The sequence below is a fragment of the Paenibacillus sp. LBL genome, from assembly GCF_029893715.1.
Taxonomy (GTDB): domain Bacteria; phylum Bacillota; class Bacilli; order Paenibacillales; family Paenibacillaceae; genus Paenibacillus_AQ; species Paenibacillus_AQ glucanolyticus.
The window spans coordinates 1-115,343 of record NZ_JARXYU010000006.1; the positions used below are offsets into that span (position 1 = coordinate 1).

Annotated in this window: 104 protein-coding genes, 1 pseudogene and 1 riboswitch (1 of these 106 running past the window's edge); of the genes and pseudogenes, 31 read left to right on the top strand and 74 right to left on the bottom strand. The window is 49.9% G+C overall.

Features of this window, described 5'->3' with window-relative positions; all coding sequences use genetic code 11:
• Positions 1-59: 59 nt before the first annotated feature.
• The 5 genes from M2277_RS14950 to M2277_RS14970 all read right to left on the bottom strand — a co-directional run bounded on the left by M2277_RS14950 (position 60) and on the right by M2277_RS14970 (position 6,132).
• Positions 60-2,045: a DUF5704 domain-containing protein gene (locus M2277_RS14950; protein WP_280755064.1), complete on the bottom strand. Its 1,986-nt coding sequence runs from the start codon at positions 2,043-2,045 to the stop codon at positions 60-62.
• Positions 2,046-2,988: 943 nt separating this feature from the next.
• Positions 2,989-4,191: an S-layer homology domain-containing protein gene (locus M2277_RS14955; protein ID WP_280755065.1), complete on the bottom strand. Its 1,203-nt coding sequence runs from the start codon at positions 4,189-4,191 to the stop codon at positions 2,989-2,991.
• Positions 4,192-4,533: 342 nt separating this feature from the next.
• Positions 4,534-4,932: a helix-turn-helix transcriptional regulator gene (locus M2277_RS14960; RefSeq protein WP_006208704.1), complete on the bottom strand. Its 399-nt coding sequence runs from the start codon at positions 4,930-4,932 to the stop codon at positions 4,534-4,536.
• 159 nt (positions 4,933-5,091) lie between these two features.
• Positions 5,092-5,778, bottom strand: a complete 687-nt coding sequence (locus tag M2277_RS14965) for a hypothetical protein (RefSeq protein WP_280755066.1) — start codon at positions 5,776-5,778, stop codon at positions 5,092-5,094.
• Positions 5,779-5,964: 186 nt separating this feature from the next.
• On the bottom strand, positions 5,965-6,132 hold the full coding sequence (locus tag M2277_RS14970; protein ID WP_006208702.1) for a hypothetical protein: 168 nt from the start codon (positions 6,130-6,132) through the stop codon (positions 5,965-5,967).
• 221 nt (positions 6,133-6,353) lie between these two features.
• On the opposite strand from M2277_RS14970, the gene M2277_RS14975 reads away from it, so the two are divergent.
• The 6 genes from M2277_RS14975 (at position 6,354) to queF (ending at position 10,361) form a co-directional block, all read left to right on the top strand.
• The gene (locus M2277_RS14975) at positions 6,354-6,806 is read left to right on the top strand and encodes a hypothetical protein (protein WP_280755067.1); all 453 of its coding nucleotides are present in this window, start codon (positions 6,354-6,356) and stop codon (positions 6,804-6,806) included.
• Between the two features lie 66 nt (positions 6,807-6,872).
• Complete coding sequence (locus tag M2277_RS14980) at positions 6,873-7,577, top strand: AIM24 family protein (protein ID WP_280755068.1); 705 nt, start codon at positions 6,873-6,875, stop codon at positions 7,575-7,577.
• Positions 7,578-7,679: 102 nt separating this feature from the next.
• Positions 7,680-7,717, top strand: a riboswitch (PreQ1 riboswitch).
• Positions 7,718-7,847: 130 nt separating this feature from the next.
• Positions 7,848-8,525 (top strand): 7-cyano-7-deazaguanine synthase QueC, encoded by a 678-nt coding sequence (gene queC, locus M2277_RS14985; RefSeq protein WP_280755069.1) that lies wholly within the window; start codon positions 7,848-7,850, stop codon positions 8,523-8,525.
• Positions 8,522-9,013, top strand: a complete 492-nt coding sequence (gene queD / locus M2277_RS14990; RefSeq protein ID WP_280755070.1) for a 6-carboxytetrahydropterin synthase QueD — start codon at positions 8,522-8,524, stop codon at positions 9,011-9,013. Before queC ends, queD begins: the two co-directional genes overlap by 4 nt.
• Entirely contained in the window at positions 9,006-9,800 is a 795-nt protein-coding gene (gene queE, locus M2277_RS14995) for a 7-carboxy-7-deazaguanine synthase QueE (RefSeq protein WP_036641317.1), read from the top strand. Before queD ends, queE begins: the two co-directional genes overlap by 8 nt.
• 63 nt (positions 9,801-9,863) lie before the next feature.
• Entirely contained in the window at positions 9,864-10,361 is a 498-nt protein-coding gene (queF, locus tag M2277_RS15000) for a preQ(1) synthase (RefSeq protein WP_006208696.1), read from the top strand.
• A gap of 99 nt (positions 10,362-10,460) precedes the next feature.
• Here queF and M2277_RS15005 read toward each other — a convergent pair whose 3' ends face one another.
• The 3 genes from M2277_RS15005 to M2277_RS15015 all read right to left on the bottom strand — a co-directional run bounded on the left by M2277_RS15005 (position 10,461) and on the right by M2277_RS15015 (position 13,692).
• Positions 10,461-11,372, bottom strand: coding sequence for an EcsC family protein (locus tag M2277_RS15005; protein ID WP_006208695.1), 912 nt, complete (start codon positions 11,370-11,372; stop codon positions 10,461-10,463).
• A gap of 194 nt (positions 11,373-11,566) precedes the next feature.
• Positions 11,567-12,040, bottom strand: coding sequence for a Dps family protein (locus M2277_RS15010; RefSeq protein ID WP_280755071.1), 474 nt, complete (start codon positions 12,038-12,040; stop codon positions 11,567-11,569).
• A 203-nt stretch (positions 12,041-12,243) separates the two neighbouring features.
• Positions 12,244-13,692 (bottom strand): potassium/proton antiporter, encoded by a 1,449-nt coding sequence (locus M2277_RS15015; protein ID WP_280755072.1) that lies wholly within the window; start codon positions 13,690-13,692, stop codon positions 12,244-12,246.
• Positions 13,693-13,875: 183 nt separating this feature from the next.
• Between M2277_RS15015 and M2277_RS15020 the strand changes: the two genes are divergently transcribed.
• Complete coding sequence (locus tag M2277_RS15020; protein ID WP_280755073.1) at positions 13,876-14,985, top strand: GNAT family N-acetyltransferase; 1,110 nt, start codon at positions 13,876-13,878, stop codon at positions 14,983-14,985.
• Between the two features lie 219 nt (positions 14,986-15,204).
• Here the strand turns inward: M2277_RS15020 and M2277_RS15025 are convergent, their stop codons facing one another.
• Entirely contained in the window at positions 15,205-15,684 is a 480-nt protein-coding gene (locus M2277_RS15025; protein WP_280755074.1) for a hypothetical protein, read from the bottom strand.
• 66 nt (positions 15,685-15,750) lie between these two features.
• The gene (locus M2277_RS15030) at positions 15,751-16,428 is read right to left on the bottom strand and encodes a general stress protein (protein ID WP_006208690.1); all 678 of its coding nucleotides are present in this window, start codon (positions 16,426-16,428) and stop codon (positions 15,751-15,753) included.
• 236 nt (positions 16,429-16,664) lie between these two features.
• On the opposite strand from M2277_RS15030, the gene M2277_RS15035 reads away from it, so the two are divergent.
• Entirely contained in the window at positions 16,665-17,618 is a 954-nt protein-coding gene (locus M2277_RS15035; RefSeq protein ID WP_036641303.1) for a class 1 isoprenoid biosynthesis enzyme, read from the top strand.
• Between the two features lie 72 nt (positions 17,619-17,690).
• On the top strand, positions 17,691-17,930 hold the full coding sequence (locus M2277_RS15040; RefSeq protein WP_006208688.1) for an NHLP leader peptide family RiPP precursor: 240 nt from the start codon (positions 17,691-17,693) through the stop codon (positions 17,928-17,930).
• A gap of 165 nt (positions 17,931-18,095) precedes the next feature.
• Here M2277_RS15040 and M2277_RS15045 read toward each other — a convergent pair whose 3' ends face one another.
• The 3 genes from M2277_RS15045 to M2277_RS15055 form a co-directional block, all read right to left on the bottom strand.
• Positions 18,096-19,985, bottom strand: coding sequence for a sensor histidine kinase (locus M2277_RS15045; RefSeq protein ID WP_280755075.1), 1,890 nt, complete (start codon positions 19,983-19,985; stop codon positions 18,096-18,098).
• A gap of 267 nt (positions 19,986-20,252) precedes the next feature.
• Positions 20,253-22,160 (bottom strand): ATP-binding protein, encoded by a 1,908-nt coding sequence (locus tag M2277_RS15050; protein ID WP_006208686.1) that lies wholly within the window; start codon positions 22,158-22,160, stop codon positions 20,253-20,255.
• A 200-nt stretch (positions 22,161-22,360) separates the two neighbouring features.
• Positions 22,361-23,818 carry a SulP family inorganic anion transporter gene (locus tag M2277_RS15055; RefSeq protein WP_006208685.1) on the bottom strand — a complete coding sequence of 486 codons (1,458 nt, stop codon included), beginning with the start codon at positions 23,816-23,818 and terminating at the stop codon, positions 22,361-22,363.
• A gap of 333 nt (positions 23,819-24,151) precedes the next feature.
• On the opposite strand from M2277_RS15055, the gene M2277_RS15060 reads away from it, so the two are divergent.
• The 4 genes from M2277_RS15060 to M2277_RS15075 all read left to right on the top strand — a co-directional run bounded on the left by M2277_RS15060 (position 24,152) and on the right by M2277_RS15075 (position 26,756).
• On the top strand, positions 24,152-24,850 hold the full coding sequence (locus M2277_RS15060; RefSeq protein ID WP_280755076.1) for a hypothetical protein: 699 nt from the start codon (positions 24,152-24,154) through the stop codon (positions 24,848-24,850).
• A gap of 277 nt (positions 24,851-25,127) precedes the next feature.
• Entirely contained in the window at positions 25,128-25,304 is a 177-nt protein-coding gene (locus M2277_RS15065) for a hypothetical protein (RefSeq protein WP_006208682.1), read from the top strand.
• Positions 25,305-25,407: 103 nt separating this feature from the next.
• Positions 25,408-25,800, top strand: coding sequence for a hypothetical protein (locus M2277_RS15070; RefSeq protein WP_063478824.1), 393 nt, complete (start codon positions 25,408-25,410; stop codon positions 25,798-25,800).
• A 236-nt stretch (positions 25,801-26,036) separates the two neighbouring features.
• A complete protein-coding gene (locus tag M2277_RS15075; RefSeq protein WP_280755077.1) occupies positions 26,037-26,756 on the top strand; it encodes a peptidylprolyl isomerase in 720 nt (239 codons plus the stop codon).
• Positions 26,757-26,858: 102 nt separating this feature from the next.
• On the opposite strand, the gene M2277_RS15080 is transcribed toward M2277_RS15075, so the two are convergent.
• Positions 26,859-28,976 (bottom strand): class I SAM-dependent methyltransferase, encoded by a 2,118-nt coding sequence (locus M2277_RS15080; protein WP_280755078.1) that lies wholly within the window; start codon positions 28,974-28,976, stop codon positions 26,859-26,861.
• Between the two features lie 175 nt (positions 28,977-29,151).
• On the opposite strand from M2277_RS15080, the gene M2277_RS15085 reads away from it, so the two are divergent.
• The 3 genes from M2277_RS15085 to M2277_RS15095 all read left to right on the top strand — a co-directional run bounded on the left by M2277_RS15085 (position 29,152) and on the right by M2277_RS15095 (position 32,263).
• Positions 29,152-29,871 carry a 3-ketoacyl-ACP reductase gene (locus tag M2277_RS15085; protein WP_006208678.1) on the top strand — a complete coding sequence of 240 codons (720 nt, stop codon included), beginning with the start codon at positions 29,152-29,154 and terminating at the stop codon, positions 29,869-29,871.
• Positions 29,872-30,122: 251 nt separating this feature from the next.
• Complete coding sequence (locus M2277_RS15090; protein ID WP_036641293.1) at positions 30,123-31,046, top strand: AEC family transporter; 924 nt, start codon at positions 30,123-30,125, stop codon at positions 31,044-31,046.
• Positions 31,047-31,081: 35 nt separating this feature from the next.
• Positions 31,082-32,263, top strand: coding sequence for a MalY/PatB family protein (locus M2277_RS15095; protein ID WP_036641291.1), 1,182 nt, complete (start codon positions 31,082-31,084; stop codon positions 32,261-32,263).
• A 265-nt stretch (positions 32,264-32,528) separates the two neighbouring features.
• Here the strand turns inward: M2277_RS15095 and M2277_RS15100 are convergent, their stop codons facing one another.
• The 8 genes from M2277_RS15100 to M2277_RS15135 form a co-directional block, all read right to left on the bottom strand.
• Positions 32,529-34,448 (bottom strand): DUF4855 domain-containing protein, encoded by a 1,920-nt coding sequence (locus tag M2277_RS15100; protein ID WP_280755079.1) that lies wholly within the window; start codon positions 34,446-34,448, stop codon positions 32,529-32,531.
• A gap of 178 nt (positions 34,449-34,626) precedes the next feature.
• Positions 34,627-35,313 (bottom strand): N-acetylmannosamine-6-phosphate 2-epimerase, encoded by a 687-nt coding sequence (locus M2277_RS15105; protein WP_280755080.1) that lies wholly within the window; start codon positions 35,311-35,313, stop codon positions 34,627-34,629.
• Positions 35,314-35,359: 46 nt separating this feature from the next.
• The gene (locus M2277_RS15110) at positions 35,360-36,193 is read right to left on the bottom strand and encodes a carbohydrate ABC transporter permease (RefSeq protein WP_152827554.1); all 834 of its coding nucleotides are present in this window, start codon (positions 36,191-36,193) and stop codon (positions 35,360-35,362) included.
• Positions 36,193-37,122, bottom strand: a complete 930-nt coding sequence (locus M2277_RS15115) for a carbohydrate ABC transporter permease (protein WP_148248007.1) — start codon at positions 37,120-37,122, stop codon at positions 36,193-36,195. Before M2277_RS15115 ends, M2277_RS15110 begins: the two co-directional genes overlap by 1 nt.
• A 94-nt stretch (positions 37,123-37,216) precedes the next feature.
• A complete protein-coding gene (locus M2277_RS15120) occupies positions 37,217-38,533 on the bottom strand; it encodes an ABC transporter substrate-binding protein (RefSeq protein WP_280755081.1) in 1,317 nt (438 codons plus the stop codon).
• Positions 38,534-38,785: 252 nt separating this feature from the next.
• Positions 38,786-39,748 (bottom strand): ROK family protein, encoded by a 963-nt coding sequence (locus M2277_RS15125; protein WP_280755082.1) that lies wholly within the window; start codon positions 39,746-39,748, stop codon positions 38,786-38,788.
• A 106-nt stretch (positions 39,749-39,854) separates the two neighbouring features.
• Entirely contained in the window at positions 39,855-40,724 is an 870-nt protein-coding gene (locus M2277_RS15130) for a MurR/RpiR family transcriptional regulator (RefSeq protein WP_006208669.1), read from the bottom strand.
• A 281-nt stretch (positions 40,725-41,005) separates the two neighbouring features.
• Complete coding sequence (locus tag M2277_RS15135; protein ID WP_148248009.1) at positions 41,006-41,533, bottom strand: hypothetical protein; 528 nt, start codon at positions 41,531-41,533, stop codon at positions 41,006-41,008.
• Between the two features lie 195 nt (positions 41,534-41,728).
• On the opposite strand from M2277_RS15135, the gene M2277_RS15140 reads away from it, so the two are divergent.
• From M2277_RS15140 to M2277_RS15155, 4 genes are all read left to right on the top strand, one after another.
• The gene (locus M2277_RS15140) at positions 41,729-42,325 is read left to right on the top strand and encodes a M15 family metallopeptidase (protein ID WP_280755083.1); all 597 of its coding nucleotides are present in this window, start codon (positions 41,729-41,731) and stop codon (positions 42,323-42,325) included.
• Positions 42,326-42,502: 177 nt separating this feature from the next.
• Positions 42,503-42,889: a GntR family transcriptional regulator gene (locus M2277_RS15145; protein WP_036641280.1), complete on the top strand. Its 387-nt coding sequence runs from the start codon at positions 42,503-42,505 to the stop codon at positions 42,887-42,889.
• Entirely contained in the window at positions 42,879-43,757 is an 879-nt protein-coding gene (locus M2277_RS15150; RefSeq protein ID WP_063478816.1) for an ATP-binding cassette domain-containing protein, read from the top strand. The genes M2277_RS15145 and M2277_RS15150 overlap by 11 nt, the downstream gene beginning before the upstream one ends.
• Positions 43,754-44,482 carry a Tat pathway signal protein gene (locus M2277_RS15155; RefSeq protein ID WP_148248011.1) on the top strand — a complete coding sequence of 243 codons (729 nt, stop codon included), beginning with the start codon at positions 43,754-43,756 and terminating at the stop codon, positions 44,480-44,482. The genes M2277_RS15150 and M2277_RS15155 overlap by 4 nt, the downstream gene beginning before the upstream one ends.
• Before the next feature lie 88 nt (positions 44,483-44,570).
• Here the strand turns inward: M2277_RS15155 and mmsB are convergent, their stop codons facing one another.
• The 7 genes from mmsB to M2277_RS15190 form a co-directional block, all read right to left on the bottom strand.
• On the bottom strand, positions 44,571-45,737 hold the full coding sequence (gene mmsB, locus M2277_RS15160; protein WP_280755084.1) for a multiple monosaccharide ABC transporter permease: 1,167 nt from the start codon (positions 45,735-45,737) through the stop codon (positions 44,571-44,573).
• A 2-nt stretch (positions 45,738-45,739) separates the two neighbouring features.
• Positions 45,740-47,272 carry a multiple monosaccharide ABC transporter ATP-binding protein gene (mmsA, locus tag M2277_RS15165; protein ID WP_148248013.1) on the bottom strand — a complete coding sequence of 511 codons (1,533 nt, stop codon included), beginning with the start codon at positions 47,270-47,272 and terminating at the stop codon, positions 45,740-45,742.
• A gap of 47 nt (positions 47,273-47,319) precedes the next feature.
• On the bottom strand, positions 47,320-48,405 hold the full coding sequence (gene chvE / locus M2277_RS15170) for a multiple monosaccharide ABC transporter substrate-binding protein (RefSeq protein WP_006208662.1): 1,086 nt from the start codon (positions 48,403-48,405) through the stop codon (positions 47,320-47,322).
• Positions 48,406-48,748: 343 nt separating this feature from the next.
• Positions 48,749-49,963, bottom strand: coding sequence for a response regulator transcription factor (locus M2277_RS15175; protein ID WP_280755085.1), 1,215 nt, complete (start codon positions 49,961-49,963; stop codon positions 48,749-48,751).
• On the bottom strand, positions 49,960-51,903 hold the full coding sequence (locus M2277_RS15180; RefSeq protein WP_197477100.1) for a histidine kinase: 1,944 nt from the start codon (positions 51,901-51,903) through the stop codon (positions 49,960-49,962). The genes M2277_RS15175 and M2277_RS15180 overlap by 4 nt, the downstream gene beginning before the upstream one ends.
• On the bottom strand, positions 51,884-52,891 hold the full coding sequence (locus M2277_RS15185; RefSeq protein WP_006208659.1) for a substrate-binding domain-containing protein: 1,008 nt from the start codon (positions 52,889-52,891) through the stop codon (positions 51,884-51,886). Before M2277_RS15185 ends, M2277_RS15180 begins: the two co-directional genes overlap by 20 nt.
• A 226-nt stretch (positions 52,892-53,117) precedes the next feature.
• Positions 53,118-53,717: a TetR/AcrR family transcriptional regulator gene (locus M2277_RS15190; RefSeq protein ID WP_280755086.1), complete on the bottom strand. Its 600-nt coding sequence runs from the start codon at positions 53,715-53,717 to the stop codon at positions 53,118-53,120.
• 187 nt (positions 53,718-53,904) lie between these two features.
• On the opposite strand from M2277_RS15190, the gene M2277_RS15195 reads away from it, so the two are divergent.
• Positions 53,905-54,621, top strand: a complete 717-nt coding sequence (locus M2277_RS15195) for a futalosine hydrolase (protein WP_280755087.1) — start codon at positions 53,905-53,907, stop codon at positions 54,619-54,621.
• Positions 54,618-55,472 (top strand): 1,4-dihydroxy-6-naphtoate synthase, encoded by an 855-nt coding sequence (locus M2277_RS15200; RefSeq protein ID WP_063478812.1) that lies wholly within the window; start codon positions 54,618-54,620, stop codon positions 55,470-55,472. Before M2277_RS15195 ends, M2277_RS15200 begins: the two co-directional genes overlap by 4 nt.
• A gap of 100 nt (positions 55,473-55,572) precedes the next feature.
• Here M2277_RS15200 and M2277_RS15205 read toward each other — a convergent pair whose 3' ends face one another.
• Both M2277_RS15205 and M2277_RS15210 read right to left on the bottom strand, forming a co-directional pair.
• On the bottom strand, positions 55,573-56,088 hold the full coding sequence (locus M2277_RS15205) for a mismatch-specific DNA-glycosylase (RefSeq protein WP_006208654.1): 516 nt from the start codon (positions 56,086-56,088) through the stop codon (positions 55,573-55,575).
• Positions 56,089-56,142: 54 nt separating this feature from the next.
• Positions 56,143-56,643 (bottom strand): hypothetical protein, encoded by a 501-nt coding sequence (locus M2277_RS15210; RefSeq protein WP_148248018.1) that lies wholly within the window; start codon positions 56,641-56,643, stop codon positions 56,143-56,145.
• Between the two features lie 163 nt (positions 56,644-56,806).
• Between M2277_RS15210 and M2277_RS15215 the strand changes: the two genes are divergently transcribed.
• Together M2277_RS15215 and M2277_RS15220 are read left to right on the top strand one after the other, a co-directional pair.
• On the top strand, positions 56,807-57,325 hold the full coding sequence (locus M2277_RS15215) for an RNA polymerase sigma factor (protein WP_280755193.1): 519 nt from the start codon (positions 56,807-56,809) through the stop codon (positions 57,323-57,325).
• Positions 57,322-58,296 (top strand): DUF4871 domain-containing protein, encoded by a 975-nt coding sequence (locus M2277_RS15220; protein WP_148248019.1) that lies wholly within the window; start codon positions 57,322-57,324, stop codon positions 58,294-58,296. Before M2277_RS15215 ends, M2277_RS15220 begins: the two co-directional genes overlap by 4 nt.
• 144 nt (positions 58,297-58,440) lie before the next feature.
• Here the strand turns inward: M2277_RS15220 and M2277_RS15225 are convergent, their stop codons facing one another.
• Positions 58,441-59,319 (bottom strand): DUF6612 family protein, encoded by an 879-nt coding sequence (locus M2277_RS15225; RefSeq protein WP_063478809.1) that lies wholly within the window; start codon positions 59,317-59,319, stop codon positions 58,441-58,443.
• 124 nt (positions 59,320-59,443) lie between these two features.
• Between M2277_RS15225 and M2277_RS15230 the strand changes: the two genes are divergently transcribed.
• Together M2277_RS15230 and M2277_RS15235 are read left to right on the top strand one after the other, a co-directional pair.
• A complete protein-coding gene (locus M2277_RS15230; protein ID WP_036641224.1) occupies positions 59,444-60,004 on the top strand; it encodes an SLOG family protein in 561 nt (186 codons plus the stop codon).
• Between the two features lie 147 nt (positions 60,005-60,151).
• Entirely contained in the window at positions 60,152-60,844 is a 693-nt protein-coding gene (locus M2277_RS15235; protein ID WP_063478808.1) for a pseudouridine synthase, read from the top strand.
• Positions 60,845-61,011: 167 nt separating this feature from the next.
• Here the strand turns inward: M2277_RS15235 and ald are convergent, their stop codons facing one another.
• The 12 genes from ald to M2277_RS15295 form a co-directional block, all read right to left on the bottom strand.
• A complete protein-coding gene (gene ald, locus M2277_RS15240; protein WP_006208647.1) occupies positions 61,012-62,130 on the bottom strand; it encodes an alanine dehydrogenase in 1,119 nt (372 codons plus the stop codon).
• 366 nt (positions 62,131-62,496) lie between these two features.
• Positions 62,497-63,996: an alpha-glucosidase/alpha-galactosidase gene (gene melA, locus M2277_RS15245; RefSeq protein WP_152827531.1), complete on the bottom strand. Its 1,500-nt coding sequence runs from the start codon at positions 63,994-63,996 to the stop codon at positions 62,497-62,499.
• A gap of 125 nt (positions 63,997-64,121) precedes the next feature.
• The gene (locus M2277_RS15250; protein ID WP_280755088.1) at positions 64,122-65,024 is read right to left on the bottom strand and encodes a helix-turn-helix transcriptional regulator; all 903 of its coding nucleotides are present in this window, start codon (positions 65,022-65,024) and stop codon (positions 64,122-64,124) included.
• Positions 65,025-65,179: 155 nt separating this feature from the next.
• Positions 65,180-67,177, bottom strand: a complete 1,998-nt coding sequence (locus M2277_RS15255; RefSeq protein ID WP_280755089.1) for a methyl-accepting chemotaxis protein — start codon at positions 67,175-67,177, stop codon at positions 65,180-65,182.
• A gap of 6 nt (positions 67,178-67,183) precedes the next feature.
• Entirely contained in the window at positions 67,184-67,306 is a 123-nt protein-coding gene (locus M2277_RS15260; protein WP_255308658.1) for a hypothetical protein, read from the bottom strand.
• 207 nt (positions 67,307-67,513) lie between these two features.
• Complete coding sequence (locus tag M2277_RS15265; protein WP_006208643.1) at positions 67,514-68,179, bottom strand: response regulator; 666 nt, start codon at positions 68,177-68,179, stop codon at positions 67,514-67,516.
• 126 nt (positions 68,180-68,305) lie between these two features.
• Positions 68,306-70,738 (bottom strand): sensor histidine kinase, encoded by a 2,433-nt coding sequence (locus M2277_RS15270; protein WP_280755090.1) that lies wholly within the window; start codon positions 70,736-70,738, stop codon positions 68,306-68,308.
• Positions 70,739-71,031: 293 nt separating this feature from the next.
• On the bottom strand, positions 71,032-71,832 hold the full coding sequence (locus tag M2277_RS15275) for an ABC transporter ATP-binding protein (RefSeq protein ID WP_036641213.1): 801 nt from the start codon (positions 71,830-71,832) through the stop codon (positions 71,032-71,034).
• On the bottom strand, positions 71,819-72,829 hold the full coding sequence (locus M2277_RS15280) for an ABC transporter ATP-binding protein (RefSeq protein ID WP_036641261.1): 1,011 nt from the start codon (positions 72,827-72,829) through the stop codon (positions 71,819-71,821). Before M2277_RS15280 ends, M2277_RS15275 begins: the two co-directional genes overlap by 14 nt.
• 8 nt (positions 72,830-72,837) lie before the next feature.
• Positions 72,838-73,674 (bottom strand): ABC transporter permease, encoded by an 837-nt coding sequence (locus M2277_RS15285; protein WP_280755091.1) that lies wholly within the window; start codon positions 73,672-73,674, stop codon positions 72,838-72,840.
• A gap of 1 nt (position 73,675) precedes the next feature.
• On the bottom strand, positions 73,676-74,686 hold the full coding sequence (locus M2277_RS15290; protein WP_006208637.1) for an ABC transporter permease: 1,011 nt from the start codon (positions 74,684-74,686) through the stop codon (positions 73,676-73,678).
• Between the two features lie 101 nt (positions 74,687-74,787).
• Positions 74,788-76,605 carry an ABC transporter substrate-binding protein gene (locus M2277_RS15295; protein WP_148248026.1) on the bottom strand — a complete coding sequence of 606 codons (1,818 nt, stop codon included), beginning with the start codon at positions 76,603-76,605 and terminating at the stop codon, positions 74,788-74,790.
• 190 nt (positions 76,606-76,795) lie between these two features.
• Between M2277_RS15295 and M2277_RS15300 the strand changes: the two genes are divergently transcribed.
• Complete coding sequence (locus M2277_RS15300) at positions 76,796-78,103, top strand: ATP-binding protein (RefSeq protein ID WP_280755092.1); 1,308 nt, start codon at positions 76,796-76,798, stop codon at positions 78,101-78,103.
• A gap of 62 nt (positions 78,104-78,165) precedes the next feature.
• Here the strand turns inward: M2277_RS15300 and M2277_RS15305 are convergent, their stop codons facing one another.
• The 3 genes from M2277_RS15305 to melA (M2277_RS15315) form a co-directional block, all read right to left on the bottom strand.
• On the bottom strand, positions 78,166-78,510 hold the full coding sequence (locus tag M2277_RS15305) for a hypothetical protein (RefSeq protein ID WP_006208635.1): 345 nt from the start codon (positions 78,508-78,510) through the stop codon (positions 78,166-78,168).
• Positions 78,511-78,604: 94 nt separating this feature from the next.
• Positions 78,605-79,414, bottom strand: a complete 810-nt coding sequence (locus M2277_RS15310) for a class I SAM-dependent methyltransferase (protein WP_280755093.1) — start codon at positions 79,412-79,414, stop codon at positions 78,605-78,607.
• A 289-nt stretch (positions 79,415-79,703) separates the two neighbouring features.
• Positions 79,704-81,002: an alpha-glucosidase/alpha-galactosidase gene (gene melA, locus M2277_RS15315; RefSeq protein WP_006208633.1), complete on the bottom strand. Its 1,299-nt coding sequence runs from the start codon at positions 81,000-81,002 to the stop codon at positions 79,704-79,706.
• Between the two features lie 197 nt (positions 81,003-81,199).
• Between melA (M2277_RS15315) and M2277_RS15320 the strand changes: the two genes are divergently transcribed.
• Positions 81,200-82,099 (top strand): helix-turn-helix transcriptional regulator, encoded by a 900-nt coding sequence (locus M2277_RS15320; protein ID WP_006208632.1) that lies wholly within the window; start codon positions 81,200-81,202, stop codon positions 82,097-82,099.
• A gap of 34 nt (positions 82,100-82,133) precedes the next feature.
• On the opposite strand, the gene thiO is transcribed toward M2277_RS15320, so the two are convergent.
• The 21 genes and pseudogenes from thiO to M2277_RS15425 all read right to left on the bottom strand — a co-directional run bounded on the left by thiO (position 82,134) and on the right by M2277_RS15425 (position 103,896).
• Positions 82,134-83,261: a glycine oxidase ThiO gene (gene thiO, locus M2277_RS15325; protein ID WP_280755094.1), complete on the bottom strand. Its 1,128-nt coding sequence runs from the start codon at positions 83,259-83,261 to the stop codon at positions 82,134-82,136.
• A gap of 29 nt (positions 83,262-83,290) precedes the next feature.
• Positions 83,291-84,070 (bottom strand): thiazole synthase, encoded by a 780-nt coding sequence (locus M2277_RS15330; protein WP_036641258.1) that lies wholly within the window; start codon positions 84,068-84,070, stop codon positions 83,291-83,293.
• Positions 84,071-84,076: 6 nt separating this feature from the next.
• On the bottom strand, positions 84,077-84,277 hold the full coding sequence (gene thiS / locus M2277_RS15335; RefSeq protein ID WP_006208629.1) for a sulfur carrier protein ThiS: 201 nt from the start codon (positions 84,275-84,277) through the stop codon (positions 84,077-84,079).
• 4 nt (positions 84,278-84,281) lie between these two features.
• Positions 84,282-84,920 carry a thiamine phosphate synthase gene (gene thiE, locus M2277_RS15340; protein WP_280755095.1) on the bottom strand — a complete coding sequence of 213 codons (639 nt, stop codon included), beginning with the start codon at positions 84,918-84,920 and terminating at the stop codon, positions 84,282-84,284.
• Between the two features lie 79 nt (positions 84,921-84,999).
• On the bottom strand, positions 85,000-86,010 hold the full coding sequence (locus M2277_RS15345) for a ThiF family adenylyltransferase (protein WP_280755096.1): 1,011 nt from the start codon (positions 86,008-86,010) through the stop codon (positions 85,000-85,002).
• 178 nt (positions 86,011-86,188) lie between these two features.
• Entirely contained in the window at positions 86,189-87,421 is a 1,233-nt protein-coding gene (gene pepT, locus M2277_RS15350; RefSeq protein WP_280755194.1) for a peptidase T, read from the bottom strand.
• A 439-nt stretch (positions 87,422-87,860) separates the two neighbouring features.
• Entirely contained in the window at positions 87,861-88,697 is an 837-nt protein-coding gene (locus M2277_RS15355; protein ID WP_006208625.1) for a MetQ/NlpA family ABC transporter substrate-binding protein, read from the bottom strand.
• 71 nt (positions 88,698-88,768) lie between these two features.
• A complete protein-coding gene (locus M2277_RS15360) occupies positions 88,769-89,476 on the bottom strand; it encodes a methionine ABC transporter permease (protein WP_051449237.1) in 708 nt (235 codons plus the stop codon).
• Positions 89,476-90,231, bottom strand: a complete 756-nt coding sequence (locus M2277_RS15365) for a methionine ABC transporter ATP-binding protein (RefSeq protein ID WP_280755097.1) — start codon at positions 90,229-90,231, stop codon at positions 89,476-89,478. Before M2277_RS15365 ends, M2277_RS15360 begins: the two co-directional genes overlap by 1 nt.
• Before the next feature lie 152 nt (positions 90,232-90,383).
• Positions 90,384-92,354, bottom strand: a complete 1,971-nt coding sequence (locus M2277_RS15370) for a tetratricopeptide repeat protein (RefSeq protein WP_280755098.1) — start codon at positions 92,352-92,354, stop codon at positions 90,384-90,386.
• Between the two features lie 202 nt (positions 92,355-92,556).
• Entirely contained in the window at positions 92,557-93,549 is a 993-nt protein-coding gene (locus M2277_RS15375; RefSeq protein WP_280755099.1) for an ABC transporter ATP-binding protein, read from the bottom strand.
• A gap of 16 nt (positions 93,550-93,565) precedes the next feature.
• Positions 93,566-94,366, bottom strand: coding sequence for an ABC transporter permease (locus tag M2277_RS15380; RefSeq protein WP_006208621.1), 801 nt, complete (start codon positions 94,364-94,366; stop codon positions 93,566-93,568).
• On the bottom strand, positions 94,363-95,139 hold the full coding sequence (locus M2277_RS15385) for an ABC transporter permease (RefSeq protein WP_280755100.1): 777 nt from the start codon (positions 95,137-95,139) through the stop codon (positions 94,363-94,365). The genes M2277_RS15380 and M2277_RS15385 overlap by 4 nt, the downstream gene beginning before the upstream one ends.
• A gap of 288 nt (positions 95,140-95,427) precedes the next feature.
• Positions 95,428-96,363, bottom strand: a complete 936-nt coding sequence (locus M2277_RS31650) for a cupin domain-containing protein (RefSeq protein WP_348537779.1) — start codon at positions 96,361-96,363, stop codon at positions 95,428-95,430.
• 575 nt (positions 96,364-96,938) lie between these two features.
• A complete protein-coding gene (locus M2277_RS15395; protein ID WP_280755101.1) occupies positions 96,939-98,798 on the bottom strand; it encodes an ABC transporter ATP-binding protein in 1,860 nt (619 codons plus the stop codon).
• Positions 98,791-100,524: an ABC transporter ATP-binding protein gene (locus tag M2277_RS15400; RefSeq protein WP_280755102.1), complete on the bottom strand. Its 1,734-nt coding sequence runs from the start codon at positions 100,522-100,524 to the stop codon at positions 98,791-98,793. The genes M2277_RS15395 and M2277_RS15400 overlap by 8 nt, the downstream gene beginning before the upstream one ends.
• 266 nt (positions 100,525-100,790) lie before the next feature.
• Positions 100,791-101,002, bottom strand: a pseudogene (locus M2277_RS15405) (hypothetical protein); the annotation flags it as partial.
• A 155-nt stretch (positions 101,003-101,157) separates the two neighbouring features.
• Positions 101,158-101,748, bottom strand: a complete 591-nt coding sequence (locus tag M2277_RS15410; protein WP_280755103.1) for a hypothetical protein — start codon at positions 101,746-101,748, stop codon at positions 101,158-101,160.
• A gap of 19 nt (positions 101,749-101,767) precedes the next feature.
• Positions 101,768-102,772, bottom strand: coding sequence for a C45 family autoproteolytic acyltransferase/hydrolase (locus M2277_RS15415; protein WP_152827581.1), 1,005 nt, complete (start codon positions 102,770-102,772; stop codon positions 101,768-101,770).
• Between the two features lie 253 nt (positions 102,773-103,025).
• Positions 103,026-103,508, bottom strand: coding sequence for an SRPBCC family protein (locus M2277_RS15420; protein ID WP_006208613.1), 483 nt, complete (start codon positions 103,506-103,508; stop codon positions 103,026-103,028).
• Between the two features lie 70 nt (positions 103,509-103,578).
• Positions 103,579-103,896: an ArsR/SmtB family transcription factor gene (locus M2277_RS15425; RefSeq protein ID WP_348537780.1), complete on the bottom strand. Its 318-nt coding sequence runs from the start codon at positions 103,894-103,896 to the stop codon at positions 103,579-103,581.
• A gap of 391 nt (positions 103,897-104,287) precedes the next feature.
• Here M2277_RS15425 and M2277_RS15430 point away from each other — a divergent pair, with 391 nt between their 5' ends.
• From M2277_RS15430 to M2277_RS15440, 3 genes are all read left to right on the top strand, one after another.
• Positions 104,288-107,773: a stalk domain-containing protein gene (locus M2277_RS15430; protein WP_280755104.1), complete on the top strand. Its 3,486-nt coding sequence runs from the start codon at positions 104,288-104,290 to the stop codon at positions 107,771-107,773.
• A gap of 425 nt (positions 107,774-108,198) precedes the next feature.
• Entirely contained in the window at positions 108,199-109,911 is a 1,713-nt protein-coding gene (locus M2277_RS15435; protein WP_280755105.1) for a cellulase family glycosylhydrolase, read from the top strand.
• A gap of 152 nt (positions 109,912-110,063) precedes the next feature.
• Positions 110,064-110,492: a ferritin-like domain-containing protein gene (locus M2277_RS15440; RefSeq protein ID WP_280755106.1), complete on the top strand. Its 429-nt coding sequence runs from the start codon at positions 110,064-110,066 to the stop codon at positions 110,490-110,492.
• Positions 110,493-110,546: 54 nt separating this feature from the next.
• On the opposite strand, the gene M2277_RS15445 is transcribed toward M2277_RS15440, so the two are convergent.
• The 6 genes from M2277_RS15445 to erm all read right to left on the bottom strand — a co-directional run.
• Positions 110,547-112,466, bottom strand: coding sequence for a PAS domain S-box protein (locus M2277_RS15445; RefSeq protein ID WP_148248041.1), 1,920 nt, complete (start codon positions 112,464-112,466; stop codon positions 110,547-110,549).
• A gap of 93 nt (positions 112,467-112,559) precedes the next feature.
• Positions 112,560-113,462: a hypothetical protein gene (locus M2277_RS15450; protein WP_280755107.1), complete on the bottom strand. Its 903-nt coding sequence runs from the start codon at positions 113,460-113,462 to the stop codon at positions 112,560-112,562.
• A gap of 131 nt (positions 113,463-113,593) precedes the next feature.
• Entirely contained in the window at positions 113,594-114,271 is a 678-nt protein-coding gene (locus tag M2277_RS15455; RefSeq protein WP_063478783.1) for a CPBP family intramembrane glutamic endopeptidase, read from the bottom strand.
• 126 nt (positions 114,272-114,397) lie between these two features.
• Positions 114,398-114,718: a thioredoxin family protein gene (locus M2277_RS15460; RefSeq protein WP_006208604.1), complete on the bottom strand. Its 321-nt coding sequence runs from the start codon at positions 114,716-114,718 to the stop codon at positions 114,398-114,400.
• The gene (locus M2277_RS15465) at positions 114,715-115,092 is read right to left on the bottom strand and encodes a MerR family DNA-binding transcriptional regulator (RefSeq protein WP_006208603.1); all 378 of its coding nucleotides are present in this window, start codon (positions 115,090-115,092) and stop codon (positions 114,715-114,717) included. Before M2277_RS15465 ends, M2277_RS15460 begins: the two co-directional genes overlap by 4 nt.
• Before the next feature lie 126 nt (positions 115,093-115,218).
• Positions 115,219-115,343 carry the end of a 23S ribosomal RNA methyltransferase Erm gene (gene erm, locus M2277_RS15470; RefSeq protein WP_006208602.1) on the bottom strand. Its footprint extends 739 nt past the window's final position, so only the last 125 of its 864 coding nucleotides appear in the window; the start codon falls outside the window, past its right edge; its stop codon occupies positions 115,219-115,221.

Sequence of the window (115,343 nt, forward strand, 5' to 3'; positions counted from 1 at the left end):
CCTTCGAATAATCAGTTGTTATTCTTTTTATTTGATAAGAACCCACTCTTTTCATACCATTAGGCACTTATAGAGTAACGTGTCGCACTGAAATGGTAGCCTGTCTTCACTGCTGCATTCTTATATCCCTGCACTGGATGCTTACCCGGTGCGATGGGAAGTGTGTAGGGCATCACATTCCCGCGTACTCCGCCGTCAATGTCGCGCAGTCCTGTCCAGTAGGATACGCCGCTTGGTGCGGCATTCCCCTTTTGCTTGCGGAAGACAGTCTCCCAGTTATAGTCGGCAACATCTGTGATGTGAAAATCATATACACGCCCGATCACATCAACCGGCTCCATATCGTTAGCCACATGGTGGGCCAGATCAAGGTTTGCACCGGGCTGTGTCGTAAAATCGGTCGGGGCGTTCTCCGCAATCGTACGGAAGTATACCTCATAATTCCCTTCATCCACCCAGACCGGCAGGAAAAATTCCGTATCCAACTGCGGTGTCGGGATTGTGATCCAGGTGCCCTTTGGATAAAAGATGCTCTTGTCACTGCTGTAAACATCGAACGGAAAATATACCTGCTTCGATCTTACATACTTGGCATAGTCACGGTCTCCGTATCCGTGAATGTTCCGGTGCTGGCCCGAAGTCGGGATGCGGACCGTAAACGGTCGATCCAGAATGAAGGCCGAGCGGTTCGGATTCGGCGTTGTCTTCTGGTTATGCGCCTGATCATCCGTCACGGAGGCGTAGTTGACGACAGGGGTATGCACGGTGACCGTATTGATGGCGTTGACAGGATATGTTTTATTGGAGCCGCCATTGATATTTCCAGGTATGAGTTCATAATCAATCGTACCTGTACTCGTGGTATTTGCCTTGTTCAACAGCGTACTGCTGATGAGATAATTTTTGCCGTACAGGACATCCCTTTGGATCGTTGTTGCCGGAGGTATTATTCCTGGTGTCGGTGCGGTTCCCTGAGCCCAGCTGTCACTCATGACAGTAGACCCGTTAAACAGGACACGGTCGTTCTTGACCTGATTTTGGCCTACTGCCGATTCGGCTGCCGAAGTAAAATCCGGGGTTGGTACAGAAGGTCTGCTCGAGCCGCCGGAAACGGTCTCCGTACCCAAGTCAACTTCTTCACAGGAAGCAGGCTCCACATGATCGTCCACACTCGCGTTGTGTTCAGATGTAAGAACAGGGGGTGTGTAGCCGGCAGGAGTCAGATTAACCGTACCGCCAGGTAAGGCGTAATTGCTGACGGATGATCTGGCTAGCCTGTAGACTTCCAGATTATCGATTTGCCAATATGAATACGGCCGGGTTATCGTGACTTGTTCTTCTACCGGGACTTCTTCTTCCATCGGTTCGTCCGGCGTACCGGGGTCATTCGGTCCTGTGCTGGGCGTTCCCGGTATGGTCCAGGTTAGAATATAGGTCTTCTTCACGGGAACCGTATAGGTGATTTCCCCGGTCATGTTGGCCCATTGATTCTGGTATAAATAATTGAGTCCAAATACGTTCACGTACAAGGATTCAGAAGTAGGTATCCCGTCCAGCACATCAAACTTCTCGGAGTCCCGATCGTCAGCTTTCACTACCCCGGTTGCCACAGGGTCCATAACCGTATGTGATGATACGGTCCCTTTACTCGCCGTACCAATTTGAATCCCGCAAGTATTAGGTGGACCACCTGGATCTACCCCTCCGTTATTCCCGCAAGAGGAGCCTGTCCCAACCTGGATTGTGGCATCGTCCGATTCATCCAAAGCCTGAGCCGCATCCTTAAAGTGAGCTGTAATCGTAGCTTGTCCTGTTGCCGCCACGGCTGTAACTGCACCTGAAGCGCTGACGGACATGACGCTGCTATCCGAACTTCGCCATGTCAGCTTGTCGTGCCTTTGCAGATTGTATGTACTACCATCTATCTTCGTTAATTTCGCGGTAAGCTGGATCGTACCGGCTGGTGCTACACATGTCGGTCCAGTGATCTCTAAGCTTGATGTTCCATCAGCGAAGGTAGCTCGAAGGAGTTTGTCTTTGTACATATAAGTGTAGGAATCAAAGTCTACGAAAAATTTCGAGAAATACCAAACTTGTTTGGCTCCAGGATTAGCCCAATATCGATTATAGGTGTCGTTGTTGAAAGTCTGAGAAAAGTGAATAACTATCACATCTAGATCGCTATTATTATTTTCTACCTTTGCGACTTCTCCCCCGACAGTACTCGGGTCTGTTCTGCCAGCTGTTCCATGAACATCTGGAATTAATGTTCTAAAATCTATTTCTATATTAGATGCTCTTAATTGATCGGATATCGCACTACCACGAATCCATGTACCGCTTAAAGGGTTACCTGGTTCGAGTATTAAAAAGGCTTCCGTACGATTGATTTTTGCCTCTAGTTTGGGATCTGTGCACCCTGGGTATTTAGGCAGTTGACGTCCTTGAATAGTTTCTTTCTCCACACTAACGTTACATCTCGGATCACTGTTGTCCATAATCAATCCTGTGGTACTAGAAGCCTTCCAAAGCTGTCCGTAGCCATTTCCAGCATCGCTCACAGACCATCTATCCCAATAATATACTCCTCCATAATTGGTATTCCCTTGAGACCTCACGTTCAATTTTGTTCCGCTCAAGGTATCCTTCCCAGCCCAAGTCGTTGAACCTGGAGTAAAACCGTTAATTGATCTAATTGGTGTATTGGTTGCTTTATTGACCCATTCAAGTTTTTTAATTACCTTTCCTGCAGGCGCATTTACAGTAATTCTTTGCGTTTCTAATTCATTTTTTGCTGAAAACTTATAACCGCTATAATCATAATCTTTAGAATCTACTATAAATTCATAGCTAACGTCCTGAGTAACATCATTGGCTGCAAATACTGTTTGTACAATAGGTATATAGCAAGATAGCAAGAATATCAAACAGAGATTAATTAGTATAATATAATACTTCGGGTTCTTCTTTATCATGATTCTAATCTCCTTATCTGATTAGAATCGATCTAGAAAGAGTACTTTGGTAAACCCGTGCTCCAGCCGCTATAGTCTCCACTATAACATTCAAATTACCCCTTGTACTAAACCCTGTTTTTGGAATAACTAGACCATTCACCTGTCTTTTGGGATCTTTTGATTCAATCGGATAAGGTATATTCAAATTAGAACCATTGGGCTTACCGTTATATCCCAAAATATTTAAACTCAATCGATCAATTGGATATGACTTAGGTTTTTTATTTACTAAATAGTGAGATTTTAAAATAATAACGTAAGCCTGCAAGTCATCTGTAAATACATTAGACTTCGCTCCAAAAACCCAAACCAACTTATCTCTACTTGGTAACAGTTTGCGGTTCGGATCTTTAGGATCATTCCAGTCAATTGCAATAAGCTCATCTACTTGAGCAACAACGGAACCATCCGTTGCACCGAACTGCAACTTAGACATCTTCCATGAATCAATACCAACATTTTTATTGTTATTATCCGGCCCATTAAAAATCTCCGGTGCCACCGAGAAAATATTTGTCTTATGCCAATAAACTTCTGCTGCGGCTACGGCATATTTATCAACGGGAAGTTCCTTGCCGTTCTTGACTTGAAGCAATCTCTCAATGACCGCAATGGCCTGAGCTCTTGTTGTTGTCCCCTGTGGCGAGATTACCCCTGGAGCAGTGCCCGATATGATGCCATCTTTGGATGCAAGGTACATCCACTGCTTGTCTTCCACATCCTTGTATCCCAAAGCCTTTACCGCAAGCTTGGACATCTCTTCGCGCGTCATGCGCTGCGTGAGCTGATTGTTGGCAAAATCCCCAGCCTTATATATACCTGCCGACTCGGCCGCTTTAACATACGGAGTATACCAAGAGCCTGAACTTGAGGAACCCAGCTCGATGTCCATGGCTGACACAGCCATTTTTATAAATTCTGCTCTGGAGACCTGATGATTCGGCAGAAACCTTCCGTCCGGATAACCATCAACATAACCGCGTTGGATCGCATCATTAATCGCAGCTTGAGCCCAGTGTCCTTGAATATCCCTGAAATTTTTATTAACAGTCTCTCGGGATTCCGCTTTCTCTTCAACACTGGCATCTGCTTGCGCAGCCTCCACCGGGTTCAAGGCCAAACTTGCTAGTAAGACAGAAATTGCCGTTAATACACTAATCGAGATTTTCTTCATAACGATCCTCCTAAATACAAGTAGTAGAATAAAACCTATGAAATTGCTTCATATCTCCTTCCTACGCCCTTGCTTAGGGACATCAGCCGTCATCTCTCACAATTACACAATAATTACATTTTTGTATTGAGAAGAGAAATTGTAGTTAGTTTATCATAAATTATGATGTATTGGTATAATATTCCTATCCTGATTCTGTTCTACTAGATACATTCGCATCTTCGCACGTGACGGCTGATTCGTGTCTCTGGTCATGCCTAGATATGATAAAACCTCGAACGACAGCCACATAAAAAATATGTGCTCTCGATCGAGGTTTAATGGTTACACCTAGCGGTGTCGTTACAGATTCGGGGAGGACTCATCCCGGTCCCCTGCCTGAAATTCGGCTTTTTCTGCAGTTTGCTTATATACAGCCGCCAACACTTTCTCATAAGCGCTTTCAAATTCCTCAGGCAGCATTGGCTTGATATCCTCCAATACGGACAGCAGTTTAAATAATGCTTGCACCTCGTCTTCCGTCAATCCAAGCGGGTACATGGCAAAGTGTCCAATAAATGTGTAGCCGCGTCCTCGGCCTTGATGAGTAATGGGAATATGCATGGCACTGAGGGCATCCATATCCCGATAAATGGTTCTCTCACTCGTTCCACAACGTTCGGCAAGCTCTCTAGCCAGGATCCCAGGTCTTGCTTGTACAAGGGTAATGATTCTCATTAGTCGGATCAGTCGGTCTGTCATATGGCATTCTCCCTATCTTTCTAGTAAATTAGACACATATTTCTTGACTGCTAAGTAGTACATTCGACCCTGAAATCATTTTTCCTTTTTTATATAAAGATTCTCAATTACCGGTTAATTTTTAAGTCTAAAGTCCCTTTTGCTGTTCGCATTTCTAGACTAGGATTGCCGATATGTATCCATATACAAACTACTTAGTTTATAAAGGGCCTCTGCCTCCTTCAAATAATCCGCATCCCGAAATCGGGTTGCATATACAAGCATCTCATCTGCCTGTCTACGAATCAGATCTTCCCCTTCAGCCAAATTGCCCTGTTCCAGCTCGCCTCTTGCTTGCTCCAGTATCGATGCATTCTGGTATAACTTCAGGACCTTCTCAACACGATAATCTGGATTTCGATATTTCAATGCCGTATGATTGCTGAATTGAAGCGGGATCGTGCGGGAAGGCTGCAATACGACCTTCTGCTTTGGAACATCTACATAAGTCCATAAAGCGGTAATAATGGGATACACACCGGATGACCGGGAGCCCACGCTTAGTTCTAGAAGCAATTGTTTAGATTTTCCTTCGAATAAAGAGCCTAAAGACAACGAAATATTACGATCATTTAATACCTCACCTTGACACCCATACATATGTACCAATTGGACGCGCTCACCCAACTGAAGATGCAGCTGGACTTCTTCAGCAATATGCTGATTAAAGCCTTTGGACTGCGTTTTTGGCCTTAGGACACCAGCCCTCCACTCGATCAGCAGAAAGACTTGACTAGTGCCGCCAGCTGATACATGGCTGTGGCTCCATGTAAAATCCGAATACAAGCCTGACTGCAACACATCCACCTCTTTCCTCTTCTTCTAATAATGTACCAATACAGATGGACATCTTACTGTCACGGAACATATGTTCTGATTGTGTTTACGACAAAAAAAGACCACAGCCCTATTCGCTGCGGTCTTTTGGATATTTTTTTATTTGTCACTTTTTTGACAAGGAAATCTTTTACTCTTCGTGAAATGGAGGTTCTATCACCCTATTGCTGCTGCTCTGGAGAGGGAAACCGACTTGATGTCCCCCATATCGCCTCCCGCACGTTGAATCGGGGCATAGGTTACTTTATCGATTAACAAACCGTTGCCTACCGGCTTTCCGTTCACTGTAATCATAATTTTTTTCACGTTATTGTCATTCATCATGATCGTCTTCTCCTTTTTATCTGTTCATTCATTTATGAAAAATCTCGTATGGGATCACTTCATTGCGCTTGCCTGAATTCATTACCCTCCATAAGAACAAGTTAAACAGCTCAGCCGTCGGATAGATTCACATCTGCCACGAAAGTGGGTAATATATTAATAGAAACCTGTCGGAATCTGATTCGTATTTACTATAATTAATCGAATGGTGGTGATCCCTCATGCGCAAGCCGACAAAATCCAAGCTGATCCGACTTTCACTCATGCTGCTGGTGGCAGGGATCGCGTTGCCAGCCGGAGGCAAAACGGTCAGCGCCAATTATTTCAACAATCTGTATGATAATATCCAGCAATTCTCCGGACTGCCTGAAGAAATCAATCAGCTCAAGAACAACTATAACCAGGCTTTACAAGAACTTGATAAAGCAAGAATCGCGTCCGAACAGCTGCAGCAGCAAAATGTAAATCTGGCAGAACAGAACTCCAATCTTGCGGAGCAGAATCAGCAATTGACCCAAATGGTAGGTCAGCTGCAAGAGGCGGAAGCCGCGCGCAAAAGGGGATCCGAACGCTTGAAGACGGTAGCGATAACCGCCGTGGCCTTAGCTGCCGGATACTTTGTTATCATACGTGTCCTTCGATTCGGTATGCGCCGGACAAACCGCTTGAAATAGGACAAGCTCCAGATCTCTTACACCATCCATATCCTATAGACCATACAGAACAAAGGAGGCGCGGCCTTGATTATCCGAATGGAAGATGCAGCGGGCAGCGGAGCCGGACAAGCGGTGACCTTCTCCCTGACTAACGGAGACACAGTCCATGTTCTGCATCCTGAGCAGATCGTTGCCTATCGTGGTCCCTCCTCCGGGCGCAGCGATCGTCTGATGAATGTGAAGGGTATCTATCGCAAGAAAAAATGGATTCGTGCCGACATTGCCGGTCCAAGCCAATTCACGGCAGCACTTCCCCCTGGCTTTAACATGCATGAGGTTCAGCTGGAAGGTGAACAGGACATGCTTTATGATTTTCGGCATGTTTTCTTTTATACCAAACAAGTTACGATGCAGACACGGATACTAAAGATCAAGAACATGCTGGTAACGCGGGATGCCATTAAGATGAAGTTTTCCGGAAATGGCAGCATCGGCATCTTGACCCAGGGTCCTGTCTGCAAAGTCAAGCTGCATCCCACCGAGCCGTTGTACGTAGACGCCGGGAGCATCATCGCATATCCCGAAGCAGCTAAGCTGGACCTGACCGTTTACGGCAATCATCTGGCAAGCCAGCATATGAACTACCATTGGAAGCTGACCGGTGACGGGTATGTCTTGTTTCAGGCGGGACGCCAGAATCAGCGGCTCGTTAACGAACTTAACGACGAAGGAGTAATTAAGCGGTTTTTACGGGAAGCAATTCCCTTCGGCGGAGTGTTTATCAAATAATCAGGCCGTGCTATAATGGAAGGCGTAGTTAGAGCCGCAGAATATTCAACCTGAAGCGGTCGCAAGGACAACAGAAGACAATCCATGCCCCGTTAACGGTGTATGGGAGAGGTTCGTGAACTCCCTCTATAAAAAACTATCGTGTCTTATTCGGTGTAAACCCTAAGAATAAGGCTTGTTTTTTTACGGATTCAGTTCAATGAACTTCTCTTTCTTCTACGGGATCAGCCTTCGGCTGCTCTTAATTTATGAAGGATGAGAGGTTTTTTTATGCTTAAAAATGAAAAAGCGGTTGTTGTTTTCAGCGGTGGCCAAGACAGCACCACCTGCCTGTTCTGGGCGAAGGAACGCTTTGCCGAAGTCGAGACTGTAACCTTTGATTATGGCCAACGCCATAAACTCGAAATAGAATGTGCTGCACAGATTGCCAAGGAGCAAGGCGTGAAGCAGACGGTGCTCGATATGAGCCTGCTTAATCAGCTGGCACCCAACGCGCTGACACGGAGCGATATTGAAATCGCAGAAGGTGACGGCTTGCCGACCACTTTTGTGGATGGACGGAACCTGTTGTTCCTCAGTTTTGCCGCTGTGCTTGCCAAGGGCGCCGGAGCCAAACATCTGATCACAGGCGTGTGTGAGACGGATTTCAGCGGTTATCCCGATTGCCGGGACAGCTTTATTAAATCACTCAACGTTACACTGAACTTAGCCATGGACTACCCGTTTGTCATTCATACGCCACTGATGTGGCTCGACAAATCGGAAACCTGGGAGCTTGCCGACCAGATGAACGCACTGGAATACGTTCGTAACCACACGTTAACCTGCTACAACGGCATCAAGGGAGACGGCTGCGGGGAATGCCCTGCATGCAAATTAAGAAAAGCCGGTCTCGACAACTATATGTTGCGCCGTAACCGTGTATCTGAAGGGGGGCGCCTGGTATGAGCCGCGAGCCCGGGACTTTCCGCATTGTAGAGCAGCTGCAGAAGCTTGGAGAAGACATCGATGCCGGAAGCCTGCGTTACCACCGGAAGCGGGTGCTTGTCTCGAAAGAGTTTACCTTTGATGCTGCCCATCATCTGCATTGTTATGAAGGAAAGTGCAAGAACCTGCACGGCCACACGTACAAAGTGGTCTTTGGTATCAGCGGTATTCCGAATGAAGTCGGCATTACCGTGGACTTTGGCGACATTAAAGATTGCTGGAAAACGGATATCGAACCTTATCTGGATCACCGTTACTTAAACGAGACCCTACCGCCAATGAACACAACAGCGGAAAACATGGTGGTCTGGCTGTTTGAAAAAATGGAGCACGCCCTCCGCAGCAAAGAGTCGCACGAGCAACAAGGCACACGAACCGAATTCGTTCGCCTGTTCGAGACGCCGACCAGCTACGCCGAGGTCAGACGGGAGTGGATGATCCATGAATGATCAGCATGTTACAACCGCGAACGATCCGGGCCGCGGCTCCTCCGCCGCCGCAACGGTGGACCGGCCGATTCCCGTCATGGAAATCTTCGGTCCCACCGTTCAAGGTGAAGGCATGGTCGTAGGCCGCAAGACGATGTTCGTACGTACGGCAGGCTGCGACTATCGCTGCTCCTGGTGCGATTCCGCCTTTACGTGGGACGGGTCCGCCAAGGATTCCATTTCGCACATGAGTGCGGACGACATCTGGCAGGAGCTCTACCGCTTGGGCGGAGAACGCTTTGATCACGTCACGCTCTCCGGCGGGAATCCCGCTCTTCTCTCCCAGCTTGGCTCCCTTGTGAATGAATTGCATCGGCACGGAATTACCGTTGCCGTGGAGACACAGGGTTCACGATGGCAGGATTGGCTGAACGAGGTTGACGAAGTCACCATTTCGCCGAAGCCGCCAAGCTCCGGAATGGCTACGGACTGGGGCAAGCTGGATGATATCATCTCCCGCTTGTCCGGACGTCCGCCCGGCAGATCCTTCAGCCTGAAGGTTGTGGTGTTTGACGATCACGATCTGGCTTATGCGGAGACGGTGCACGAACGTTATCCGAATGTGCCATTCTACCTGCAGACCGGCAACCCCGATGTAGGCACTGGCGATACAACCACGCTTGTCTCGCATCTGCTGGATCGGTATGAGCAGCTTGTTGAGGCTGTCATGTTATCCGACCGCTTGAACGATGTGCGTGTATTGCCGCAATTGCACACGCTCGTATGGGGGAATAAGCGCGGAGTATAACCGTCTGTAAGTATCCGCTTGATTAAGATGAAGAATACAAATAGTGATAAGGAGTTTTCGTTCATGGCTGGAAGACAAAAAGAAGAGATGCAAGACGTTACCCTGCTCGGCAACCAAGGCACTAAATATACATTTGAATATGATCCCAGCATTCTGGAGAGCTTTGACAACAAACATGCCTACCGGGATTACTTCGTCAAATTCAACTGCCCCGAATTTACCAGCCTGTGCCCGATTACAGGCCAGCCGGACTTTGCGACCATCTACATCAGCTATATTCCGGATATCAAAATGGTCGAGAGCAAGTCTCTGAAGCTGTATCTGTTCAGCTTCCGCAACCATGGCGATTTCCATGAGGACTGCATGAACATCATCATGAATGACCTCATCAAACTGATGGATCCGCGATACATCGAAGTGTGGGGCAAATTTACCCCGCGCGGCGGCATTTCCATCGATCCGTATTGCAATTACGGTCGTCCGGGAACCAAATACGAAGACATCGCTGCAAACCGCCTGATGAACCACGACTTATATCCGGAGACAGTGGATAACCGTTAGAATGCTGCTTGTGAAAATTCAATATGTACCAAAAAAAAGGGTTGCCCAAGCACGATAAGCGGGCAACCCTTTTTGTCACAAGAATAATCGAATATATACCTACAAGGAAGATTCCATATTCCGCAGGCGGCAGCTAAGACGGCGCTTCTTGTAGAGCATTTTTCCGGCTTCGGCCACATCGCTGATGGTCCCCTTATTGCTGATCGATCCAAATACGATCCCGGCAATCGGAATCAGCTGAAACAGCTTTTTCATTCCGAAGTTGTCGGTATAGGACAGGACCACTTCACGCCAGCCCTGCAGTTGGGAGAATACCTGCTCCGTCGCCTGCTCCTCATCAAAACGGGCAAGCTCTTCAAGCACGGCCTTCTTCCCCACGATGTCTGCGGATGAGAATTGCAAGCATTTTACGATGAACACCCGCTCCCGCGGATCGTTCGGATCATAACCGTAGCAGAGTGCCATCTCCTGCAGCACCTTGAGCGACTGACCCAGCACCATCGGCAGATCTGCAGCGATCGTAAACACGCCGCCGATTCCCGTTGCTGCCCCTTGCGCTGCGGCGAATTTGACACGCTTGACTGTTAGCGTATCCGCAGCGGTATCCATCACGTGGAGTGGCAATGCTGCGGCAGATGCCAGAGTCAGCTCCTCTGTCCCCGTCCTTTTCTCATCCCCGTCCTCAAACTCGCTAGCCGATTTCCTGTGATCGGATTTCACGGATGAGCTGGAAGCTGCCTCCGAAACGTCCAATCCCGCGGTTTGAGCCAGTACGTTCAACACCGTCTTCTCGCGAACAAGATGCTTTCCACCGTTCTGAATAAATCCGCCAACCTCATTCAGGGCACTGCCGATTTTCTCTTGAACTGCCTTGGGGGTGAGGCGATCCAACAGCATAAAGGGAATTCTTCCGAGCTTCTCCCAGAACATGACATCCTTCTGCTCTTTCTCCCATTTCAATATCTCTTGAAGCTGCGACTCCAGCTGTTGCCGTGATTCCATCTCCGTCATTCTCACTATCTCCTCTACCCACTATTAAAAATAACTATAGGGTGTATACGCAGCAAAACGCCAAAAAGACGCAACAAATTGAAAATTCTCTTATCAGTCTTTTCCTCCATTCGCAAAAAAAGAGGCCAACCCCTTATTCAGGTTAACCTCTCTCCTCTATTCTTCAGTCTATGCCTTGTTACACCTGGATCATTTTATTTCCCTAAGTATGCGTTCAGCATCCAGGTATGCTTCTGAACATCGCTTACCATACCAGTCAACAGATCAGCAGTAGCATCGTCACCCTCTTGATTGGCTGCTTCGATTCCGGCTTTCAGTTCCACGGCAAGCTGCTCGAAATCTGCAACCAGTTGACCCACCATCTGCTCGGCACTCTTCTCATTCGAAGCTTCCTGAAGCGTGGCGAGTTTCAAGTACTGTGACATCGTTGCTGCCGGTTTGGCGCCAATGGCCAGCATCCGTTCTGCCAGCTCATCTACATAACCTGCCGCTGCGTTGTACAACTCCTCAAACTTCTCATGCAGCACATAGAATTGGGGGCCTTTGACAAACCAGTGATGATGGTGCAGCTTAACGCCAAGCAGGCTCCAGTTGGCTACCTGTATATTCAAAATCTGCTGAAGTTCATCCGTTGTAGTTCCTTGCGCATTATGGGTTAAGTTACTCATCTATATCGTCTCCTTTTATTGTATTTAGACTTAATCTAAATCCTTGTATTAATCATACCAGATTACTCTCTCATTTGCAAAGGATATCGAAACTTATCAGATGAAGATAGGATGAAGAAATCCCCAGCTATTTATACTCTATCCTAATTTATTTTTCCATCCGCCTGCAGTGACAGGCATCATATGGCCTAACCTCACAACGCTTACGATAATCCCAGTATGGCCTTCATTTCCTTTCGCTTTTGTTTTGAATTCATCACATATAAAGTGTCCCCGGCCTCAATTACAGTATTGCCTTTGGGCGTAATAATACGCTTCTGCCGAATAATGGCCGTAAACAGGATGTCATCCGGCAGACCCAGCTCCTGAATCTCCTTACCGATAATGGGCATCTCCCCGTCCACAACGATGTGGTTAATCTCGGAATCTGCTTTGCCCAGCGCCATTAACTCCAATAAAGACGGAGCTTTGGCCTTGTCTTTCTCCACCAATGAAAGCTTCTGGGTTAGAGGGGAAATTGTCGTGCCCTGAATTACCGCGGAGGTCAGCACAACAAAGAAAACCACATTAAAAAACAGCTCCCCCTGCTGGACTCCCGCCAGAACAGGATATGTAGCCAGCACGATCGGCACAGCTCCGCGGAGTCCGGCCCATGATATCAACATCTTCTCACGCACGGCAAACTTGGTGAACAGCAAGCTGGCGAACACGCCAATCGGCCGGGCAATGAATATTAGAATCAGAGACAACAGCAGCCCTTCCCATACAATCCCCGACAGCTCATTCGGGAACACAAGAAGTCCCAGCAGCACAAACATCACGATCTGCATCATCCAGGCAAATCCCTGATTAAATGCTTGAATCGTCTTGCGATAAGTCAACTCGGCATTGCCAAGCAGCAGCGCCATGACGTATACAGCCAGCAATCCGCTGGCTCCGAGCCAGGCGGCGGATGCATAAGTCATCACGGCAAACCCCAATGCCGTAACGGGGTACAAGCCGGAGGAATCAAAATTGATGCGGTTAATTACATATACAGCCAGCATTCCCAAGAGCACACCCACGACCAAACCGAGCCCCATCTCCATGACAAAAGAAAAAATCAGACCGAGCAAATTCATCTCCGGACGTTCTATCCATTCGATTAACGACACGGTTAAAAAAACCGCCATCGGATCATTGCTTCCGGATTCCGCTTCCAGTGTCATCCGAATCCGCCTCTTCAGATTCGTTCCGCCTAGAACCGAGAATACGGCAGCAGCATCCGTCGAGCCTACAATCGCTCCGATTAATAGTCCCTCTTTTAAGGAAATATCCAGAATAAAGGCTGCGCATACTCCAATAACAACGGTGGTCAGTAAAACCCCAATCGTTGCAAGGGAAACAGCGGGTCCAAGCACCGGTTTGATCTCTTTGAAATCGGTCTGCATCCCTCCTTGAAACAAAATAACGATCAGAGCAAATATTCCGACCAGCTGCGTAAGCTCCGCATTATCGTAATAGATGAATCGGCTGAGAATCATGCCAATTGCGATAAACAGCACCAGAGCAGGCATACCGAAACGGGAAGAGAACTTTGTGGTCAGGACGCTGGTCAGAAGCAAAGCGCCGCATAGCAGAATCATGGAATCAACAAAACTTGGCAAGCTCATCCCTCCGGTGTCAGCAGATCAAGTTAAACTATATTACCCTAATAACATGTTCTTTCCGCATCAAGGCAGTTGGAATGTGCCTTGGAAACCCAATTCTGACGGGAAGCAAACGTTTACTGGAAATTTCGCACCCAATGACTTTATACTGGTAATTAGCGACATGCATAGGGAGGTCTCAATCGAGTGAACATTTCTATTATGAAAGGCGATCAGTTACATCATGCAGTTGAACTGTCCGACCGTATTTTTCTTAAGCAGCCCGAACAGCCTTCTATGGGAGTATCTTTCCCTCCGATATTCTCGCCGGGCATCAGCCATTCTTACGGAGCCTGGGATCAAGACAAACTGGTTTCCTTTATGGGATTTGTACCTTTTTCCATACAAATTCGTGGTGCGAAGCTAAACATTTATTCCATCGGCTCCGTTTGTACAGATCCCGACTATCGGGGTCAGCGACTTGCCGGCACACTTCTGGAACAATGCATCCACCATGCCGAAGCTTCAGCAGCATCCTTAATTCTGATCTCTGGCGGCCGATCCCTATATACCCGGGCAGGCAGCCGTTTGTTCGGCCGGGCATACCGGTTCCGTCTATCCCCGGCCGTCATAGAGCCATTACGCACGGCAACCGGTAAACAGGTGAACATCCGGGCTATGCAGCCACAGGATCTGTTCGATGTGCACCGACTAATGGAGCAGCGAGATGCTGGATATGTTACCACTGCCTCAGAGCTTAACAAACTGCTTGATGCAAGTGCATACTCCAACGTGATCCGCCTGGAACAGCAGGTGCTTGTGGCTGAAGAAGACGGCGTATTGACTGCATTTGCGATTATTGCCGTACCAGGAACCGTCATGACTCCTTCCAGAGAATCCACCCTTGTGGAATGGGGCGGAAGCCCTGAAGCAGCTGCACTGTTGATAGCAGGCGCTATCCAGTCCTTCAATCTCACAGAGCTGACCGTTCCTCTGCCATGGCAGGATAACGAGCTCGCTGCACTCATCCAATCTGCTGGTGTCACACCTGAAAATATACGAAATGACGGAACCGTGTATCTGGTCAGCGGCCCCCGATTGCTTCGCCAATTTGCGCCTCTGCTGCCCGATGGTTTAATTCAAGCAGAGGGCGAACATGGTCCGTACCGCCTGACGCTGAACAATGAAGCATTGGTGCTCGATGATGAGGGACTGCTCTCGCTCTTGTTTGATCCGGAGTCATCATATCGGACGAACGGCAGCGTAACCTTTGACCCTATACCTCTTCCGTATACAGCAGGTCTTCAATATATTTAGCGTTTTATATGAAGGTGCACATGTTCCTTCCTCTTATGGGGGAAGAGCATATGTGCCTTTTTTTTCAATTAAGAGTCTTAGGTGCGCTACACACCTGTTATTAACAGGCCTCCACGTATAATGATTCACATGTGTACACCCCACCTGACGAATGGCCGTCCGCCTATTTTTGACTAGATAAGTGCCCTTCTTCTCCGCTTCTACATAGGATGAGGTAACCTACCTGATAGAAAGAGGTGCATGGCTTGAGTCACCATCATAAAAGAGGACTTCAAACCCAAACAAGCCTTGGTATCCCGGGTCTGATCCCCGGATATCCGTACTATCCTTATCCATACTATCCACCGTATTATCCAATCTATCCTTATCCACCATTCCCTCCAGGTTATCCGGGCGGCGGACCTGGATATCCTGGGCCGGGGCCGTGGCATCCGGGCGGACCTGGGCATGGACCTGGGCCGGGGCCTTGGCATCCGGGCGGACCTGGACATGGACCCGGACCCGGCCCGTGGCATCCGGGCGGACCTGGACATGGACCTGGTCCCGGTGGACCCGGACATGGACCTGGTCCCGGTGGACCCGGACATGGACCTGGTCCCGGCGGACCGGGACATGGGCCGAGGGAAACGCGAGCACAACGCAGCAAGCGATAATCAATAACACGGAAGAAATATTACAAGAATGCAGATTATCGCGCACAAGCAAACCGCCCGGGGAACCGGGCGGTTTTTGTTATCCTGTATCACATATACATAGAGATAGTACTTATCGTCTCTTTCTTGTTTCTTCCCGATCCGGACTTACAATATCAGGACTCACCGCACCGCCGTTGCCATCACCATAGCCTTGATACAGGTTAGGATCCGGAACGGCATCCTCGGTAGCAGCCGCTGCTTCGGAACGGGAATCCACCGGAGCGCCTGTTCCGCTGTATGTGCCTTCTTCACGGTAATGATGCTCATTCAGCGCGCTGTGACTCCGAAATATATCATATACCCGGCCGCCATTGGATTCATCCGCATCCACCATCACCAGAATATGGCCTTCGTTCACGTATCCTCCATACTCCTCTGCTTGCTCTTCCGGAATACCCAGACCAATCAAACCGCCAACCAATCCACCCGCGCCGGCTCCTACGGCAGCTCCTGTAAGGGTTGCTGCGATAGGACCCGCGGCGATAATTGGCCCAATGCCCGGAATGGCCAATGCACCTAATCCAGCAAGCAATCCGGTTACACCGCCCAGCACACCACCCGTTGCTGCTCCGGAAGCCAGCCCTTCAGGTGCCTTGGTGCCTGTCTCCTCCTGAATATGGGAAGATTCACCTCGATCTTTAGCAATGACAGAGATTTCATCGGCTCCGAATCCTTGCCGCTTTAGCTCCTCAATAGCCCGGGTTGCTTCTTGTTCCGTCCTAAAGGCTCCAACAATTTTCTGAGTCATATGAATTACCTCCTGGTTTGTCATTTTCGGTTATCGCTGTACATTCCTAACTTAAACGCCAGCCGCCATAATCAAACATTGAAACCAAAATACATATTTGACCAAAACCCTATACTGGCGGGAAAGTTCCACATTTGTCCAAATTCCAGACTGGTAATATTTAACTAATGTTTCATTCATGCTAATATAGCAAGTAAGCACTTTGTACTTTAAAAATTGAATAGGTTGGTGATCCCATGAATTGGTTCAAACCATTCGAGGACGATCTTGCTGCAGCATTCTCAGCGTGCGAAGCAAGGCTAGGGGAGTTACCTGCTCCCCTGAACGAGATCGGACTATCGTATTTGAAGAAATTTGACGTATTCGAGCAGGATAGTTCCAAAAATTACATTTGTTATCTTCTTCCCTTCTGGATGAAAGAACTGACCGCACTCCCCGGCGATGTATATCGTCGACTCTCAACCGCTAACATCATCGGCATGTTATACTACTTCATTCAAGATGACATAATGGACTCACCCCATGACAGTCAGTCTCCGATAGATCCAAAACACCATCTCGCCCTTGCCAACCTGTTGTATTATGAATTTCTAACATCCTATCAGCCATACTTCCCAGCTGAATCCAGCTTTTGGTCTTATCTCAAAACATACACGCGAGAATGGTCGGAAGGTGTCATGCATGAGACTGGAGATGATTACTTTAAGGACAATCCGATCCTGGTTGCCAAAAAAGCGGCACCGGTCAAACTCGGCAGTACCGCCGCATTGCTGCTCTCTGATCAGGCCGATCTGATCCCCCGTACAAATGACGCCATGAATCATGTCTTGCTGACCTTGCAGATGATGGACGACTGGACCGATTGGAAGCAGGATCTTGCCGATGGCAGCTACAATTGCCTGTTGTCGCTCATTAAATCTGAACAAGGGATGCCAAGTGATGCGCCTCTGACGCTATCGGAAGTACAAGAAGCACTCTATATCCACAATATACTGAAGCCCTATGCAGAGATTGCTGCAGCAACTCACGCTCATCTCTTAACGATAGAGATCGACGCCCCTCATCTCATGTCGTTCCACCAAACGATTGTAGATGAACTTCATGTCGAGGCGGAAAATATCGAAAACAGTAAAAAAACACTTTCGTTTGGCGGGTTAAACTATTATTTGTCTATACTGAACAAAAAATAATAGATTTTATATTTATTCCATGGTATTCTTTAAGAGTAAAAAATAACCAATTTATTTGAAAGGGTGATTCTAATGACGACAGAAGCCATCTTTCAAACACAATTGATTCAAAAAGCTTGGGAGGATCCTAGCTTTAAGGCAAAATTGCTCAGCGATCCTAAATCCGCCATCAAGGAAGTCCTTGGCGTACGGATTCCAGACCACATCGAGATTCGAACTCTTGAAGAAAATCCCGGCGAGCTGTATCTGGTCATTCCTCCGAATCCAACGGGCGTGATCAAATCTGAAGCCAAAGAAAGAGCCATCTGGTAAAGACTACATAACAGCAGGGGAATTTCATAAATAGATTCACAAGAAAAACATCAATCAACGTGCTTCCTTAGAAGGACAAACCACGTTGAGAAGATGTTTTTCTTGCGATTATCGGTAAAAAGAGTGGGAACGACAGCCGTCCATCGCTACCGCAGCTCTGGCGAATCATTCGCAAGCTGCGGGAAGCGTAATGATGGCATCCGTCCCCACTCCTTTTCTGCTTGTAAAAAAGATATCTCCGTCCATCGCCTCGATAATTCGGAAGGTTACCATCAAACCAAGACCGGTTCCTTTGGTTTTGTTGGAGAAATAAGGTTCTCCAAGCCGAGCTATTACATCCGCCCCCATCCCCTCTCCATTATCAACAACATGGATAAACACTTGATTCTGCTGCTGGTAACAACGGATATGAACCACCCCTTCTTCTCCCAGTGCCTCAATGCTGTTCTTGATAATATTAATGAAAGCCTGCTTGAATTTGGAGGAGTTTCCCCGAATGGTAATATCCTCTGGAATATCCACAGTGATCCTGCCTCCCTGCAGATGGGCGAGAGGGGCAAGTATGCCTTCGATATGCTTGAATTCTTCGGAAATCTGAAGCAACGTGTCTTTGCCGAATTCCGGTTTGGCAAAGGTTAAGAAATCCGTAATAATACCGGAAGCACGGTCCAGCTCCACCAGAGCCAAATCCAAATATTCGCGTTCGGCAGCCTCCGCCTTTCCAGTAAGCAGCTGCAGGAACCCCCGCGTAACCTGAAGCGGATTGCGAACCTCGTGTGCGACCGATGCTGCCAACTCACTGATGATCTCCATCTTCTCCGAACGCTGCAGCTCATTGTTGAACATCTCAAGCTCTTTGGAGTATTGAAGAATCTGCTCATGATTTTTGGCAAAATGTCGCCCAAGGATAACAATCAATGCAATAATGAAGCTGACAATCCCCCACTTCCAGAGGAACAGATTGTAGCTGCCCCGGGTCATGAAAAATTGCAGCAGCTCTCCCAAACCTATAACGGCAAACACGGCAAAACCTGCATTGAAAATGACGGCATCCCTATTGCCCCTGAAGGCATAAAACATCGAGCTTCCAATCAGCAATATGAACTGAATGATCATCACAAACCCCATGACTTGCACGGAAAAGAAATAATACAAATCAAACCATTGATTGGAAGCCAATTGATTGACTACCAGAAACAGCCCGCAAAACAGCGAATAAACCACCTGAAATTTACGGAGTTTATGCAGCATATTTTTCCAACCGAGCCCGAATATTTTTTCAAAAAAGAGACTGAACGAAGGGAGTAGAATAAACAAAGAAATGTCGTATAAGTGAGTGTAGATATGTCCATATTCATCAAAAATCGTATAAAGAAACGGGGAGTATGTAAAAACAAGTATGCCTACAGATAAAACAATAAAGGACAGCGATAATACGGCAATCAAATATTTTCTGTTAAGGAAAATAGCGCAGATCAGCATAACAAAAGCAATAAAAACAAAGGCGCTTCCTAGAATGATATCCACCAAATTCGACTTAACAAACTGATTTAGCAGATCATGATATTCGCCGACAAGGATCTTGCCTTCAATCGTCACATGATCCCTCGCGGTTTCCAGCCAAATGTGAAGGTCCTTGCCAAGCAGCTCCTTATCCAAAGGAAGCAGGATGTGGTTCAACTCATAATTGTACGCTCTTGTAGATTCGTAAACCTTCACATGATCGGCATAAACTGCAACCTGCTGTCCATGCAGCTTTTCGATCAAAATCCCCGGAGACGCAGCTGTAATTTCAGGAATTTTCATATGAATCCATGCGGATGTCTTGGCATGCGGCTTCGATGGCTCTGAAGCACCAGCTGAAGTCTCCGTCCACTCTTCCCTATGTGCGGGTACACTCTCCGGTATTCCTCCGGACTCGGACCAGAGGATTCTCCACTCTTTAATCGCTGCCCGTGCTGCCGTTTCTTCGGTGGCAAAGACAAGCCTGGGGTAGCCCTGGCTTAAAGCAATAACGATGATCAGGAACACAGCGATTCTCCATCCAGACCTCATTGACGCACCTCAAACATTATAATGAGTGAATACCTTTACTGAGTTATTCGATGCAGCAAAACCTTCCACCTTCTAAATTTCGGAAAAATGATAAAATTTCCTATTCATTATGTAAAAAAGCGGAAACAAACCGTAAAATAAGAATGGCGGTGCCAGGATATTATCCCTTTAGCACCGCCATGTCTCTGTACTTCAATTTAGATGGGTGAGGTAAGGCTTTTCGTCCAGTGAGCAAATCTGCTTTTGGGACATCTCCTCATGGTGCAGCTACTCTGGTTGCGATACATTCGCAGCCGGAAACCGGATAACAGCCTCGGTTCCACTCCCCTTTTCGCTCATAAAATGGATGGTCCCACGCATCGCTTCAATAATCCGGAAGGTAACCATCAATCCAAGCCCCGTCCCTTTGGACTTATTCGAGAAATAAGCCTCACCGAGTCTTTCCAGATCACGGGCGTCCATGCCAATGCCATTATCCTTAATGTGTATCACGACTTCTTCCGACTCGGCATACGCCCAGATGCGAATAATCCCCTCTTCATCCAATGCCTCTATGCTGTTCTTGACGATGTTAATCATCGCCTGCTTCAATTTGGAAGAGTTGCCGTTAATATATAAATCCTTGGTATCATCAAGCTTGATTGTCCCCCCGCTAAGATTCGCAAGCGGAAGCAGGATCCCTTTCACGTGCTTAAGCTCCTCATACACATTCAGCTTGACCTCATGCTCCAATTCAGGCTTGGCAAAGGTGAGGAAATCCGTGATGATGGCGGACGCCCGGTCCAGCTCCTTCAGCGCCAAGCCAAAGTACTCCTTCTCGGTCTCCTTGGAGTTTTGTGACAAAAGCTGCATGAAGCCGCGCGTCACTTGCAGCGGATTGCGAACCTCGTGTGCAACCGAGGCGGCCAGCTCACTGATGATCTCCATTTTCTCCGAACGCTGGAGCTCGTTATTAAACATCTCGAGCTTCCGGGAATATTGGACCACTTGCTCATGACTGCGGACAAATTTGCGGCCAAGCATAACGATCAGGGAAACAATCAGCGCGATAACGCCCCATTTCCATAGAAAAAAATCATATTTCTGGTCTTTATAATAGAAGGCCAGCAAATCTCCCAGCGTTGTTAACGCCATGATACCAAAGCCAAATGAAAAGATATAAGCATCCTTATTCCGCTTGGAAGCATAGAGAATCGTGGTTCCAACCAGCAGCAGGAGCTGCAGAATAATCAGGACGCCGAGAATTTGCACCGAGACGAGATAATAAATGTCATAGAACTGATTGCCGCTAAGCAAGTTCACGACAAGGAATATAACACAAGCCAGGGAATAGATCATCTGGAACCTTCGGCAATATCGAATCAGACGATAAGGACCGGAACCATATATTTTTTCGAAATAATAATACATCGCCGGCAGCACCGTTAAAAGCGCAACATCAAATGCCGTAACCCACACATTTCCGAGATCACCGTAGAAGGTATACAAGAAAGGGGAGTACGTAATAAGCAGGGCCCCGCTTGCCAGTATCACCACACTAAGTGCAAGCCAGCTGGATACCGTATGCTTCGGAAGAAACAGGCAGCAGCAGAACATCACCACGGCAATAAACAGAAATGAGCTCCCCAATATGAAATCTTCCAGGTCGTTCTTGATGAACGCTCCCCGCAGTTGGTCATATTCGCCAAGTCTGACGTTGCTGTCAATGCCCAGCGTTATATCACTGACGCCGCTCATCCATAGGTAAATGGTCTTTCCGGCGTCCTCCGGATGAATGGGGAGAAGCAGCGAATGGTTTGTATACATATAGTCTCGCTTGGCTTCGTATAACAGTTCATTCTCCAGAAAAACCATAACATTCTGTCCCTTAATGCGATCAATCATGATAGCGGACTGGCTCCACGGAAACTTGGGCAAGGTAAAACGATTCCATGCCGAATATACCCCATCTGACTTTGGGGGCCCCGTTTCATCTGGTCTTCCCTCTACCCATCTCCCTGGATCCTGGATATTGGCTGGCGAAACGACGTCCTGTGGTTCCAGATCCCGCATATACTGCCAGTCGGGGATCAAGATTTGAGCATCGTATGCGTCCGCTTGTTCCGGTGACATCATGGATATAAACAGCAGCAGCGGCAGCACCAGCAGGAATATGTATTTGGGCATATCCTTCATCTAGTCAGCACCTCTAACCGTTATCATAGTCAATAAAAATGCGTTGCCTTCCTCGCTATGTCTAATTCGACAAACTTCGTGTCCATTTACAATCAATATAACATGAAACGGGTGTTGCGTTCGTAAAATTTTATTACCATATGGCAAAATAAAAAGGGACTGCCCGTAACCTAAAGGTTTAAGAGCAGTCCCTTGCATCATTAGTGCGCAGAGCTCGAGGCAAGACCAACTTTATCAACCATCCGCTGGCTTTCCTCATTAAGACCAACCAGGGTGGTTTCTTTTCCAGCTTCCTTGTATTTGTTCACTACCTTGGAAATGGCGTTCGTGGCTGACTGATCCCAGACATGGGACTTGGAGAAATCAATCACAACACATTCCGGATCCTCATTCACATCAAACAGGTCTACGAAATACATCATCGTTCCAAAAAATAGCTGCCCCCGGATCTCATATACCTTCGTTCCATTCGGCTGTGTGTGCGGAACCGCATGAATACGGGCCATCTTCCAGCCGAAATTCAGTGCGCTTAAAATAATGCCAATCATGACCCCGATTGCCAGGTTATGTGTTGCAACGACAATGATCACTGTTGCCAGCATGACAATGGCATCCCCTAAGGGCACCCGATGAAGCGTGCGGAGAGATCCCCATTCAAACGTACCGATCGAAACCATGAACATCACGCCCACAAGAGCGGCCATAGGAATCTGCTTCACAACATCCCCCAGTACAATGATGAGGAATAGCAGGAACACACCGGATACCAAAGTAGATAATCGGGTGCGCCCTCCCGATTTTACATTAATGACGGTCTGCCCAATCATGGCGCATCCTGCCATACCGCCGAAAAATCCAGTAATCACATTAGAGAGACCTTGACCACGAATTTCACGATTCTTATCACTGCCCGTCTCCGTCATCTCATCCACGAGTGAAGCCGTCAGAAGCGATTCCGTTATCCCGACTACCGCAAGTGCAAGAGAGATAGGCAGTATCGTCAGGATCATATCCAAACTGATGCTTACATTCGGTAAATGAAAGAACGGAAGGGTCTGCGTAATGTTGCCCATGTCTCCCACCGTTTGGACAGGCGCTCCGGACCAAACGGCGATGATCGTCATCACGATAATGGCAACAAGTGCGGATGGAACGGCTTTGGTCACCAGCGGCAGCAGATAAATAATGAGCAGCGTTCCGACCACCATCAAGTACATGGGCCACGATTCCCCTTTGAAATTCGGAAGCTGGGCCAGAAAAATAATGATTGCCAGCGAGTTCACAAATCCGGTAATGACCGGCTGGGGAACAAATGTGATAAAACGTCCGAATTTGAGCGCTCCCATCACCATCTGCAAGAGCCCAGTGAGAATGGTTGCAGCGTATAAATACTCAATCCCGTGTTGAACCACAAGCGGTCCCATCAACGATGCCATGGCCCCTGTCGCCGCAGAAATCATGCCTGGACGCCCGCCAAAAAACGAAATGCTGACAGCAATCACGAAGGAGGCATAGAGCCCCACCATAGGATCCACGCCCGCCATGATCGAGAACGCAATCGCTTCGGGTATGAGCGCAAATGCTACCGTCAATCCGGATAAAATATCTTTGCGCGAGTTGCCAAAGAAGCCTTGTTTAATCCATTGAAACAAAGTCATAATCACTTCCATTCTATTGTAATGGTTGACAATCCACTCTCAGAATTGTCGGGGCCGTTAATCACTTTTTTGATTATAGCGGGATCATTTATAAAATTCATTATGCAATTAAGCGCATATACCCCATAAAATCCTTTATTTCCTCCTGCTTAGCTACTCTTTCGTCCATTTTCCTATTCTGAAGATTTTCATAATACGCGGAGTGACAGGGCATGCTAACACTTACTTGGTTCACCATAACCTGGACGTTTCGGGATTCATTCTTGTTTCAGCGGGTAAAGTCGAAGTATAGAAAAATTATTTCATATGGATTGAAGGAAGGAGCTGTGCAACATGCGAGATGAAAACAATCGTAATACGCTAGCGGATTTGACATATTTGGAATTTGAGGCCAGTCGAAGAGTAGAGGATGCGGACATGATTCCGAAGGATGATCTGAGGGATGTGAACACCTACACGGAGCAAAGTCTTAGCAGTGAGCATGCGGATCATATCGCATACGATCTGAATGAAGCAGCTCCTGCGGACGCGAAACCCGAGGAACGTTTGAATCCCGATCGCAGCGCCATCGATGCGTGGGAGGCTACCGGTGCTGAGCCCGATCAGCGGACGATTGCCGGCGAGAGGATCTCTTCGTCTGCGGGAATCGAAGAAACGGACCGACTGCAGGCGGATCGATCAGTCCACGAAACCGTCAACCGGGATGTCGCGGATGATGTGGCTGATCGGGAATGGCGGGCCATTGAGGCAGAGCCCCCTACTCGTCCCGGTGATGAAGTCATCGCGGAGTACGCTGGGGACAGGGAGCAGCGGGTTGCGGCCGACGCTGCATTAACCGGCAGCGGGACTGCATTTCTTAATCAGGACATATTTAAGGATTACCCCTCTGAAACGGATCAATATATGCCGCTCGAAGATATACCGGATGCGGACGCCGTCTCGGCCAATAGCCCGGTGGACCCTGCAGCACCGCCAGATGAAGGCATGCACGGAATTGATCTTCTGAACGGCAGTCATGGCGAGGAGGATTAAGTAATAGCAGAAGACCCGCCTCTCCCATATGAGAAGGCGGGTCTTCTGCTATCCATCTATTTTCCGAATATGATATCCAGCCAGCCGAGAAAGGACATCCACAGCAAAATGCCGATCAGCGTGCCCCATATGAGTGCTGTTAATATATTTCCCTTTCTTTCCATGCCTATGCCTCCCATACATCCATCTTTATAGTAAACCAGTATGGGTCGAACTATCAGTTCTTATACCAGCCGCTACCTTTTTCAAAGACTTGATTTAATAGGAGGAACAGCCGATGAAGAAGCAACCTGACGAGAACAAACGTTTAGTGACCGAACGCGACATTGATGAGGAATTTGGTCTGTTTAAGGAAGATTCATACCCGGACAGCATTCCCATTCCTGACAGCATCAAACACGAGAAACCCGATGGCAGTGAAACCAGTAACCGCGGAAACGACTCCTCATCCTAAAACTTTATGATCAACATGATGGAAACGTGAATCTCTTCTTTCACCCCTGCCATACCTTCCAACATACACTACACCATACGACCCTGGAAGGATGATGATTAAGATGAAAGGATTGCCGATCCATCATGGAGGACATAAAATCACGCTGCAGCAGCGACTGGCTTCCTTAACCGGACATCTGGTAGAGATCAACGCTCCCCATACCGGGTTAGAGCCCGGGCGATTGCAGCGGGTATTCCCGAAAAATTTTGTTAAGGTACAAGGTGAGCTCTTCGTGCCCTCCAGTCTCAATTCGATCCGGGTATTTGACGTCAAACCGCCAATGAGAACGGTACTTGTGGGGGTACGGACCACCTTCCCTACCCGCGGCGCCTTTAATCGGATCCGGCTTGTCAGAATCGGAGCCGATTTTATTGAGCTGCTCGCCAAGGACAAAAACCGTTCGCGAATTCTGCTTCCCTTAAACAAAGTGGAGGGCATATTCCCGGCAAAATAAGCGCTTATCCCTTCCAGCTTCTCTTGCGAGAGCCTCCGGACTGATGCCAAGTCCCGAGGCTCTTATTTTAAGTTGCAGAAAACAAAGGGTCTGTGTTCCGTGAAGATTTGCCGATATATGCTTCTCTAATGTATACTCTATGTTTTCGATTTTCAGTACTTGTCCAACCTGTGTTAAGATATGATTCAGATGAAATATTTAAGGCTTGATTAGGAATAGCACAGGAGGAGTCAAAGATGTTGAAACGTAGAACACGCTGGATGCCCGCTCTATTTGTAGTACTTGCATTACTGCTCGTAATGACGGCATGCGGCCAGAATGACAAGAGTACCGAAGGTGGCGCTGCGGGCGGCACCGGCACCTCGAACGGGGCAGCTCCCGAAACGGAGCCGCCGAAGGAGACGGAAGTTAAGCAGAACGTTCCTGACCCGAACGCCAGCCATCCCATCGTCACAATTGAGATGGAGAACGGCAAAACGATAAAGCTGGAGCTTTATCCTGAAGTTGCACCGAATACGGTAAACAATTTCATCTCGCTGGTGGAACAAGGCTTCTATGACGGGACAGGCTTCCACCGCGTCATCCCCGGCTTTATGATTCAGGGGGGCGACCCGGATGGAAATGGAACAGGCGGACCCGATTACGAGATTGCAGGAGAATTCACATCCAACGGATTTCAGAATGACCTGAAGCATACAACAGGCGTCCTGTCCATGGCACGAGCACAGAATCCCAACTCCGCCGGCTCGCAATTCTTCATCATGGTGGCGGATGCGCCATCCCTGGATGCGGAGTACGCTTCCTTCGGAAAGGTTATTGAAGGAATGGAGGTTGCAGAGGAAATCGTGGGCTTGGAGCGGGATCAGATGGACAAACCGCTGGAGGTTCCCGTCATGAAAAAAGTGACGGTAGATACACTCGGCAAGGACTATCCGGAACCTAAGAAGCAGGAATAGAGATCTCCCTGCCAGCCCCTGCCATAAACAAACGGAATAGGACCCGACGCATTCATTATGCGTACGGGTCCTGTTTTTTAGGTCGCCACCCGTAATCAGCTGTTACGTATGGGCTGGTTTCTCTATGACATACAGGCAGGTGCTGTCGGGCAGCTTCACCGGCTGACCTTCCTCGTCCATGAACACAATACGATCGGCCAATGCTTCCGCATACCCTTCCTGCAGGTAATGCTGCTGGACCCGGATAATCGCTTCTTCTCCTAATGTCGTACGTATACATTCTTCGTACTGTGAAGGCGTGAAATAACCAAACTGCTCCTGCACCTCATGAACATAAGCTTCGGCTCCCCAAGTATAGGTGTACAAAAATTCCATAGCATCGTTCACAGGCAGACGCACTTCATCCTGAGCCAGCTGCTCGTAAACAATCGCTCGTCCCTTGAAGTCGGACGCATACCGAAGCAGCCATTCCAGACCATCCGCTTCCCGGAAACGGATCCTTCTCATGGTATCCACCGGCTCGGTCATAATCCCGTCCCGGATAATGATGCGGCCGCCAGGCCTAAGCACCTCGTAGGCACTGGATAATGCCGCCTCTACCGTAGCCCTATTGAAACGGAAGCCGTCCATCTCAATGTAGGAGTACAGCTCATGGATGATCGAGGAGAAGATTACAGTGTCGACACTGCCCGGCTCCACATATTCCCTAAGACGAAGCGCATCTCCCTTCAGTACCTCCCATGCCTTATGCTCCAGGCGTTTGCGTTTCTCCAAAGTTTCAATCACATTCGAGGATATGTCGATCCCGACCGGACGCACATGCGGCAGCTGTTCCTCCATCAGATCAAGCAGCACGCCGCCGCCAGGACCAATATCAAGCACAACCTCTCCCGTGATATAATCCAGAATCACTTTCTTGTAATCGCCTGTACTGTTCATATCGTTCAAGTAACTCTCTTCATTATGAAACCGGTCATACGCATCCCGGCGCAGCCCGAACAGGTCGAACAGCAGCAGCACCGCCTTCTCATAGAGTGGAGACTTCTCCGCTTCGATGCAGAACTCGATTAATTTCTCGGCAGCTCGAGAGAATTCAAAGGTAAAGAATACCGTGTCCGGCAGCTCCGGCTTCCGTTCAATCCGGTGGCTCAGATGAGGATTGACGGTAGCTGGCCCATGAAGGCAAGTATTCCAATCCATTTGGCGCAAATATTGCTCAATCATTCTTTTCTTGTATACGTTCAGCTTCTTAACGCCTTGATAATCGTAATACATATCGTTCATCAACGGTTCGAAGCTTAAGTGGCTCACAGAACCCGGATTCACCTCCTCCTGCTGCCTCTCCCTGTACAACTTCTTCGGGTGAAGGGCAAGCAGAAGAACCTTCATAAACTCTTCCAGTGAGTAATCCTGCAATGCGGCTTCGACATACCAGAGCGTCATATTCTGAAATCCGTGAAGCGCTTGCGTCAAATCCGTCTGCTGACGGATCTGACTCAGCTGCCGGTCGAAGTCCTCGCCCCGGGCAATGGAGGCGGTTCGAAGACGGCGCAGACGGTCCTCATACGTCCACATATTCGGCTGCGTCCCAGTTGCGAGACGGCGAATGAGCGCCGTGACTTCTTCCTGAACGGAATGCCAAAGCTCTTCCGATACGGCACCGACGATGCAGTGGTTTAGAGGGATCAGCAGCCGGATCAGCTCATCTGCTGTCAGTTGTCCCTGTTCCACCAACTGAAGCAGGGGCAGGTTTTCCTCAAAAGGCACCTCTCCCCGAATGTGTTGACCCACCAGTCCGTGGGTAAGAATGAGTGTGTGGACCATCTCTTCATGCGGGGTCATGACGCCTCCGGTATCCCGGATATGTCTCTCATACAGCTGGGCAGACCCGATATTATGCAGGAACAAATTGACCCCTGACTGCTGCCAGCGAAGGCGATCCCGCATGGTTCCGCCCTTGGCGGTTTCAGCCCACATCAGCACTTCCTCCAGCAGTTCCTTGATCCAATAGGACACAGGCAGTGAATCCAGTATCTTTAACGTGCGTTCTACGTAATCCAGCACAGGGTTTGCCGCTGCCAATTGTCCGATGGATGTAATTCGTTCCAGGTTCACGATTCTTTCTTCAGCCGATACCAGCTTCATCAGCCACGAATGAGGCTTTGCAGCCGTCTCATCCCCCTGACGAATAGCGGTAATGGCATCCAGTGCGTGCAGCATAGTTGATCCTCCACTTCCTGTATTCCTGTAATCAAATGAACGGTTATGTATTTCATGCTGCTACGATTATAACAAATTCCCAGTCGATGGATCGCCACATTTGGTAGTTGGTATAGGATCAGGGTATACTGGTCAACGAAACCATATTTTTTATTTATGTGAAGGAGTGAAGGTCATGAGCCTAAAAAATAAAACAGCCCTGATAACGGGTGCAGGTAAAGGGATCGGACGCGCCCTAGCCATCGCTCTTGCCAAGGAAGGCGTGCATGTTGGGCTCGTTGCCCGCACTGCCTCGGACCTGGAGCCGCTTAGCGCCCTGATTGTAGAACAATATGGCGTCAGAGCGGTAGCTGCTGTTGCCGATGTTTCTGTGCAAAGTGAGGCAGAGGCAGCTTTTGCCGCGGTGAACATGGAGCTGGGCTCGGTGGACATTCTGATTAACAATGCGGGGATTGCCCAGTTTGGGAATCTGCTGGATATGGAGCCGGAAGCATGGAAACGCATCGTTGATGTCAATCTGATGGGCACTTATTATATGCTGCGCGCAGCGCTGCCTGGCATGATTGAGCATAACAAGGGAGATATCGTCAACATCTCCTCCACGGCCGGAGAGCGTGGTTTTGCCACGGGGTCTGCTTACAACGCTTCTAAATTTGCCGTTATGGGACTGACTGAAGCCGTACTGCAGGAGGTACGCAAACATAACATCCGTGTAACCGCCCTGACCCCAAGCACTGTCAACACGGATCTTGCCGTTAACGCCGGTCTTAAGATTGGGGACGAGGACCGGATGATGCAGCCGGAAGATGTGGCCGAGCTTGTGCTGGCGGCACTCAAGCTGCCGCAGCGGGTATTTGTCAAATCCGCCGGGATTTGGACAACAAACCCGCAATAAAGACGCGCTGAGGCTGGCGTTATATTGCTATATTGATTCAAGGGTGTTTCCTGGCCACTGGCCACGGGAGCACCCTTTTTGCGTAATGCGAACATAACTAGCGGTGATCATAGGTTGGTGGAATCCCGATTCTGTTTTCCATACGGAATCAAGTGTCAACACTGCAAGGTCATGATATAATGACATGGTCTAACACGAACAGCCGGATATTCACCTTAAGGTAACACTCATGGAAAGAAGATGACTACAGCATGATCGCCGACATTTTACTCGAAGTGGTTCTCCCCATCTTTGTCCTGATAGGCTTTGGCATCATTATGCAATATGCCTTTAAGCTCGATTTGTACACACTCGCGAAGATCAACTTTTATTACATTACGCCTGCAGCCGTATTTATGAGTATGTATGAATCCAAGATGTCGCCGCAGCTGCTGGGCATGGTGGCCTTGTTCTATGCGCTCTATATCGGTGTCCTCTACCTGATCAGCACGCTGGTTGCCAAACAGCGCAGGTTCAATCGGGGTATGAAAGCTGCGTTTACCAATAGCCTGCTGCTGGACAACTCGGGCAATTACGGCCTTCCGATCAATGATCTGGCCTTCAAGGGCGATCCGATGGCCGGCTCGGTTCAAGCGCTCATCATGTCCTTTCAGAGCCTCCTTACGTTCACGTACGGAGTTATTTCCATTCAAGGCGCCAAGACGGAAGGGTTATACAAACAAGCCATTATCGGCTTCTTGAAAATGCCCGTCCCCTATGCCCTTGTCATCGGAATTCTGCTGCATGCCCTGGCTCTGCCGCTCCCGGTCTTTATATCACAGCCGCTTACGTATGCGGACCAATCCATGGTGGCAATCGCTCTGCTGACGCTGGGCGCACAGATTATCAAATATCCGCTTCGCCTGCGCCGCCTTGATGTGTATCTGAGCGTTCTGCTGCGTCTTCTGGTTGCGCCTGCGATCGGCATTCTGATTGTACTGCTCCTTGGGCTCAAAGGCATCCCGGCTCAAGCGCTCATTATCGCCTCCGGCATGCCGGTCGGGGTAAATTCATCCATTCTGGCGGAAGAATATCAAAATGAACCTGATTTTGCTGCACAAACCGTCCTGATATCGACCATACTAAACGTAATTACGATTACCGGCTTAATCACATTAGCCAAATTTATAGCTTAACCGCTAACTCAGCTCTGACTAGGAGGAAATTACATATGAACTTTGATCTTGCTATTGACCGTAACCGAACCGCCTGTGAGAAATGGGATAACGTTCCCACCGTCTTCGGCGCGCCCGATGTGCTCCCGATGTGGGTGGCGGACATGGATTTTTCAGCACCGCCGGCTGTCATTGAGGCACTCCATAAACGGGTGGAACACGGTGTGTTCGGATACACCTTCCCGACCGAGTCGTACCGGGGGGCCATTGCTGATTGGATGAAGAACCGCCACAGCTGGACGATCCAGCAGGAATGGATTCAATTCTGTCCGGGTGTGGTTCCGGCACTCAGCCTCATCGTGGATGCATTCACCGAGCCAGGTGACCAAGTCGTCATCCAGACACCGGTTTATCCGCCGTTCTACCGCGTCGTACAGGAGCATGGGCGTGAGCTTATACATAATCCGCTTCGCCTGAGCGAAGATGGGGATTACTCGATGGATTTTGAGGATCTGGAGAACAGCTTCTCTACCGGCAATGTCAAAATGATCATTCTGTGCAGTCCGCACAACCCGGTGGGCCGGGTGTGGAGCAAAGAGGAATTGGAGCGTCTGGCCTCCCTGTGCCAGCAATATGATGTACTCGTTGTATCCGATGAGATCCATGCGGACCTTGTATTCGAGCAAGGCGGCCATACACCATTCGCAGCTCTATCGGAGGATGCCGAGGGGCGTTCCATCATCTGCACCGCACCGAGCAAGACGTTTAATATCGCTGGCCTGAATACGGCGAACATGATCATTCCGAATGCACAGCTGCGCAGCAAGTTCCGTAAAATACTGAATCGATACTCCATCGGCTCTATCACACCAATGGGTGCTGCTGCCACCGAGGCCGCTTATCGTGAGGGCGAGCCATGGCTGGATGAGCTCCTGGTATACATTCGCGGGAACATGGAGCTTGTTCGGAATTACGCACAAGAGCACCTGCCTGAGCTGAAGGTATTTATGCCGGAAGCTACTTACCTGCTATGGATCGATTTCCGGCAGATGGGCTTGTCCCACGAAGAGCTGACCCGCTTCCTGGTTCATGAGGCCAAGCTTGGATTAAACAGCGGCGCTTCCTTCGGCAAGGATGGCGAGGGCTTTATGCGCATGAACTTGGCTTGTACGCGCGCCACCGTTCAAGAGGCGCTGTCTCGCCTGCATCAAGCCATCGAGGCATGGCGGAAAGCGTAAAATCAATTAGCGATCTAACGATAAACAGGGGCCGTCCCAGTCACTTGACCTGAGGCGACCCCTTTGTCTGTTATAAGGACGCTGCGAGACGAAGATTCTTCCGATCGCTGTTGACCCCGAATATCCTGATTTATCTTAAAGGAGCCCACGGCCATTAACCCTGAATACCTTGGGCTCCCTTCACATTATTCCCGGCTAAAAGCGGAAATTTCTGCCGCTTCCCCATGCATGCTCGCTTGGCAGCAAACATATTTTCCGTCAAAGGCTACTGCAAATGCTTTGCCAAATACTCGCCATTTGCCTTTAGCAAGGGATAGGCTCTGGCCGATACCGCCCCACTCTGCTTATGGCTATCCAGCAATTTCATAAAGCCCTCCAAATGGTGGGCTGCCTGCTTCTTGTTCCCTTTCTCTTCGAAGCGGATGACCGAATCCAACTTTGCAACCAGCGAACGGGCAGCCCCTTGGTTCGCAAATTCACCTGCCTGCTCCAGCTGATCCACCAGCCCTTTCAGGTGCAGAGAACCGGTATTTTCCAGCTGGTACGTCCCTTTAACAAACTGATACAGCCAGTCATACATCATTCGGATATCCGGATCCTGGCTTGTCGCCGCATCTCTCAACACCGGACCGGAGCCCATGTAATACGCTTTGAACGCATCCTTCATATACCCGTACTTTACGCCTCCGTCCAGATATTCCTTAAACCGGTTACGGAATACTTGATCGCCCAACATCCGTCCGTCAAATTCGATCTCAACGCCCATTCCGAACCGTTTGGCTGTGTAGGCCGCATCGTCCAGACGCTCATTACCCATGTCTTCGAAGAAATAGTTCGGCTGGAATGCCACCGCATCAAATCCGACCTCATCCCACATATAACTCTTATAAGCCAAGAAATGAGGGATCCAGAAAGACTTCAGTCCTTCGTCATGAATTTGGCCATTCACATATTTCAGCATATCCGGTCCGGAAGCGCTTGTGCTTACCTGTTCGGACAACCAGTATAAACCGACCAGCTCCAGGTTCGAGTATTGGTTAGTGTCCCAACGCTGCAGCACTTCGTCCATCCACCAGCGGATCGCCTTTTGCCTGTTCGCCATGGCCGACTCCTCGCCAATAGCCCCACCATTAAAGTTTTCGGAGATTCCATCTCCGTCCACGTCACCAAAGTCGGTTTGATACTCACCTGTATCCGGGATCATTACAACGACTTTGGTTTTGTGGTCAGGCTGTCCCAGCTTGACTCCTACCTCCTTGGTGGCTTCATTGAGCTGGTACATCTCACCATCCGCGTCAAACGTTTTGTCAAGGTACCAATTCCAGTCCTTCAGGTTCGCGCCGCCGCCATAGTCACGCCCATCCGGCGATATCAATCCGAGCGTAAGAACCCCGTCAAAGAGCCAATCCACCGGTTCTCCATCCTGGTTCACGTAACTGATCTGGGAAATGATCTCCTCCTTGCTCCAGTCACCTTCCCCATTCGCATACTGTCCATTGTACAAGAGGGACAGATTATGAATGCCCGCAGTTGCCTCTCCCGGCTGCAAATAGTTGAAGTCTTGCGCCGGAAGCTGGACCGCGCCGGAAGCTTTGCCATCCGTACCGGTGATCTCGATTTCATCGATGAAGGTCCAGGCTCTTGTATGCATAGAGAAGGTCACCTTCACATAACGCGCATAAGCGAACTCCGCCTCATCAAAACCGGGTACACCATCTGCTTGACTATCCCAAGCGTAAGTTTCATCTACAGGCGGACCATCCACCCATAATGTCTGTGTTGCTTTATTCGTCAAGTTCGCCCAGTGAACATTATCGTCCGAGACGTACATCGATACCGTTAAGGGAAACAGAATCGCTGAACCCGGCCAATCCTGCAAAAAACGCGCGTTAATGCCCGAGATGGATTTGGGTTCGCCCAGATCAAACACGACCTCCCGCGTTTTTTTGCGAAGATACCCGACCCATGCAGGATCAAGCACGTTGCGAGTTCCGTGTATTCCGTCATTCAGCTTGTTTCCCGGATCGGGATAAGCACTTTCGGGAGCTTCCGACCAAGTGTAGGTTGCATCTCTTGCCAGATTTCGAACTCCCGATTGAGCCTCGTCTGCATACGTTAAGGGAACAATCGAGAACATCATGACCAACATCATGGCTAAGGATATCCGCTGTTTTATAGAACGCATATTGAATTACCCTCCTCATATCAATCTTCCTGATCGCTCACCGCTCTTCATCGTGCCGGACTATCCATTCTCCCTATATCCTTGCCGGCACAGCAGGCTCACTCCGTTACGTCATCTCACCTCCTTACATGCCTTCAAGTATCTTTATCTTTGCTGTGTTACTCCCCCTGCGCTTTCCCTAGTACAAATCCACTGCCGCTTCAATCGACTTCCGATAACGCTCGGTAATGTCCTGGGGGCGTGTAATCGCACTGCCGACCACAACAAACCTGGCACCGGCATTGAGAGCCTGAATCATCTCATCTGCGCTGGTAAACCTGCCCTCCGCTATAACGGGGAGCCGCGTTTCCTGCACCAGCCGGGCAACCAATCCGATATCCGGTTTATGGGTGTCGAGACTGTACGAGGTGTACCCCGACAACGTCGTGGAAATATAGTGAACGCCTAAATCGGCAGCATATAACCCCTCTTCCAAAGTGGATACATCTGCCATCACATGGATCCCCTGACCCATCAGTTCCTCCACAACCTCTTTCAGTGTTCTTCCATCCGGTCTCGGCCTCCGCGTCCCGTCCATGGCCACGATATCGGCGCCTGCCTCATGGACAGCAAGGGCATCCTCCAGAGTCGGCGTGATGTAAACAGGATAATCTTCGATCTGCCGTTTCAGCAGGCCGATAACCGGAACGTTAACAGCCGCTTTAATCGCGGAAATATCGGCCGTCCCATTGGCCCGAATGCCAATTGCGCCGCCGAGCACGGCTGCTTTCGCCATTTCGGCCATATGCAGAGGCCCAAACAGCGGCTCACCCTCATATGCCTGACAAGACACCACTAATCCTCTATCTGTAATCATTCGCCTCATAATTAGCTCCTACATCTGTTTTAGAATGAAATGTGTGATCGATCGCTTACTTCAGCCCCGTAATGGTAATACCTTCGATAAACTTCTTCTGAACGAAGAAATACAGGATGATGATCGGAATCGTAAACAGCGTAGCGGCTGCCATTAATGGCCCCCATGCCACCCCATTCTCCCGAATAAACTGCTTAAGCCCGATAGACAGTGTCCATGTCTCCTGGTCGTTAAGATAGATCAACGCTCCCTGGAAATCGCCCCATGCGGCCAGAAACGTAAACAGTCCGATTGTCAGAAGGGCCGGCTTGGCAAGCGGCAGCACAATTTGGGCATAGATGCGAAACTCCGACGCACCGTCGATTTTGGCAGATTCGGTAAGCTCCATCGGAATGCCGTTAAAAAACTGCCGGATCAAAAACACATTGTATGCCATTCCCGTACCGAACCACGCGGACAGCACCAGGGGCCAGTTGGAATTCAGCAGATTCACTTTGTTGAATACAACATACAGCGGTATCATGGTTACCTGCATGGGAAGCATCAGCGTGCTGAGCATCAGGATAAACAGCAGGTTTCGGCCTTTAAATTGGATTCGCGAAAAGCCGTACGCCACCAGCGGTGACAACAGGACCACGCCGGCAACACTCATCAAGGCAATCACGACGGTGTTCCAGGTGTATTTAATGAACGGGATCATGCTGACCGCATTCACGTAGTTATCCCATATCCATTCCTTGGGGATCCATTGTATCGGAATAACAAAGATTTCATCCTCCGTCTTGAAGGTCGTCAGCAGCAGCCACGCAAAGGGTGCCAGAAACAGCAGACCAACGATGATCAATAGCAGATGCGGGAGGATCTTTCTGCCGATGGATGCCGTGTTCATTATTTTTCACCTCCATAGAAAACCCACCTGCTGGATGTCTTGAAGATTAACAGGGTCAGGAGCAGGACAATCACAAACAATATCCATGCCATGGCTGAAGCGTACCCCATCTTCAGGAACATGAAGGCATTTTGGAACAAATAAATTGCATAGAACAAAATCGAGTTCCCCGGTCCGCCAATGGCCTGGTTGCTTGATTCCGCAAACACATAGCCTTGGGAGAAATATTGGAAGGAGCCGATGAGCCCCATAATGAGCTGAAAGAAGGTCATGGGCGAGATGGCGGGCAATGTGATATGCCAGAACTTGTGCCATTTGTTCGCTCCATCAATGGAAGCGGCCTCATAATACATCCTGGGCACTTCCTGCAGTGCCGCCAAATACATGATCGTAATGGTTCCGGTCCCCCAAAAACCCATCAAAATCAGCGAAGGCTTGGTCCAGTTCTCGTCCATCAGCCAGTTCGGCTCCGGCAGGCCGATCGCACCCAGCATCTGATTGACCAGACCGTACTGCGCGTTCAGCAGCCAAATCCACAGCAATGACCCCGCTACAGCCGGGACAAGTGTGGGCAGGAAATAAATCGTCCGATACAGGGACAGTCCTTTTACGCTTTGATTCAACAGCAGAGCAATGCCCAGTGCGTACGCAAGCTGCGGAAAGAATCCGAACAAAGCCATGAATGCGGTATTGTACAGAGAGGAGAGCATCTTGCCGTCTTGGGCCATCTCCGCATAATTATCCAGTCCGACCCACTGAGGCGAGGTAAACAGGTTATACTCCGTGAAGCTGTAATACAATGACGTGATGATCGGATAGAGCTGGAAGACCAGGAAGCCGAATATCCAAGGACTTAAAAATAAAAGTCCGATGAACAGCCGTTTCCTTTCCCTGCTTCTCATACCGCTCCGGGGTTCCAAACGTTCCATGTGACATTCACCTCCAAGTGAAAAAACAACAGCATGCAAAAGGAGCGGCTTGCTTGCTAAACCATCGTGCTCACCGCTCCTTGCATCATCAGGATTATTTCTTGTCTGCGATCGGCTGCATTTTGTTCACGACATTATCCATTGCTTCCTGGGCCGTTATCTGCCCTTTGAGTGCCTTCTCCGTCTCTTCGTTCAAGGTCTGCAAGTATTCGTTAATGTAGATGCTGTTCGGGAAGCCCTTCAAATTCGGGTTTTTAGCGCTTTCATAATAATCCCACAGTTCCTTCACCTCTTGATTCTCCGTAAGCTTCGGATTATCGAGTGCTTTCGTTAGAACCGGGATGGAACCGAACTCAATGCTGTATTCAATCTGAACGTCCTCACCGAGCAGGTACTGCATCACCTTCCATGCCTCATCCTGATGCTTCGCCTTGGACGGAATGAACATGGCAATCGGACTGACCATGCCGGAGCCTTTGAGCTCAGGGTTCGCCGCCGGATACGGGAATGGTGCTACTCCCACTTCCTTATCCTCGCCGCGATGCTCCACATACCAGTTCTCCCAGCCGATAATCATGGACAGCTTGCCGGTCAGGATCGGATCCTGCGGAGTCTCGAGGCCGCCCATGCCCGATTTGAATTTATCGATGCTCTCCTGCCCGAATTCCCGATAATAATTCATTTGATAAACGATGGCCTTCACATTCGCTTCCTGGTTCGCCGTCAGCTTCCCGCTGCCGTCATCCCATGAACCGTTGAAGATGATCGGCCAGAAGACATTATCGATCCAAGGGTAATCCGGTATAAAGCCCATTTGCGTGATGTTTCCTTTAGCATCCTTCTTGGTCAGTTTCTTCGCATATGCGAACAGCTCTTCAAGCGTCTCCGGCGGAGCTGTCAGCCCTGCTTCCTCAAACGCTTGTTTGTTGTAGAACAATTTGTTGGCCATGCTCATAGAGATCGGTAGACCGAATATCTCATGATTGACCTTCATGCGATCCAGCGCCGCAGGAACGATCTGACTGGTGTCATAACCGTCGCGCTTGATGAATTCTTCTAGGGACTGTACCGCACCGGCAGCGGACCACGGCCCGATATTATTCCACTGCGTTACGATGATATCCGGAGCACTGCCCCCTGAAATCGCGGTTAATTGTTTCTGATGATCCTGGTTGCTGAGTGTCTTGACTACGATGTCGTCCTGGCTTTCATTGAATTTCGCTATAGCATTCTCAATCGGCTTCGCGTTTTCTGCTGTAGCAGAGCTCCATAATTGAATTTCCACCTTACCGCCCTCGCCGGGTTTTCCGGCAGTGCCGCCAGTTCCGGAACATGCACTCAATACGGTCGTGAAAGCTAACAATAACAGGAGCATAACGTGAAACGTCTTCTTTCTATAGTGCCTCTTCAAATGACTCACCCTCCAACATGTCATGGATTTTACAATTCATTTTGAAGAAAAAATCCTTCTAAACAAAAATTAATGGATATTTTCTCTTTAGTCAATCCTTAATTTTCTAATTTTTATTTTAATAAAAACGCAAAAAGAGCAAGGATTATCAAAATAATCCTTGCCCCGCATATGATTTCACGTTTCAATGGCATACCCGTAATCAAAAAATAAATATTTATTTAATAATAAAATTATGGAGTAATAATTCTTTTATATCATATACTGCGAACAAGATGACTCTCCGTAATGCCATACTTGAGCGGCTGCTCCGATCACACCTGCGTCACTTCCAAAGTTAGCCGGAATCAGACGACAGCACCCCCTCATATATGAAGAAGTTCTTGCGTTGACTTCCTGATCGAGTGCCTGCAAGAAACGGGGACCGGACTGCGCCACGCCACCGCCGACAACAACAGCCTCCGGATTAAATGTATGTATATACCCTGCAATAGCGGAACCGAGTGCCCGAATGACGATTCTCATCACTTGCGTTGCAGACGGATCATGCTGATGCCAAGCCTGAATAATGTCCCGGGCATTAGGCCTCCACGCATATGAAGCGCTTCCATTACGCTGCATCTCAAGACCCAGTCTGGCAATCCCGCTGCCTGATGCATACAACTCAACGCATCCATTGTTCCCGCAGCTGCAGCGGGGACCATTAATATCAATACTGACATGACCCAGCTCGGCCGCTCCACCAAAGACACCTCGAATAAGACGGCCCGCTTCCATGACTGCACCGCCAATTCCCGTGCCCAGCGCAAGACATACAAAATGGTCGCAATCCTTGCCAACACCGTACATCTTCTCGGCAATCGCAATGACATTAACATCATTGTCAACATAAACCGAAGTGTTGTAGCGACGGGCGATCATTTCTTTAATGGCTGTCCCCGTCCAGTCCGGCAGCGTATCTCCCGCATATCGAACGGTCCCTTCCCGGTAATCGATTTGACCGGCGCTGCCGATGCCGATGCCCTGGATCTCTTCTTCTTGATCAATGGATTCCATCATCATGTCGATGCCAAGCAGCACTTTGTTCATAAGCTGCTCCGGTCCTTTATTCGCCTCGGTTGGCACCCGATGTCGGTTCGTTATATTCCCTTCTCTATCGATGACGGCAAACTGGACCTTCGTCCCCCCAATATCAACGCCGATCGCGTAAATCATCGCCAGGAAACACTCCCTTCACTCCCTTTATGATCAAAAAATCCAATAGCTCCTTCTGTCCGGCACCCCTAAGCGCGTATGTGAATCGATTCCGGGGATCGATTCACTAGTACAGCTTATCTACAACCGACCTCGCGGTTTTCTCCAGCGACTCTGAGGCATCCACCTTTTTCATCGTTAAGAGCGTGGTCAGAATGTTCAGCATATACGTCTGCATGAATTTTGTTGCCAGCGCCCCGCCCTCCGTCGGCATTTCGCGTGAAGATACCAGAAGAACCGTGTCGGCGTAAGTGGCAATCGGAGAACGGAGATGACCGGTCAAGCAGATGACATCCGCGCCATTCTTCTTCGCTTCCTTCACTGGATCGACCAGATCGCGCGTACTGCCTGAAGTCGAAATCGCAAAAACCAGATCCCCTTTCTTCAGCAAAGAAGCCGACATCGCAATAATGTGCGAGTCCCGGTGCGCTTCCACATTCAGCCCCAGCCTCATCAGCTGATAGTGCAAATCCAGGGCCGTTATACCGGATGAACCCACGCCATAGACATACACTTTGTTTGCGGCTAACAGCTTATCCACCGCCATTTTCAGATTATCCGTATTGACCAGATCCAGCGTGTTCTTCAGCAGAATCTCATGCTGCAACGTCAGCTTGCGGGCAACGGTCATCATGTCATCCTGCTCATCGATGGAGGTATCGATCACAGACGGAGGGCGATCCACCAGATCCTGCGCCACCGAGAGCTTAAACTCATGAAAGCCCCTGAATCCTAATTTGCGGCAAAATCGGATGACGGAGGTCTCGCCAACTCCCGCTTTCTCGGACAAATCCGTTACAGTTGCCAGTACCGTTTCTTCCGGATAAGCTTTTACATAATCAGCTACTTTCTTCTCCGTCTTGGTCAGAGAAGAATAGATGCTGGATATCATCAGCAGTGTATTGGATTGATTCAGTCTCGGGCCTACTCTTGCCATTCCACGTCCCTCATTTCTCTCTAAACTAACACAAAAAGAATATTTTCTCCTTAATTATATATTAAAAAAGAGTTTTCTTTCAATCCTAAAAAAAAGAAGCTGCCAGTATCCTGTGGCAGGATCTGCAGCTTTACTGGAGAACACTTTTTCCAGAACGCAGCGTTTAACGCACTCGCTCTTATGGCAATTCGGGTCCTAAACTCTCCGCAGGACATGACATGCGGATACCTTCCAAATCTGCAGCACGGGGACACACTCTTTCGCGTGCAGTCCGCTCTCTCTTACATCATGGTTCCACCCTCGTCTGTACCAAGGGTCAAATCCTCACTCTGGACGGCTCCGTTCAGAGTGTCACCAGCCATCGCTCCCCGCTCGAGCTGATATCCCGTATCCAACATCGATCCATCCAGCTGATGGAGATGCTGGCTGACTTCATCCATCTGCTTAAACGCCAGACGATATTGATAGGCTTGCGAATATTCGCTTTGTTGAGCGGCCTCATCCAGCTGCTCAAACACCGTTTTGTTCTCGCCCAGCACCTGCCGATACTGCTCCGCCGTAGCAGTTCGGATATCCTGCACAGCATCCATCATGCCGTGCAGCACGATACGACAATTCACCAGCTCCTGCCGGGCGGAGGAAGAGGTTTCAGATGTAACCGCAGCCTGCAAGTTCTGAAGCTCGGTGTAGAGCTGGCTGAGCTCGCTGACAATCAACCCAACTTCATCCAAACGGCCGTTCTGCCCTGCAGCGGTCAATTGACTGGATAGCTGGTTAAGTCTCATGGACATGTTTTGAATATGACTCATCACGATTCCCCTTTTTTCGGATAGCGTCCGTTTTACGAATAGAATGTGTTCAACCATGAATTTCTATTCATGTTGATATATGGTCATCAGGCAGCTCTGCTGGATCACAGGGCGGGATGCCGATATAATAGGGGATGACTGAAGTTACGAGTGACCTTACGCCAAGCACGAAAGTAGGTAGATTAAAGAATCCGCATGATTAAACGCAAAAAAACGACACTATTCCTTATTGTTGCCCTATTACTTGCCATATTTTATATGCAGCTGCAAACCTCGATACCGGGAATTTTCAACGATCTCGATTTTGATTTTAATCATAAAGAAACCCCTAAAGTTACCCAGCTCCACCCCTACGTGTTACAGCAAAAGAACGAACTCGTCCGTCTCACCAAGGAAAAAGGAATTACGATCGTCATTACCGATGGGTACCGAAGCCATGAGGAACAGACCCGAATTTACAATCAGGGCCGCAGTACAGCGGGCAATATTGTGACCAACGCCAAGGCAGGCGAATCACTGCATAATTATGGCTTAGCCATTGATTTTGCGCTGAAGCAAAAGGACGGCAGCGTCATCTGGGACATGGAATATGACGGGAACGGAAACGGCAAGGCTGACTGGATGGAGGTTGTGGAGATTGCAAAAAATTTAGGCTTCCAGTGGGGCGGCGATTGGGCCAACTTTCCCGATTATCCGCATCTGCAAATCGATTTCGGACTGACGATACGAGATTTGAAACGGGGCAAGCTCCCTCCTATGGAATCCCATGAATATTTGGAAGCAATAAAATGAGAAATACAAAAATAAGAGGGTATCGATAGAAGGCTCATGTATTGAACATGGGTCTTCTTTTTTTTGTTCAACGATATTTCGCAGGCGTGCTTGACATCCCATTCACATTCTGGTTATATAGTCATATATATAAGCATATAACCTTAACAGGCCATGAAAGCAAGGCGGTGATTCTTATTGAGCGGTACCGTACATCCGGATAACAAGCCCCTGTTCATCCAAATCAAGGAGAAGATCGAGGACCAGATCGTAAACGATCAATTGCTTGAAGGTGAGCAGGTTCCTTCCACAACGCAGCTGTCCCAATTTTACAAAATCAATCACATCACAGTGCTGAAAGGGATCAACCTCCTCGTTGATTCCGGACTTATTTACAAAAAGCGAGGTGTCGGCATGTTTGTTGCAGAAGGAGCAAAGGAGAAGCTGCTCCAAACGAGGAAAAGCGCATTTGCAGATGATTTTGTATTGCCCATGGTGCAGGAAGCAGACAAACTCGGTTTGTCCACGGATGAGCTTTTTCAAATCATAACCCAGTTAAAAGGAAGTGACCCCCATGAATCTTGATGTACAGTTTGACCGCGTATCGGTGGCATACGGAGGCGTCGAAGCCGTCCGGGATGTTTCCTTCTCTCTCCCGGCAGGCAAAATTTACGGTCTCCTCGGGCGCAATGGCGCAGGTAAAACCTCGCTTCTGTCCGTCCTGGCTTCCTATCGCACGCCCTCCTCGGGATCGGTTACAATTGGCGGCGAGGTGCCCTTCGAAAATGCAAACATGATGAAGGAAATCTCCTTCATCTACGATGTTGACTATAAAGACGAGTCGGACAAAATAAAATCAACATTTGAATCGATAGCCAGATACCGGCCTCACTTTGATATCGATTATGGCCTTGAGCTTGCCCGTAAATTCAATTTGCCCCTGAATAAACAGCTGAAGCAGCTCTCCAAAGGGATGCAATCCGCCTTTAACGTATGCATCGGTCTCGCCAGCCGATCGCCCGTTACCATTCTGGACGAAGTTTATCTCGGAATGGATGCGCCGACTCGTGAAATTTTCTACCGGGAGCTGTTGGAGGATCAAGCGCGTCACCCTCGGACGTTCATCCTCTCCACCCACCTGGTCTCTGAAATGGACTATTTGTTTGAAGAAGTCATTATCATTCATAAAGGCCGATTGGTGCTGCATGAGGACTACGAAAGCCTCACATCCAGGGGCGTATCCATTACAGGTATGGCGGCAAAAGTGGATGAATTCATCCGGGGCATGAACGTGCTCAACGTACAGCAGCTCGGCTCTACGAAATCCGTCATGATCTACGGGGAGTTAAGCGAGGAATCTCTAATCGCCGCACGCCGTGCTGGACTTGAGCTCGGTCCGATCTCGCTCCAGGACTTGTTTATCCATCTTACGGGGGAGGAATACACCGCATGAATAAGACGTCTTCGGCCGTAACCAAAGTAGCGAGAGATATGTTTGTGCAGCAAGGCAGCTGGGCGTTGGGATTTCTATCTATTGTGCTGCTAATCTATTTTGGAGTCGGCATCGGCTCCAGCATCGGTGTCAATGTTCGCGAAGGATTCGCGGAGGAGGACTTCTTCTCCATCGCTTACCGCTCAACCAAAGGATTTATGCTCGTTATCGGCATTATTTCGGCCTACAGCTTTCTTAGCTATTACGTAAGACACGGGATTACGCGCAAGGAATTCTTTAATGGAGCTGCCTTGGCGGCCGTCTATCTATCCCTGGCATTTCCGGTTGTCACAGCTCTGATTCAGCAGATTGCCTTGATGTTTGCATCGCAAGATGCGGGAAGTACTTCGCTGCTGCAGGCGTTTGATAACAGCTGGCTGCTGACACTTGTCTCCTTCGGCGTGCAAATCTTGATCTATTATCTGATGGGATGGATGATCGGATCCGGATTTTACCGGTTTGGCTGGATTCGCGGCTTGGGGATGATCGCCGTAGCCCTCGTGTTGATCAGCTTCATGGATGCATTGTGGCAATTCGAGCTCTCTTCCATATGGGAACAGTGGCTGCCGGTCACAACAGACCTTTCCGTCACGCTGCCAGTTTCTCTTATTGGCTCCCTCGTTGTCATTCTGATAACGCTTATTCTGATCCGACTGATAACCCGAAGAGTGACAATTAAGATGTAACCTGTACGCAAAAAAATGGCTGATCCATGGGCAGCGACACTCGTCTGCCCAAGATCAGCCATTTTACGATCTGATGCCATCATTTAAATTAAGCGGCACTGCTCTTCTTTTTGTTATAGATATCGAAGGCTACTGCCGCGAGGAGAACCAAACCCTTGATGCCTTGCTGCCAGTCGATACCGAGGCCTACGAGCGACATCCCGTTATTAAGTACGCCCATAACGAGTCCTCCGATGATCGCGCCGAAGACCGTCCCGATCCCGCCGGTAGCGGAGGCTCCGCCGATGAAACTCGCTGCGATAGCATCCAGCTCAAAGTTCGTGCCCGCTCTCGGTGTCGCAGCATTCAAGCGAGCAGCAAAAATCAAACCGGAGATCGCTGCCATCACGCCCATGTTGACGAATACCCAGAACGTGACCTTCTTAGTCTTCACCCCGGACAGGGCCGCTGCCTTCTCATTGCCACCAAGCGCATAAATGTGACGGCCCATCACGGTTTTGTTCATCACGAAGGAATAGATGATAATGAGCACCAGCAGCAGAATCAGAATATTGGGCAAACCGGCGTAACTTGCCAGCATATACGTAAAGGCATTAATTACCGCTGCGATGAGCACCAGCTTCAGGAGGAACAAGCCGCTTGGCAGTACCTCGAAGTTGTATTTTTTATGCGATTTTCGCTCCCGCAGCTCATTAATCAGGAAAATAACCGTAAAGATGATGCCCGCCAGAATTGCGACTAGATTGGTACCTGTGTTGCTGAAATCCAGAATAAAGCCGGAGCTCAGCTTCTGGAAGCCTCCCGGAAACGGCGCAATGGATTGGCCCTCCAGTACAATCATCGTCAGTCCGCGGAACAAAAGCATGCCCGCCAGGGTTACGATAAACGCCGGTATCCTCACATAAGCCACCCAGAATCCCTGCCAAGCCCCGATTAGGCCGCCGACAATCAAGGATACGAGCACGGCAATGACCGGATGCAGCTGCATATCGACCATCATGATCGCTGCAACAGCTCCGACGAAGGCGGCTACCGAACCGACCGACAAATCAATATGACCCGTAATGATGACAAGCACCATACCTATGGCCAGTACGAGGATGTAGCTGTTCTGGAGAATCAGATTCGTGATGTTAATCGGCTCCAGCAGTAGCCCTCCCGTTATAATCTGAAAAAATATCATAATGACAACAAGGGCGATGATCATCCCGTATTGACGGATGTTGTTTTTAAACATTTTCTTGAGTGTCTCCATGCTTATGCCCCTCCATTCTTGGTCATGTATCTCATCAAGGTTTCCTGTGAAGCCTGCTCTCTGCTGACTTCTCCGGTGATCCGTCCCGCGCTCATGACATAGATCCGGTCGCAGATCCCCAAAATTTCGGGCAGCTCCGAGGAAATGACAAGCACGCCCTTGCCTTCATTCGCAAGCTGGTGGATGATTGCATAAATCTCGTATTTCGCCCCGACGTCAATCCCGCGGGTCGGCTCATCCAGAATCAGAATATCCGGCTCGGAATAGATCCATTTGCTCAAGACCACCTTCTGCTGGTTACCCCCGCTGAGGTTCCCCGTCTTCTGCAGAATGTTCGGCGTTTTAATCTTGAGTTTCTTCCGCATGTCCTCCGCCACAAGTATTTCTTCCCGATCATCTATGACCATGTTCCTAGCCAGCTTGGACAATCCGGTAAGCGAGATGTTGCGCTTGATATCGTCCATCAGGATCAGGCCGTATTCTTTACGGTCCTCCGTCACGTAAGCAAAGCCGTTCTCTATCGCCTCGGTAATGGAGTGATTTCGGATATCCTTGCCGTCTTTCTGAAGTGTCCCGGTAATATTCCTGCCGTAAGCTCTGCCGAAAATACTCATCGCAAGCTCGGTCCGGCCGGAGCCCATCAGCCCGGCAATGCCCACGACTTCCCCCCGGCGGATATTCAAACTTACGTTGTCAATTACTTTTCGGCCTGGTTGCAGCTCGTGATACACCGTCCAGTCCTTAATCTCCAGGATAACTTCCCCGATCTTCGGAGTCCGCTCCGGATAACGGTTCGTCAAATCCCGGCCGACCATCCCGCGGATAATCCGGTCCTCGTCCACCTCGCCACCCTTCATATTCAGCGTTTCGATGGTTTGACCATCACGCAGAATGGTGACAGAGTCCGAGACCTTCGATACTTCGTTCAATTTATGGGAGATGAGGATGCAGGAAATCCCCTGCCTCTTGAACTCCAGCATCAGCTCCAGCAGATTCTCGCTATCGTCCTCATTGAGCGCCGCTGTCGGCTCGTCAAGAATAAGCAGCTTCACCTTCTTGGATAAGGCCTTTGCAATTTCGACCAGCTGCTGCTTGCCAACGCCGATGCTGCCAACCTGCGTATTCGGATTCTCACTGAGCCCCACCATATCCAGCAGTTCCCTTGCTCCCGTCATGGTCTCGTTCCAGTTCATGATCCCCTTCTCGGCCCGTTCGTTGCCCAGATATATATTCTCGGCAATCGACAAATAAGGAATCAATGCAAGCTCCTGATGGATGATGACAATGCCCAGTTCCTCGCTTTGCTTGATGTCCTTGAATTCACACACCGTGCCTTGGAACAGAATGTCGCCCTCATACGTGCCGTGCGGGTATACGCCGCTCAGCACCTTCATCAGGGTCGATTTGCCTGCTCCATTCTCCCCGCACAAGGAGTGGATCTCGCCCTCGCGCACCTTCAAGTTCACATTGTCCAGCGCCTTCACACCGGGAAACGCTTTCGTAATGTTTCGCATTTCAAGAATGTACTCTGACATAAGGCTTCACCTTCCCATCGTTTTGTTTCTTCATAGCGACCCCGATACTATTTCAATCCGATTTCTTCCTTCGAGTAATATCCCGTCTCCACAACCTCTTTCTCCACGTTGGAAGCATCCACGGATACAGGCGGCAGGAGATAAGCCGGAACAACCTTAATACCGTTGTCGTACGATTCGGTATCGTTGACCTCAGCCTCTTGTCCCTTCAGCACACTCTCCGCCATCTTGACCGCCTGCTCAGCAAGCTGCCGGGTATCCTTAAACACGGTCTGCGTCTGTTCACCGGCTACAATCGACTTGATGGAGGCCAGCTCCGCATCCTGGCCCGTAATGACCGGCAGCGGCTTGCCCGTTGTTCCATAACCTACGCCTTTGAGTGAAGAGATAATACCGATGCTGATCCCGTCATAGGGTGACAGCACCGCATCCAGATTTTCGCTGGAATAGTTGGCACTGATCAGGTTATCCATCCGCGATTGGGCCAGCGCACCGTCCCAGCGCAGCGTAGCAATCTGGGCCATCGTTGTCTGTTTGCTCCGCACCACAAGCTTACCTGAGTCCATGTAGGGCTTCAGGACGGACATCGCCCCGTCATAGAAAAAGTAAGCATTGTTATCGTCCGGCGATCCGCCGAACAGCTCGATATTGAACGGCCCCTTCCCTTCCTTCAAGCCAAGCTTTTTCTCAATGTAGGAAGCTTGCTGAACCCCGACCTGAAAATTGTCAAAGGTGGCATAATAACTCAAATGCTCGGTGTTGCGGATCAGCCGGTCATATGCAATGACCTTGATTCCCTGATCATGGGCCTTCTTAATGACGTCGGTCAGCGTATTGCCATCAATGGAAGCAATCACAATAACGTCGACCCCTTTAGTAATCATGTTCTCGATTTGCGAAATCTGATTTTCAATGACGTCTTCGGCAAATTGAAGATCGGTTTTATATCCTTTTTCCTGAAAAATCCGCTCCATATTCTTCCCGTCAGCCACCCAGCGCTCGGAGGATTTGGTTGGCATGGCAAGACCGACATATCCCTTCTGAGCGTCCCCGGTTTGACTTTCGGCGAGGTTGCAGGCCGTCAGGGCCAGCAGCAGCGCCACGATAAGCCCCCCTAACATTCCTCTCTTCATCGGTGTGTTCCCCTTTCCGAAAAGTTGAATCGAGAGCGCTTACAAATCCGACTTTCCAAAGCCTCTCTGTACTAAAAAGGATACACTTCCTCAATGAAGCGGTCTTTCCACGAAAACAACCTTTTTTATAAATTTCATACTTTTGTTGCTGATAACATGAATTCGTCCCGGCCGCTTGTCTGTGAAGCTGTGCAAATCCACCCTGCCTACGTTGTCAGACGATAAGACGGATCTTGGGCCAGGCAAACAAAAAAAAAGACGACCCTGATTGGTCGTCCTTCGTGAACCATGATCCTGCCGGAGTCGGCCTCTACACATACTGCTTCAGGACTGCAGCGTCAGCTCACTGCTCCTGAAAAGCCGCTCCCTTGCGGTAGCCGTTAGGCGAAACGCCCATCACCTTCTTAAATGCCGTACTGAAATAGTGCTGGCTGTCATACCCGACCTGCTCGGCAATGTCGTGAATGCTCAGATCGGTGGAATTCAGCAGCTGGATGGCTTTTCGAATGCGTGTCTGGGTAATAAAAGCCACAAACGACGTTCCCAGCTCTTTTTTTAGAGTACGGCTTAAATAAACCGGGGAAACCTGCAGAGTATGGGCAAAAGACTCCAGGGTCAGCTCCCGCACGGCGTATTGTTCCTGGATCAGCTGCCTTGCTCGCCGCACCAGCGGAGAGAGCTGAGCCTCCCGGAATACCCCTTCCCGGCACGCCTCATAGGCAGCCGCAATCGATTCAGCTCCTTCCTGCACGGGTTCCATGTGAACATTTACCGTCAGCTTCAAGTACTTCTGAATCGTTTGCTCTGCATCGGCAGCCAGTTCAAGCGCGGGTTCTCCCCATATACAGATTCCGATCCATCCGGCATGATCGCGGAACAGAATGTGAGGGGCAGGGTGAAGCAGCTCGGATATAATATTCTCCATCGCAAACAAGTAGAGCTGCCAGTCGCTTTCCTTCATCAAGGGCTGCGGCGTATTCAGCTCCGGCCATCGTGCGATGCCGACCTGGGAGGGGCGGCAGGGCGGCAAACCGAGAAAATCAAGCTGCCCCGGCGCCTCCTCCTCATCCAGCAGGCCGTGAATCCACTCGAGGAGAAAACGCTCCCGTAGCAGCGGTATGTTCTTCTCGATCTGCTCGGATGCCTTCTTCAGATAATCCTCCTGAATCTGCCGATCGTCCAGCTCGTCCCGCACGCTTCCCAGCACCTGGACCAGATGCTGTGCATTCACGGGCTTCAATATGTAGTCCTTCACCCCGAGCCGGATCGCTTCCTGTGCATACGCGAATTCATCATGACCGGTAATAATGACGAACCGGCATTCGGGACGCTCCTCCTTCATTCGCCTCATGAGGGCAATGCCGTCCATAAACGGCATATTCATGTCAACCAGCATGATATCAATAGGCCGGCCAAGCGCCAGCTCCAGCGCTTCCTCGCCGTCCTCCGCCTCGGCTGCCACCTCCATGCCCAGTGACGCCCAATCCACGGCATCCCGGATTCCCTCTCGGATAATCGGTTCATCGTCAGCAATCAATACCTGGTATGCCTTATTCATAAACTGTCGCTCCCATCATGCCCAGATGAAGAGGGGAGGGTATGCAGCAGCGGATGCGCAATGATCACCCTCGTCCCCTTGCCTTCTGTGCTCTCCAATGTGATTCCATACTTGTGGCCAAACGTCAGCCTGAGGCGAGCCTGAACATTCAGCATGCCGTAACTGCGACTTCGGCCAGTCCCTTGCTCTGAATGTCCCTCCATGGCCGCTACGGGATCAGCAAGCTGTTTGCGGAGCTCCGCAAGCCGCTCCGGCGCCATGCCTGCCCCGTCATCCTGAATGGATAGGAATAGAACATCTTCGCTCACCTCCGCTTTGATGCCGATGCGTCCCGGTCCTCGGCGGGCTTTTATCCCGTGGTATATCGCATTTTCCACCATCGGCTGCAGCAGCAGCTTCAGGACGTACAGCTTCTCGGCCTCAGGAGACACATACATCTCCACCTGCAGCCTGTCCCGGTAACGCGTTTTCTGGATTTGCAGGTAACTGCTGATATGCATCCATTCGTCGGGCATGGGAATGATGTCATCCCCTTTGCTGAGACCGATCCGAAACAGCCTTGACAAGGATTCCACCAGATCGGATACATCGTCCGCCCCTTTCTTGCGGGCCATCCAATGAATGGTATCCAGCGTGTTGTACAGAAAATGCGGCCTAATGTGGGCCTGAAGGCTGCGAAGCTCAGCTTCCCGCTTCTGCTGTTCGCGCAGCTCGCTCAGCTTCATCAGTTTGCGGATTTGCTGCAGCATCCGATTAAAACTTCGCCCCAGCATACCTACCTCATCCTGTCGATTTCCCCAGTAACGGATCGTCAGGTCCCCGGATTCCGCTTTTTGCATGAACGACATCAGCTGCCAGATCGGTCTTGATATCGACTGGGAGAGTGTATAGGATGCGGCGACGCCAAAGAGACACACCACAAACAAGAAACAAATCATGTAAAATCGGATCTCCCGGACCTCATACACCGATTCGCTGGTCGGAAATACGCCGATTGTCCGCCAACCGGTAAAAGAAGACGTGCCGTAAATCAATTGCAGCCGTTCTCCATTTACCTCACGTATCACCGCGCCGCCTTCCTTATCCGGGAGCCATGAAGGCGGAATGGCCGGAATTAATGAATCCTCCGGTGTGTAGATGCTTGAGCCGCCCGCTTCCGTGACCATCAAATATCCGCTTTTGCCAAGCGTGACATCCCGCACCGCTCTCGCCACGGCCCGCAGCTTCAAGTCGATCAATACCGCTCCGGTCACTTCCCTTGTGTCCGGGTCCACAAACGAACGCACAACCGACACCAGCTCTTCGTCGCCATAATGAACATGGGTGGTCACCTTGCGGTCGACCGGATGTCCGAGCACCGTAAAAATCCCCTCGTTCAAAACGGCCTCCCGATACCAGGCTTCCCCGGTTAAACTCCCCGGGCTGCGGGCGTACATCTCGTTGCTGATATACTCTCCTTCGCGATTAACCAGAAGGATGGACGCGATTTCCGGATACAGCGTTGTGTAGCCTTGGAGATAGCGCTTGATTTCGTAGTTCTCCTCGTTGTCCTGCTTCACCTGAGAGGGCTGAGAAAGGGCTCTGCTTCCGCCTCCGGCTTCAGCTGCCGGTCGGTCCCCTTGAATATCACCATTCAGGAACCGCTCGATCCGCTGGTCAAACCCGATCAAATAAGTGATATTCTGAAGATTTTCCATATCATTGTCCAGAGTTTGATTGACTTTCCCGATCAATTGAATGGTATTGGAGGTGACTTGTTGGTCCACGATACGGTTGACTGTCCAATTGACCAGCACGCCCAGTGCAATCGATGGCAGAATACCAATCATGAGAAACAGGATGACCAGCTTGTATCTCAGCGGCAGGTCTCCAAATCGCAGCCAGCGCAGCAAGCCTTCTCGCCAGGACTCCATTTCATTTCTATTTCGCATAATAATCATTCACATTCTCTCGGGTCACAATCGAAATCCCGGTATCCACCCGGGTGGGAAGCGGAGAGACATCATTGCCGAGGGTCGGAGCCGGCACGGTTAGTCCGTGGTGCAGATGAAACAAATACTGCAGGGACCAATACCCCATATTCCACGTTCCCTGTGCAATCGTTGCCGCAATGGTACCATCGGAGATCCGGTCGAGTGTCCCTTTATTTGTATCGAATCCGATGATGGCGACCTCTCCGGTTTTATCCGCGCCAATCACGGCATCCGCTACCCCCATCCCGCCGCTGGCCTCCGTCACGAAGATGCCCTTGAGATTAGGGTGCTTGTCCAGCATGTCGGCGGCGGCTCCTTTGGCTACGAGCGTATCGCCCTTCCCTTCCTTGACCTCCGCTACCGTCATGGCCGGATATCTCTGGGTCAAAGTTTCCCGGAAACCCTCCGAGCGGTCATCATGATTCTGCTGTCCGGGCTGAGTGATGATCCCGACCTCTCCTTCACGGCCTAACAACTGAGCCATTTTATCCGCAGCTGCAACACCAGCCTCGTAATTGTTAGTCGCCAAAAAAGAATATGCGTTGCTGTCAGGCGCGTCCGCGTCAAACAGCACGACCGGAATACCGGCATCCACTGCCTTATTGATTGTAGACGTAAGCGCCTTGGAATCAATGGCTGACAAGGCAATGCCGGCAGGCCGCTTGGCGATGACCTGTTCCAGTACAGTGATCTGCTCCTCCACGTCATATTGCGTAGAGCCGCGGTAATCCACGGACACGCCGAGAGCGTCCCCTCCGTCCTCGAAGCCCTTCAGAATGTTTTTCCAATACTCCATGCCCGATTGAAAGGTCACCATGACATAATTCTCGCCTATGCTGCCGTGCAGCCCTCCCTCCTCCCATGCCGAAGTGCGCCGATCCTCCAATCGGTACATAAACACGTATGTCAGAAAAGCCAAAATAAGAGCAGCGTACACCAGCATCATTTTCTTCATAAAAAACGCCCCCGATTCCCCATCCCAGGTAATGTCAATTCCAACTGCAATCGGTTACATAATGTATTAAGAATATACTGCAATTGTTTGAACAAGATCAAACCCCCCATCAGAAAAACAAGTAGCAGCCACAAAAAAACAGACTGTCCACAGGTATCCCTACCTTTGACAGCCTATTTTTTATCATTGCAAGCATCTCTTATCAGCCTGGAATGCTTCAATATCCTTATGAAAACCCCTTAACCGGATCCTCTCGAATTCCGTGCATGAATAGATTCACCACGTGACACGCAAGATCCTCTGAAGTCCGTTTCTCTGTCAGAAGCTGCTGAGCGGTTAGCCTCTCGATGACACCCACCAAGCTTTCCGCGACGATGCGCATATCGCATTCACGGTCCAAGAGACCATCCCGCTGCTCATCCTTCAGATATTGCTCCAGCATCGCTGCCATCTCAGCTTTGACGATAGCAGAGTCATCCCCGATAAAAAAACCGATCTGCGTCAGATCCGGGTCTTTGGCAAGAAACGCAAATAACTCCCTTAGCACGCCCAGCAGACGGCTGGACACGTCATCCTCATCAATCCCACCTTCCACTCTGCTGCCCTCGATCAGCGTCTTAAGATTCGTTCGAAATTTCTCAACCAGCTCCTTAAAAATGGCCTCTTTGCTCTCAAAATACAAATAGAATGACGGCTGCGTCAATCCTGCCCGGGAAACGATGCTGCTAATTTTCGTCTGATGGTATCCTGACCTCGCAAATTCACTGGCAGCAACAATCAATAGTCTTGCCCGGCTTTCTTGTCCATTCGCACCCTTCTTCCGCAAAGCTATCCAACCTCCGAATTTAGTCATGATGTATGTAAGTTAACGCTGATTACACTTCATATTGTAAAAGCTGTCCTTGCATAAAGTCCAGACTCAACCTGGACGGAAGACTTTACACAGCCGCAAGAACGTTATAACGTAAGGGATAAGAAGTTTAGCGTTACTGCCAAGAAGGAGATTATAAACCATGCAGGATCATTCCCACTCAAACTCGGCGGCTCTTAGGACAGCCGAAACGTATAACTCGCCACATTCGCCTGCGCAGCGTGTCTTGATTGTCACGGCGGTGGATGCCGAGAAAGATGCCGTGCTGCGCGGTCTGGGCCATGCAAGCGGATTTGATGTTATTGCAGGAGGAGTCGGTCCCGCTGCCACTGCTGCGGCGACTGCCCGCCAGCTCATACAGGTCTCTTATGATGTTGTCATCAGTGCAGGTATTGCCGGCGGATTTGCCGGCCAGGCTGAAGTCAGCTCCATTGTCATTGCGGATGCCATCATTGCAGCAGATCTCGGATCCGAAACCGAGGACGGCTTCAGCAGTGTCCAGGAGCTCGGCTTCGGTACGGACCGCATTCAAGTGGATACAGCGTCCGCCCGCAAGCTTGCGGGTGCCCTGAATCGGGCCGGTGCCGCCGTAACCCTCGGTCCTGTGCTCACGGTTTCCACGACCACAGGAACAGCGGCTTCGGCCGAACGACTGGTCAACCGGGTGCCAAACGCCGCCGCTGAGGCTATGGAAGGATTCGGCGTCGCCACGGCCGCCTCTGCCGCCGGCGTCCCCGTGCTCGAAATCCGTTCCATCTCCAACATGGTCGGTCCGCGGGACCGCAGCGCATGGAAGATCAAAGAAGCGCTGCAGGCGCTTGAAACCGCAAGCTCATTACTACCGGAGGTGTTACGATGAAAATCGCCTTTTCCCCATGTCCCAACGACACATTTGTATTCCACGCCCTGGCACACGGCTTGATCCCCGGTGCGCCCGAGCTTGACATATCCTATGCGGATATCGATATGACCAACCACTGGGCTGCTGAAGATCGAGAGCAAGATATTCTGAAAATATCCTATGCCGCGCTGCCCTGGGTGTTGGACGAGTATGCCCTGCTGCCGTGCGGCGGAGCACTCGGGCGCGGCTGCGGCCCGCTCGTTCTGACTGCGGACAAGCTGTCAGATGGAGGAACCCCCGCCAGTCCTGCTGCGCTCTCGGGCCGCCGGGTAGCCGTTCCAAGCGAACGCTCCACAGCGTATCTGTTGTTCCGTCTGTGGGCGGCACAGCAAATTCCGGGTGGCCTCGGCGAAATCGTGGTCATGCCGTTTGATCAGATTATGCCTGCCGTGCGGGATGGGGCTGTCGATGCCGGGCTTGTTATCCACGAGGCACGCTTTACCTATCCATCTTACGGATTGAAGCTGATGACGGATCTGGGCAGCTGGTGGGAGTCCGATACGAATCTGCCGATTCCGCTGGGAGCCATTGTAGCGCGCAGATCCCTGGACCTGGCAAGGATCTCGAACTGGATTCGCTCCTCGGTGGAATACGCCTGGGAACATCCTGAGGAATCCAGAGCCTATGTCCTTCAGCATGCACAGGAAATGGACCCCGACGTAGCCGATGCCCACATTGATCTGTACGTAAATCCATTTACGGCAGAGCTTGGCGAAGACGGTTATGCAGCGATTTCGGCCCTGTTGAATCGCGCGGCGGATGAAGGGCTTGTACCGCGAATCGATCCAGCCCTGCTGAAGCGTCCATAACAACAAACATTAGGAAAGAGGAAGGCCAAGGCCCGGTTCCACCGGAGCTTCCAGGCCTTCCTCTTTTTTTCCCAATACATGACCTCACGGACAAATTGTGCTAGAACTCCTCCTTGGATATGTAATCATTCAATTGCCGGTAAATCCCGATAATCTCATCCATGGGCATTCTCACAAGTCCGCTGGAGGAAGGGGCTACGAACTCATGAATGCCGTCGACAACCGAGTTTGGCTGGAGTCCCCAATCCACCCGTGAGCTGCCGCTGAATTCAGTATATACCCCTTTGCCGACAAAGCAGGCCACCTCCGGTCTGTATTCCGCCAGCTTCTCCCGCAGCGTCTCTCTTCCGAGCCTGTACTCGTCTCGGGTAATATCCTCAGCGCCTCGTGTGGGTCTGGCCACAATATTCGTAAACCCGTATCCTAATTTCAGCAGTTCCCCATCCTCTGACGCTTCATATAAACGCGGAGTCAAGCCGGACTTATGCAGAATCCTCCAAAAATTGTTGCGCGGGTTTGCATAGTGATGCCCAACTTCACCTGATCGCAGGCTGGGGTTAAAACCGATAAACACCAAGGTTAATCCATAGTCCAGATGGTCGCTGACTTCGTTCATTATGACTCCTCCTATCGTTACCTCTAGCCGATACGCTGCGGACGATGACGACCTTTAATGGGAGCTTGAGGCGGCATGGTTGTTGCGCTTGCGTATTTGGTGAATGCCCATGACCAGGGCAGCAAGTTCCCAGTCCCCCAGAGTATCGCTGTCATTCTGCAGCTCGAACGCACCAGGCTGAAGCCATCCGCTAATACGGGAAAACCGGGCTATTCCTCTCCCAGCGGTATCCGCAATTTCATATTCGTTCGAGTAGGCCGGTGACGTGATCTCATAGACACCGCGCGGTCCCGCGTCATATTCAAATTTCTTCGTAAAAAAACTCATCCGCATACGCAGCATGCCCAGCTCTTCCCCGTGCCCGTCAGCAATGTTCCATTTGTTAGAGAAGAAACGAAATGACCCGCTGCATACATGATCTCCTGAAGCATTATACACATCCAGGGAGGAGCCGAAAGCACTCTTCAAATCCAGACTCCCGATGATGCTGCCGTCCCTGTCCATCATATCTGTTCTACCTGCGTTAAAAAAGTTATCCTTAAAATATATACTCATACGCCTGTCTCCTTCCTTAATTCCTGCACGCCATGCACATCTGTTACCCGTTTAAACGATTCATCTGTTAAATTGTTTCAATTTCCCCAATGAAATTCGGGAACCGAGAGGTTTTTCCATTGTCTAATAAAATGAGGTGATGCTATTGGAGTACCTGAAACAAATGGTAGCCGTGAACGATCCGGGCTCTGTGCTAAACGGCTTGATGGAATCCTTCGGCCAGGACGTGTGGAACTATGCATTCTTCCTGACGAAACAGAGAGAAGCGGCAGATGATATCAGTCAGGACGTGTTCCTGAAGGCCTTTCAGCATTGGAATGATTTTCAGGGCAGAAGCTCTGTGAAGACCTGGCTCCTGACCATCACCCGCAACCTATCCTTGAATTATCTCAAGTCTTCTTATATGACCAGGGTGTCCTTAACCGGCTGGATAACCTCCAAGCAAACCGGACCTTCCGCGGAAAAAGAATTCATGGACGCTGCCGCAGTCTCGCAGATATGGAAATTCGTCTTGGAGCTGCCTCCGAAATACCGGGAGGTGCTCATTCTCGAATCCCACTACCGGCTGCCGCGAAAAGAGATGGCCGAACTGCTCGGAATTTCCGAAGGCACGATCAAATCCAGACTACACCGGGCTCGCATCCGAATGGAAAAGATGTTGAAAGGGGAGGATGTCCAATGAAAACTGAACAAGAACAGCAGCCGGACTGGATGCAGGAACTCGGTTCCTCTCCCTTTAACGAGCCGATGTTCACCAGCAGCATGAAATCCCGTGTGTTAAACAGCGCTGGCAGCAGCTCATTAATGAAAGACCGAACCATGCGGAGGTCCCCTGCCCGTTCGCGTTTCATGGCAGCAAGTATTCTTACCCTGCTTCTGATCGCTGCGGTTTGGGGGTGGCGCGAATCTCCTGCCCTTCAACAGCTTGTCCCGATCAAAGGTTTAGGGGGTTCGGCTGAATGGACTCCACACAACGTATATGCCGAGAACGGGGTAGATAAACTTCAGGCGATTCCGGGCGGAGATTTTGCCGCAGGCGCTCCAGCCGGTGCCTGGTGGAATTTGTTCACCCCGATACAAGAGCTGGAGGGTAAACATATCCGCATATCGGCCGTTCACCGGGATACAGGAACAACGCTCGAAGAGCTTGCCGAAACGGAGATTACTTCCGATATGGCTTACAATGACTTTACCCGGGTGTCTTCCCGCTTTGGCATGCCGCTCTCCGGTTTATGGAAATTCAATGTAATGGTGGATGATGAACCATACGGCGATATCGTGATTCATGTGCCTGACAGCAGCTGGGAACCAAGTCCAAGCTTCAAATCCGGCGTGTACGACATGACCGGCGTGGAAGGGCGCCTGGGCTTTATCAATCCGGGGTTTATCGCAGGTCAGCCGAATAAATACATGTGGCACTTCTGGGGACGCAGCGAAGAATTGACAGGGGACCTGTTCATTACGGCAGTAAAAAGAAATACAAGCAAGATCATCGATGTTTTTGAGACGACCTTGAGACCCGGAAAACATAATGGTGCCGATGCTGCCATACCCACCACCATGTCGCTGCCTTCGGCAGGGCAGTGGAGAATTATGGCCTCCATTAACGGTCAATTGTTCGGCAGTGTCATCGTTGAGGTCGATTCGCCATAACCCCCTCCATCCATTCATACGTGGGGCTCCTCATGAAAAAAGGCTGCCACGGTTCTGCAGAACATCTGCAATACCGGAGCAGCTTTTTTCATGAAGAAGAAATGATCATCTCATATTCCGCTTGTTCAATAGCCGTTAGCGACATTATGTGGCGTTCAAGGCTTCCTTGGGAACCTCGATTTTGCTGATCTCATCATGCTTGGAGTATGCGCTCTTCATTTTCATGTCAAGCGTTACCTTATCACCCTCTGCTGCCATCTCCATGACCATGTCCATATCGGTCGTCGCCGGCAGATACGTCTCCTTCTGTACGCCATATACAATGCTGATGCTCTTGATATCCATCTGATCCATCATCGCTTCCATCTGCGGATCGTTGCCTGCTTGATTCATCATCGTCTTGGCAAGTTCCTTCAGGTTATCCCCGGATACATCAGCCGTCAGGACATATACGTCCCCTTCTTCCGTCACTGTAAAATCCTTGGCTATCGCCTTAAACTGCTCCAACTGCTGCTCCGGACTTGCATTCGCCATGTCCAGGCTGTCCCGGATTTCCTTCTCGGACTCCGCCGGAACCTGCATCCATTGTCCGTCCATATGCATGTATATGCCGTCTTCCGTAATATACTGCTTCATCTCGACCTTGCCATCCGGGGAATCCATCGCGATGTTCTGCATCATCTCCATCGGCTCCAGCGTAATTTCCGAATCGAGTGACATATCGACATTCTGCTCCTGCTTCTCGGCACCCTCAATAACAATGTGCTGTTTTATATCGGCCTTCATGGCAAAACTCTTCAAGTTCTGAGAAGCTTCCGCTGATTTCTGAAGAAGCTCTTCTGCCGTCGGGGCGGCTTCCTCCTGCGGTTCTTCTGCAACCGGCGGCGTTTCGGCCGGGGTCGTAGTCTCTTGTCCGGTAGTTGGCGGTGCTGCGGCATCATCCCCGGCTTTGCTGTCATTGCCGCATGCGGCAATGCTCATCATCAAAATTGCTCCAAGTAATACGGCTGTCCATTTTTTCAATCGATTATCCTCCTAAAATATGTATTCCCGTGTACTTACCCAAATTTATACAATATGTAACATGTGTTGATCAAAATATTCGAAAAAGTTACACTAAACCTATTCTCATCAAGGAGCGTGCTCGATGGAAAACATTTTGGTTACCGGCTATCGGGCTCATGAGCTCGGTATTTACAATAACAAACACCAGGGCATCCCCTATATCCGCAAAGCGATTGCCAGCCGCTTGATTCCACTGCTCGAGGAGGGATTACAGTGGGTCATCACCCCTGGTCAATATGGCGTAGACCTGTGGGCCATTGAGGCTGCCATTGAACTAAAAGCCGAATATCCTCAGCTTAGATGCTCCATTCTGACGGCCTATCAGAATCCCGAGGAGCAGTGGAACGACGACAAGAAGGCCTACTTCCAGGAAGTGATGAAGGGGGTGGACTTCTATGCGCCTGTCAGCAAGAACAGCTATCAGGGACCTTGGCAATTTACGGCCAGAGACGATCTCCTCCTCCGTAAAACCGATGGCATTCTGCTCGTGTACGACGAAGATAACGGCGAAGCCAGCCCCAAGTTCATTAAAGAGCGCGCATTAAAGAAACAGGCCGCAGACGGCTACCGCTTCATCAGCATCGGGTCAGAGGAAATACAGGCCGTTGCCGACGAAGAGAATTCGTCGCAGGATTATTACTAAATGTCGTCAGCCCGATGACACAACCACTGCATGCCTCGAACGGCTTCCTCATTTTATTTCAATCTACGCCAAGCTCCTTACCAGCCAGCCATGGCTAACTTTCAGCATATCGGAGCGGCACTAAATACATATGAGAAGTGGTGGAGCATGAGGATTAACAAATATATCAGTCAAACGGGATTTTGCTCGCGCAGGGAGACCAACCGCTTGATTGCAGCCGGGCGCATTACGATCAACGGCAAGGTATGCGAAAAAGGGGCGGAGGTTGAGCCCGAGGATATCGTGCTCATCGATGGGCAGGAAATTCCTCATAACGATAGCGAGCCTGTGTACCTGGCCCTGAATAAACCGATGGGCATCGTCTGCACGGCAGCGGAAGAGGTGGAAGGAAACATCATTCGCTATGTGAATTACCCGTCGCGTATATTTGCCATCGGCAGGCTGGATAAAGCATCTGAAGGCTTGATTCTGCTCACGAACGATGGAGACATCGTGAACAAAATGATGCGCTCGGAGCATGATCATGAGAAAGAATATGTGGTAACCGTCGACAGACCCGTTACGGATGAATTTATGCGGAGGATGTCTCAAGGCGTTGAAATCCTGGACGTAGTAACCAAGCCATGCGAGGTTTTCAGGCAAAGCGAAGCGGTATTCCGCATTATTTTGACCCAGGGCCTTAATCTGCAAATCCGCAGAATGTGTAAGGCCCTGGGGTATAGAGTGCTGAAGCTGGAGCGCATCCGAATTATGAATATTACGCTGGATCAATTGGAACGGGGGAAGTGGCGGCATTTGGAGGAAAGGGAGCTCCATAAACTGCTGTTCATGCTGAACTAGAATGTTATACTGGCTGATTTCTTGGTGCTTCTGAACGTCAAACCAAAAAGCCATCTTTCAAAGAGGCTCACGCCGGAAGCTGATTCCGTCACCAGGTTGACGCCGTAAACCTGGTCTCGTGTCCGATTGAAAGATGGCTCTTTTCTATTTAAGCTCAGATGCTGCCTCTACGCCAGCAAATAATCATCAATGCTTGTATATGCGTATCCATGCGCTGCCGCAACCGCCTCATACGTCACTTTGCCGCCGATGGCATTAATGCCCTTCGCCAGTGCTTTATCATACCGGGCTGCGGAGCGGAGTCCTTTGCTAGCTATTCTCAAACCATAAGGTGCCGTTACATTAGTCAATGCCATGGTGGAGGTTCTGGCTACTGCGCCCGGCATGTTGGCTACGGCATAGTGAATGACGCCATGTTTCTCATAGGTAGGGTTGTCATGGGTTGTAATCCGGTCGATCGTCTCGATCGAGCCCCCTTGATCGATCGCCACATCCACGATGACCGATCCCGGGCTCATCTCCTTCACCATTTCTTCCGTTACGAGGCGCGGAGCCCGAGCACCGGGGATCAACACCGCTCCCACAACAAGATCCGCCGCCTTCACCGTCTCCGCAATGTGATACGGATCAGACATGATCGTTTTGACCCGCCCCTGGAACAGATCATCCAGCTGACGCAGCCGCCCCGGATTAATATCGAGAATGCTGACGTCCGCGCCGAGACCCAGAGCAATTCTTGCCGCATTGGTGCCAACGATTCCACCGCCAATCACCGCAACTTTGCCCGGCGCTACACCAGGAACGCCGCTTAGAAGAACGCCCTTGCCGCCATGCGCCTTCTCCAGGAAATGAGCACCGATTTGAATGGACATTCTTCCCGCCACTTCGCTCATCGGTGTAAGCAATGGCAGGCTGCCATCCGTCAGCTGTATCGTTTCGTAAGCAACAGCACTCACCTTCCGGTCAACCAGCGCTTTGGTCAGCTCGGGCTCGGGAGCCAGGTGCAGATAGGTGTACAGGATCATTTCCTCCTGAAAATAATCATACTCCTCCTGCAGGGGTTCCTTTACCTTCACAACCATTTCGGCTTTCCACGCATCTGCAGCCGTTGCAACCACCTTGGCACCAGCCGCTCTATAATCTTCATCTGTAAAGCCAATGCCAAGACCAGCCCCAGATTGTACAAGCACTTCGTGCCCCGCATTTTTAAAACTGATGACGGTACCCGGCGTCATGCCGACACGGCTTTCGTTATTTTTGATTTCTTTGGGAACCCCAATGATCATCCCCATGGCCTCCTTAGTGGTCAACTTTGCCTATCTAATTGCATTGTACCTATTTTTGCCCAAACTGTGTACCTGTCTAAGGTCAGGGATTGTCCATCCGATTTCATAACTATGTATCTACAGTATATGCAAATCCATAACTGGCTGCATACAAAAGATCACCTCTCTTTATGCGACTGAAGCGAATGTGCGTTATCCTTCTTGGCTTCAGCCCTTATGAGAGGTGATCATTCAGCTTGACTTCACGTCGATTTCAAGATGCTCACATACTACATGCATTCATTTCATGGCTTTCGTTAAAGTAACATGTTCACCGATGCGGTCTGCTGTTCATTTACCACATTAAGCTGGATGCGGCAGTTGCGGTCACACTTTCTCCCGATCCTTCCCTTTATCGGATTCGCCTGCATTTTTGTTGGCCGTATCCCGGTCGAGCTGCATCTCCTCCACGGTCTTGACCTTAAGTCTGGCGGCACCTTCATACTGAAGAGTCGGAATCAGGTTCCCGGCTGCAAGTCGCTTCTTCGCTGCGGCAATCGAATCCGCATACTGTGGAAGCCACGTTTCACCAGCAACCAGCATTTCATCAACCAGCTGCCAAATTTCCTTCGGATTGTTTACCGCTCCAATCAACGGATCCATCATAAACGCCTGACGAAGCAGCAGGTCGTCACCGTGAACCGCGGCTTCAACCGCCAATCGCTGAACCGATATACTCACGCTGCACACAGCCGCCGGTCCAAGCGGCAGCTCGCCTACCAGCGGCATGGAAACTCCGTTGCGGTCTACGTAACCCGGCGCTTCGATAATCGCATCATCCGGCAGATTGGAGATAATGCCTTCGTTCACGACATTAAAGTGTCCACGGTATACCCGGCCCGTTTCCAAGCCTTCAATGATGTAAGAGCCATGCTCCTCTCCCCGATGTTCGGGCCTAAATACCATGGCCGGATCCTTCATCCAGTTCGGAAAATCGGTCTCGAACCAGCTGCGACCCTCGGTGCAAACGCGTAAATATCCACCCGTCTCTCCATTAATCCAGCTGCCAAGATCAATCCACTCCGTAATTTCCTCCGGCCGCTTTCGGTACCATGGGACATATTCGCTGAGATGGCCATTGGATTCCGTACTGTAGTAGCCGAAGCGCCGCAGCATATCGATGCGTACCTTCTCTGTTTGGCTGTACTCCGGATGCCGTTCGAACGCCTCCAGCAGCCCGCTCGTCAAATCCTTGCCTTGATGAGAGGCTTGGATATACCAGGTTTGATGATTAATACCCGCGCAGACAATATCAACGTCTTGTTTCTTCAAGCCATACACCTCTGCGATTTGGTGGTGCCCATGCTGAACACCGTGACATAAACCAATCGTCCGCACACCGCCATACTGATGGCAGGCCCACGTCAGCATCGCCATCGGATTCGAATAATTCAGCAGCAGCGCATCGGGTGCACACATCTCCCGAATATCCTTGCATATGCTCAGCATCTCGGGAATTCCCCGCTGCCCGTACATAATGCCGCCTGCACACAGCGTGTCACCTACACACTGATCGATGCCATATTTCAGTGGAATCTCGATGTCCGTACGGAATGCTTCCAAGCCGCCAACGCGAATCGTACAAATGACATATTTGGCATCCTGCAGGGCTTGTCTTCGATCTGTGGAGGACTGAATCCTGATGGACAACCCGTTCTCGTCTATGTCTCTCTGGCACAATTCAGTAACCATATCGAGATTATGCCGACTGATGTCGGTGAAAGCCACTTCGATATTCCGAAATTCCGGCACAGTCAGCAGGTCACGCAGAATTCCCCGCGTAAAGCCGATGCTCCCTGCTCCGATAAATGCAACCTTAAATGACATTGTATCCTCTCCCAGCTACAAATGAGTTTGTAATCATTGTAGCAACCGATCAAAGGAAAGCGTTATCAATATCATGACCTCTTGAGCTAAACACCGTCAACAATCCTCACTTCTTCATAATCCCCTCACTTCGGTTCGCCGTATTTCCATGCATTCCGGTCTTGCTGGAGACGATATTCCACCGGCGTACTGCCTGTAAACTTCTTGAATAACAGATGGAAATACTGCCTGCTGCCAACACCCACATATTCCGATATTTCATGGATGGGGATATCGGTCCGCTCCAGCAGCATCTTGGCCTTCTCCATTCGAATTCTTGTCAAATACTCGGTAATTGTCCTGCCTGTCCCTCTGCGGAATACCCGATGCAAATACCCCGGATGCAAATTCACTTCCGCTGCTACGTCCTTCACCTGAATCGGCCGATCATAATTCTGATGTAAAAAATCGACACATCGTTTGATGTACAGTTCGCTCTGCTGCACATCGCTGCGCTCCCTTTCTTCATACAGGCGAGCGATGCATACGAGCAGCTGGATGAACAGCGCATGCGTCATCGTTCTACCATCTGTTCCTCTCCGATCGAGCTCAAGCACCAGACTTCTCAGAACCGGGTACACCTCCTCCTGATCGACTAGCACCAGGGAAGTGAACGGCCGGTTCAAGAGAAACATCACCTCTTCCTCCTCGCGCATAATCTGTCTTAAGGAAGGCGCTTTGCCAGCGCTCTCCATAAACCCGAATTCCACGTTCAGCATACGGCAGGAGGTCGTCTTCTCGACGATTAACCGGTGCGGAACCTCAGCATCCAGTAGGATAAACTCCCCTTTTTTCAGCGTGACACTCTTTTCCATATGGTTAGCCTTGACATCAATTCGGCATTCCCCTGAGATCATGTACATAATCTCGGTTGAATCATGCTGATGATACGGCATTTGATAGTCCTTCCACTGCTTATAATAATAGGCGTAGAATCGCGGGACGTAATCGCCCTTCTCAAGCATCTGCTGAAACAGGCTTCCATTCACGATTGACCTTCCTCCCCTCACACTGTGTAAGGATATATTCAAGAGCACCGGCCCACGGAATGGGATGGCTCCTCTTCTGCACTATAATGGATTCGATTTATATATAAAAAAAGCCTGGCCCTTGGGCCAAGCTTATCATCATTATGCTATCCGTGCTACGAGATTTTGAAGGCCGATACCGTATGATTCAGCTCTTCCGCGAGCTCGGCAAGCGACTGCGCGGTTGCAGCCGATTCCTCACTCGTAGCCGCCGTTTCCTCTGTGGACGAGGATATCGTTTCGATGGCAGTTGCCACTTCGGCGGCCTGTGCGGCCTGCTCTTCGCTGGCAGCTGCAATGTCCATCACTTTGCCGGCCGACTCATTCACCATACTTGTAATGTGGGCAAAGGCCTTCCCGGCTTTTTCCGTGTAGACGACGCCATGCTGAACCGCCTCCACGCTATCGGCCGTATTCTTCTGCATGCCCTTGATAATGTCGGCGATCTGCTTCGTGGCTCCTCCGCTTCGTTCCGCTAATTTGCGTACTTCATCCGCCACCACAGCGAAACCTCTCCCTTGATCCCCGGCACGTGCAGCCTCAATCGTGGCGTTAAGGGCCAGCAGGTTGGTCTGCTTGGCTATATCGTCGATCACTTCGATAATCTCGCCAATGCGCTGGGAGTCTGCTTCAAGCCTGGTGACATGCTCCCGCACCCGATTCATGCCTTCAACGGATTGCTGAACGATCCCGCTGCCTTCCGACGCAATTCCGGAAGTCTGGTTGACAAGCTCTGATGCAGCCGAAGCATCGCTTGCAACCGAGTTGATTGCATTCGACCATTCCTGGAACAATTCGCTGACCGTTTGCACGGATTCCGCCTGATTGCTGCTCCCGACCGCCAGCTCCTCCGCTCCGGCAGACAGCTGCTGGGAAGCAGCAGCTACGGACGCCGCATTCATATTCACTTTGCCGATCATTTCCTTCATACTCTCCAGCAGCTGGGCGAACACTCGGGACAATGTACCAATCTCATCCGATCTGCGAAGATACGCTGCAGGAACCTTCTGCGTAAAATCTCCCTTGGACATGAACTCGCCAATCGCAACGGATGCACCTAAAGGCTTCACGATGGAACTCGTTAACAGAATCACTACAGCCCCCATAGCCAACAAAGTGACCACGCCTGCCACTATAACAGACCGGGTCATGGCCTCTGAGTTCGCCGTAATCTCCTTCATCGGAATAATAATGGCGGCTGACCATGGCGTTTCTGTCAATCCGGTCTTAATTGGCGTGTACAACTTGTACAGATCAGGATCCTCCTCCACGTATACCTTGCCTTCCCGGATCGCATCCAGTATGAGCGGCACCGTCTCGCCAGGATAGGCTTTCCCCATCGTTTGTCCCATCAGACCGTCTTCAGGTGACGTCACGATAACGCCGGTGTTTGAATAAATATGTGCATACCCCGTATCAAACAGTTTGAACTGCTCCATAACACTCTGCAGATGTGCCAAGGAGATATCGACTCCGACCACACCAACCGTCTTTCCGTTATCGATAATGGGAACAACAAGCGATGTCATCATGACGTCTTCGTTGCCTACCTTAAAGACATACGGATCCATGATGATTTCTTTTCCGCTATTTTTGGCAAGAAGATAGAAGTCCCCCTCCCCTTCCTGCTCGTAATCTTCGATAGGTGTGTGCTCGAGCCCCGAATCCGTTCTTGCCCAGTATGACATCAACCGTCCGGAGTAATCACTGCCGAGCTTGTTTATATAATCAGCGTCCTGTCCATCAAAGGCATCCGGCTCCCATAAAGTCCAGAGCCCTTTCCAGGATGGATTGGCTTCCAGGTTTCTTCTTAATATTTCGTTAACGGCTGCCCGATTCGTGATATCCGTCTCTTTCATGCCAACTAAGCTTACGGCCAAGGTACGTGCCGAATTCATAACGTCATCCAGTTCCGCTTGAACGAGGGTGCCGATCTTCTCACTTGTTGTCATTGCCAGCGTCCTCGCTGAATCCAGAGCCTCTTCCTTCGTTGTGATACTGATGTAGGTCATCATGCTTGCCAAAAAAATGGTGATTGACCCCAAAATAACAACTAACATGCGAGTCCGGAGTTTCATCGCAAACAGAGATTTAAGAAATTTCCATGATTTCATGTTGAGTCACCCTCGCTTCTTCCTGCTGTTAAATTCATTCCACTCTTCTTCAAGCTGCACTAGAATCTCCTCAATCTCTTCCGGTGACAAGAGGTCGTCAACATCATAATCAAATAGGTCCTTTGTCATGCCGCAAGCTTTCACCTCTCCTACTTATAGACTACGTTCATCCAGTACAATAAGCATATACACTTGCATACCGTTCGTAACCGAAATTCTATTGCGTGATCGCGCAAGAATTTTGCGGGCCAACTTGCGGTTCTTGTCGAAAAACAAAGAATTGACGTCTCTTCATTCGGAGGACGCTTGCGAAATATGGCTTGCCTAAGAAAATCTCTATCCCATTTGGACAAAATCGGAATCTGACAGAATTCCCATTTGCTTGGCCTTGAGAGCAGCCTCAATGCGCGACTTCACATTCAACTTCTGAAACAGATTGGTTAAACAATACTCCAGCGAGCGCTGGCTCATGATCACCGTTCCCGCAATCTCTTTGTTGCTCTTCCCCCTGGCAATCTCCTTCAGAATGCTATATTCTTTATCCGTTATAGACTGAGCTTCTGTCCCCCCCGATGTCCGTTCAGAACCATTGGCAGTAACCCGCCGAAGCTGCTTCACGAGTGTCAGCGGCAGCACCACCTCTCCACGCAGTGCACACCGAACGGCCGTGACCAGCTGCTCTTTCCCCGAAGTCTTCGAGACGAAACCAGCCATACCGGCCTCCATGATCAAGTTATAATGATTGCTGACTTCAAAGCCTGTATAGATCAGCATCACCGCATCCGGAACGATCTGGAGAATCTGCTTGGCTAGATCGATTCCGTTCATGCCCGGCATATGCATATCAATCAGCATCACATCAAAATGAACCATTCTCACCAGCTCCAGCGCCCGCTCCGGCGTATTAGCCAGCTTCACAAACATATCCTTCTCCTGCTCAAGCAGCACCTTGGTCCCCTCCATCACCGAGGGATGGTCATCCACTAATAAAATTTCAATCATCGTTTTCCATGACTCCTTCAATCTGGTATTCTTGCTTAACATGGATGAACCGCCGGGATGTTTAACCGCTATGCTTCGGTTTCTCGCCGTTTGCTGCGGTCTCTTGCGATTTCATTTGGCGGACCCTCATTTTGCCGTTATCTGGATGTAAACAGCCAACCCCCCGCTGTCCGACGATTCGAATTGGATTTTACCGTTCATGCTCCTCACCCGTTCCTTCATGCCGCCGATCCCCATATTGTTGAATTGATTGGGCTTCTGGGTCCGGTCGATTCCAATTCCGTTATCTTCATAACTAAGGCTGACTTCATCCGACTGGGTGGACAAAGTGAGTTTCACCTCGGTTGCATTGGAATGCTTGGTGGCATTCGCAAGCAGCTCCTGTACGATTCTGTACAGTCCGATTAAATGGTCATCGCTAATATCATCATCGAAGTTCGAACAGTCGAACTGTATGGAATAATTCGTACGAAGCTGCGTGAACTCAAATAAAGCTTCCAAGGAGCGCTCAAGTCCCTCTTCCTTAAGCAGCGGAGGGCGAAGCTCATTGCACGTGATTCGAATCTGATAAATCACGTCCAGAAGTCCCTCCTCGATCTCCTCCAGCTGCCGCCGCAGCCCTTCCGGCAGTTCATGATCCGATACAATCTGATTTAATTTCCTGTACCATATAATCTGCTCCTGGAGCGCCGCATCATGAAGATCCTGGGACAGTCGCTTGCGCTCATTCTCGGACAAATGCAGCATGAGCCTCAGCAGCCAAAGGGGCATAATCTGCTGCGAGGAACCCAGCTTGTCCAGCTCCCTTGTCAAATCCTCGATGACGCGGAAGTTATCATAAAGGACGCTGGCATACCGGGAAATGGTCTCCAGCCATATTTTCTTGGCCTGAATCATTAACAGCGGGACTTCTCCCCCGATGCAGACCATGCTGGTATCTCCGTTCATTTCACCAATCTTGACAAAATATCCGTCACACATCTCAAACAGTTTGCAGAGAGGAATATGCTCAGGACCACAATTATGGATTGCTGTAAGAACCCCTGGAGGCAGCACTTTACAGCCGCCTTGTATCTTGATGTGCAGGCTGTGGTGATTGATCTGAATGAGGCTCACCCGATCAGTCTCCAGCACTTCCTGGATTTCCTGTACGATACGGGCATTCAATTCGCTGATTTTAACCATGCCGAAGAGGTCGGAGGAGAATCGGTCCAGGCTCATCTGCAGCCGGAAATACCGGTCCTCGCTCTCTCGGACAAGCCGCTCTGCCGCGATCCGCTCCCGCTCGGCCTTCTTCTTTTCTGTAATATCCCGAATAATGGTGAGTGCTGTATTATGGCCTATATAAGGAATTCGAGTTGTGACTGCCTCAATATCAATAATCGTCCCATCCAGCCGGACCAGCTTATTCTCAGTGAGCTGTGAGGTCATCCCGCTTTCGTACACATGTTCAACCTCGGAAATAACGAACTCAATCTGGTCAGTAGGAATAACATCCAGAAAAGAGGTCCCATCCAATTGCGCGACATCAGTTATCCCTAATAAGTCGAAGCCTGCAGGATTCGCATAAATATAAGCAAAATCCGAGTGCAGGAACATCGCAACCGGTGCAATATCCAGGATATGGCGGTTGATACGATCACTCTCCATCAAGGCTCGCTCCGCTGACTTGCGGGCCGTAATATCCTCGAAGAAAATCTCGATCGTGGTCGATTCCGCATCATACAGTGCCGTTGTCACCACATCGACCCTTGCCCCGTCAACCCGTCTTAAAGACAATTCCTCCGGGAAAACATGGCCTTTGCGGATCAGCTCCGCATGCCGTTTACGTGCCCATTCCTCATAAGAATTCAGCACCCAGTCCCAGGGATCGGTACCCAGGATATCCTCAGGACCTGCCGCCCCCAGGATTCGGAGTCCCGCCGGATTTACGTACATGAGCTTGCGTTCCTTGCACACCGCGATGGCTATAGGCGACATCTCCACGAGCCTGCGATACCGATTCATGCTTTCTTTGAGTGCTATCTCCATCTTCTTGCATTCGGTAATATCATACAGCGCCTCTTCCATGCGAAAGCGTGAAGTAATATCAATCGCAATGCCATCGACCCGTGCTGTCTGCCTGCTTTCGTTCATCGTTGGAATCATTTTCACCTGGACCCAGCGAATATCCCCTTCCGCGTGAATAATCCGGTATTCCGTATGAACAGCCTCGCCATGCCGAAGCTTGTGTACTAAAGATTGAAACAGCGGCATATCCTCCGGATGGATCATCGTTTCCCAGGTTAGCCCATCCGAGAAATCACTCCGTGAATAGCCTGTGATCTTTTGAAAGGCCAATGAAGTATTCATGATACTCCTTGTGCCGATATCGTATGACCAAATACCTACATCCAGCGTAAGCAGCATTTCGTCAAGCATATGAAATCTGCCTTCGGCAAGGTCCAATGACTGACGGCTTAACCTGCGCGGATAACGGTATCTATATAAGAACATCGTGAAGGTGGTCGTTAAGATGACCAGGATTAGCGTTGCAGTTCCAAGGAAGTAGTTACACATGCTGCTCTATTGTCCCCTTATGAAGTAAACTCACCGGTCGTTAGACGAGCGGTGCACCCCGAGTTGCCGCTGCCGCTGAACCCAAGGTTCAATTGCAGCCTTATCCTTTATCGGCAAATCCTTTGCGAAACCAAAGATCCAGCAGACAGAAATTAAATATAAAAAAACCCGGTGTCGCATTCGCGAAAATAAGCGAAGCGCCCAGGCTGTCAAGGGGCATCCTGGGCACAAATAAATGCCCCAAGCGGCTATCCGCTCAGGGCATTTCAGCAGGATATCCATCCTGTTGCTCCTTATGCCAGATCCCACTCGGAATGGATCTTGGGCACATCAGAAATAAGCTGCTGGGTATAAGGATGCTGCGGATTTAAGATGACCTCTTCCGCCGGTCCCCGCTCCACCACTTTCCCCTGTTCCATGATGTACAGCGTATCGCTCACATAATAAGCCAGCCCTACGTCATGGGTAATGAAAATAATCGTCATATTGTTCTCATCCCGCAGTTTCAGGAGCATATCGAGAATCGTGGAGCGCGAGCATGCATCCACCATGGAGGTCGGCTCATCCGCAATCAGCAGCTTCGGATGAAGCATGAAGATGCGGGCGATCATCAGACGCTGCATCTGTCCGCCGGACAATTCGAACGGATACTTGTTATGCAGTTCCTCGAACTTCAGATTCACGAAGGAGCAGGCTTCCTTCATCTTGCGAAGCTGCTCCTCTTTTGTCAGATTGACACCCTGCAGCTTGATGCAATCGAGCAGCAGCTTTTCAACTTTGTAGAACAGATTAAACGAGGAGAACGGATCCTGAAAAATCGCCTGGATATTTTTCCAATATCGCTTGCGGTCTCCATGCCGCTTCAACTGCCTCGGCTTGCCCATATACTCAATTGAGCCGCTGCTCTCCTTCAGCAAGCCCATGATCATTTTGGCCAGTGTCGTTTTGCCGCTTCCGCTCTCGCCGACAATGGATATGATTTCACCTTCGTGAAAGGCAAAGCTGACATCCTCCACGGCGGTTGTCTTCTGTTTCCCATAACCGAACACCTTCGTCAGATGCTCTCCCCGAATCAGTACATCATTCTGCTTCATTTGCATACCACTCCTTAAGCACTTCAGGCTCCACGATGCATCGATAGATGCGATCCCCCGCGGTTTGGCTCTCGATTTTCCCTTTCCGGCACGTTTCCTGGACATAGGAACAGCGGTCTGCAAACCGGCAGCCTTCCGGCACGTTCTTCAGATTGGGCGGCGTTCCCGGGATCGCGGCAAGCTTATGGCCCTTCATGCCTTCCTCCGGCACGATGATGGAGCCCATCAGCTTCTTAGTATAGGGATGGATCGGATCGAAGATCATCTGCTCTGCGGTTCCGCGCTCCACAATCTCCCCTGCGTACATAACAATGATGTCATCCGTGACATGATAGAGCAGCGGCAGCTCGTGTGTAATAAAGACAAGCGACTGAATAAAGCCTCGGTCCAGCAGGCTTTTCAGCAGCTTGATGACCGCTTTCTGCGAGGTTACATCCAGAGCCGAGGTCGGCTCATCCGCAATCAGCACTTTCGGATTCAGAATGGTGGAGATAGCAATGACCGTCCGCTGTTTCATACCGCCTGACAGTTCGTTCGGGTAGGAGTGGAGCACCTTGGGGGACAAGTTCAAGGTTTCAAACCGTTCTGCCGCCATGTCCCACACTTGTTTCTTGTTCAGCTCGGGTCGGTGCTCCTTCATAATATCCTCGATAAAATGTATGATTTTGAGTGTAGGATTCAAGGCATTCATAGCTGCCTGCGGAATGTACGATATCTCTCTTCCCGATACCTGGGCACGAAGCTGCTCTTTGCCAAGCTTCATGATATCCGTGCCGTTAATAACGATCGAGCCGCTGCCGAAATGCAGTGGTGGAAAATAAAATCCCATCAGGCTAAGCGCAAGCGTCGATTTGCCGCAGCCGGATTCCCCGGCGATGCCGAGCGTTTTCCCCTTCTCAAGCGAAAAACTCACGCCGTCTACAGCATATACATGTTCCTTCAGCCGGGTTCGGTAATATGTCTTCAGTCCATGAACTTCCAGTATATTTGTGCTCAAAACACCCATCAGCTCCTAATCTTCGGATTGAAAATTTCATCCATGCCGGTGTTCATCATGTACAAGGAGAAGGTAATGATTGCAATGGAGATCGCTGCCGGGATGAATGCCCACCAAGCGCCGGCAACCGGTGCTTCAAACACGAGCGCCCAGTTCATGATGATGCCGAGGGAGATCGTGTTGTACGGCCCCAGCCCGAGCATCGAGATGGAGGCTTCGGAGAGAATGCCCGATGCCGTCTGCAGCACGAAGGCCATAACCACATAGGAAGCGATGTACGGCAAAATTTCCGAGAAAATAATTCGCGGCGTGCTGTATCCGGAGATTTTGGCAATATTGACATGATCCCGGTTTCGCAATGAGGAGGTTTGTGCCCGCACGGCTCTGGCCGTCCATGGCCAGCTGGTAATCCCAATGATGACCGCCGTGACAAACGAGCTGCGCGAATCGATGCTGACCGAAATCAGAATCAGAATGACAAAGGAAGGAATGACGATAAAGATGTTTGTGATCGCAGTTAGCAGGTTGTCAATCATCCCCCCGATATAACCTGAAGCAAGACCGATGACAAGTCCGATCACGGTAGCGAATACACCGGCAATCAGTCCAACCTGCAAGGAGGTTCGGATGCCATAGATCAGTTCGAGAAATAAATCCCTGCCGAAATTATCCGAGCCCAGCAGCAGCTTTGAATCCGGAGGCTGATAGGCAAGCGCGATCATCTCCAGCGGGTCATTGCGGTTAAACAGCGGGTAGATCAGAACCAGACCGATCATGGCCAGCAGCATGCAGGCTCCGAACATAAACTTTGGCGATTTGATCAATATGCGAAATGAACTGTTCATATTATTGATCCTCCATCTGAGCGGCCTTAATTCTTGGATCAATCCAGCCGTAGATTAAGTCAATCGTAAAGTTAGCGAGCAGCACTGCCAGGGCAATCAGTAAGGTGCAGCCCGAGATTAACGGATAATCCAGCTGCCGGATCGCGGTGAACATCCAGGTTCCGATTCCCGGATAACTGAATACGATCTCGCAGATCAGCGAGCCGCCAACCATCGTACCGATGGATAATGCCAATCCCGTAATTTGGGGCAGCATGGCATTCCGGAATACATACTTTGCAATCTTGGAATCCCGGATGCCAAGCAGCTTGCTGTACAGCACATAATCGGAATTCAGCTCATAGATGGACATTTCCCGCATGCCGATGGCTTGACCGCCAATGGTAACCAGCACAATCGACAGGAACGGCAGGGTATGATGCCTCAGCACCGAAGCAAAGAACTCAAAGCTGAGTGTTGGCACCATCTGATAATCATAGCCCCCGTGAAGAGGAAACCAGTTCAAGGACAAAGCAAACACATACAGCATAATGATTGCCAGCGTAAAGAACGGAATGGAATTCACAAACAAGGCAACCGGAAATATGACTTTATCGAATACCCCTTTGCGGTATGCCGCCACGGCACCCAGCACGTTGCCGATCAGCCAGCCGACCAGGATCGCCGGAAGCTGGAGTCCGATCGTCCATGGAACCGCCGAGGCCAGAATTTCCGTTACCGGCTTCGGATAAAGTCCGAATGAAGTGCCGAGGTTACCCGTCACCAGGTTCTTCAAATAGATCAGGAACTGCTCGCCAAGAGGCTTGTCGATTCCGAACTCGACGAGAAACGTCTCGTACACCCGTTTGATGGTATCGCTGTCGGTCATACCCTGCGTCATCTCGGAGACAATCATGCTGACCGGGTTGCCCTCAATCATCCGGGGCAGCAGAAAATTCAAAGTGACCGCGATCACCAGCGTTAGAAAATACCAGAAAAACTTCTTGACGATATATTTTCCGTAAACACTCAAGCAGCTCACCCCCAGGAATCACACACCTGAATTTGGAAAAGAGACCTATATCAGGGGTCGTAAATCCGCTAATATAGGTCTTTGATCATTAATTTATACAATCAATTATGGATTTGGTACAGTGACCTGATGCCGGCTCCATCCATTGAGATTTGAGGCGGGATGTTGCTGCCGTCCCCTTCGGTAGGGAAGCCCTTCCAGACCGACTCGTTGACCGTATCAAACACCCACGGACGATACATGAGGGGGATTGAAGGAATATCCTTCAGCCAGATTTGAGTCAGCTCGGTGTAGAGCGCTTTCAATTCAGTTTCGTCGGAAATCGTTGGAATCTTCTCAATGATGGCATCTGCTTGATCGTTCTTATAGCGGCCCCAGTTGTAGAACGCCATCTCGCCCATAGGGGCAACGCCCTTGGAATACATGATGGTCATGGCACGGTTCCATGGCTGGCTCGGGCTGACTCCGCCGGCAGGCGTGTTCATGATAATATCGAATTTGCCTGTCTGTAAATCATTGGTCCACACCGGTGCCTCTGGGAATTTGGTTCGAATTTCGATGCCGATGGCCTTGGCGTTCTGTGCAACGATCTCAAGCGACGCATTCCAATCGGACCAGCCGTACGGGCATTCGATTTCATAAGGACCCAGACGCGTTCCGTTCAGCACGCGGATACCGTCCTTGCCCTTCGCAGCGCCGATGGAATCGAGCAGTGCATTAGCTGCATCCACATCCGTTGTCCACTGCAGCGGTTTAATGGCTGCTTGATCCACGTACTTCGCTTCCGCATCGGTATTGAGTGTCAATGAAGGTTCCATCGGTGCCGAGTAGCCGCTGATAGCAAGCTCCGAGATTTTACTGTAATCAATCGCCATCGCAATGGCTCTTCTGACATCCGCATTGTTGAGTCCTTCCTTCGACATGTTGAAGAAAATGGACGGCATGGAGCCGGGCACGTAATACGGAGCGTCCTTGATATAGGTTTTAACAGGGGCTCCGCCTTCCCACATTTTCCATACCTGCGGAATGAACTGCTGTGATACATCGACCTGACCGCTCTTGAACGCCAGATCGCCCGCTGCATTATCTTTATAAATGACATGTGAGATATATTTGGGGGCCGGCAGCTTGCCAAAAAGCGCTTGACCCCAGTAGTTATCGTCCCGTACTATCGTGATCTTCTGATCGTTGTAAAAGTACATTTTATAAGGTCCTGTTCCGACCGGGTCCTCATTTACTTCCTTGCGGATAGCAGCCAGATCATTATTGGCTTTCTTCTCAATCTCTTCCCAGATGTGTTTAGGCAGCATGGGCATAACCTCAATACTGTCGAGTACCGTCAGTTTGTTCGGATTGTCTTTATTCAGCTTGATGTTGACCGTTTGAGGTCCGTCCGCTGTTACGTCCTCAATGTAGGACCAGAAGCTGCTCCAGTTGATGTCGTACTTTTTGCCAAGCTGGTAGGTGTAGACGACATCATCTGAACTGAAGGGTTTGCCGTCGCTCCATTTGGCATCCTTATTCAGATCGATCTTCAGCGTCAGGTCGTCGGTCCATTCGTACTTGGTGCCAAGCAGCGGCTCCAGCTCGCCTGTCAGCTGATTGACCATGAACAATGTCTCATAGATTAATTCCCTGGAATTCCCATAGTTGATTGGAAATGCCGGGTTTCCGCTGAGCAGGTTGAAATTCGTTGGCGCCCCCCATTGCAAACCGTTCACGTACAGCGTTTCGTTTCTTGGCGTTGCTTTTGCATCACCCTGCGGTGCTGGCTCTTCACTGCCTCCGGGGGCCTTTACTTCTTCCTTAGGCGGCGGATCTGATGCTGTCGGTGGCGTTACGCTCTGGCATCCGGCAGCAAAAAAAGACGCGACCAGCAAAAGAATGAACATGGGTCTCAAAACTGTTTTCAGCTTCACTTGTGAACCCTCCATTCATGAAAATGTGTTCGTCTCTTTAATGCTGAGTGTGTCGATTAAGGCATGGTTGTATGCAAGCGCTTTCTTGATGGATTTATATGTTCCTCATTTCAATCTGAGTACTATTAAATTTGTTGTTTTCGTTTCAATCCTCAAGGATTTTTCCAATTTGCGTCGAACATGAATGGAAATGGATAATCTAGCGGACGATTCGATTTCCAACAAAGGGGTGGGCCTGCTGCCTGTGATTAAAGACGTTTTATTGCAGCTATTGTTTGCGTTGATGCCTTTTGTCGCGTACAACATCTATTACAGAAAACTGACAGTCAACTATTCCCGCAATTTCATCCTCCTCATCTGTTCGTTGTGCATGCTGCTGTCGATGACCTTTGCTTCGTCTGTTCAAAGCGGGCTGATCTTTGACGTCCGATATGTCATTATGTTCTTTGGCATATTATTCGGAGGTTTCATGACCGGGGCTATCCTGCTAATCGAATTTCTGATCTATCGGCTGCATATTGGCGGTTCCGGCATGATCGACGCCATCATTATATTGATCATTACCTTCCCGCTATCCGTTCTGCTGGCCACCCTCTACCATAAAAGCAAACATAAGTTTTGGATTGTTTTTATTGCCGGCATCAGCTTTTCACTCATCCCGCTCCTGGTGCTCTATATAACAAAACCTGATTATATCCTGAGTCATTTTATATTTAACGTCCTGGTTATGCCTGTCCATAATTCTCTGGGCATATGGCTGCTCGTTACCCTGTTTAACAAATCGGTATCCGACAAGGAACTATACCTGCAATATATCCAGAATGAGAAAGCCGAGGCCGTGAACCATGTGGCCGCATCCCTTGCCCATGAGGTTCGCAATCCGCTGACTACCGTGCTCGGGTTCCTGCAATTAATCAAGAGTGGTACGTTTCCTCAGGAAAAAACGGACCGCTTTCTCGAGATCAGCATGGAAGAAATAAGGCGCACCGAGCAAATCCTGTCTGAATATCTGTCGATCAGCAAACCTCTCGTTCCATTTCAGCAAAAACTTGAGCTCACCGCTCAGATCAGATCCGTTGTCGAACTGATGACCTCGTATGCCAATATGAGTAATATCACACTCAGCGCCGACTACCCTGAGCTCCCCGTCTACATTTCAGGCAGTCCCGCCGAGCTCAAGCAGCTGTTGGTCAACTTTATCAAGAATGCAATTGAGGCCAGCAGAGATGTCGATAAAGGCTGCGTCAACATCCGAATCTATGAAGAAGCAGAGCAGGTCGCCATCGAAATTCAGGACAACGGGATCGGCATGAATCCTGAGCAATTGAGCCGTCTCGGTTCTATTTATTATTCCACCAAAATGAGCGGCACCGGCCTTGGGCTCACCTTCTCATACCAGGCCATCCGCGCTATGGATGGCAGTGTTTCAGTACGAAGCTCGCCAAGATCCGGAACCGTGTTCCTCATCACCCTCCCGCTTGCTGCCACAGATCCATGAGCTCGCGAAGCCGCTATAAGGGCAAAGAGAGAGGCTCCTGAACCGGAGCCTCTCTCTTTTTGCTACTCTAGCAAGCGAATTTCTTTTGCCTCAAAACTTCTATTGTTTTTGCTAATATTCAACGGCTTTTTTAGTGTAATCCGAATAAGGTCGTTCGTCTTTAGACTATCCAGCTGGATGGTCTCTCCCTGGCTGTCCTTCAATGAAGTATCTTCTGTGACACGGACTTCGCAGGGATAACCCTCATCCGTGTGATTCTTCCTGTTTCGGTTTACTTCGTCAGAGCAGTCAACGGTAATCTTGTCGTCTCCCACTGAATAAATCGCAGACTCAAAAACCGATACATCCCGGGCACATCCAACAGAAAGGAGCAGCACGATCAGAGTGAATAATAGCCTCAGCTTCACGTTCCAACCTCCCTTATAATGAACCTTTATTAGAGGAAGCCTAGGAAGCACTGCACTCGATTTCCGCTAGATTATGCAAGAAGGTAACCGCAGCTTATTCTGCGGAGAGGGCATACGTGGACAGCGGCTTAATGCCATGTGTCTGCTTCGCTTCCTGGAGCAGATAGATTTCGGATTGAATCAGGGTAACCAGCTTGGACGGAGCCTTCTCTATGTCGCTCAGTTCGGACTGGTAGGATTGCAGGGTCATATCCACTTCCCAGAGCCCATCCTGGAGCTGAGGTGAATAGAAGGTTTTCTCCCGGCGCACGCTCCAGCCGGACTGCTCGGCAATCCCCTTTATCTGCCCTGGCGTAAACAGTGTTCGAACATTGGAGCTGCTGTTCTTCTTAAACACTTCATATTGGGCTTGGACCAGAACCGCCAGCAAATGCGGATATTGCTCTGGATGCGTGATTCTGGGATCCCATTCCGCAAAGCAGAGCCTGCGTCCCCACGCTCTGGCTTTTTGCAATACGGCCTCCAACTGCTCTGCCGATTCGAAATACCATGAACAATGAGACAGCACAACGATATCGAAGGAATTCTCTTCGTAGTCAAGAAGCGGCGACAGTATGTCCGTTTCCAAATCAATCTGTATCCGTGAGCCCAGCGGCGATTGCGTTAACCGTTCGGAGGCGGCGCCCAGCGTCACCGGGGCTCCATAATGGGGAGGTGCTGTGTCCACACCATGCACAAAACCGGATTCGCCCGCAAAATAAGCAAGCACCGCGGTTGTATCCCCTTGCCCGCATCCAATCTCCAGAATGCGGTCTCCTTCCCGGATTCCCCAAAACTCGGCAAGCTTCAGACGATGCTCTGTTTGGATCCGCTGGATTTCGACTCTGGCCTGATCCACAGCCATGCATTCAATAATATAATCGATTGGGTTATGAATTATAGCTCCCCCCTTGAAGATTGATCTTAGATCTCATGTAAATGTCGATAAAGCTCGGGGTATCGACTCTTCAAATTTATTATATCACCGCCTTAACGCACATTGCCCAAAATTACTAAACCTTTTTATATCTGCATTGCTTGCACACAACACCCTCCTACTCCTGCTTGCTCCTCTAGCTCACCTATGGTGTCAAAAAAACCCAAGCAGCGGGAAACCCTCCCCGCTGCTTGAGTTACGATTGCTGCATCTCATGTTATTGGAATTTCGGGAGCCAGTCTCCGTGTGCTTCAATGAGATCGTCGCACAGGCTCTTGATGTCATCAATGGACAACTCGGCAGCCGTATGCGGATCCAGCATCGCTGCATGGTAAATGTGCTCCTTCTTGCCTGTTGCCGCCGCTTCCAATGTCAGCAGTTGGGTATTGATATTCGTCCGGTTCAGTGCCGCACACTGCGGAGGCAGATCTCCCACGTAGGTTGGTGTTACACCGCTGGCATCGACCAGACAAGGAACCTCTACGCAAGCTTCCTTCGGAAGATTCGTGATCAGTCCCGTGTTCATCACGTTACCTCCGATTTTGAACGGAACATTCGTCTCAATGGCTTCGAGAATATAGGATGCATATTCATGGGAACGGTGATGCGTTAGGTCCTGGTTGCTTACCAGATCCTCGCGCATCGCCTTCCAGCCCTCAATCTGATTCACGCAGCGCCGCGGATATTCATCCAGCGGAATGTTGAATCGCTCGATCAGCTCCGGATAATTGCGCTTGATGAAGTAAGGATGGTACTCCGCGTTATGCTCAGAGGATTCCGTAATGTAATAACCGAAGTTCAGCATCATTTCCAGACGAACCATATCATGATGTTTCTCTTTCTGCTTCTCGGCTGCGCGTCTTTTAATTTCAGGATACAGGTCCACGCCATCCTTCGTTACCTCAAGCAGCCATGCCATATGGTTGATACCGGCGATTTTGGCCTGTACACCTTCCGTTTCCATGCCCAGATTTCTGAACAGGTCCGGAATGCAGGCCTGCACGCTGTGGCATAGACCTACCGTTTGCACGCCGCCCAGCGTATTCATCGCATTGGTCAGCACCGCCATCGGATTCGTGTAGTTCAGGAAGAGCGCGTCCGGACAGACCTCCCGGATATCGGCTGCAAAATCCAGCATCACCGGAATGGTACGAAGATTGCGGAATATTCCGCCAATACCCACCGTATCCGCGATGGTTTGTCTCAGACCGTACTTTTTCGGAATCTCGAAATCCGTAATCGTACAGGGATCGTAGCCTCCAACCTGGATCGCGTTTACCACATATTTAGCCCCGCGCAGAGCTTCCTTGCGGTCACTGTATGATTTGACGACACAGGTGCTGCCGCTGGTTTTCTTTATGTTGTTGAGCATGTTCTCAGAGTCTTTCAAACGGACCGGATCAATGTCAAACAAAGCGAGTTCGAATCCCTGCAATGCCGGTGTTTGCATACAATCACCCAGGACGTTCTTGGCAAACACCGTACTACCTGCTCCGATAAATGTAATCTTAGACATAAATAAATGCCCTCCTTAAACTCCATAAATAGATACGCTTTCACAAGACTAACTATAAGATAATCAGTCTTTTTTGAATATGGAGCAAAACAAGGGCGATATGGACATTTGTTGTTTCATTATGTAAGCTAGCCCTAACAGATTATCCTGCTTCAACAAATTGACTATGGTGCACGTTATAAGGAGGCGACAGCTGTATGTCCATTCTGCCAGACCATACGCTCTACACGATAGGCATGAATCCTTCACCGGGCGGCCACGATCTCAACCTCCTGTTCAGCGGTGAAGGAACGCCCGTTCCACGTCATAAAATCGGTCCCATCATTCATGATTACTGCCTCATTCATACGGTCTTAACCGGAGAAGGCGTGTTTGAATGCGCCGGGACGGTTCATCACTGCACAGCAGGCGATACCTTCGTGATCCTCCCAGGCGTTCTCTTCAGCTATGAAGCCCATGAGCGGAATCCGTGGCACTACAACTGGGTCGCTTTGCAGGAAAAAGGAACCCACATGCTGCTGGCCGACATGGGTATCACCCCGGCTAAACCGATCATCCCTTGCACGGACGAGGCCGAACTGGACGCTCTGGCATCCATGTACCGCCATATCCGTCTGGGCTTTAACCAATCAGACCAGCCCTGGCTTGAAGATCTCCAGGCATCTGGTTGGCTCAGACTGCTGCTCCATAAGCTGGCGATGTTAAATCGCGAGCACCTTCCTTCGAACTCCCGTGACGTGCCTGATATTGAACGGGGTGTAAGGCAGACCGAGCGATGGATTTCAACCCAATATCACCAGCAGCTATCCATTGATCAGATGGCCAAGACGCTTGGGTACCATCGGGCTCATCTCTCCAAAATATTTAAGCAGCAGACCGGCCTATCCCCCATGCAATACCTCATGAAGGTACGCATGGAGAAAGCCAAATCCCTGATGAAATCCTCCTTCTCCATTCACGAGATTGCCTCTTCTGTCGGTTTCAATGATGCGCTCTATTTCTCAAAGCAGTTCCGCAGATGGACAGGCATGACCCCGAGCGAGTATAAATTCAGTCTGGAAAAGGGGGAGCGAACGAGTCAACATCAGAATCCGTAAACATCCGATGTAATCCCTGGTGATTGAACATCATCTAAATCCATGCATTTGCGAATCGGGATGGGGAAAACATCTCGCGCACCTCGGACGGCACGCAACGATTCTCGATGAAATCCGCAATAAGCTTGGCCGTCACCGGACTAAGCAGAATTCCGTTGCGGTAATGCCCCGCGGCCATTAATACCCGCTCTGCACCTTCCACGGGGCCTATGAGCGGATAACCATCCTGGGTGGCAGGCCGAAGCCCCGCCCAGCTGTGAAACGGGAGTTGGCCTTCCAGAAACGGAAGCACCTTGTTGTTCCAGTTTCGGAGTCGTTCGATTCCCCTTTCCGTGACCGATGTATCGTATCCGGCAACATCTTCGGAGGCACCACACACCATCGTGCCATTCGCCTTGGCAACCAAATAACCTTGGTTAAAAAAGACCATATGCTTTACAGGCGGCTGCGTTTCCGTTCTGTAGGCGCAAATCTGCCCCCGAATGGGATAAACCGGAATCGGGAGGCCCAACTGCTCCGACAGCTCCTGCGCCCAGGCACCCGTGCTTGCGACCAGCCGATCTCCGTAAAAGACAGTGCCGTCCGCCGCCGACACGGCGATATGGCGGTCCCACTCCACAAGTCGTATGCTTCCGAGTTCTTCCTTAATGAGCACTCCCGATATCCGGCAGGCCTGCTCCAATGCTCTGATGAAATCGGGAGCGTATATGTGGCTTTCCTCCGGCGTATATAATGCGGCAAGCACGTCACGCGACAATGCCGGCTCCATCCGGAACAGCTCGGCTCCGCTTACGATCTCGCCGGATGATCCATATTGGCGCTGCCATAACCGGCGCCCTTCAAGAGACAGCAGGTCTGCGGCATGATAGGCAATGTGCAAGCTGCCCGTATTCGCATATTCGAAATGCACGCCGGATATGGATCTGATCTGCTCTTGCCACTCCGGATATAACAGCAAACTAAACTGACATAATCTAAAAAATGCGTCGGGGCCTTCTGTATTTTCCGAGAAGGGGGCAAGCATGCCTGCCGCCGCTCCCGAGGCTTGTCCGCCGCAGCGCCTCGCCTCCAAAACGGTAACATTAAAGCCCCTCATTCGAAGCTCGTATGCGCAGGATAAACCAATGATTCCGCCGCCTATAATGATAATGTTCTGACTCATCTCTACCTCAGTTCTGTTTGAATCAACCTTTACTTTAATATGAATTCGTCAAAGCCGCTGCTCGCTGAAGCATACTGCTTCCTGGCGATTCTGCCAGCCAGGTAAGATTGTCTACCCGCTTGAATAGCCAGCTTCATTGCTGTTGCCATCATGACGGGATCCCTCGCTTTTGCCACAGGTGTATTCATTAACACGCCGCTGACACCCAGTTCCATCGCTTGGGCCACATCACTTGCTGAACCGAGGCCGGCATCAACGATGATCGGCACATGGGCCTCTTCAACGATAAGCCCCAGGTTATAGGCATTCAGGATGCCAAGACCGGTACCGATCGGAGCAGCGCCGGGCATGACCGCAGCCGCTCCTGCTTCCTCAAGCCGCTTGCATATCACCGGGTCATCCGAAGTGTAGGGAAGGACGGTGAAACCTTCTTTGACCAAAATTTCCGTTGCTTTGAGCGTTTCGATCGGGTCCGGCATGAGTGTACGTTCATTGGCGCTGATTTCTACCTTGATCCAGTCGCTCAGACCGGATGCGCGTGCCAAACGCGCAATTCGAACGGCTTCGTCGGCCGTGCTTGCCCCGGAGGTATTAGGCAAAAATATATGTTTGCCCTCTTCTACATGCTGCAGAATGGAATCGTCCGCCGAAGACTCCAGATTGATTCGCCGAATCGCAAACGTCAGCACTTCGGCTTCCGAAGCCTTGATAGCCTCCATCTGCACATAAGGATTCGGAAACAGACCCGTGCCAATCAAGAATCGAGATCGCAGCTCATAATCGCCAATACGCAGTAAATCCGGCTTCATCATGCCTCAACCTCCTCCAACGAAATGAACAAGCTCAATTGACATATTCGCGGTTACCGGGGTATCCGGCCACTGCTCGGCCGTCAGCACCTTACCATCAGCTTCGGCAACAACCGGTTTGCCCAATAAACCAAAAAACTCAATAACGTCCAGAATGGTTCTTACATCGCGAAGCTCATGCTCCACGCCATTGATCCTAAGCAGCATCGCCTTACTCCCCCCTCTTCGCGCTATTTGCCTCCAGCTTGGAAATGAACGCCTCGCAGGTACCCTTTACGTTGCTGCTGCCCACAATTTCACTCACCGCGCAAATGCGCGTCGCGCCTGCCATCAGTACTTGATCCACATTGTGCAGCTTAATGCCCCCAATCGCCACAAAAGGAATTTGGATCGCATGCGCCACTTCTCTCACATACGCTTCCGTAACCGGATCCACCACATCCTCCTTGGTGGCCGTGCGGTACACCGGACCGACCCCAATGTAATCTGCGCCCTGCGACTCTGCCAGCAGCGCTTCCTCTATCGCGTGTGTGGAAATCCCGATGATTTTGGAACCGACTAGTCTTCGAGCTTCCGTGAGCGGCATATCTCCCTGCCCCAGATGAATTCCATCGGCATCCGCTTCCAGTGCAATATCCACGTAATCATTGACGATAAAGGTGACACCATACCGAGAAGTCAGCTTGCGAAGCGCTTTGGCTTTGGCAAGCACTTCCGCTTTCGGGCTTTTTTTGTCGCGAAGCTGAATGATATCCACACCGCCGAGAATGGCTTGCTCCATCACGTCCAGCATATCCCGGCCGGGATGAAACTGTTCTCCGGTAATGGCATACAGTCGAAAATCTTTCAAAGCTTCCCCTCCTTCCTATACAATATCAACTTGGACGAAAAATGTCGGATCCTTTATTGATTCAGGATACTCATTCATTTCATGCTCCAACATACCGGTCATAGAGCGTTCTGGCCCTGGCGAAATCATCCAAGCCCTGCACCAACACACGTCCGTCAGCGAATAAGACAAGCCGTTCCCCGCCGGGCAGCACCGTACGCAGTAAATATGGATTAGCCTTCACTTCCAGTGAAGCTCCCTCCAGTCTGCCCTGCCATACATCCAGATCAAGCGGGCCGCTCCCGGCAAATTGCACGGAATCTCTTCCGCACATCGTGAGCATATCTTCCTCATGCCCTTGAAGCGCCGGATATACCTTAAGCTGGCAGCAGGGGCAATTTCGATCAGGCTCGCCGAACTTCATCTCATAGTAGCGGTTCTGCCACAAATCGAACGTCACCAGACCGTTTCTCCGGCTCGTGCCGTCATCCGCTAACAGCTTGAGGGCCTCAACCGCCTCATAGGAAGCCGCCATATCGACAACCGGTGCGATAACGCCGATCATATCACAGGTCTCTCCGGCCGTATCTGCAGACTGGATAAAACAGCGAAGGCAGGGGGTGACGCCTGGCACAAACACCGCGCTCATCCCCCGAGAGCCCACCGCGCCTCCATATATGAAGGGAATTCCGCTACGGAAACAGGCGTCATTCAGCAAATAACGGGTCCGAAAATTGTCCGTACCATCCAGTACAAGATCCATCCCATCGATCAGTTCCTCGATATTGGCCCCCGTAACGTCGGACACAACCGCCTCGATCACAATGGAGGAGTTGACTTTGCGCAGCTTTTTCTCGGCTGCCACCACTTTGGGATAGGCGTTGCTTGCATCCTCCTCGTCATACAGCAGCTGCCGCTGCAAATTGCTCATTTCCACAAAATCACGGTCAACGATTCTGACCCGCCCAACACCAGCGCGCACCATATGATTGGCAAGCACCGTGCCCAATGCCCCCATCCCGACAATTAGTACGGAGCTGTTCATGATTTTCCGCTGCCCGATTTCTCCTATCGGCTGAAACAGCATTTGCCTGGAGTAACGTTCCTGCATCGTGCCTCACCTCCTCTATGGCCCTGCTCAATTGCATTGCTCATGTTTGAGTTTTGTTTGATGCTTGTTATCCGCAGTATATGGTGAGAGATTGAGAATCCAATCTCTCGCCATATACCAAGTCGCTAAACCTAAACAAATCTAGTAATCAAAGAGGGTAAACTCCCCCGGTTTCACCTTAAGCCTGAGCCTCGTACAGCTGCACAATCTCAATAATCGTCTGGACCGCCAATACCATATTGTCGGCCGATACATATTCATAGCGGCCGTGGTAGTTCTCCCCGCCAGTGAAAATATTCGGTGTAGGCAGGCCCATGTAAGACAATTGTGATCCGTCGGTACCACCGCGCACAGGCTCGATGATCGGCTTGATCCCAAGCTTCTCCATCGCTGTCTGAGCGATATCCACCACCTCTTTGACCGGCTCGATTTTCTCTCGCATATTGTAATACTGGTCTTTCATCTGCAGTACGATCCGTTCAGCACCATATTTGTGCTGAAGCTCTTCCACGACAGAGGCGAGTTTGGCCTTTCTTCCTTCAAAAAGCTCCCGGTCATGATCACGGATAATATAACGAAGCTCGGTCAGCTCCACGTCGCCTTCTATGGAAGAGAGATGGTAGAAGCCTTCATAACCTTCGGTATGTTCAGGCGCTTCTTCGACAGGCAGCATGCGGTTCAGCTCCATGGCGATTTTCGCGGCGTTGACCATTTTCCCTTTGGCTGTACCGGGATGTACGTTCTTGCCTTTGCAAGTAACAAGCGCTGCTGCTGCGTTAAAGCTTTCATATTGAAGCTCCCCTAGCGGTCCGCCATCCATGGTGTAAGCGTATTTTGCACCGAACGCCTCCACGTCGAACTTATGAGGTCCTCTGCCGATCTCTTCATCCGGCGTGAAGGCAACCCGGATTGTTCCATGCTTAAGCTTAGGGTGTTGAATGAGGTACGCCATGGCTGTCATAATCTCTGCAATGCCCGCTTTATCGTCAGCCCCCAGCAAGGTCGTGCCATCCGTTGTTACGAGTGTGTGGCCTTTGTATCCGCTCAACTCCGGAAAATCCCGCGGGGAAAGGACTATATTCTGTGCTCTATTCAGAATGATGTCATGTCCATCATATTGTTCTATAATCTGCGGCTTGACACCGGTACCCGTAAAATCAGTCGCCGTATCGATATGTGCCAAAAAGCCAATGGTCGGGATCGCTTTATCCGAGTTAGCCGGAAGCGTGGCCATGACATAGCCGTTCTCATCCATGGTGACTTCCTGCATGCCAATCTCTTTCAGTTCGTCCACGAGCAAGCCGGCAAGCGTTAGCTGTCCGGGTGTCGAAGGACAAGTATTGCTGTTCTCGTCTGATTGCGTATCCACTTGTGCATAGGTAATGAGTCTGTCGATAACTTCCTTCTTCATCATTCTCAGCTCCAATACGAGTTATTGATCACCAACACATGCTGCGATATGTAATGCCTAGCCTTGAAGTACCTTCCCAGCTTGAATACAGACTATCTAAAGGTCGAAAATTACCTCTTCAATTATATCCAGTTGTCATGTTCTGGGTCAATTCATGACAAAGATCGCAGCAGAAAGAATCATAGCGCCCTGCGATGCCCTTGTTTCTCTTGAGAGACGATTCGAGTCCGGAATCGTTTCGTCCTCTTCCGCAGGATCCAAACACAAAGAAACGGCGGTGCACGGATAAGCATCCTGAGCACCGCCATTTCTTAAAGCTAACAAGCCTATTGATTAGGTGACATCTGTCAATTGAGCAACCCTCATGATGAAAATGACCCATTCCATGTGATGAGGCCGTTAACTGTTCGAAGGCCCAATATGAAGCGTAAGCCCATCATTATTCAAATGCAGGCAGTGCAATCTCGGAATAGTTGTCCTCGAAGAACTTCTTCACTTCCGGACTGGTCATGGCTTCAGCCAGCTTCTGGATCGGCTCGGAGTCTACATTATCCTTGCGAGCTACCAGTGTAATGGTGAACTCGGAGTCATTGCCTTCTGTGACCAGGGCATCTTTCTTCGGCGTGAGTCCCAGCGGTTTGGCATATGCCGGTGTCATCGCCACCATATCGACATCGTCCAGGGTACGGGCCAGCATGAGCAGGTCGACCTCGGTAAATTTGTAGTTGTGCGGGTTCTCCACAATATCCCCTTGCGTGGCCTGGATCCCGACGCCTTCCTTCAGCTTGATCAGACCATTCTTCTCAAACATGACCAGGGAACGGCCGATGTTGGAAGGATCGTTCGGGATCGCAATCGTTGCACCGTCCGGAAGCTCCTCAATGGTCTTATACTTCTTGGAATACGCCCCAAAAACGGCATTATAGATCGGTGTAACCGGTACAAGCTCCGAGCCGTTGTTTGCATTGTATTCTTCCATGTACGGCACATGCTGGAAGAAGTTCGCATCCACCTCGTTATTCGCCAATGCATTGTTAGGCTGGACATTATCAGACAGAATCAGAACTTCAAGATGAATGCCCTCTTCCTTCAACATAGGCTTGACGAGATCAAGCACCTCAGTCATCGGCGGGATGAGCGCAGCCACTTTTAATGTAACTTCTTCTTTGGTCTCAGGCGTTGCATTTTCAGGAGCTTCCTCCTCGGCTGCCTTCTCTCCGCAGCCGGCAAGCACAAGCATGATCGTCAGTACGAGCAGTAGTAATCTCTTATTCATAGTTGGTTACCCCCAGGTAAAATTGTAGGTTGGTCTGGTACAGGTGTTACTAACAAAAAGGGTCGTAAAACTTAGCTTCTTCTCTTGTCGAGGAGTCTTGAAGCCAAGCTCCCGCTAAACTGGATCGACTGTACGAGAATGATCATGATGATAATCGTGAACACCATGATTTCGGTCTCAAACCGCTGGTATCCGTAACGAATGGCAAAATCCCCGACACCGCCGCCGCCAACGATGCCCATAACCGTAGAATACGAGATGAAGCTGATCGTTGATGTTGTCAATCCAAGCACGAGTCCGGACCTTGCCTCAACGTAGAGGAACTTGAAAATCATCTGCAGCTTGGAAGCGCCCATCGACGAGGCGGCCTCCAGCACTTCCTTCGGCACCTCGAGCAGAGACTGCTCAACTAATCTTGAATACGTAGCGACGGCTATGACAGACAACGGCACAGCGGCTGCCAGCGTCCCAAGCGATGTGCCCACAATCAGGCGGGTCAGTGGAATCATACTGACAACCAGCAGCAAGAACGGGAACGAGCGGATGACATTAACCAGACTGTTCAATAAGGTGAACAACCATCGATTCGCGTACAACTGGCCCTTTCTGCACAGAAACAATAGTGTTCCTACCGGAAGACCCAGTAATATCGCCGCAGCGATTGAAATGCCAACCATCACGAACGTCTGACCAATAGCCTGCCATATTTCGTCCTGGTACTGCATAACATAGGCGAAGTAATCGTTCAAGTATTGAATCACGCTATTCACGTAGTCCATCAATCCGATTCCTCGCTTCCACGGCGACTCCGGTACCCTTGCCCTCTCTCTTGTTCAGGAGCCTCCGCTCTACCCGCGTTATTCTGATAGGTTCTTATCAAACGGCCGTCCTCCATGACCGACACCGCGTCACAAATGCCGTTGACAACCTCCATCTCGTGAGAAACAATCACAATCGTGACCCCAAGCGTTCGGTTGATATGTCTCAACACATCCAGTATGCCCGCCGTCGTCTGCGGATCCAGTGAAGAAGTCGGCTCATCGCATAACAATACGGAAGGCGAATTGGCTAAAGCCCTGGCAATTGCTACCCGCTGCTTCTGCCCACCGCTAAGCTGAGCCGGATATAACTTTGCTTTATCCTCAAGTCCGACAAAACGCAGAACCTCCTGCACGCGCTTCATCCGATCTGCCTTCGGTACCTTCGCCAGTTCAAGCGGGATGGATACATTCCCGTAAGCCGTACGGTTGCTGACCAGCTGGAACAGCTGAAAGATCATGCCGATCGATCTTCTTGCTTCCCGCAGCTGCCTCCCGCCAAGGGAATTCAGCTCCTGACCATTCACCACGACTCGGCCCGAGTCCGGTCTCTCCAGTACGTTCATGATGCGCAGCAGCGTCGATTTCCCGGCTCCGCTCGCGCCGATGATCCCGTGTATGCTGCCCTCGGCAATATCGAGAGAGACAGCGTCGATCGCCTGATAACGGTCACTGCCATTGCCAAAGCTTTTACTAACCTCTTGCAGCGAGATCAATCTAATCCCCTCCTTGCCACATGAAGAAAGCCCGCGTGGCTATACAGCCTGCGAGCAAAATATGCTGCAACAACAATAGAATCATACCACAATTTTAGACAAAATGTGACACGACTTATTGACAGTCACATTGGAATGTTTACCAAAACGGCTCAGGATAAATACAGCTGATGTCCGTACATCCCCGTCAAGCGTTCAACCGCCTTCTCCAGCACGCCTTCCTCGAAGCCTTCCAAGCCTTCAATGGCCTGAATTTTATCCGCCGGTGACATCTCCTTGTGCAGATGCAAACTCCAGTTGACAATGGACTGTATCGCATCCTCATGCTCGAACTGACCGTAATAGATATGGGCTTTGTACAGATAGCTGTCGGCATGCTCTGGCACCATCTTCAGCACCTCGTCAAAAGCAGCCAGTGCCGCATCCTCGTCCTGATCCTTGTAATAGATCTGTCCCAATCTGAAATAGGCCCCCGGATGGCCCGGCGACAATTCCAGCACATTCAGCGTATCTTCCTTCGCGCGGGCATAGTCCGCCATCGTATAATAGATTCCGCTTCGCAAGCTGTATAAACTTCCCTGCTCCGAGTTCAGGCTGAGTCCTTGTGCGCAATCGGTCAGCCCCCGCTCCAGCTGGCCGGTTTCCACAAAACAAACGGCACGAAACTCGTAAAATCTCGAATTCGACGGCTGGGCTTGAATCGCCTGGGAATAGGCGTCAATGGCCAGGTCCCACATGCCCATCTCTTTATAGATATGACCGCTGGCAGCAAGGTAGGTCGGATGCTCGGAGAAAGCCTCCTCCTGCTTCACCGCTTCCTGCAGCTCAAGCAGCGCCTCCTCATTGCGGCCTTGAAGATATAGCACATAACTCAGTTTGTTGCGGATTTCGGATCCATCCTGAAGGGCGGCAGCCTCCTTCAAAGACTGCTCCGCAGACGGCAGATCATTCATTTCCATATAAATGTCGGCCCGCTGCACATAATTGGGTGCATCATCATTCTCAAGCTCCAGCAGTTTGTCATTCAGCGCCAATGCCTCTTCATTGCGACCAACCCGGTAATAGCAGTCAACCATCCAGTAGCAGGCCAGCGGTGAATCCGGCTGCCTTCCATACAGCTTCGAGATCAGCTCATATGCCAGCTCTTCCCGGGCATCCTCGCGATAGATCCGGGCCAAATCGAAATACGCGCGGTAATCGTCCGGCTCCGCTTCGATGGCCCACTCCAAATCCGCTTTGGCAGCGTTCTTGTTTCCTGACTGGTTGAAGACTTCCGCCCTCTTCAAGTAAAGCTCGTATGAGTCCGGATACCGCTCAATGGCCTCCGACAGATAGAACTCGGCCTGTCCCAGATCCCCCAGCTGCACATACAGGTCCGCCATGGGCTTCCGAAAAGAATAGGCTTCCCGCACCTGCCGCTGAAACGTCAGAAATGCGCCGTAGCTGTAGTTGGTGCTCCCGGCAAACAAGGCATATCCGCCATCCGCCTCCGCTTCATACCGATCCGCCAACTGAATCCCCTCTTGCAGAACCCCGACCGCTTCCTGCACATGATCCATCAGATCCAGGGATACGGACAGCATATAATAATACATCGGGATGGCGCGGTCCGGCTGCTGGATGCTCAGGCGGAAACACTTCGCTGCCTCTGCCGGATTGCCGCTCTCGTAATAGGTCATTCCCAGCTCATAATAAGTCGAGATGACCGTGCTGTCGTCCTCTCTCTTGATGCTTTCTTTCAAATCCCGGATCGCCTCTTCGTATTGGTTCAGGTCTTTATGAGCAATTCCCCGGGTATACCAGTTCAGATAATTGTCGGCATTTAACCGGATAGCTTCATCTAAATCCTCTATCGCTTCCGTCTCCCGGTTCAGTTCACGTAAAATATGCGCACGCCGCTCATAAGCACGATGGCTCCCGCTCGAATCGATGAGACGCCCCAGATAGGTTACAGCCTCCTCCGAGTGACCGCTGTTATGCAGCAGCTCCGCATAATGGAGCTTGTCATCAAAACTTGTGATGGCACTCTCGCCTTTTCTCATATATTTAAGCGCTTGTTCAAACTCCCGCTTCTTCCTGTAATGGTTACCCATGCGGAACCAGATTCGTTTCATCCATTTCATGGTGGCTCACCCTTTATATGTAGTTATTATTCCTGGGTCGTGTGAATAAGAGCAGAGGGTTTCCCTCTCATCTCTATATTATACTTCCTCTATGTCCATTTGCACCCAAATTAAAGAGGAACCCATTCCGGTTCCTCTTTACGGTGTATATCCTATTATACTGTACGATTCTCGTCATCATGTCCAATCCCAATAACTAAATCTAATACACCTTATGAATAACGTCTTCAAAATCGGGATCTTCCATATCGATATCATCCAGTTCGCCCCAGCGGCCCAGTTCCTTAAAAATATCCAGTGTATTCATCTCGCGGCGGTTCACCTCAATGGTGACGGTGTTATCCACCGCGCTCGTTACCCGAAGCGGAACTGCACGGCTTCCTTCTCCTGCTCCCTGGAATTGCTCCGGGATTGCAAAGGGGCCGCAAAATGTCACGGTAATCAGCGTAGGCAGACCGATTGTATCTCGCAGGGACCGGACCGTTCCATCATAGGAAAGCTCCCCGTTGTTAATGACCATCACCCGATTGCAGAGCTGTTCGATGTCATCCATATCATGCGTCGTGAGCAGAATGGTCTTGCCGAATTGCTCATTGATCAGCTTGAGAAAATGGCGGATGTTCCGCTTAGCGTTCACGTCCAGCCCAATTGTCGGTTCATCCAGAAACAGCACGCCCGGGTCATGCAGCATCGCGGCCGCGAGGTCGGCGCGCATGCGCTGTCCGAGCGACAGCTTGCGTACAGGCGTTTCCCAGAACGCCTGTAAATCGAGCAGTTCGGCGAACTGTACGAGCCTCCGCTCCTTGTCGGCCTGATCCACGCTGTACATTTTGGCCAGAATATCATAGGAGTCCTTCACCGGGAGATCCCACCACAGCTGGCTGCGCTGACCGAACACGACGCCCAGATTGTTTACAACGCTGCGCCGTTCCTTGTGCGGATTCATGCCGCCAATCGAGACGCGACCTGAGGTTGGATGGAGAATGCCCGTCAGCATTTTGATGGTGGTGGACTTCCCGGCCCCGTTCGGCCCGATATAACCGACAAACTCTCCCTGCTCCACTTGAAAACTGATGCCTCTAACGGCTTCCTTCGTCCGGTATTCTCTCGTAAACAGGGTTCGCAAACCGGAGAAGCGCCCCTCCTTCACAACTGGCGTTTTGAACTCCTTGCGTATGTTATGAGCTTCAATCATGTGACACGCTCCTCCCTTAACTCCCCGTACTTTGATATTTGGTCAAACCGAACTGCCAGAACTTCAAACTTATGCCGAGACATAACAGGGCCGCTCCTGCCAAGGCAGGCAGCACCCATACCCCCAGCTCGCCGCGCAGTATGTATAATGACGGAATATAATTGACTAAACCAACCGGGACAATGATCAGCAGGATCGATGACATCCATTTCGGATACAGAGTCAACGGATATTGAGCAGCCGTCCGGGCCGCGTCCTCCGTCAGATTCTGAAGCTCGGTGATCCGGGTCGTCCAAAACCCGAAGGTTGCGGTCGCAAGGCCGATCGAGAACAGGATAACAGCCCCCGTGACGATAATATACAGCGATTGCGGCACCGCGCTCCATCCCACCTGACCTGCCGCCATCATGCCATGCAGCGACCACCAGAGCAGAAAACCGCCCTGCAGCACTTCGCCCAGCATAATCCGGAACTTCTGGGGCATAAGCGCCAGCAGCACGGGCATGGGACGGGTCAGCAGCTGGTCAAGCTCACCGTTCACCAGATATTTCTCAAGATGATGCACTTCATCCCCAAACGTCCGGTAGAGCGTCTTCGATAGGGTCATGATAGCAAACAAATACGCGATTTCGTGCATGGACCAGCCCTGGATGGCCCCGAACTTATAGAGGACAATGGCAACCATGAGGAATTCGGATATTTGGATCAATGCAGCAAGAAACGAAGCCAGAATAAAATTGAATTTGTACTGCATGCGGCTTTTGATGCTCGTTCGGATCAGCAGCGCATACAGGGACAGCCAGGATCTCGTGGTCATCCTCCCTGCACCTCCACTTTCCGCCTTAGGGAGCCGGTAGCCAGCAGACCTGCCAGCGTAAGCAGCACACACCACATGAGCGTGCCCCACAGATAGGAAACGTCATCGAAGCCCAGATAGATTCGGGTAGGTACATAGAGCAGATACGGATACGGCGACCACCAGGCAATCGTCTGCAGCCAGCCGGGCAGCCATTCGATGGGAATGAAGAAACCTGCAAGGAGATTGATCATCGCGTGGTTGCCCCAATACAACCAAGACGATTCCGTTGTCCATAAGGCGGATGCGCCGATGAGATAGTTGATACATATCGATAAGTAGGCGGCGCCTGCCAGGGCTATGGCAACATAGAGGAACGTGGAGGCTTTCCCGGGTAACTGCAAAGAGAAAGCAAAGTAATAAACCAGGTAGATCGGGATCGATTTGTAAACGAATTGGTAGGCGATTTGCCCCCATTCCTTGGCCATTAAATGGCTGAACAAATGAACGGGACGCATCAAATCCAGTGAAATATGGCCGGTTCGAACAGCTTGGGGAATGCCGAGGCCGTTCGTGACGAAACTGGAAACCCAGAGCGCAGCTTGCGTAAAGGCGATATAACCGACCATTCCCTGCGTTCCGTAATCTCCAAGCGCGTAATCTGCACCGAGACCGATCCAGATACAGGCATACATGAATCCGAACATCGCACTGGCGACATTGTGCACCATGTGGGCGCCGCGGTACTGCAAATTACGGGCATAGGCTTTGGAAGCCAATGTGAAATAAAGCATGAAGCACCTCCGATAAGCATTTTAGATGGCGGACCCATCCACTTCAGACAAGGCGAAAATGAGAGAAGGACAATAGCATACCAGAACGTTCCATATCAGGCAAGGATTTTTTCAGGAGCAAAATCAGAGCCGTGGCGACGCCAAACAAAAAAAGAAGCCTTCTCATCCCTGCGCCGATTCCAGAACAATCTGGCGTAGAGTTTGAAGACTTCGAATTCGCTTTCGTGAGATGAGTGTTTACAAAGCACCTGATCTGATACAGCTTGCAGCAGCTGAAAGTCTGTGTTGTTACTCTGTCTCAGGGACGGTGCCCGTATCAGGTTCAGGACCGCGACTTGCGGCTGTATCTAAATCCGGCTGCGTATTATACAGATATTGAAGATGCTGGAACGGCTGCGGCTGTTGGAAGGACTGCTGTTGAAAGAGCTGCTGCTGGAAGGATGGGGGCTGCTGATAGGATGACGTGTAAGGGGTCTGAGATGGATAGGACGGCTGCTGAGGGTATGGTGCATAGGACGGATAAGCGGTGTACTGCGGCGGTCTGGCCTGTTGATAAAACGGATAGGAAGGCGGAGGCGGGTACCCGTAGTAGTTAGGTGCCGAAGGCGCCTGTTGGGAACCATACGCTGGCTGCTGACCAAACGGCTGCTGGACCGACTCAAAATAGGAGGCATTGTCGGATGTATTGTCGTCCCGCTTGCCACAGCCCGGCGGCGGTCCCAGAATGACCGTTTCCTTCAGTGGAGCAACGGCTTTGGCGTAATCCTCCTCATTGATGCAATAGGCAATGTGCAGAATCTCCTTCGGAATATGCCGCAGAAAGTCTGCTCCATACACAATATCCGGCGTCGGCTGATCAAATATGGTCAGAATGTGGGCCTTGTCGCTAAGCGTCAAAATCCAGTGAAACCATCCCTTGGGGAACATCGAGACCTGGCCCGGCTTTAGCTTGTAGGTCATCAGCTTCTGGGTAAACGGATTGAATACCGAAGTAATCACTTCGCCGCTGATGACAAATACCAGCTCATTCACATTGGTATGCCAGTGAGGCTGAATAATGATCCCTTGAGTCATATGAACATTGAAGAAGCCTGTCGCAATTGCAGGCATTTGGGCTCCGAACACCTGAGTTATGTAGTTTCCCGCATCGCGTTTATAGTTTAAGGTGTCGTTCGAGTCTGCATACAGCTTCAAATTCGGAGATGTCAGTACTGGATCGAGCATCGTATTCCTCCCCTGAAAGTTCTCTGATCTATAAATCTGTATGCATGGGAGGCTCGGCATATGTAGAAGTAGGGAACCCGTTATCTATTCTACTCGGCTTCCACCCTGCAGTTGACCTGCTTCGTCCTGTTGTTTACCTTCGCGGGAGTATCCCCGCTCCTCATTGCGATGTTTCTGATCTTCGGCAACCTTGGAATCCGCTGAACATGTTTCAGGGAGCCTCCGCCTAACAACAACACCTATTTAGTCCTGGTTGCCATACAGGCCGGCATTCTTCTTCAGTTTATGCTGCAATTCGGCAGGGAAGCGCAGCGCAAACTGCAAGTTCAAACAACCAGCTCCAAGTAAACAAGGCAGCTAAGTCATCCGCGTATGGCTGAAGGGTTATAACTCGGCTTATGGCTTGGCTGCTAATGAAACATCGATACGGCGTCTGCCCAGGGCTACGCGGCACACAGCATATGAATTCAACCATGACCCATAACAAAAAACCACCGGAGCAGCAGCTTGATTTAAGCCTCTCCGGTGGTTTTCATTATGTTCTAATGCAATCAATCATCGGCACGGGCACGGTGTTACATAGCCGCCCGTTTTAATTGACCATGATACAGCTCACTGTAGAATCCGCCCTGCTTCAGCAGCTCATCGTGGGAGCCCTGCTCCAGAAGACGTCCATCCTTCAGCACCAGAATACGGTCCGCCGAGCGAATGGTATTGAGACGGTGGGCGATCACAAAGCTCGTCCGTCCCTTCATCAGCCGCTGCAGCCCTTCCTGGATTTTGATCTCCGTTACGGTATCGATGCTGCTTGTCGCTTCATCCAGTACCAGCATGGAGGGATTGGCGAGAATCGCTCTGGCAATCGCAAGCAGCTGCTTCTGGCCTTGGCTGATGCCGCTGCCGTCAGGCTTGAGCATCTTGTCATAACCGTCCTTCATCCGCACGATAAACGAATGGGCATTGGCCAGTTTCGCAGCTGCCTCGACCTCTTCATCGGTCGCATCAAGCCGTCCGAAGCGGATATTCTCACGGATGGTGCCTTGGAACAGGAAGGAATCCTGCAGCACAAAAGCCATCTGTGCTCGCAGGCTTTCCCTGCGGATGGAGGAAATGTCCCGTCCATCCAAGGTAATGGTCCCGCTGTTCGGGTCGTAGAACCGGGAGAGCAGCTGAATTAACGTTGTCTTCCCTGCACCCGTCGGACCGACCAGCGCAATCATCTCGCCGGGCTTCGCCTCAAAGCTGATTCCATCCAGCGTATCCCCGTCTTTTTCATAGGAAAAAGATACATTGTTGAATGTCACCGCTCCCTCTACACTCTTCAGTGCGACGGCGGCCCCTTCATCCTTCGCTTCAACCTCTTCATCCAGCACCTCGAATACACGTTCCGCCCCCGCGATGGCAGACAGCAGCGTGTTCCACTGGTTCGCCAGATCGTTCAGCGGTCTGGTAAACTGTCGCGCGTAACTCTCAAATATGATGATGACACCGATCGTGATATGCCCCTGAATCGCCATAATGCCGCCAATCCCCGCTACGATCGCAAAACTCAGGTTGTTCAGCCCGTTCATCAGCTTCGGAATAAAACCCGAGATGCTCTGTGCCCAGAAGCCCGATAGACGAATCCGTTGATTGCGCTCATCGAATTCACGGATAACCCGCTCCTCCTGGGAGAAAGCCTTAATAATCCGCTGTCCCGACAGCGTTTCTTCAATATAGCCGTTCAAATCCCCCAGATTGCGTTGACGCTCTTTGAATAAGGGACCGGTTCGCCGAGTGATCCAGCGCATCCCCAGCATCATCAGGGGAACCACCAGAAATGTCAGCAGTGTAAGGAGCGGACTGAGCCACAGCATAACGGTTAACGTACCGATTAAGGTCAGCACACTCGAGAATATTTGAATGGCCGAACTGTTCAGTGTTGAACTGACGTTCTCAATATCATTGGTCAGACGACTCATAATCTCGCCCTGTTGGCGCTTTCCATAGAACGGAATCGGCAGCCGGTGCAGATGCGTAAACAGATCCATTCGCATCCGGTATACCGTCTCTTGGGCTATGCCGATCATCCAGATGTTGTGCAGCCAGGTGGTTAAAGCCTGAAGGACGTACACAACAGCCAATCCGATAAGAAAATACATCCAGCCCGAGTCCACCAAGCCGCCCGGGTCTTTGATATCATTCAGGAACCGATCTACCCCGACCCCGAGCAGATAAGGGCCGAGCAACGCAAGCCCGGAGCTGAACATCACCATCAGCAGCACAAGTGCAAGCTTTCCTTTGCGGCGGGCGAGATAAACCCATATTCTGGAAAGGGTGCCCGACCAATTCTTGGCTTTTGCCTTGGGCTTGCGGCCCGAACCGCTATCCTTGCTTTTGCCAAGATCGATCTTTGGCCTTGGATGACGAAATGGTTCAGTGAATGCCTTAAGCATGCTGCTGCACCCCCTCTCCGTATTGGGATTCATAGATGCGTCGATACAGGGAGGAGCTCTCCATCAAGGAGTCATGATTCCCTTTTCCGATCAATCGCCCGTCATCCAGCAGCAGAATCAAATCTGCCGAGGTGGTTGAGCTGATCTTCTGTGTGATCAAAAATGTCGTGCAGGACAAATCCTTCAGAGCATCCAGCAAAGCACCTTCCGTGCGAACGTCAAGTGCGCTTGTGCTGTCATCCAGGATGAGGATGGAAGGCTTCCGTACGAGCGCCCGCGCAATCGACAAGCGCTGCTTCTGCCCTCCGGATAAGTTAACGCCGCGCTGTCCAAGCATCGTGTCGTAACCGTTAGGCAGATGTTCTATCGTATCGTGGATCTGCGCTCTGCGTGCCGCTTCCTTGATTTCGTCCATGGAAGCATCCTCCCGTCCCCAGGCAATGTTCTCCCGAACCGTGCCGGAGAAGAGCAGCACCTCCTGCGGAACATAGCCAATGCTGCTACGCAGATGCATCGGGTCGATCTCCCCTGCATCCTTTCCGTCTATCCGCACGTTCCCCTTATCCTCCTCGTACAGCCGCGGAATGAGCTGAACCAGCGAGGATTTGCCTGAACCGGTAGCCCCCATAATAGCGATTCGCTCACCGGGTCTGGCCACAAAAGAGATATCCGTCAGCACATCAATATCACTGCCCGGATAGCTGAAACTGACTTGCTCGAATTTCACTCCGCCTTCAATTTCAACCTTATTATCATGGTTCTTATAGACTCCGGTTGCTGCATCGTCCTCGGTCTTCAGCACCTCCTGTGCACGCTGGGCGGAAGCCCGTCCACGGGAGAACGCAACAACAACCCAGGAGAGGGCTGACATGGCACCGATACAGCGCAGGGAATAGTTGACGACGGCTACAACCTCGCCAACGCTGGCACTGCCAGTCGCGATGTCTTTACGGCCGAACCACAGAACCGCCATAATCCCGGCATTCATGATCAGGAGAATAAAGGGCATCGTGGTCTCCGTCAATCGCAAGGTCGATATGGTAGAACTCCTCAGCTTGCCAGAAGTACGACCAAACCGTTCAATCTCATGGCCCATGCGTACGAAAACACGAATCAACCGAATCCCGGTCAGGTTCTCCTGTATAACGCCGTTCACCGCATCCAGCCGCTGCTGGACACGCCGGAATGCATCGGCTGCCCGCTTCATAATCCAGGCGATAAATATAAACAGTACAGGCACGGTTAGCACCAGCAATAAGCCCAGCTTCACGTTCACCACCAGCGCCATAACGATGCTGCCAAGCACAACTAACGGAACGCGCGTCATGAACCGCAGGCCCATGAACACCGTATCCTGAATCTGGGTGACATCGCCCGTCAGCCTTGTAATCAGCGACGATGTGGCAAACCGGTTAAATATCGAATAGGAGAAGGACTGCACCTTCTCATACAGTTGATCGCGAAGATCATAGCCGAGCCCCTGACTCGTATGCGCCGCGAAGAAGGAGCTCGAAATTCCGGCTATAAAGGCGATAACAGCGCTTCCAGTTAAAACGGCTCCCCACATCCATACAACCGACATGTCCTGCTTCTGAATGCCGTCGTCAATGATTTTGGAGATAAGCAGCGGCTGAATCAGCTCAACGGTGAGCTCTATCAGCATCATGACCAGTGCCGCAATCGCGGCTACGCGGTACTTTTTCAAGGTCGAGAAGACAATTCCCATATGCATTCCTCCGAGGCAGAAGACCTAGATTATGTTCTGAAATTGGTCTTCATGTAGTAGCAATATTAGTTCGTTCAATAGCATGGATATGTCTATTATAATATATTTTCTGCTAGAACTTATCGGCAGATTAAAAAATATAACGAGATATACTGGCCAAAGATACTGCTGCTGTACGGACAAGACCCTTTATCCCTGCATCAAAAAAGAGAACCTGTCCTTCAGGATCATCACCTGTCGAATCAGCTCTCTTGCAAAGCGTACAGCTATTCCACGGACTTCAGCGCTTCAATCATATCAATCCGTTTCAATTTGTAATGCATGGAGACCATGACAATTCCCGAGGACAGCAGCGTCAGCAGCGCCGCATAGCCATAACTATACCATGGATGCTCGGACTGAACATCATGGCATCCACTTCCGCCGTTTGCAGCACAAACCGGTGCAGGAGCACTCCGGCCAGATTGCCGGCTATAACAAATCCGCCAAAGAAAACGCAGAGGGCGGCCTGAGTGTGGCAGCGTCACAGAATGTTCTAACATTCAGAGGAAACTAGCAGCAAAAAAAGCAATCTCCTTCACTTGGAAGGGAATTGCTTCCTCACAAATTATCTATAAAAAACATACGGTTTACTTATGAGCTCCAAAATTCAGCCCGGTCTTCCGCCCTCAGCTTGGAAACAAAACCCGACGGATCCTGATCCATGTACTGGATCGAATCCATGATCCATCTGCCATCCGCGTTCCTATATTTAATCGTAGCTAACCCTGAATCCCGGAGTCGATGCTCGCTTGTTCCTGTTTCATCGGTTTGATCAGCTATCAGCTGAAAATAAGGATCGATCTGCTTGACATCCTGAGCAAGCGTTACCTCTGGGATCAAGGCCTCAAACTCGCTTCGTTCCGGGAGGCGGCTAAGACGCCACTGATCCATGAGATGACCGCTGTTGGAAGTATAAAAAGTGATCAGCTCGCTGCCATCTGGCATTTTGCGAATCTCGTAGGTGTAATCCTGCTCTTTTCTTACGATATCAGGCTTGCCGTATTGCCTTTCCACCGTTTGTTGGTCCGGGGCATAAGACAAGAGCATCCGATAATAATAAGGAGTGTTTATCTCGTTATGGAGCGTAATTTCCTCATCCGCTTGATCAGCGCCAGACAAGAAAATACATAACATTAACGCTAGCACCCCCATCGATATTCTCGCTGCCCGAGCTTTAATCACCACACACACCTCCCATTGATCAATCGATGAACCCTGTCATCATCACTTCCGGAATATCCTTGCCCTCAGCCCATTCCCTGAATGAAAAATCGAGCACTTCCCCTTGTGCAAGCGAGGTCATCACTCTTTCTTCTTGAAAGGAATAAGAGAAGGTATGCAGCGTCCCGAACAAATTATCGTAATCCGTATAAAACAACGGGGATTGACGGTCCTTAAACAGACCAAATGCTTCCGCATGGGTCAGGCGCTGGGCGCCCAAGCTTTCGATGTAAGATTTACGACGAAGGGAATGCTCAATGGAAGGCCTGTTTTTGCCCGCCAATGCTTCATAATGGTTGACACAGGCAAGAACTTCATCGCCCGCTCGGGTAACGACTTCATCCGGACTTGCCTCAACCACCGCCGAATTTCCTCGCGCATCGCCCAGAGAAAAGTTATAACAGGCCGCATGGGGAATATGGCGCAGCATGTAAGCTGCTTCTTCTACTGTAGCGCATGACTCCAATATCATTCGAACACTGATCCACGAAGACAATCCCGTCCGGTATCCTTCAAAGCTGACAAAATGAAGTCCGGCCGCAAGTCCTTTTTCATTTATACCGTCATGCCGCCCTATCGCCTGCAGATTATAGCCCGCGGTCGCCAGTCCTTGCCCCGATTGGGCCATAGTAAAATAACCATCGTAAAACGCAGGCGTGAAGTCGTAGTTTCTTATGTAATATGCTGGAGCGATCATGGCCGAACAGCCCATGGCATCGATCTTCGGAACATCATATCCGCCGAGAAGAGCTGCAGTCTTTTTGAATGATAATCTGAGCCCTTCTCCCAGTCCCTCCAACTCGGCTACAAGCTGCGGGGCAAACTCGTTATAAATGGCCTTCATCTGTTCCGCATCGATCTCCGGTTTGGTCGCCGCTCCAAAGGCTTGTAATATCGATTGATTCTGCAGGCTGCGACCCAGCTTAAGTCCGTTATCGTAGTTGTCGCCTCGAAGCTGCATGATATGAACGGTATAATCCGTCATCTTGAACCCTCCATCCAGGTTTACTATCAGCATAGGAAATATATCCCTTACCCGATTATAGATGTAATTCACCCTCCTTCCAATAAAAAAACCTCTGTGCGACACCAATCCCAGGATGAGCGACCACGATTCGTAGGCAGGTTTTCTTGCAATATCGAATTTCATCAGCACCGCTGATATCTTATCAAGCCGATATCTATAGAAAAAGCTCCTGCCTAAGCATGTCAACATACTTGGGAGGAGCAGTTTCATCTTATTGACGGGGCAATGCTTCAAACTGCTGAACGTATTGTTCATATTTCGCGGACCACACGTCCTTGCGGGATTCCATCGTTCTTCCCTCAAGCAGTGCTTCAATGACGTCAAGGCATACATCCCAGCCGGCAATATCCTTCGGTGTATGATCTGTGATCTTGGTTATTTTCTCAATGAGCACCAGGCGACAGCCTTCGGCTTCAGGATACAGTTCAAAGCGTACCCGGTCCTCTCCCCAAGTGTATTCCAGCACCGACAGCTCCCGATAGTCCGTTATTTCCATTTCTTCGAAATTCCCGTCCTGCATATCAAAGGTCATTCTTCCTCCCAGGCGCAGATCCTCCACCTTCAGTTCGGAGAACCATTGGGTCAGCTTCTCGTTATCAGTCAGATATGACCATACCTTCTCCACTGAGTGCTTCAATCGGCGTTCAAACCGGACACTCGTTCCAAACTCGTCTTGCTGTACAACGGCTAACATTGTTTACCCTCCTCAAAAATGCCCATTTTGAACAAAATCGCTTCATCAAACTTAAGATTCGTTGGGACTGTTAAGAAGATTCATCCTGATCAAGGATTCTCTCCAAGTCATCCAGCTTGTTCGACCAAAACTTCCGGTAAGGCTCCAGCCAGTAATGAATTTCCTCCAGCGGTCTGGCATTCAGACTGTATACATGGGTTTGGGCTTCTTTGCGAAGAGACACAAGCCCCGCTTCACGCAAAATCCGCAGATGTTTCGACACGCCCGGTTGACTGAGCGGCATTAGATCTACAATCTCGCCCACTGTGCACTCTTTTACACGCAAATAATCAAGAATGGTCCTGCGATTGGGTTCCGCTAATATTTCAAAAAGATTATCGTTCATCATATTCAATATATTACTTTATAGTTATATTCCTGTAAAGCTATATAATGTGAATTTACATTGTTGAACGGATTCAGCAGCTTCTCATTGGCAACGGAATGTATCGAACTAGGGCTATTAAGCCTGAAATGCTGGATGGCATTCGTCTCGGTTCTGTCTAAACAATGGAAAGACACCGGGCTTCCTTGCGGTAACAAGATCAATCTGATGCGAGGCAGACCCTGCTGCACCATATGGATCGCCTATGGATCGAGAGTAGCGATTTCCTTTATTTGTGATCTGCTCCTAAAAAATAATTTTTAATTGCCGATGTAATAGTTGAAACTTTATTCTGAGCGAATGCGTCATATTGTAGAGGAAAATAATAACAAGCAAAATTCAGGAGGTTGAGTGTGTGAAAAGAATATGGACTGCCTTGCTAGCAGCTATACTGTTAATCCCCATGACATTCCAAACACAGGCACAGGCGGCAGTGAACATTAGCGTCTTGATTGACGGCGTCAAGCTGTATACGCCTCAAGCGCCTGTTATGATTCAAGGACGGGTCATGCTTCCGATGAGATCCATCTTCGAAGCACTGGACGCAACGGTCAAATGGAATCAAAAAACGCAAACCGTCACAGCAGTCAAGGATGGCACTACCGTCATTCTTAAGATTAATTCCAAGACGGCTACTATCAACAACCAAACTGTAGCGCTGGATGTTCCGGCGAAAAACCTGAAAGGCAACACGATGGTGCCTGTACGTTTCGTAAGTGAATCCCTCGGTCAGAAAATCGGCTGGAATTCCAAAACGAAAACGGTCACCGTCACGACAACAAATGATTCAGGCGGCGGTAACAATACCTACATTGTACCGGTGAGCTATGTAACTCTAAAAGACATCGGCAATGCCGGAGATGGACGTGATTTGCAGGTCAGCTTCTCCAAATCATCCACCGAATCCCTGATTTCGCATTATCGCGTGATGATTGTTAAGCAGTCCAAAACGTTCAGCCAAGCGGATGCAACGCGCATATCTTCAGCAAATTACACTACGGTATACCCTGCAGGGTCGGATCGCTCACAGGTCCTCACATCAAGTTCAAGAGACATTGATGGCGACCTGATCCGGGATAACCAGGCTTATAAAGCTTACGTATTGGCAGTAGGCAAATCAGGCGGCACGTATGCCCTTTCCTCGGCATCGCCTTCATTGACGCTGACCAATACCAATTCGGTTAATGGAGCAACCAATGTTAAAGCAAGCGATATAAGCGACAACGGCGATGGCCGTGATTTGCAGGTCAGCTTCACTCGCGCTCAGAACGAAAGCAATGTAACCAACTATCGCGTATTCACCGTAAAAACGAAGGATGCAGCTAACTTCAATGTAGCAGCAGCCAAATCCGTATCGAGTCAAAACTACACAACGGTGAACAAAACCAGCTCAACGAATACCACGCTGTCAACGACATTGAGTTCTTCCGCTCGTGATACTTCAGGAGAGCTCATCCGCAGCGGCGTGTCTTATACCATGTTTGTACTGTCAGTCAGCAGCAATGAAAGCGCACTTGCAAGCAATCTGTCTTCAGGTTCTGCTTCCATCACGCTCAGCACAGGTAATGCAACAGTTCCTTACATTACACAGGTGTCGGATATCGCTGATTTCGGTGACGGCCGTGATCTTCGTGTAAGCTTTAACAAGGTGTCCAACGAGTCCAGCATTAACTCTTACCGGGTTTTTGTTGTCAAGGACAGCAATTACAGCAGCTTCAACTTAAGCAAAGCCAATTCCATCTCCAGCTACAACTATACCCACGTCAACAAAACAGGCAATAACATCAACAACTTGACGCTGGCATCGGGTGCCAGAGACGTGGATGGAGCAACCATTCGCAGCGGCGTGTATTATCGTGTATTCGTTATGGCTGTGGACAACAACAACTACAATAACAACATTCTGTCTGCTCCATCGAATTCCATCATTTTAAGTTCCAGTTATAATGTTGGCGCGGTTACCAGCCTGTCCGTTACCGACGTGAACAACTACAATGATGGGCGTGACCTGCAGGTCTCATTCTACCGCCCGTCTGATCAATCGAATATTAGTCACTACCAAGTATTTGTTGTAAAATCATCGAATAGTTATTTTGATCTGTACAGAGCAAACAGCTTAAACAGCTATTATTATACGCAAATTAGCAAGAACAGCAGCAGCAACAGCTACATGACGCAAGTCCTGAATTCCAGCAGCCGTGATATCGACGGAGATCTGATTCGCAGTGGCGTCAGTTACCGGGTGTATGTTCTGTCCGTAGGATATTCGAGCAATAACAATGCCCTATCCGATTATGCATCCATCACGCTTGGGAACAACAATCAGAATGTAAATCCTGTTTCTACGCCGTCCTTGACGGTCATCGGCAATAACGGAAACGGAAGCGACCTGAGGGTTTCCTTCAGCCCTGCTTATGGTGAAAGCTACATCGAACATTACCGGATTTTTGTCGTGAAGTCCTCCAAGAACCTGACATTGTCGCAAGCCTACGCCAACAGATATTACACCATAGCTAACAAAACCGGCAGCACTATCACTCGGGATTTGGCCAGCACGACTCTGGATTCCGACGGGGAACCTATTCAAAGAGGCTCCAGCTATCGCGTGTACGTCTTATCACTAGGCAACAGCTACTCCAACTATACCAACGCTCTCTCCTCTGCCTCTGCAGCGGTTACGATTCAAGGCGTGACGGAAGTAGGAGCGGTAGCGGACGTTACAGCAGCTGATGCTGGAGACAACAATAATGCAAGCGATCTGAAAGTATCCTTTAAGAAGGCTGCAAATGAAACCAACATCAGAGAGTATCGGATCATGGTCGTGAAGCAAGCTAACGCTGCTAACTTTAAGGTAGCTCAAGCTAACAACGTAGGAATAAACAACTACGACAGTGTGCCGATCGGAGCCGATTTCAGTAATGTTCTGAGACCTGGAATAAACGATGTTGACGGTCAGCCGATTAAAAATATGGTGGATTATCAAGTATTCGTCTTGTCCGTAAGCAATAATGGAAACAACGCGCTATCAGCACCATCCGCACCGATTAAACTTACGGGCACCACGGTAACGGTTCCTTCGAATGTGTATGCCGGGATTGAAAGCACCAACGGGAATGGCAGTGATGTTGTCGTTAGATTCTCTCCTGCTACAGGTAGTATTAATGAATACCGAATCATGGTGGTACCAACCAACAAAAAATTTGGCGATTCTGAAGCAAATAATGTACCTTCCGGAAATTACACTGTAGTTCATGTTGATTCCAGCCTGAATCAATATGTAAGGAACTTGGAGGCATCAACGAAAGACGTCAACGGTGCAGTCATTGCAGCTGGTCAGAAGTACAGTGTATACATCATGGTGATTGCCGATGGAACAGTCTCTACCAGCAACGCCCTATCCGACCCGTCCGAAATGTTTACAATCCCGAACCCGATCCAAACCACAGCCCTTACAGCCAAATTGGATGCAAGCGGGAAACTTCAAGTCGATTTCAAAAAAGCTGTCAATGAAACGAGTATCGATGCCTATCGTGTATTGTTTGTTGAAAAATCACAGATGAAGGACTTCAACCTGCAAAAAGCAGCAGAAGCAGCTGGCAAAGAAGATACGAAAGCCACCATCAAGCCAACCAATAAAGATATCTCGACTCTCATTGATATCCCAACCAAGGATGTTTCAGGCAAGGATATTACAGCAGATACGGAGTACGCCGTATATGTTTACTCCGTGCCAACAAAAGATGTGAAGAAAGCTTCAAGTGCGCAGTCCGCTACACCGCTCTCTTTACCATCTAAAACTTTGATATTAAAGACAGGAACTCCTGCTCCAACAACTCCTTAAGCAAGCGATTTGTGTAATCGAAGCGGCTGGCTTCCAGCCAAACATCGCGCTTAAATCCCAAGAAGCTGTCCTCCCGGTCAACCTTGACCTTGAGGGACAGCTTCTTTTTTCTTCCTCGCACCGTACCTCCCTCTTTTCTAGAACTTCTCATCACTATAACTAATTTCTGCATGATTTTCGGATAAATTAGTCGGGTACTTCCGAATGGTAAAATATGATAATTTATTAATTAGAAAGCGTTTTCATTTTTCTGCTGCACTCAACCGTTTTATTTTATTGACAGTATGTCCAGATTCGATTTAAGGAGGTGAAGTCTAACCCCTGAAAGCCCCTAGCGGGAGCTGAAAATTCCACCGTCTGATGAGCGCATCATGAAGTTTTATCAGCAAACAGCTCTTGACCACTTCATTACAAAGGAGATGCTAATGATAAACTTAACAAAGAAATCTTTACTGTCCTTCACGCTGATCGCCGCTATGCTGTTCTCACTAATTCCATCCTTAACATCAGCAGCAGAGGCAGACCAAATCAGCCCGCTGAGCAGCGGTCCCCAAGCTTACGTCGATGCTATGCAGCCGGGCTGGAATCTGGGTAATTCGCTTGATTCCGTCGGGTCCGATGAGACCGCTTGGGGAAATCCGCGCATCACCAAGGCTCTGATCGATCAAATCGCGGCTCAAGGCTATAAGAGCATCCGAATTCCCGTAACCTGGAATAACCAAATCGGCAGCGCACCGAATTACACCATCAATGCCTCCTACATGAATCGTGTACAGGAGGTTGTGGATTGGGCGCTTGACGCCAATTTGTATGTCATGATCAATGTTCATCACGATTCATGGTTATGGATCAGCCATATGGAGAACAACCGCAATGAGGTTGTAGCCAAGTACAACGCCGTCTGGACCCAAATCGCCAATCGTTTCAAGAACCATTCCAGCAAACTGATGTTTGAAAGCGTCAATGAACCCCGCTTCTCGGATGGCGGTACCACCAGCGAAACCAAGGCCTTTCAGATGCTGGATGAGCTCAATGTCTCATTCCACCGGATTGTACGCAGCTCTGGAGCGCAGAACGCTGTACGCCCGCTTGTGCTGTCTACCCTGGAAGCTTCGCCGACCCAGACCAGAATGAACGAGCTCTACAACACCATGACCAAACTGAATGATTCCAATCTCATTGCCACCGTTCATTATTATGGATTCTGGCCGTTTAGCGTTAATATTGCGGGATACACTCGCTTTGAAACCGATACCCGAAACGACATCGACCAGACACTCAACAACGTGTACAACACCTTTATTGCCAGAGGTATTCCTGTCATCCTGGGTGAATATGGACTGCTTGGCTTCGATCAGAACACCGGGGTCATTGAGCAGGGGGAAAAACTGAAGTTTTTTGAATACCTGACCTATTATCTCAAGCAGAAAAACATCACACATATGTTATGGGATAACGGCCAGCACTTCAAGCGAACGGCCTTCACCTGGTCCGATCCCGAGCTTTATAACATGATGAAGGCGGGTTGGAGCGGACGCTCCTCTACGGCTGACACGGATCTTGTATTCGTGAAAAAAGGGGCGGCTGTCCAGGACAAAAGCATTCCGTTGAACCTTAACGGCAACACGTTATCCGAGATCCGCACGAACGGACAGCTCTTAACAGCCGGACAGGACTACGTCTTAAGCGGAAATTCCATCACTTTTAAATCCGGACTGCTAACCAGATTGACCTCTTCGGGCCAGCTCGGCGTAAATGCCGTACTGACGGCCAAGTTCAACCGTGGAGCGGATTGGAACTTCAGGGTCATTCAGAACGATAAACCTGTGCTGCGCAGCACGCAGGGCTCCACTGCTTCCTTCAGCATTCCAACCACATTCAATGGGGATCAGCTTGCTACGATGGAGGCCGTATATGCCACGGGTGGGAATGCAGGGCCACAGGACTGGACCTCCTTCAAGGAGTTTGAGTATACCTTCTCTCCATCCTATGCCAGCGGTGAAATCAAACTGAAGCCGGCCTTCTTCAATGAAGTCCGAGACGGCGAGATCATTCTCAAGTTCCATTTCTGGAGCGGGGAGATCATCACCTACAAAATCACGAAAAACGGCAGCAGCGTCACCGGAAACGTATCATAGACGACATATCACCAATAACAACGGCCTGCCGGAAATTCTTCCAGCAGGCCGTTGTCCTCATTCTATCCAGCGAAATTTCTAGCCCAAACCATACACGTCAGCCTACCGCCCATCATAAACTGAATTACTTAACAGTACCGGGAGGTTTTTCAATGTATTCCTCATACTATTCTTATAACTACAGAGTAGACGCTGCGATTATAGCCGATCTGCAAAAAGCGATCAATGGCGAATATTCCGCCATTCATTGTTATGAACATCTTGCTCAAGTTGCCCCGAATGAAAAAGTGAGAAATCAAATACTGGAAATTCGAAACGATGAGATCAAACATTACCATACGTTCTCGAATCTGTATACCACGTTAACAGGAAGGCAGCCGGAGCCACAGTTGAACGAAACGTGCCCGAGAGAGTATAGGGAAGGTATCGAATTTGCGTTCAAGGATGAGCAAAACACCGTAGATTATTATTTGGAGGTTTCGGATAGAACGACAGACCCCGTCGTTAAGGAAGCTTTCAAGCGCGCTGCAGCGGATGAACAGCAGCATGCTGTATGGTTCCTGTATTTTATCCAACAGTAGAATGAACAAAAGCTCAAGTGATATCACTTGAGCTCTCATCTTATCATGCTTCAACTATACTTTTTTCTCAGCCAGAAATTTATCGATAATCCCCGATATCATATGCATGCTCACGGGTTTGCTTACATACTCATCCATGCCCATTTCTAAATACCTCTCGCGATCACCTTTAATCGCATGGGCTGTCACCGCCACGATATATGGATCTCTTTCGGATGATATGGATTCTTTAATAGCCTTGACCGCATCCATGCCATCCATGAACGGCATTTGGATATCCATGAACACAATATCATACGGATGACGTTTAAATGCCTCAACGGCCTCAAGTCCATTGTGGACCGTGGTGGAATTGTATCCCAGCTTCTCAAGCATTTTCTTAAGGACCAGCTGATTAACCTCATTATCCTCTGCGATCAAAATTCTAAGTTCATTGCCGGAAACATGATTCTCTTGGATGGTCCCGTTGTTCTGTATACCGCTAGCATTTGTTTTAAATGAGAAATCAACCGTAAACGCAAACACAGATCCTGACCCGTTAAGATTCCGTTCGTACCATATATCCCCGCCCATCAGTTTAACGAGCTTTTTACAGATAGCCAGACCCAATCCGGTTCCCTCCACCTTCCGGGTCATATAATGATCCACTTGATAGAAGGGTTCAAATAAATGGGCAACCTTCTCTTCTGGCACGCCAATGCCCGTATCCACAACGGAGAATTGGATAAGGGGCGGATTACCTTCATGGTTGAGGCACTGAACCGAGATGGAGACTGCGCCATTGGGTGTAAACTTGATTGCATTGCTAAGCAGGTTCATCAATACCTGTCGAAGCTTGGTCACATCCCCATGGACCTGATCCGGTACTTCGGAGGCTACGGAAGTGGTCACCTCGATATTTTTCTCTAGCGCCTTCGGCAGAATCATGTTCATGGTTTCGGACAGAGCGATCCTTAGACTAAATGTTTCTTCCACCAGTTCGGTTCTGCCTGATTCGATTTTTGAAAAATCTAAAATATCATTGATTATGTTCAGAAGGGTTGTCCCGCTTTTCTTGATGATCTGAACATAATCCCGCTGCTCCTCGTCAAGCTCTGTCTCCAGTATCAAGTCCGTCATCCCGATGACGCCGTTCATCGGTGTGCGTATCTCATGGCTCATCATGGCGAGGAACTCGCTCTTCGCCTTGTTGGTCTTCTCGGCCGCTTCCTTCTCGATGATCAGCCGCTTCTGCTCCGTCATGTCCTTGGCAATGATGTAGAAGCCCACGTTTTGGTTATGAATGACGATCGGCGCCAAGGTGGCCAGCACTTCAACCGTATGCCCATCCCTGTGATGGATACCGTTAATCCCTTTCTCGACAGCAACATAATCAGCCGCGGAAGAGAGTATCCGGGAAAGGTTGCGTTCACCGATTAAACGCGAGATCTTCGTTCCGATTAATTCCGGAATTTTAAAACCGGTCAGCTGTTCTGCCATCTGGTTCCCGTTAATGATCTTTCCTTCGAGGTTGAAGGAGATAATCGCATCGTGGTTATATTTTTTCAGCGAGGTATAGCGCTCTATGCTTTCCTGCAGCCTTTGCTCGGCGACTTTACTATCAGTAATATCAACGATTTGCGAAATGAAAAATAAAGGGGTATTCTCCTTGTCATCCCGAACCAGGGATACGTGCATCGATGCCCAGATCTGATTGCCGTCTTTATGTGAGAATTGTTTCTCAACCGCTATGGTTGAGGACGTATCATCCAGGGAATGGAGCAGCTTCTCTTTATTATTAATGCAATTAGAATAAACATAATCGGATGCCGGCTGTGCCATTAATTCTTCCTCTGTGTAGCCGAACATTTTGCAAGCCGCAGGATTTACGCTGATCCAATGCCCTTCTACCGTAACCAGGGCAATGCCAATTGGGGCACTTTTGTAAACATGTTCAAACAAAGCTTGATGGCCAAAAATATTGACATCACTCATACTCTGCACCTCCTGATATCGATTATTATACATCAGCATGTTCAAAATGGGGACTTTTCAGGGATTTATCGTTGGAATTAATCTTCGATAGGATCATTCGATAGGATCATCGGCATCGGTATACCATACAATAGACGCCGTGTTCTGCGTGTTCGTCAATTTAATAATCGTTTCTTGATAGTCATAGGATCTATTCAGTCGGAGAGCCTCATCCGTCAGCCCCATATCTGCCATGCCCTTTACTACACATTCCCTTAATAGCGGACGATCCAGCAAATGCCTGGATTGAGCGTCCCTGATAAAGGCAAGTCTGGATTCAACCGTAGCAGTCTTGAAGAAAAGTTCCACGTCCTCCGGATCTGGTCCATCCTTCATCGCATCAATCATCAGCCGCTCGTGCTTTTTGTGCTCTGATGAGGTCTGAACAATTCCGATCGGGTATCTTGTCGGATAGACTACTTCTGCTTGACGTCTCTGCTGCAACCCTTCTATGTATTCCAACATATCCGCAATGGGCTCAAGGGCAAATCGCTGCTGTAATTTGTGCTTGGCCCGAACAACGCTCTCTTGAGCATCCTCTACTTCCCGGTTGATTATATAAGAGGCATAGTGGCTAGTTTCGGGAAAGTAGTGGTATAGTATACTGTTCTCTGTATATACCACGCGCAAGAATTCGTGAATATTAGCTGCTACAATCCAAACCTCCTGATCCATATTCATAGGAGACACACATACGATGTACGCTTGCTCTAAATCAGCAGCCAATCCGAAATCTGTTAAGAATCCATAATGTATTCCATCTACTCCGCAAGATGCAAACGGAATTACATCAGGCGGAGTCGACATATAGCGGATATCCTCTTGTGTCATGATCAAGCCCAAATTGAAATCAAGTGATAAGTCCTCCGCACGCAGTTCCTGTTCAAATTCAAACAGCCCCCTGACCGTTTCAGGAACAGCGTATTTGCCATAGTAATTCAAGTTCAGTTGATTCATATTCGTATCCACTCCATCCCTTTTTTGCGCGACAACTCGCTAATATGCATATAAAGCAGTCCCCTTTATTCAGTTACCCGTATTTTAATCCGTCACATCATGTGAAGGTCAATCCTGATGAAACTTTTATTTTAAATGATCCCAAACAGCATAAATCCGATGATGTTGATCGCCAGATTGGCAAACATATGGACCATCCAGGACGCATAAATGTTGCCGTTTCGCTCATTCAGCCAGTTGAACAGGAGTCCCGCCACAAACAAACTGACAATGAGCAGCAGGAACAGCTCTACGGAGAACCAGCTGGTCATCATGGCAATATGATACACGGCAAATGCCCCTGCACTGAACAGATAAGCAAACCTGCGTCCAACCTGTTCCTTCAGCGTGAAAAAAGCAAACCCCCGGAAAAAGAACTCCTCCAGCAGCGAATTGACAATCGATATATAAATAGCTACGAAGATGAAGTTGCCTGCATCTACCCCGAGGTTATTCTGCAGAGCTCCCGTTACCTTGGAAAAATCAAAGAACGGCCCGATTAAGAAGTATCCGCCCAGGATCAAGGCAAATACGCCGAGTCCCAGCAGCAGAGACCTCGAAAGCCCTTTTCTCTCGAAGGTAAACAGCCTGCGAAACGGTATCCCGCCCGTGATTAAGGCATAACCGATCGGCAGCGTCAGAAACAACATGACCTTGATAATGGATTTGACCGCGTAATCCGGACGGATTACCGCATCGACAAAACTCATGGCCAGGCAGCTCAGCACCATAATCGCTATGACGGAAATGATCTTTTTTCTGGATCTCATATCGTATCTCCTTCGGCTGCTTATCGCAGTTTTCGCTATATAAGAGTTCTATGTACGGAGCATAATGCCCTCTACCAAAAAAAAGAAAGCCTCTGATACAATGATCAGAGGCTTTCCACTGTTCTCTTATGATACATAGCGGCCAAGCGCCGCTTGATATACACTCTTAGGCCGGAGTCCGATTAGTTTGTCCGTCGGTTCTCCGTTATGAAACACAATCACCGTCGGCATGGACATGATGCCGAATTGGGCAGCAAGCTCCGGGGATTCGTCGCAATCCACCTGATAGATATCGAGGCGACCCGCTTCCTCATGACTCAGTTCTTCGAGAATGGGGAGCAGCACTTTGCAGGGCGGGCACCATGTGGCCCCGAATTCAACAAGAGTGACTCCGTTGGGTTTGATCGCGCTTTGAAAGCTTGATGACTCTAATCGTGGTAAACTCATTTGTTTTCCTCCGCTTCTTCCGATTTTCGTTCGTCCAGAATCGATTGCATGCGTTCCTCCAGATTTGTCTTGATATGATTCAACTGGTGGATTTGCGCCTCGATCTCTGCGATTTTTTGCCGAAAAATCGGAAACACCTCCGTACAAAACGCCTCTTTGTTCTTCAAGACGCAGTGCAGGAACCCGGCGATCTGCTCGGTAGACAATCCAAGATTCAGATACAACTGGATGGTTCGCACCTGATCCTCGGCAAGTACCGAATATTCCCGATATCCGTTTTCGTTTCGAGCCGGCGTAAGCAGCCCTTGCTGTTCGTAGTAACGAAGCGAACGAATGCTGACGCCGGTACGGGCGGCAAGTTCTCCGATTTTCATGCTTTCACGCCTCCTGGATGAACGATTGAATTCCATTGTAAACCCTGACACTAGTGTGAGGGTCAAGCGTATTTCGCCCATTCGAATCGTCCATTATTTAGAATCGATGATTGCATCGTCTATTTTTCATTTTCTTTTCTTGGATTTGCTTCTGGAGTCCTTGCGAAGCTGGGGCCGGCGATACGGCGGCACATGCTGGAGCATCGTGTGGAACACGGTTCCCCACTGCTCCTCGTTCAGCTGACCCATGG

What these genes read in the sequence shown, in the direction of transcription:
- M2277_RS14950 (WP_280755064.1), bottom strand. Translation starts at nt 2,045, where the DNA reads ATGTACAAAGACAAACTCCTTCGAGCTACCTTCGCTGATGGAACATCA.
- M2277_RS14955 (WP_280755065.1), bottom strand. Translation starts at nt 4,191, where the DNA reads ATGAAGAAAATCTCGATTAGTGTATTAACGGCAATTTCTGTCTTACTA.
- M2277_RS14960 (WP_006208704.1), bottom strand. Translation starts at nt 4,932, where the DNA reads ATGACAGACCGACTGATCCGACTAATGAGAATCATTACCCTTGTACAA.
- M2277_RS14970 (WP_006208702.1), bottom strand. Translation starts at nt 6,132, where the DNA reads ATGATGAATGACAATAACGTGAAAAAAATTATGATTACAGTGAACGGA.
- M2277_RS14975 (WP_280755067.1), top strand. Translation starts at nt 6,354, where the DNA reads ATGCGCAAGCCGACAAAATCCAAGCTGATCCGACTTTCACTCATGCTG.
- queC (WP_280755069.1), top strand. Translation starts at nt 7,848, where the DNA reads ATGCTTAAAAATGAAAAAGCGGTTGTTGTTTTCAGCGGTGGCCAAGAC.
- queD (WP_280755070.1), top strand. Translation starts at nt 8,522, where the DNA reads ATGAGCCGCGAGCCCGGGACTTTCCGCATTGTAGAGCAGCTGCAGAAG.
- queE (WP_036641317.1), top strand. Translation starts at nt 9,006, where the DNA reads ATGAATGATCAGCATGTTACAACCGCGAACGATCCGGGCCGCGGCTCC.
- queF (WP_006208696.1), top strand. Translation starts at nt 9,864, where the DNA reads ATGGCTGGAAGACAAAAAGAAGAGATGCAAGACGTTACCCTGCTCGGC.
- M2277_RS15005 (WP_006208695.1), bottom strand. Translation starts at nt 11,372, where the DNA reads ATGACGGAGATGGAATCACGGCAACAGCTGGAGTCGCAGCTTCAAGAG.
- M2277_RS15010 (WP_280755071.1), bottom strand. Translation starts at nt 12,040, where the DNA reads ATGAGTAACTTAACCCATAATGCGCAAGGAACTACAACGGATGAACTT.
- M2277_RS15015 (WP_280755072.1), bottom strand. Translation starts at nt 13,692, where the DNA reads ATGAGCTTGCCAAGTTTTGTTGATTCCATGATTCTGCTATGCGGCGCT.
- M2277_RS15030 (WP_006208690.1), bottom strand. Translation starts at nt 16,428, where the DNA reads ATGACTCAGAAAATTGTTGGAGCCTTTAGGACGGAACAAGAAGCAACC.
- M2277_RS15035 (WP_036641303.1), top strand. Translation starts at nt 16,665, where the DNA reads ATGAATTGGTTCAAACCATTCGAGGACGATCTTGCTGCAGCATTCTCA.
- M2277_RS15040 (WP_006208688.1), top strand. Translation starts at nt 17,691, where the DNA reads ATGACGACAGAAGCCATCTTTCAAACACAATTGATTCAAAAAGCTTGG.
- M2277_RS15045 (WP_280755075.1), bottom strand. Translation starts at nt 19,985, where the DNA reads ATGAGGTCTGGATGGAGAATCGCTGTGTTCCTGATCATCGTTATTGCT.
- M2277_RS15050 (WP_006208686.1), bottom strand. Translation starts at nt 22,160, where the DNA reads ATGAAGGATATGCCCAAATACATATTCCTGCTGGTGCTGCCGCTGCTG.
- M2277_RS15055 (WP_006208685.1), bottom strand. Translation starts at nt 23,818, where the DNA reads ATGACTTTGTTTCAATGGATTAAACAAGGCTTCTTTGGCAACTCGCGC.
- M2277_RS15060 (WP_280755076.1), top strand. Translation starts at nt 24,152, where the DNA reads ATGCGAGATGAAAACAATCGTAATACGCTAGCGGATTTGACATATTTG.
- M2277_RS15065 (WP_006208682.1), top strand. Translation starts at nt 25,128, where the DNA reads ATGAAGAAGCAACCTGACGAGAACAAACGTTTAGTGACCGAACGCGAC.
- M2277_RS15070 (WP_063478824.1), top strand. Translation starts at nt 25,408, where the DNA reads ATGAAAGGATTGCCGATCCATCATGGAGGACATAAAATCACGCTGCAG.
- M2277_RS15075 (WP_280755077.1), top strand. Translation starts at nt 26,037, where the DNA reads ATGTTGAAACGTAGAACACGCTGGATGCCCGCTCTATTTGTAGTACTT.
- M2277_RS15080 (WP_280755078.1), bottom strand. Translation starts at nt 28,976, where the DNA reads ATGCTGCACGCACTGGATGCCATTACCGCTATTCGTCAGGGGGATGAG.
- M2277_RS15085 (WP_006208678.1), top strand. Translation starts at nt 29,152, where the DNA reads ATGAGCCTAAAAAATAAAACAGCCCTGATAACGGGTGCAGGTAAAGGG.
- M2277_RS15090 (WP_036641293.1), top strand. Translation starts at nt 30,123, where the DNA reads ATGATCGCCGACATTTTACTCGAAGTGGTTCTCCCCATCTTTGTCCTG.
- M2277_RS15095 (WP_036641291.1), top strand. Translation starts at nt 31,082, where the DNA reads ATGAACTTTGATCTTGCTATTGACCGTAACCGAACCGCCTGTGAGAAA.
- M2277_RS15100 (WP_280755079.1), bottom strand. Translation starts at nt 34,448, where the DNA reads ATGCGTTCTATAAAACAGCGGATATCCTTAGCCATGATGTTGGTCATG.
- M2277_RS15105 (WP_280755080.1), bottom strand. Translation starts at nt 35,313, where the DNA reads ATGAGGCGAATGATTACAGATAGAGGATTAGTGGTGTCTTGTCAGGCA.
- M2277_RS15110 (WP_152827554.1), bottom strand. Translation starts at nt 36,193, where the DNA reads ATGAACACGGCATCCATCGGCAGAAAGATCCTCCCGCATCTGCTATTG.
- M2277_RS15115 (WP_148248007.1), bottom strand. Translation starts at nt 37,122, where the DNA reads ATGGAACGTTTGGAACCCCGGAGCGGTATGAGAAGCAGGGAAAGGAAA.
- M2277_RS15125 (WP_280755082.1), bottom strand. Translation starts at nt 39,748, where the DNA reads ATGATTTACGCGATCGGCGTTGATATTGGGGGGACGAAGGTCCAGTTT.
- M2277_RS15130 (WP_006208669.1), bottom strand. Translation starts at nt 40,724, where the DNA reads ATGGCAAGAGTAGGCCCGAGACTGAATCAATCCAATACACTGCTGATG.
- M2277_RS15135 (WP_148248009.1), bottom strand. Translation starts at nt 41,533, where the DNA reads ATGAGTCATATTCAAAACATGTCCATGAGACTTAACCAGCTATCCAGT.
- M2277_RS15140 (WP_280755083.1), top strand. Translation starts at nt 41,729, where the DNA reads ATGATTAAACGCAAAAAAACGACACTATTCCTTATTGTTGCCCTATTA.
- M2277_RS15150 (WP_063478816.1), top strand. Translation starts at nt 42,879, where the DNA reads ATGAATCTTGATGTACAGTTTGACCGCGTATCGGTGGCATACGGAGGC.
- M2277_RS15155 (WP_148248011.1), top strand. Translation starts at nt 43,754, where the DNA reads ATGAATAAGACGTCTTCGGCCGTAACCAAAGTAGCGAGAGATATGTTT.
- mmsB (WP_280755084.1), bottom strand. Translation starts at nt 45,737, where the DNA reads ATGGAGACACTCAAGAAAATGTTTAAAAACAACATCCGTCAATACGGG.
- mmsA (WP_148248013.1), bottom strand. Translation starts at nt 47,272, where the DNA reads ATGTCAGAGTACATTCTTGAAATGCGAAACATTACGAAAGCGTTTCCC.
- chvE (WP_006208662.1), bottom strand. Translation starts at nt 48,405, where the DNA reads ATGAAGAGAGGAATGTTAGGGGGGCTTATCGTGGCGCTGCTGCTGGCC.
- M2277_RS15175 (WP_280755085.1), bottom strand. Translation starts at nt 49,963, where the DNA reads ATGAATAAGGCATACCAGGTATTGATTGCTGACGATGAACCGATTATC.
- M2277_RS15180 (WP_197477100.1), bottom strand. Translation starts at nt 51,903, where the DNA reads ATGATTATTATGCGAAATAGAAATGAAATGGAGTCCTGGCGAGAAGGC.
- M2277_RS15185 (WP_006208659.1), bottom strand. Translation starts at nt 52,891, where the DNA reads ATGAAGAAAATGATGCTGGTGTACGCTGCTCTTATTTTGGCTTTTCTG.
- M2277_RS15195 (WP_280755087.1), top strand. Translation starts at nt 53,905, where the DNA reads ATGCAGGATCATTCCCACTCAAACTCGGCGGCTCTTAGGACAGCCGAA.
- M2277_RS15200 (WP_063478812.1), top strand. Translation starts at nt 54,618, where the DNA reads ATGAAAATCGCCTTTTCCCCATGTCCCAACGACACATTTGTATTCCAC.
- M2277_RS15205 (WP_006208654.1), bottom strand. Translation starts at nt 56,088, where the DNA reads ATGAACGAAGTCAGCGACCATCTGGACTATGGATTAACCTTGGTGTTT.
- M2277_RS15210 (WP_148248018.1), bottom strand. Translation starts at nt 56,643, where the DNA reads ATGAGTATATATTTTAAGGATAACTTTTTTAACGCAGGTAGAACAGAT.
- M2277_RS15215 (WP_280755193.1), top strand. Translation starts at nt 56,807, where the DNA reads ATGGTAGCCGTGAACGATCCGGGCTCTGTGCTAAACGGCTTGATGGAA.
- M2277_RS15220 (WP_148248019.1), top strand. Translation starts at nt 57,322, where the DNA reads ATGAAAACTGAACAAGAACAGCAGCCGGACTGGATGCAGGAACTCGGT.
- M2277_RS15230 (WP_036641224.1), top strand. Translation starts at nt 59,444, where the DNA reads ATGGAAAACATTTTGGTTACCGGCTATCGGGCTCATGAGCTCGGTATT.
- M2277_RS15235 (WP_063478808.1), top strand. Translation starts at nt 60,152, where the DNA reads ATGAGGATTAACAAATATATCAGTCAAACGGGATTTTGCTCGCGCAGG.
- ald (WP_006208647.1), bottom strand. Translation starts at nt 62,130, where the DNA reads ATGATCATTGGGGTTCCCAAAGAAATCAAAAATAACGAAAGCCGTGTC.
- melA (WP_152827531.1), bottom strand. Translation starts at nt 63,996, where the DNA reads ATGTCATTTAAGGTTGCATTTATCGGAGCAGGGAGCATCGGCTTTACG.
- M2277_RS15255 (WP_280755089.1), bottom strand. Translation starts at nt 67,177, where the DNA reads ATGAAATCATGGAAATTTCTTAAATCTCTGTTTGCGATGAAACTCCGG.
- M2277_RS15260 (WP_255308658.1), bottom strand. Translation starts at nt 67,306, where the DNA reads ATGACAAAGGACCTATTTGATTATGATGTTGACGACCTCTTGTCACCG.
- M2277_RS15265 (WP_006208643.1), bottom strand. Translation starts at nt 68,179, where the DNA reads ATGATTGAAATTTTATTAGTGGATGACCATCCCTCGGTGATGGAGGGG.
- M2277_RS15270 (WP_280755090.1), bottom strand. Translation starts at nt 70,738, where the DNA reads ATGTGTAACTACTTCCTTGGAACTGCAACGCTAATCCTGGTCATCTTA.
- M2277_RS15275 (WP_036641213.1), bottom strand. Translation starts at nt 71,832, where the DNA reads ATGAAGCAGAATGATGTACTGATTCGGGGAGAGCATCTGACGAAGGTG.
- M2277_RS15285 (WP_280755091.1), bottom strand. Translation starts at nt 73,674, where the DNA reads ATGAACAGTTCATTTCGCATATTGATCAAATCGCCAAAGTTTATGTTC.
- M2277_RS15300 (WP_280755092.1), top strand. Translation starts at nt 76,796, where the DNA reads ATGGATAATCTAGCGGACGATTCGATTTCCAACAAAGGGGTGGGCCTG.
- M2277_RS15310 (WP_280755093.1), bottom strand. Translation starts at nt 79,414, where the DNA reads ATGGCTGTGGATCAGGCCAGAGTCGAAATCCAGCGGATCCAAACAGAG.
- melA (WP_006208633.1), bottom strand. Translation starts at nt 81,002, where the DNA reads ATGTCTAAGATTACATTTATCGGAGCAGGTAGTACGGTGTTTGCCAAG.
- M2277_RS15320 (WP_006208632.1), top strand. Translation starts at nt 81,200, where the DNA reads ATGTCCATTCTGCCAGACCATACGCTCTACACGATAGGCATGAATCCT.
- thiO (WP_280755094.1), bottom strand. Translation starts at nt 83,261, where the DNA reads ATGAGTCAGAACATTATCATTATAGGCGGCGGAATCATTGGTTTATCC.
- M2277_RS15330 (WP_036641258.1), bottom strand. Translation starts at nt 84,070, where the DNA reads ATGAAGCCGGATTTACTGCGTATTGGCGATTATGAGCTGCGATCTCGA.
- thiS (WP_006208629.1), bottom strand. Translation starts at nt 84,277, where the DNA reads ATGCTGCTTAGGATCAATGGCGTGGAGCATGAGCTTCGCGATGTAAGA.
- M2277_RS15345 (WP_280755096.1), bottom strand. Translation starts at nt 86,010, where the DNA reads ATGCAGGAACGTTACTCCAGGCAAATGCTGTTTCAGCCGATAGGAGAA.
- pepT (WP_280755194.1), bottom strand. Translation starts at nt 87,421, where the DNA reads ATGAAGAAGGAAGTTATCGACAGACTCATTACCTATGCACAAGTGGAT.
- M2277_RS15355 (WP_006208625.1), bottom strand. Translation starts at nt 88,697, where the DNA reads ATGAATAAGAGATTACTACTGCTCGTACTGACGATCATGCTTGTGCTT.
- M2277_RS15360 (WP_051449237.1), bottom strand. Translation starts at nt 89,476, where the DNA reads ATGGACTACGTGAATAGCGTGATTCAATACTTGAACGATTACTTCGCC.
- M2277_RS15370 (WP_280755098.1), bottom strand. Translation starts at nt 92,354, where the DNA reads ATGAAATGGATGAAACGAATCTGGTTCCGCATGGGTAACCATTACAGG.
- M2277_RS15375 (WP_280755099.1), bottom strand. Translation starts at nt 93,549, where the DNA reads ATGATTGAAGCTCATAACATACGCAAGGAGTTCAAAACGCCAGTTGTG.
- M2277_RS15380 (WP_006208621.1), bottom strand. Translation starts at nt 94,366, where the DNA reads ATGACCACGAGATCCTGGCTGTCCCTGTATGCGCTGCTGATCCGAACG.
- M2277_RS15385 (WP_280755100.1), bottom strand. Translation starts at nt 95,139, where the DNA reads ATGCTTTATTTCACATTGGCTTCCAAAGCCTATGCCCGTAATTTGCAG.
- M2277_RS31650 (WP_348537779.1), bottom strand. Translation starts at nt 96,363, where the DNA reads ATGCTCGATCCAGTACTGACATCTCCGAATTTGAAGCTGTATGCAGAC.
- M2277_RS15395 (WP_280755101.1), bottom strand. Translation starts at nt 98,798, where the DNA reads ATGCTTAAGGCATTCACTGAACCATTTCGTCATCCAAGGCCAAAGATC.
- M2277_RS15400 (WP_280755102.1), bottom strand. Translation starts at nt 100,524, where the DNA reads ATGGGAATTGTCTTCTCGACCTTGAAAAAGTACCGCGTAGCCGCGATT.
- M2277_RS15415 (WP_152827581.1), bottom strand. Translation starts at nt 102,772, where the DNA reads ATGACGGATTATACCGTTCATATCATGCAGCTTCGAGGCGACAACTAC.
- M2277_RS15420 (WP_006208613.1), bottom strand. Translation starts at nt 103,508, where the DNA reads ATGTTAGCCGTTGTACAGCAAGACGAGTTTGGAACGAGTGTCCGGTTT.
- M2277_RS15425 (WP_348537780.1), bottom strand. Translation starts at nt 103,896, where the DNA reads ATGATGAACGATAATCTTTTTGAAATATTAGCGGAACCCAATCGCAGG.
- M2277_RS15435 (WP_280755105.1), top strand. Translation starts at nt 108,199, where the DNA reads ATGATAAACTTAACAAAGAAATCTTTACTGTCCTTCACGCTGATCGCC.
- M2277_RS15440 (WP_280755106.1), top strand. Translation starts at nt 110,064, where the DNA reads ATGTATTCCTCATACTATTCTTATAACTACAGAGTAGACGCTGCGATT.
- M2277_RS15445 (WP_148248041.1), bottom strand. Translation starts at nt 112,466, where the DNA reads ATGAGTGATGTCAATATTTTTGGCCATCAAGCTTTGTTTGAACATGTT.
- M2277_RS15450 (WP_280755107.1), bottom strand. Translation starts at nt 113,462, where the DNA reads ATGAATCAACTGAACTTGAATTACTATGGCAAATACGCTGTTCCTGAA.
- M2277_RS15455 (WP_063478783.1), bottom strand. Translation starts at nt 114,271, where the DNA reads ATGAGATCCAGAAAAAAGATCATTTCCGTCATAGCGATTATGGTGCTG.
- M2277_RS15460 (WP_006208604.1), bottom strand. Translation starts at nt 114,718, where the DNA reads ATGAGTTTACCACGATTAGAGTCATCAAGCTTTCAAAGCGCGATCAAA.
- M2277_RS15465 (WP_006208603.1), bottom strand. Translation starts at nt 115,092, where the DNA reads ATGAAAATCGGAGAACTTGCCGCCCGTACCGGCGTCAGCATTCGTTCG.